Here is a 108,287-nt window from a genome sequence, read left to right as displayed (position 1 = left end):
AACCGTTTAAAAATTAGATTGTCGTCAAGTCAGACGACGAGAGTCGTCACGCCTCTGCCGTCGTCGTCTCGGCGGGTGCTGCAGTGGTCGTCGCTTCGGCGGGCGTCTCGGTCTCTTCAGCTTCCGTCGTCTCTTCGTCGTCCGCTTCGGTCGTCGCTGCCGCCGTAGTCTCCGCGGGCGGTTCCGCGATGGTGATGACCGCGAGGTCACCGAATCCTTGGCTGTAGATGCCGTGGATGTACTCGCCCGACGGGACTCCGGTCGTGTTTATCTCGAAGGTGACAGTACGCTCTTCGCCACCCTCTAGGGTGACGTCTTGGCGAGCGATGACGGTCCCTTCGAGTCGGAACGCGATACTCTGGGTCGTCTGCTGTTCGTTCGGGTTGCTGATGACGGCGGAGACGTTGATGTCGTCACCGGCCGCCGCTTCCTCGGGTGCGTCGAGTTCACTGACTTCGAAGGACGCGAGGTCTGCGGGTTCCTCTGTCGTCGTCTCGACAGGCTCCTCGGTGGTCGTCTCTGCCGGCTCTTCGGTCGTGGTTTCCACCGGCTCTTCGGTGGTCGTTTCCACCGGTTCCTCAGTCGTGGTTTCAACTGGTTCCTCAGTGGTTGTTTCGACCGGTTCTTCGGTCGTCGTTTCCACCGGTTCCTCAGTTGTGGTTTCCACTGGTTCTTCGGTCGTCGTCTCGACCGGCTCCTCAGTGGTGGTCTCCACCGGTTCCTCGGTCGTCGTTTCCACCGGTTCTTCAGTCGTGGTTTCGACTGGTTCTTCGGTCGTCGTCTCGACCGGCTCTTCAGTCGTGGTTTCCACTGGTTCCTCAGTCGTGGTTTCGACAGGCTCCTCGGTGGTCGTCTCCACCGGTTCCTCAGTCGTCTCCGGCTCCTCCGGCGTCGTCGTCATCATGGGCGGCTCTGGCAGTTCCATGTCGGCCGGTGCCGTGATGACGAACGTGACGTTCTCGATGGAGATGTCCCGGAGGACGAACCGAACCGTCTGGATGTCCCCAGAGAGCTGTTCCTCGACGGTCGCTTGGGCCGCCGCAGGGTCTTGGGTGGTCACGTCACCCGCAGCCATGTCCTGCTGAGCGAGAACCTCAGAGAGATTGATTTCGACGCGTCGGTCGCTGACGGACACGTCACTGACCGTCTCAGTGCGGTCGGGTTCTTCGGAATCGCCGATGACGAACGACCACTCGTCGATCTGCAGTTGCTCTATCTTGAAGATGAACTGCTGTTGGTCCTCGGCGGGTTCTTCGGTGGTCGTCTCCACCGGCTCTTCTTCCTCAGTCGTCGTTTCGACCGGCTCCTCTTCTTCAGTGGTGGTTTCGACTGGTTCCTCTTCTTCAGTGGTGGTTTCGACTGGTTCCTCTTCTTCAGTGGTGGTTTCGACTGGTTCCTCTTCTTCAGTGGTGGTTTCGACTGGTTCCTCTTCTTCAGTGGTGGTTTCGACTGGTTCCTCTTCTTCAGTGGTGGTTTCGACTGGTTCCTCTTCTTCAGTGGTGGTTTCGACTGGTTCCTCTTCTTCAGTGGTGGTTTCGACTGGTTCCTCTTCTTCAGTGGTGGTTTCGACTGGTTCCTCTTCCTCAGTCGTCGTTTCCGCCGGTTCCTCACCGACGCTCACCATCCCTTGGTCTACGACTATCTGTCCGTCAGTGGTGTACGGACCGTCCGTGGCACCGTTGGCGATAACGAAGTCGTACACTTGGTTCTCGTTGGTGTCCAAGTGCGGCATGGCGATGAGCGACTGGCTCTCGTTGAGGGGACGAGCGAGCGTGATTTCCACGTTCTCGTGGGTCCCCGCTTCGAGGTAGTCCGAGACGCCGACGACGCTCCCGACGGCGTCACCGTCGAGTAGCGTCTCGTCGTGGATGGCGACGAAGCCACCCTCCGAGAGCGTCACCGAATCGACGACTATCGTCGCGCCGTCGTCGGACGTTTGGTCGCTAAAGGTTACGTTTGCTGTGGGCTGTCCGTCTTCGTCTTGGAGGCTAACCGCGTTCGCTCCGGCCGCTTGGCTACTGTCGCCGGTTACTGCGAGCGACACCGCTGTGCCACTGGCGAGCACCAGTAGAACGGCCATGAACACGGCGCTAAAGGTCCTGTTGTCACGTGTCATTTGTACCCCCCTAATCCGCGAACAAAGCGACGTGAAGGCCGCGAATAAACGGGCGCGACCGTTCACGCTTGTAACACGCTGATACGGCCGTATAGGCCCGACTTAGCTTCGTATTTCCCCGAACGGGTTCCACTCGTAACCGAGCGTTTCGCGCGATGTAACCGGAGTTGCGAGCGGACGCCGACGCGAGCGGTTTCGAAGCGGGTTTACTCCTCGCGGTCCGACGAAGGGACATGACGATGCGCGTGACCTTTCTCGGCACCAGCGGGGCCGTTCCGACGACCGAACGCAACCCCAGTTCCATACTGGTCAACCGGGAGGGCGACCGCCTGCTGTTCGACGTCGGCGAGGGGACACAGCGCCAGATGATGAAGTTCGGCACTGGCTTCACCGTCTCCGAGATTTTCGTCACGCACATCCACGGCGACCACGTGCTGGGACTCCCTGGCCTCGTCCAGACGTGGGACTTCAACGAGCGCGACGACCCGGTGACTATCTACACGCCACGAGGGACCAAGCGCGACATCGAGACGCTGGTCCACGCCGCGGGAAACGACCCGTCGTTCCCGATTCACATCTACGAAGTCGCTCCTGGCGAGACTGCAGTGCGGCACGACGACTACGAGGTCCGCACCTTCGACGTGAGCCACGACACCAACGCGGTGGGTTACGCCCTGGTCGAGGACGACCGAAAAGGACGCTTCGACCGAGAGAAGGCGGAAGAGTTGGGCGTTCCGGTCGGCCCGAAGTTCTCGCGACTCCACGAAGGCCAGTCGGTCGAACTGGACGACGGTACCACTATCGAACCAGCACAGGTCGTCGGCGAGGCCCGGCCGGGGAGGACGTTTGCATACACTGGCGATACGCGACCCACCGACACCGTGGTCGAAGCCACCGAAGACGCCGACCTGCTGGTCCACGACGCCAGTTTCGCCGACGACGGCGAGGAGCGAGCGAACAAGACCGGTCACTCGACGGCGCGACAGGCGGGCAGTATCGCCCGGCAAGCAAGTGCGAAGCGACTGGCCTTGACCCACATCTCCTCGCGGTACGGCAACGACACCTCTCAGCATCTGGAAGAGGCGCGCGAGGAGTTCGACGGCGACGTCTTTGTTCCGGACGACGGCGATATCGTAGACGTGGAGTATCCGGAGGAGTAGGTCAACCTCGACTCCGCGCCGGATTTATATCTGGTCGAACCCTACCCTCGCCCGTGAACGCGCGCACGAGTGCCCTCGACACGCTCGTTTTCGGCGTAGACATCCAGAGTGGGGACGTGCGGGGCGACTCGCCGTCCTACGCGCTGGTCGCCTTCGACGGCGAGAACCTCGACAAAGACGTGGTGAGCCATCGAAAGCTGATGCGACTCGTCGAACGCGAGGAACCTGCTCTCTTGGCGACCGACAACATGTACGAACTCGCGTCCGACAAGGACGCCCTCGTCCACTTTTTGCGCGGACTCCCCGATTCGACGCGACTCGTGCAGGTGACCGGCGCGGAGCGACCGGAACCGCTCTCGCGAGTCGCCTCTCGCCACGGCGTCCCCTACGGCAAGGACCCGATGAAGGAAGCCGAGGCGGCCGCCAGACTGGCCGCCGGGAACGTCGGCCACGAGGTGTCGGCGTTTACGAACACCACCGAAATCAAGGTGTCTCGCGGTCGCTCGACGGGGAAGGGCGGCTGGAGCGAAGATAGGTACACTCGGCGCATCCACGGCGCAGTTCGAAAGCAAACGAGAGAAATCGAGTCGGAACTCGATTCGGCCGGACTCGACTACGAACGCGACGCGACGGAGAAGTACGGCGGTCTCTCGAATGCGATTTTCAAGGTCGAAGCGCGGCCCGAGGACATCCCGGTCTCGAATCGCCGGTCCGGAGACGTTCGGGTCGAAATCGAACGCGAGCGCAGAGACGGCATCGAGTTCGAACCCCTAGCCAAGCGCCGCGACCACGTGCTGGTGGGTATCGACCCCGGCACGACGACGGCCGTCTCGGTGGTCGGCTTGGACGGCACCGTCTTGGACGTGTTGAGTACGCGCACTGCGGGCACCGCCGAGGTCATCGAGTGGATAATCGAGCGCGGGCGACCCATCGTCGTCGCCGCCGACGTCGAACCGATGCCCGAGACGGTGGAGAAGATCCGCCGAAGCTTCGACGCCGCGGGGTGGATTCCCGACGCCGACCTGCCGGTGGACGAGAAGCAACACCGCACGCGCGACCACGACTACGACAACGACCACGAACGCGACGCGATGGCCGCCTCGCTGTTCGCCTTCGACGCCCACGAGGAGCAGTTCGACCGCATCGCCAGCAAGATTCCGATGAACGTGGACCGCGGGGAGATTACCGCTCGCGTCGTCGCAGGCGACGACACGGTCGAAACCGCACTCGACGCACTGACCGAGGACGACGACGCTGGGGAAGAAGACGAAACCCAGCACGACCCACGAGAGCTAACAGAGGACGAGAAGCGAATCAAGGAACTCGAACGGCAGGTCGAGCGCCTCGAATCGCACGTCGATGACCTGAACGAGACGGTGGACACGAAAGGCGAGCGCATCGCCGAACTGGAAAACGAACTGAGTGACGCGCGACGCGAGGAGCGCAAGGAAGCGAAGGAGCGCCGCGTCGTCACCCGACTGGAGCGCGAGAACGACCGACTGGAACAGAAAGTCGAGGAGCGCGACGAGGAAATCGAAGAACTAGAGGGCAAACTCGCACGACTCAAGGAACTGTGGAAACTCGACCACTCGAACTTCAGCGACGTGGCCGAGAAGAAGCAGGGACTCGTGCCGGTCAAACCGGTGGTAAAGTTCACCAACGAGGACATCGACTCGGCCCACGAGAACTTCGGACTCGCCGAAGACGACGTAATCTTGCTGCGGGACGCCAGCGGTGCCGGACGCTCGACTGCCGAGCGACTGGCCGAATTCGACCCGAGGGTCGTCCTCAAGCACGGCGGTCTCTCGGAAGTCGCCGACGAAGTGCTGTTCGAACGCGAGATTCCAGTCGGTCCCGCAGACGACGTGACGATTCAGGAGATAGACGAATTGGCAGTGGCGCGGGAGAGCGAGGTGGAGTCGGTTATTAGCGACTGGGAGGACCGCGCCGAGGAACGTCGGCAACAGAAGAAGGAAAACCAACTCGACCAACTCATCAGCGAGCATCGCGCGGAGCGACGCTACGAGTCGCGGACGAGCGGTCAGAGTTCCTGAAGTTGCTGTTTCTCGGGGGTTAGAACCACTCCCGCAAGCAACCGACCCCGCCGACGAGACTTCCGAGTGCGATTGCGCCGAGACCGAGAGGGGCGAAAATATATCCGAAGTCCATCGAGCAAGTATTGATGCCGCCATCGGGCGTGTAGACGATGTCGAGACCGAGAACGTCGATTTCTTTCAGTTCGAACCCGCCGGGTGGTTCGCCAGAGTAGCCGACAGCCGTACAACCGACTGTCGCGCCCGTGAGAATCGAGAGGGCGAACACGACTAGCCCCATTGCGAGCAGTATCCCGCCGATTCGAATCGCGTTCATCGCGGAGAGCTTTCTCAGCTAGCACCTAAATTCCTTGCAGAGGTGTAGTGAGAAGTACCACGAGAACCACCAGCATAGTGTCGGAAGCCTCAAGCCACGTGCGGGACACAAATCGCGTATGGACGCCTACGACTTGATTACGCGGAACGTCGAGGAAGCCGTCACCGAGGAGGAGGTGGAAGAGCTAGCCGACGACCCCGAAGGGAAGCGGGTCTACGTCGGCTACGAGCCATCCGGCGTGCTCCACATCGGCCACATGCTGACTGCCAACAAACTCATCGACCTGCAGGAGGCGGGCATGGAAGTCATCATTCTACTGGCGGACGTTCACGCCTACCTCAACGGCAAAGGCTCCTTCGAGGAAATCGAGGAAACGGCCGAGAAGATGCGAGCGCAGTTCCTCGCGTACGGTCTCGACGAAGAGCAGACCGAGTTCGTCTACGGCTCTGAGTACCAGCTAGACGACGACTACGCGCTGGACCTCCACAAACTCGAACTCGGCACGACGCTCAACCGCGCCCAGCGAGCGATGGCGGAGTTGCAGGGCGGTGAGACGGCGAAGGTCAGCCACGTCGTCTACCCGCTGATGCAGGCGCTCGACATCGAGTACCTCGACTTGGACCTCGCGGTCGGCGGTCTCGACCAACGGAAGGTTCACATGCTCATGCGCGAAGAACTGCCGGAAATCGGCTACGAGGCCCGGCCGTGCATTCACACGCCGATTATCGCCGACCTCGGAACGGGCGAGGGGAAGATGTCCAGCAGTTCGGGTGTCACCATCTCGATGGAGGACTCGACGGAAGACATCGAGGAGAAGGTCAACTCGGCGTTCTGCCCGCCGACCAGAAATCCGGAGGGCGACCTCGAAAACCCGGTGCTGGAAATCTTCCAGTTCCACGTCTTCCCGCGATTCGAGCAGGTCGTCGTGGAGCGACCCGACGAGTACGGCGGCAATCTGGAGTACGACGACTACGAGACGCTCGCGGACGATTTGGAGAGCGGCGAACTCCACCCAGCGGACGCGAAGGGCGCGCTGGCGGACTACTTGGACGAGTTGATTGCACCAGGGCGCGAGAAGTTGCGCGAGTTGGAAGGATAGCGGCGAGGGGGATTTCCTCCTGCGGTAGGTCACCACCGTGAAGAAGACGTGAGAAATCTGAGCGCGGCGCGCTCAGATTTCGAGCGTCCGTTTTTTGATCGACATTTTTTGGAGTGCCGAGGGACTACGTCCCTCGAACCATGCGAATAGCGCGGAACGACGTTCCGCGGACCGTGCGAGCGGCGAAGCCGCGAGCAGACGGCCTGCGGCCGTGAGCAGAGAGCGGTACCGAGCACCTTCGGCGCGACGGCACCCGACGAGAAAAAAGGTCGTTCTTATTGGAAACCGCCCGGACCGCCACCGCCGCCCATCATCCCGCCGAGGCCGAAGTTCGCCATCAGACTGGAGACGAGCCCCCACGCGGTGAGGACGACACCGAGGACGACCAGCGCCATTCCGGCGGCGATGATGAGGTTCTTGAGGGCGATGATTGCGATACCGGCGAGGAGCATCAGCACCCCGGCGATGCCTTTCGCTCCGAGTTTTCCGAGCATACACCGGCATGGGGACGGCGGCGACTTAAACACTCGTGGTACGGTCGGCAGGTAGTTCACCGGCGAACCCTGTAAGAGTTAAACGTCCGGAAATCAAAGTCATCGATATGAGTGACAACGACGGCGGACGGCGGAAGAACCTCCGCATGCCCGACGACGACGAGGTGTTCGCCACCGTCACCAATATGCTCGGCGCGAACCGAGTGAAAGTACGGTGTGCCGATGGCAAGGAACGAACCGCTCGCATCCCGGGCAAGATGCAAAAGCGCATCTGGATTCGAGAGGACGACGTCGTGCTAGTCGAACCGTGGGACTGGCAGGACGAGAAGGCAGACATCACGTGGCGCTACGAGAAGCAGGACGCCGACCAGTTGCGCGACGAAGGGCATATTCAGTAGAACCTTTTCCTGCGGGGTGGTCGCAGAGCGACCACCCGCTGGCAAAACGTACATGAAAATCACCGGAAGACAAACCGCGTCTTCCGAGCAATCGGTCGCTACGCTCCCAATGACACGTCGTCACCCCCTCCGGAGGCCGCTTTGCGGCCTCCTTCGAGGGTTCCTCGGACGCGCTCACTTCACGAGGCGCGCGGAGCGCGTCTCGCTTCGTTCGCGGTAGTTGAAAATAGTTCTCGACAGCTACCGCTCAGCACCGCAAACAACCACCGCACAGCACCGAGAACAGCCACCGGACGGCCCAGCACCGCAGGTGTCAGATGTACCAGTGTCGTCGTCGCCTGCTGGTAACATGCAAGTCATCCCAAACGGCAAGACAGCGGGGTTTCGTTCGGTGGTTAAAGGAGCGGTACTTACTGTCTCGTATGTCCCAACAACTGGAGACCGACGACTACGACGTAGACCACGACGCGGAGTTCCCCGGAGTAATCGAAGCGATTCGAACGCGGCGGTCGGGCCACAACTTCGACGCTGAGGCCGAAATTTCCGACGAGACGCTGGAAGCGCTCGTAGAGGACGCCGCGCTCGCGCCCTCCTCGTACAACCTCCAGCCGTGGGAGTTCGTCGCCGTGCAGGACGGGGAGCGACTGGACGAGGTCGTGGAGTTGGCGTACGGTCAGGAACACATCAAGGACGCCGGAACGGCGATTCTGGTGGTCGGCCACAGCGAGGCCGAGACCGCAGACCGCGTCTTCGGCGAGTGGGAAGAAGCAGGTCGCATGGACGAACAAGCCGCCGAGGAGACGAAAGCCACCGCGGTCGGGATGTACGACGACGAGCGGATGGGCCGAGACTACGGCATTCGAAACGCCAGTCTGGCTGCCGAGAACCTCATGCTCTCCGCGCACGCGAGAGGGTTGAAAGCGACGCCGATGATCGGCTTCGACGCCGAAGGTCTCTCGGAGTTCCTCGAACTCCCAGACGACAAGATTCCGGTGATGCTCGTGGCGGTCGGCGAGAGCGGTGGCGAAGAACCGGAGCGACTCCCACGACGCGGCGTCGAGGAAGTGCTCCACCGCGAATCCTACTGAGCGGAGCGTATACCCACCCTTTTACCGTTCGACGCGCTAGGTCGGAGTAGATGTCCGAGGAGTACGGCCTGCTCGACCTCGACAACTCCGACGGCGTCGGGGACGAGTGGGAGGAAATAGACGTTTCAGACACCGAGGCCGACCGTGTCGCCAGACAGCGGGACCGCGAGTTCGACCAGTTCCGCAAGCGCATCAAGAACACCGAGCGGTTCAAGGTCGAACAGTCGGTGTTCGACGACGCGACGCTGGCGGCGCTCTACCGACTGGTCCAACACGGTTACGTGAAGGCGTTCGGTGGCCCACTCTCCTCGGGGAAGGAAGCGACGGTCTACCTCGCGCTCGGCGACGACGACGAGCACGAGGAAGTCGCGGTGAAAATATACCGTATCAACGCTTCTGACTTCCGAGACATGCGCGACTACCTCGTCGGCGACCCGCGCTTCGAGGAACTGTCGGGGGACAAGAAACGAACTGTGCTGGCGTGGACGAAGAAGGAATTTGCGAATCTCAAGCGCGCCGAGAAAGCCGGCGTGAGGGTACCGGAGCCTATCGCCGTCGAGCGCAACGTGCTGGTGATGGAATTTCTGGGAAGCGACGGCAATCGCGCGCCGACGCTCGACGACGCCCACCTCGAAAATCCCGAGACGGCCTTCGGGGTAGTACGTGAGTACATGCGGCGACTCTACGACGCCGGACTGGTCCACGGCGACCTGAGCGAGTACAACATCATCGTCCACGACGGGGAACTCTGCTTCATCGACCTCGGGCAAGCAGTGACGATTCACCATCCGAACAGCGGCGAGTTCCTGACCCGCGACTGTGCGAACATCGCCTCGTTCTTCCAGCGACAAGGCATGGACGTTCACGGCGACGAGTTGGAGGAGTGGATTCACGAGAACGCTACGCCGAGGCCATAGGACGTGCATTTTTCTGCGGTTGGACGTGCGAGAGTACGCGCAATTTGTACTGAATTAGACAGCGAGAAGCTAGCTGCTTCCGGTGCAAAGGAGAGACCGCAACCGTACAGCACCGCGGCAGCCACGTCCCTCCCCAACCGATACCCACCGCTCCCCTACGGTCGCTCTGGTTATCCCTCGCGCGGGGTTAGCGCGAGATGAACTCGCGCAAGGGCGCGCCGTGGCCCCTGGATCGTCTTCGAAGTCTTCACTGACGAACCGGCGCGTGCGGTCGCACCCCTTGGTGGTGCGACAGTCCCGCGAGAGGTCTCGCTGAGCGTAGCGAAGCGAGGCTCGGAGGACGCGGTTTGTCTGCCGGTGTCTTGGCGAACGAATGTGAGCCAAGGCTCGGAGAACGCGGTTTGTCCTCCGGTGGATGAGCAACACAGCGCGAAAGACGCGACAAGGTCGCGTCTTTCCGAACCGAGAAGCGCAGTCGGGTGGGAAGGTAGTGGCTCCTGCAGTGCAGAGCGGTGCTGTGCAGGGCGGTCTTCTAGGCACCGGCATCAGTGCGGTTCGTAGCTGTGTTTCTTCGAATTGCGAGTTCAGTCCCTAAGGCATGATTTCAGCCCTACGACACCGAAACTGGACAGGACACAGAGTCTTCACTACGAAGACCGTCTGCGTAGTATGGCGTCTATCGCAAACATCACCTTCGCCTGCGAGGACCCCGAGGCACTCGCCGAGTTCTGGGCCGCCGCAGTGGACTACGAAATTCAGGAAGCCCCGCCGGGACTGCTCGAAGCTATCGAGGCCGAGGGCGGGGACCCGAACCGTGCCGCCGCGGCCATCGACCCTGCGGGCGAGGGACCGCGATTGTTCTTCAAGAAGATGGCTCGCTCGTCGCCCGAACACATCCCGATTCACCTCGACTTGAGTGCCGATGACCGCGAATCGGAGGTCGAACGATTGACGGAACTCGGTGCGACCGAAGTCGAGACCAAGACGGAAACGACTGGTCCGTACACCGAGACGTGGACGGTCATGCACGACCCAGAAGGAAACGGCTTCTGCGTGCAGTCCCCGCCGGAGGAATGAGAATTGGAGGAACTCACTGCACGTGAGTACCACCCACGGACACGACGCAGCAAAGGCTTAAACCAGCCTGAGCGCATACGACCACATATGCAACACGTGAAGATTCCGCAGGACCGGATTGGCGTTCTTATCGGTGAAGGTGGTGAGACGATGCGCGAAATCGAGAGCGAGGCAGAGGTGCGTCTCGACATCGACTCCGAAGATGGCTCGGTGAAGGTCGAGAAGACCGGCGACCCGATTCGCGGCCTGAAAGGCCCGGAAATCGTCAAGGCCATCGGTCGGGGGTTCGCGCCCGACGAAGCCCTCTCGCTGTTGGAAGACGACATGCGGATGTTCGACGTCATCGACATCGACGCCGCCGCCCGGAACAAGAACGACCTCGAACGGCAGAAAGGCCGACTCATCGGTGAGAACGGTCGCACGCGGGAGCTGATGGAAGAGCTGACCGGTGCCAACGTGGTCATCTACGGCACCACGATGGGCATCATCGGCCAGCCGAAGCAGGTTGACGTGGCCCGCAGTGCCGCCGAGATGATTCTGGATGGTGCTCCGCACGGTTCTGTCTACTCGTTCCTCGAACGCAAGCGCAACGAGATGAAGCGACAGGGGATGGAGTTCCACCAGTTCTCGGGCTAGTCGAGTACTACAAAGATGAGCCGCACGTTCGAGATATCGGGCAAGCGGCTCTTACTCTTCTTCATCGGAGTTTCGATGGCCGTGCCAGCGGTGCTTCTGGCGGACCTGGTGTTGCCGCTCGATAGTCTCGCCAGCGTCGCGTTAGCCGCACTCATCGGGGCGTTACTACTCGCAACGACAGTCGGCCTGTGGCGATGGGAGACCGAAAGCGAATGGAAGCGTCTCGGGACGGACGAAGACATCACGTGGGACCCGATTGCGCACCCCGGACAAGCGGCCAAACATAGGTGGGAGAAGGCAGTCCGTCGCTTACCCGGCGGGGACGACGAGGAGGACTAGTTTTCCGTCGCCTCCACCCTTTCTTTCACTTATAAAGAATGCTGTGCGAGTAGTTGACACTCTCGAATTCGGGACTTGTGCATGACATTCACACACCACTAAGGAAAGGTTTATATAGAATGGCAATCAATCATTGCACTGAATCATGGCACAACGAATGGGTAACCAGCCGATGATCGTACTTTCCGAGGACAGCCAGCGCACCTCCGGAAAGGACGCACAGTCGATGAACATCACCGCCGGGACCGCAGTTGCGGAGGCCGTACGGACGACACTCGGTCCGAAAGGCATGGACAAGATGCTCGTGGACTCCACGGGCGAGGTCGTCGTCACGAACGACGGCGTCACGATTCTGAAGGAGATGGACATCGAGCACCCGGCGGCCAACATGGTCGTCGAAGTCTCGGAAACGCAGGAGACCGAGGTCGGCGACGGCACCACGACCGCCGTCGTCGTCGCCGGTGAACTCCTCGAAAAGGCCGAGGACCTCCTCGAACAGGACATCCACGCGACCACGCTCGCACAGGGGTACCGACAGGCCGCCGAGAAGGCCAAGGAACTCCTCGAAGAGAAGGCCATCGACGTGGACGCAGACGACAGCGAGACCCTCCAGAAGATCGCCGCCACGGCGATGACCGGCAAGGGCGCGGAGAACGCCAAAGACCAACTCGCAGGCCTCGTCGTGGACGCCGTCCAGAGCGTCGCCGACGAAGACGGCGTGGACACGGACAACATCAAGGTCGAGACCGTCGTTGGCGGTTCCATCGACCAGTCCGAACTCGTCGAGGGCGTCATCGTGGACAAGGAGCGCGTCCACGAGAACATGCCGTACTTCGCCGAGGACGCAAACATCGCTCTCCTCGATTCCGCGCTGGAAATCAAGGAGACCGAAATCGATGCGGAAGTCAACGTCACCGACCCCGACCAACTCCAGCAGTTCCTCGACCAGGAAGAGGACCAGCTTCGTGAGATGGTCGAATCCCTCGAAGATGTCGGCGCAGACGTCGTCTTCGTGGACGGCGGCATCGACGACATGGCCCAGCACTTCCTCGCGGAGAAGGGCATCATCGCGGTCCGCCGCGCGAAGTCCGACGACATGGCGAAGCTCGCCCGCGCGACCGGTGCCTCCCGCGTCAGCAGTGTCGAGGACATCGAAGAGTCTGACCTCGGCTTCGCTGGCTCCGTCGCCCAGAAGGACGTCGGCGGCGACCAGCGCATCTTCGTCGAAGACGTCGAGGAAGCGAAGTCCGTGACCCTCATCCTCCGCGGCGGCACCGAACACGTCGTGGACGAAGTCGAACGTGCCATCGACGACAGTCTCGGCGTCGTCCGCACGACGCTGGAGGACGGTCAGGTCGTCCCCGGCGGCGGCGCACCCGAGACGGAACTCGCACTGGAACTCCGCGACTACGCAGACAGCGTCGGCGGCCGCGAACAGCTGGCCGTCGAAGCGTTCGCCGACACGCTGGAAGTCATCCCGCGCACCCTCGCAGAGAACGCGGGTCTCGACCCCATCGACTCGCTGGTTGACCTCCGTAGCAAGCACGACGGCGGCGAGTTCGCCTCCGGACTCGACGCCTACACCGGCGAAGTCGTCAACATGGAAGAGGACGGCGTCGTCGAACCCCTCCGAGTCAAGACGCAGGCCATCGAGTCCGCGACGGAAGCGGCCGTCATGCTCCTGCGCATCGACGACGTCATCGCGGCTGGCGACCTGAAAGGCGGTCAGGTTGACCCCGACGACGGCGGCGACGCAGGCGGCCCGCCCGGCGGCGCTGGCGGAATGGGCGGCGGCATGGGCGGCATGGGCGGTATGGGCGGCATGGGCGGAGCGATGTAAGCTCCGGTCAGTTAGGTCAACCCATACACCCACCGCTGTCCGGTCCCGCGGCTTCACCGCTTCACGGCGAGATTCCTCCGGAATCTCGTTCGCACCGTCTGCAAAACACAGCTTCTCCGTTTCTTTTACGCGCCGAGTAGCACTCCGTTCGTCGCTAAAAATCACTCAGCAGCGTCTTCCTCACGAGTTGGGACGCCCCGCGTCGAAGTCGCTCCGAAGCCGACTGGCCGCTGACGCCGAGTTGCTCACCGAGGTCGTCCAGCGACAACTGTCGCGGCACGTCGAAGTAGCCGTTCTGTTCCGCGACGACGAGGGCGTGGCGCTGTTCGGGACTGAGACCGAACTCGTCTTCGAGGTCCGACTCGCCGGGGGTGTAGAGTCGGCGGAGTTGGAACTGAACGTCGTTTTCCGTACAGAACTCGCGCATCTCGACGACCGATTCGCGGTCGGGAAACCGAACGCGGCGTTGCCAGCCTTCGTGCGTTCCCGTCGCAGCCAGCGGTCCAGCCCCGAGACGCTGGTAGACGGGATACACTGGTTGGAGGTTCTCGGAGGCGAGTCGGACGCGGTAGAGTTTCCGGCCGCCCAACTCTTCGAGGACGTTGTACGTCCGAACGGTCGGGTCCTCGTCGAGACCGACCTCGAAGGTGTCGAAGTCACCGCCGAACGCCCACATGACGAGTACCGGGGTGTCGGAACTCGTCGCCATCTGCCCTTCTAACTCGACTGTGATGTCGGTGTCCGCGTCCAACGCCGTCGTCAGTGCGAGGTCCGGCGCGCGGAGTGTGAATTCGGCGATGAGGCTCATTGGCTTCACGTACTTCCGGTCGCATGAAAGGGTGTCGGAACGAGTTAGGTCGCGGTCGAAAACCGTCGCCGGAGTCCGGTAGCGCGACGGCGGTTTTCGACCGCCCAGCGACGAGGTTCGCCTACTCCACCTTGATGTCGAGGTCGAACTGTTCGTGTTCGCTCGCGGCGTTCAGGACGACGCTGGTGTTGCTCTCCTTGATGTTCGGGTCGTTGAGCAGCGTCTTGATCTGGCGGTTCATCCCGTCCGTGTCCGCGAACTTCCCGACCGCGATGATGTCGTAGTCGCCGGTCACTTCGTAGACGCTTATCATCTGGTCTTCCGACCCGAGCAGGTCGGTCACGTCCGAGAGCGCGTCGCCCTCGACCTTCAGTTGGAGGATGGCAGTGACGTCGTAACCCAACTCGTCGTAATCGACCTTCGGCGTGTAACCGTCGATGATGCCCTCCGATTCGAGGTCCTTCAGGTGGTTCGACACCGTCGTCACCGACACGTCGAGTTCTTCGGCGAGACTGCGGAGACTCGCGCGACCGTCACCTAGTAGTGCGTTCACCAACTTCGCATCGAGATTTTCGTACGTCATTACGCTCACCAACACGCCCCACCCATTAGAATTTTACGAATATCCAATTCCCAGCGCGAAAGCCAGAGTTGCGCTTACCAGTAACGTTTTAGTAATGGACGTACTCGTGTAGGATGACGACAAAGATGACGGATGGACAAATCGAGGCGAGTAAGGATTCGGGGCTGAGTGAAGCTGAAAAGGACGTACTGGACACCATCGAAGCGGAGAACGTCGATTTCGTCCGTCTTCAGTTTACTGATATTACGGGTACTGTGAAAAACGTCAGTGTTCCGGCGTCCCAAGTCGAGAAAGCCTTCGAAGAAGGCATCTGGTTCGACGGTTCCAGTATCGAGGGCTTCGTCCGGATTCAGGAGAGCGACATGCGTCTCGAACCGGACCCCGAGACGTTCGCCATCCTCCCGTGGCGCACCGACGAGGACACCGCGAGCGCGCGTCTCATCTGCGACGTGGTCAACACCGACGGCACGCCGTTCGAAGGCGGCCCGCGCCAAGTACTGCGGAGCGTCCTCGAAGAGGCCGAAGAGATGGGCTACTCAGTCAGTATCGGCCCGGAACCGGAGTTCTTCCTGTTCGAGAAAGACGAAGACGGCAAGGCGACGACGATTCCCCACGACTCCGGCGGTTACTTCGACCTCGCGCCGAAGGACCTCGCGTCTGACGTGCGGCGTGAAATCATCTTCACACTCGAACAGATGGGCTTCGAAATCGAGGCCAGCCACCACGAAGTCGCCGACGGCCAGCACGAAATCAACTTCAAGTACGACGACGCGCTGACCGCGGCGGACAACATCGCCACGTTCCGCGCCGTCGTGCGCGCCGTCGCCGAGCAGAACGACATGCACGCGACGTTCATGCCCAAGCCCATCAGCGCCATCAACGGCTCTGGCATGCACAGCCACATCAGCCTCTTCGACGACGAAGGCAACGCCTTCGCCGACGAGGACGACGAGTTCAACCTCAGCGAGACAGCGTACAAGTTCATGGGCGGCATCCTGAACCACGCCCAAGCGTTCACCGCCGTCACGAACCCGACGGTCAACTCCTACAAGCGTCTCGTTCCCGGCTACGAGGCCCCCGTCTACGTCGCGTGGAGCGGCGTGAACCGTTCGTCGCTCATCCGCGTTCCGGACGCCGCGGGCGCGAGTTCCCGGTTCGAGATTCGCAGTCCCGACCCCTCGTGTAACCCCTACCTCGCGCTGGCGGTCGTCATCAAGGCCGGACTGGAGGGCATCGAGAACGACGCCGACCCCGGCGACCCCGTCCGCGAGGACATCTACGAGTTCGACGACGAGAAACTCGACGAGTACGGTATCACGACCCTCCCGGAAAGTCTCGGTGCCGCCATCGACGCGCTCGAAGAGAGCGAAGTCGTCCGCGACGCACTCGGCGACCACGTGACCGAGAAGTTCGCGGAAGCGAAGCGCGCCGACGTGGCAGACTACAAGACCCACGTCTCCTCGTGGGAGAAAGAGAAGTACCTCGAAAAGTTCTAGGTGGTCTCGGTCGCTGATTCTCTACGCAGTCTCGCTCGCAGGTTCTTTTTCGACGCGCCCGACGACGAGCGGGAGTGCCAAGATGCCCGCAGGAATCACGGCGTTGAGGACGAACACCGCCGGAAGCGGCAGTCCGAATCTGTTTCCGACGACCCCGACTGCACCGAGAACGGCCAGGCCGACGGCCGCTTGCGCAGTGCCGACCGACGTTCGCGGAACGTCACCGTAGCCGACCCAGACTGCACTCGCGCCTAAGACGCCCGCCAGCGAGGCGACCGTGTCCGTGGTAAGTCCGTTCGTAGCGATTGCTGCGAGGACGACGGCAAAAGCGACGCCGAAGGCTCGGGTGGGATTCCAATCGGTCGCTTTCACCAGTAGCCCCAGATACGCGAGACCGACTGCGACGCCGACCAGAACGTCTACGACGTAGTGGACGCCGATGATGACCCGTGAAGAGGCGACCAGCGTGACGACGGCGGCCGCGACGATTGCGCGCCGTGAGCGAGTGTGGTGGTCGAGAATCCACGCCAGCAGGACCCAGACGACGGTCGAGCCGATAGCGTGGCCACTCGGAAAGCCGTGGCCTGTCGCGTGACCCACTTGTAGTGAGACGGGCGGTCGCGGGAGGGCGAACAGCCCTTTCAGCGCGAGCGTCAGCGACAGCGCACCGAGGAGGGCCGCGAGCGCGAACGCGCCGCGGCGTCGGTCCACGAACCAGTAGAGCAGTGCGACGGCGACGAACAGGAACCACGCGTCGCCGAGTTGCGTCACGACGGTGAACAGTTCTCGAACGACTTGCGGTACGAGTGCTTCGAGGGCGTCCACGATGCCGAGTCCTCTGCCACCCATCTTCCTGCGATTGGCACGCGAAGCGTTTAGGCGCTACGACTGGACGGGTCGAGGGAACCGAACTTCTTGATTACGAGCGGTAGTGGAACGAGAGCGGCGGGTTACGAGCGGTAGCGGGCGAGGAGAGAGCGATTACGAGCGCAGGTTGCTGATGCGGTCGGCGATACGACCGGGCACGCTCACGGCGCTGATGCCGAAGCCGAACAGCAACATCAGCGTGTAGAGGCCGAGCGTCGAGAGCCAGATGACCGCCATCGCGAAGACGGCCGTCCAGTTCTGCAACCAGAAGAACGCCGCCACGGTCATGACGGTGCCGTACAGCAGGACGAGATACGGCCCCCAACCGCGGGCGTGGCCACGGCGCATCCGCTTGCGGACGTAGCCTTTCAGTTCGGACTCCAGTTCGGGTTTCTCGACCGTTCGTTCCTCGATGTCTTCTTCGAACGATTCTACGTCTGCTTGCAACTCCCGAAGTTCGTCGCGCAATTCGACGATGTCGGGAGCAGAGTCGTCTTCGTCAGTCATGAGTTGGGAGAGTAGTTCTCGTCTGCGTTCGGCGCGCGTCTCGTCGGGTTCCGTCGTGCGCTCGGCGTAACTGCCGGTGTTCGTGAGGACTGTGTTTACGACCCCGCCCAACAGCACGATAGTGCTACCGAAGTAGAACCACGTCACCAGCAACAGCGCGCCAGCCAGAAAGCCGTAGGCGTTCGACCCGGCGACTTGGGCGTAGAACCCGAACAGCACCTGTAACACCGTCCACCCGACGGCGGCAGTCACCGCGCCGGGCAACGCTTCTCGGACAGTCACGCCAGCGTCCGGGAAGACGACGTACAGCGGGAGGAAAATGGGGACGAGCGCGGCGACCAGCACGAGCGTGGTCAGCAGGTCAATGAGTGGAACGTTCGGGAACGCCGTGACGGCGGCGCTGGTCAGCACGAACGCGCCGATTCCGACACCGAGAGCGACCAAGACGGTCAGTCCGTCTTGAATTTGGTCTACGAAGCCCGTGCCACCGGGCGTCGCGTATATCTCGGAGAACGCCGAATCCAGCCCGCGGAACACCTTCAGCGAACTCCACGTGAGCGTGAGGAGGCTGACGACGGTCGCCGTACCGCGACCCTGCGACGTAGTGATGAAGTCCTCGAATCCTTCTAGTGCCGTCGCCGTCAGGATGCCGGAGGCCGCCTCGACAACGTCGGTCGCGAACGCATCGCCGCCGACGAACGAAGCAACCGCGAACGCCAGCAGGAGGAGGGGAATGAGAGAGACGAACGCGTAGTAGGCGATGCTCGCCGCGAGGAACGTTATCTCCTGTTCGCGGATTTCCGTGACGACCGAGCGGGCGACACCGACGGCGGAACCGAATCGACTGGACACGCGACACGTTTCGCCGACGAGATACAAATATTCATGGGCAACGCCCGCGGGTATTGACCGCTCAGGTCTGGGAGTTGCTTCGCTCGTGTCCCGAGGACGAGAGAACAACTACTCGTCGCTCGTCGCGTCTCGAATCTCCGAGACCGTCGCGGGCGTCTTGAACGCCGTGCCGCTGAAGTGTGCACGTGAGGCGTCGAATCCGGCGTCTCGGAGTCGGTCGAGGAAGTCGTCCATCTTCGAGGCCGAGCGAGTCCACTCTTTGCAGAGACGGTGCTGGTCGTAGTGGGTCGGTTCGTGGAGTTCGGCTTCGAGCGTGTCCAGCAGGCGCTCGGCACGGTCGGCGGTGCCCATCTCGTCGTCTACTTCTCCGCGCACGTCGGCGACGAACTCGGCGTCGTGGGCGGGGCCGAGCCACAGTGGTCCGGCGGTGAGCATGCGCTCGCTCTCGCACTCGGGGCACGAGTCGAACGGGTCGGCGATGAGCCCCGAATCAGACTCTCGGTAGAGGCAGTCCTCGCAGTGGTAGACGTGACCGAGTTGGTCGATGGCGTTGTTCGCGTCGGTCGCGCTGTGGTCGAGTTCGAGGTAGGTCCGGACGTAGTGGTTCGTCGCGTGACTCAGAATCGGCGTGACGCCAGCGTCGTAGCGCGCCGCTGTGCGAGCGAGCGCCGAGAGGAGGATTCGTAGCCCCATCTCGGCGTGGTAGTCGGTGTTCTGTGGGACGGCACTGTACTTGCGGACGCCGCTGTGGAAGTGCGCGCCACAGAGCGGTGCGGTGTCGGTCGCAGTGACACAGACTAAATCTCTGGTGTTGGCGAAGGCGGCGTCAGCGAAGGGAATCGGCGTCCCGAACGGGTCGATGTCCACCACGTCGAACACCTCCTCGTGCATGAGCGCGTTGGCGTCGCGCTGGACGACCTCGCCTTCGAGGTCGTTGCGCGCCAGATTGCGCTCGCAGAGGTCGATTGCGTCGGAGTCGATGTCGGCCATGGTGACGTTCCACCCTTCGGCGGCGGCGCGGGTACCTCTAATTCCGCTGGCGGCCATCGCGTCGAGGTAGTACTCGGCTCGCTCCTCGCGGTCGCGGTACGCGCGCAGGACTGCGACGGTCACGTCGCGGTTCAACTCCTGTACCGGGTTGAAGAACACCCCGTCGCCGATGCCGTCGTCGGCCTGCTCGGGGACCTCGACCTCGACAGCGCCTTCGCTGACGTGCATACTGCTGGGTTTCGGTTCGGTGGCGAAAAGGGATGCGACTCTCGATTGGTGGCTCCGCTCGCGCGGTTCGAAGTACCGCGTTGTGCGCGAGCGGTGTCTTGGCGAAGCGAGCCAAGGCTCGGAGGACGCGGTTTATCCTCCGGTGGAACCGCGAGCGCCGAGTTAGTCGGACTGGCGGTGTACGAGGTCGAAGACACTGCTGGCTGACTCGCCAGTTCCCTGCTCGCAACCGCGCGAAGCGTCCGCGACGAGTTGGTTCCCGCTTCGTATTTGAACGTTCGCGTCGATTTGTGGATAGGAGCGCGGTGAGTACGACTGCAAACAGCACCGCAACGCAATCTATCGCCGGTTCGAAACAGCGCCCCTCGCTCCCGGCCATCCCCCGGAGCGCGCTCCCCACTGGTGGACGCGCGAGATGATTCTGCGAAAATTCGCGTTTCTGGTGGTTGGCTTTCCGGGCGTTTCGGTGGTTGTCTTGGCCCACAGGATGCGGAAACGGCGGAGCCGTTTCCGGGGAGGTGTGGGGACTGCGACAGGGCTCGTGAGCGAAGCGAACCAGCCCGTCTGCGGGGTTTGCACGGCTATGCACCGGGAGTAGTTAGCTGCTCGGTAGTTGCGGTCGCAGTTGCAGTTCTCGTCGTCACAGAAGTACCTACAGAAGAAAGTACACCGATTCCTGCGAGTTGTGACACCGGAACCTGTTTAGCCCCACCGTCCAAACCAGTCGGCCGTGTCGCTGGCTACTACTGCTCACCGACCCGACGAGGAGGTGCCCAACCCCGTCGCATGAACGTGGTCGAGCAGTGGCAGTCGGACCTCGAATCGGCTGGGCAACTCACGCCGACGGTGACCAACGCCATCCTTCGCGCCCACGACGACCGCGGCGCGCAGGCCATCGAAGCCGTCTCGGAGGGCCGAGTCAAAGAGTACCGGGACTTCACCGTCGTCGTCGGCCACGACGACGAGTACATCGTCGAAGACGAGGGCTGTGGCTGTCGAGACAGCGAGTACAACCTCGACCCCGAGGACCCCACGGACCTCTGTTGGCACGTCATCGCGGTGGGAATCGCCGAGCGCGTCGGCGAGGTAGACCACCACGACATGTGGTACTCTGACGTGCGGGAGTTCTTGTAACTCGAACCGATTACGGCCAGTCCGCCGGTAGTTCGCCTTCGTGCGTCCGTAACAACTCCACGAGCGGCGCAATCTCGTCGTATCGCGGGCCGCGCCGAATGTAGTTCGTCTCGCGGTTCCACTCGATGAAGCCCGCATCTTCGAGGTGCGGGAGGTGAGTGTGGTGTAGCGATATCGGGACTTGGCCGTCGGGTGCTGTCGGAGTGCAGAAGTCGGATGGCGTGAGTTTCTCGTCGTCGGAATCAACGTCGGCGAGTGCAGTCAGGAGTTGGCGTCGGGGCGATTTGCAGAGCGCCTTCAACAGTGGGTCGAACGTCGTCTCTCCCCCATACCGAGTGCGACCACCTTCCGATTGTGTCTGATTGCTCATTCTGTTCAGTGCCGAGTGGTGAGAAGCAGACGAACTCCCCCTCCACGTTCGGTAGAACACTAGTCGGACTGTGCCCACATTATATTTGCGGATAGCGCAGTCAATTGAGTGTGGAATCCACAATTCAGGAGCAATAAAATATGGAGATTCGCACAAATATTGGTCAGGAAGGTAATTTTGGTAGTGAGTTACGCGTCTTCGCCATCTTTGAACGCGAATTCGGCCCACGGGCGAGTGTAATGATTCGTGTTGATTTCTGAAGACTCGATTTCGAAACCCATCGAGGCGAGGTCGTTCGTGATTTCGGTCAAGTCTTGCGTGTCGGTCGCCACGACTTCGATGTAGATGTTCCGCATGCTGGTGAGCATCTCACGCACGTCTACGACGCCGTGCGAGTCGAGGGCGGCTGCGGCAAGGTTCTCGCGCTCGTCTGCTGGCGCGTTGCAGACGAACAGGACGTGAAGCGGGAAGTTGGCGCGTTCGTAGTTGATTTTGGGGTAGTAGCCCTCGACGATGCCGCTTTCCTCCAACTCTTCGATTCGGTTTCTGACCGTACTGGCCGACACCTCGACCTCCTCGGCGATGTCGGCGATTGTGGTGTTGCGAGCGTCTCGTTGCAGCGCGTACAAGATTCCGTGGTCGATTTCGTCGAGCGTGGCGGAACTCATGAGTCGATGAAGAACCGCGTCCTAAATGAAGCTTCGTCCGGTCCCGAGTTTGTACAACTACAGTACGGATTCCGCCAGAAATCTCGTCGGCCAGATATAATTTCCACCATTAGACTGCGGAAATATTATTTCGTGCCGCCTTAGCTGCGGGTTTCTGCACGATACATAAATTCTTATGTGGAAGTACGGCCAAAGCAGTTGCAATGAAATCAGAGCTGGCATCTAAACAGGTGGTCGATGCCGTGGCAGCGGAGGAAGGGGTGTCGCCACACGAGTTGGCGAAGCCACTCTACGAAGTCGTCAACACCGATGCGCTGAACGACTTCTTTGCGGGCCCCACCGACGGCGGGAGCGCGCCGATTCAGATTACGTTCGAGTACCACGGCTACGAAGTCAGTGTCGAGAGCGACGACCAGACAGCACTCACAGTGCAGGTCGAACCGGCCGCGAAAGCGGAACCCAAGCAGAAGACAGGCGCAGACGATTAGGGATTCTTGCTCCGCGCAGAACCGACGCTGACGACCACCCGCGCTGGGCAGGTCACTTTTCAGTCTCGCGGGCAAATCTCGACTGAAATGGCGACCATCGCGGAGTTCACGATTCCGGCAGACGACTTCCCGTTGGGTCGGATTTTCGACGGCATCCCGGAAGCGACAGTCGAACTCGAACGAGTCGTTCCGACTAACAAGTACATTCTTCCGTATTTCTGGGTTCGCAACCACGACCCGGACTACATCGGGAGCGTTCTCACAGACGAACCCGACTTCGAAACCGTGACCCTCGTCGATAGCCTCGACGAGGAAGGACTCTTTCGCGCCCAGTGGAACCACGACGTCGATGGCATCTTGACGGCAGTCATCGACAACAACCTGACTATCCTCTCTGCGCTCGGAACGAAAGACCACTGGACGTTCGAGTTTCGCGCCGAAGACACCGACCAGATCGCCCGGTTTCAACAGTTCTGCAACGACCACGACATCGACGCGCGACTCACTCGGTTGAAGTCGTTAGCAGAGATGCAGACGGGCGACCAGTACGGACTGACCCCGAACCAGCGAGAGGCGTTGCTGCTGGCGTTCACCGAAGGCTACTACGACGACCCGCGAGAGACCGACCTCCAAACGCTCGCCGACGAACTCGGGATTTCGCGCCCTGCGTTCGCTAATCGCCTCAGACGGGGCACACGCAACATCTTCAAGAGTACTATCGCTCACCATTCGTCCAGGGAGGGCCAGTAATCTCCGAACCATCGTTTAAAGGAGTTCCATAGTTAATAGCAACCCCCTAACCGATACCACGCGTACGAAGAGGTGAGAATGAACAAAAAGCGGAAGACCGGAGGGACATCTGCGGAGCGTTCGGACGTATTCGAGTACGACATCAGCGACTCCGAGACAGTAGTCGAAGCGGTACTCAACGCAGTGAGCACATTCACAGACATTCCGTCCTCACCACCGGAAGCCTCGGTGTCGGCCGACGGCGGGCGCGAGACACTGCCACCGCTACACGAGGTCATCGAACCGGACGCACTCACCGACTTATCGGCAAGTTCACGGGCGACCGCCAACGTTCGGGTCACGTTCCACTACGTCGGGTGTGAAGTGACGGTCACAGACACCAACACGGTGCGAGTGAGCGAGTAACCGGCAGAGGAAGATTTCAGCGTGTAACGGGCGGTCTCTACTCCCCGCAGATATCGACGAAGTTCTGAAGGATGGTTAGACCCGTCTCGCCGCTCTTCTCGGGGTGGAACTGCGTGCCGAAGACGGTCCCCGACTCGTCGGCGACGACGGCCGGGAACTGGACGCCGTAGTCTGTGGTGGCGACCACGGCGTCTTCGTCGTCCGGCACTGCGTAGTAAGAGTGGACGAAGTAGGCGTGTTCGCCATCGACCCCCTCGACGAGTGGGTGTTCCCGCTCGACGGAGAGTTCGTTCCAGCCCATGTGGGGCACTTTCTGTCCTTCGGCGAAGCGGACGTTCGTGCCGGGAATCAGGTCGAGACCTTTCACGTCTCCCTGACCTGCGCGCTCTGCTTCCTCGCTCGTCGTCAGTAGCATCTGCATGCCGAGACAGATGCCGAACAGCGGCGTGTCCGATTCGGCGACCGAAATCAGTTCCTCGCGGAGCGGTCCGGCGTTCTCGACGCCCTCGCGGAACGCGCCGACGCCCGGCAGGACGACGCCGTCGGCGTCGTGGAACGTCTCGGGGTCGTCGCTGATTTCGACGGACGCTCCGGCGCGCTCCAAGCCACGGGTGGCACTCCGCAGGTTGCCGAGACCGTAGTCCACGACCACGACGTCGGCCGTCGCGCCGTCGCGTTCGCGGTCGCTGGCAGTCGTCTGACTCATACGAGAAGATGAGAACGCGGTGGGCAAGTCGCTTTCCCTTGGGGCGAAAAACGACGCGCTGGAAGGTTAGTCGTCTTGCAGATTGCCGACTAGCTCGGCGACGTGACCCAGTTCGTCTTCGTTGATGGTGTGGCCCATGCCTTCGTAGATGTTCTCGGTCACGTCGGCGTCCAGTTCGTCCAGCACGTCGGCGGTTTCGTGGACGCGTTCCAGCGGGATGTGTGGGTCGCGGTCGCTACACCCCAAAAACACCGGCGTCCCGTCCAACGACCCCTCGTACTCGCGGGGCGTGCCTTCGGGGCCGATGAGTCCACCGCTCAGAGCCGCCAAGCCGCCATATCGCTGGGCGTTTCGCGCGACGAACTCACTGGCGAGACAGCCGCCTTGCGAGAAGCCGACGAGCGCAGTTTTTTCGGCTGGGATTCCGGCGTCTTCGACCGTTCCGAGTACGTCGCCGACCTTCGCCAGCGCGGAGGAGAGCCACGGTTCGTTCTGCTCCATCGGCGCGAGGAACGACTGGGGGTACCACGTCGCGCGGGCGGCCTGCGGCGCGAGGTAAGCCACCCCATCGGCGTCGAACTCCCCCGCGAAGTCGAGCATTCCGGTCGCTCGCGCGCCACGACCGTGGAGCAACACGACGGCGGCACTCGCTTCGGAGAGTTCGACGCCTGCCGTCTCGACTGGCTGGTTCTCGTGGATGTCGTCTGCGTCGCTCATCGGTCTGCCTCCATGGCCCGAGACACGTCGATGTTTGCGAGACCACGCTGTAGCCGCTCGCGGTCGTCTTCCAGCCACGGCGGGAGTTTGAGCGAAGAGCCCAGTTCCGCCGGTTCCTCGTCGCGGGTGAACCCCGGCGGGTCGGTGGCTATCTCGAAGAGGACGCCGCCGGGTTCCCGGAAGTAAATCGAGCGGAAGTACTGGCGGTCTTTGACCTCCGTGACGCGAAGCCCCTCCTCCGTCAGTCGCTCGCGCCACGCGAGTTGGGACTCGTCGTCTGGCGTTCGGAACGCGACGTGGTGAACGGTGCCCGCACCTTGGAGGCCCCGCGGGTCGTTCGAGGCGTCCCGGAGGTCCACGACACACGCTCGGTCGCTCGCGGCGCGGTATCGAGTTCGGTCGCCCTCGTCGCCTTCGCTCTCTTTCTCGTATCCCAATGTTTCGAGGACAGTTTTTGTCCCCTCGAAATCGGACGAGTCGAGGGTGACGCCGTGGAAGCCCCGAATCGCGTGTTCGGTCGGGACCGGCCCGTCTGTCCACGGATCGATGTCGTCGTTTCGCCCGGACTCGACCAGTTCGAGCGGTTGGCCGTCGTAGTCGCTGAATCGCACGACGGTCTCGCCGAACCGCTGTTCGGTGCCGGAGATACTGAGGTCGAACTCGGCTTCGAACTCGCGGAGTCTGTCCAACCAGTAGTCGGCCGACCCCTCCGGTACGACGAAGGCAGTCGCGCTGACCTGTCCCGGTCCGACCCGGCCGGATTGGGTGCCCTCGAAGGGGAAGAAGGTCAGGATGGTGCCGGGGTGGCCGAGTTCGTCGCCGTAGTAGAGATGGTAGGTTTGGGGGTCGTCGAAGTTGACCGTCTGTTTCACCAGTCGGAGACCGAGGACTTCGGTGTAGAAGTCCACGTTCCGCTGGGGGTCGCTGGCGATTGCCGTCACGTGGTGGATGCCGGGGATAGTGTCTGTCATGGTGATGGCTTACTGATGAGGGTGGTGTCTGTCATGATGATGGAGTACTCCTGAGGATGGTGTCTGTCACGGTGAGGGTAAGTCTCGTCTCGAAGCAGGTAGTAACACTACGTAACTAAGTTCGAACCCGAACTACTATAGCCGTTCGGCGACGCTACTGTAAGCAGGTAACACCGATGTCGCTACCAACCCACGACGACGCGGAGGCGGGTCCCTGTTCGGTCATCGAGTCCATCGAGCAAATCGGCTCGAAGTGGCGACTCGTCGTCCTCCACGACCTCCAAGACGGCGAGAAGCGATTCAACGAACTCAAACGCTCGACGGGCGCGAGTTCCCGCACCCTCTCGCGGGTCTTGGACGACCTCCAAGAGACGGGGTTCGTGGAGCGCCGACTCGAAGAGGAGTCGCCGGTAGCGACGTACTACTCGCTGACGGAGAAAGGTACCTCGCTCTGTCCGGTCTTCGAGGAAATCGAGTGCTGGGCAGACGAGTGGTTGGACGGGTCTCCCGAGAGCTGAGAGCGGTCGAAACGTCCGTTCGAGAGAACGATGCTCCACGGGAACTGGAGTGAGTTCGGACATATTATCCGAGAATAGATTCTTAGCGACAGGTTCTGTACGATACATTAGAAATTTAGTTACAATTGCTTGGTTTTAATACTAAATAGAATAGAGGAAGAATCACGTCATGCAACGACGTACCTTCCTCAAACTCGTCGCGGCCTCGACTGCTACCAGCGCGGCGGCCGTCGAAGGCACAGATAGATTCGTCACGACTGCGAGCGCGGCCGCTGGCTCTGCTTGCAGCGGCGTCGATACGCATCCGAAAGTGGAGTTCTACTCCTCGGCCAGCCAGGTAGACCCGGACTACGGGGCACTGACCGACCCCTCAGTCGTCGCGGTCTGGGCCGAACCGAGCGCCACGAACACCGACGACGACGGCAACGGCGACGCCTACAGCTACGACAGCGACACGCCGATTCCGCTCGTCTCGGTCGATAGTGGCGTGTACGGCTTCGGCGCCATCATGCTCGAAGACAGCCAGATAAACTACGACTACGGCAACGAGGAGTTCGTCCTCAACGCGTGGGACGCAGAGATGGGTGGCTCCGGCACCGTCCTCTGGGACGAGGGCCACGGCCAGTACTACACTCTGGACAAGGTTTCGAAGTTCGAGAACTACGCGGAGAACAACGGCTACACGGTCGACGCCACCACGTCGTTGACCAGCGACCTCTCGAACGCAGACGCCGCGGTCATCACCTCGCCCGGCCAAGCGTTCACCAGTTCGGAACTCAGCGACCTCGCCAACTTCGTGAGCAACGGCGGCGCACTGTTCCTGCACGACCAATCGGACTACAACAACAACGACGGGACGCAGTACCTCAACGACCTCGCCGCAGAACTCGGTCTCGCTTACCGGTTCAACGACGACGACATCAACGACGACGGTAGCAACGTCGGCGGGAACAACTACGACATCCTCTCCGGGGAGTTCAACGCGAACAACTTCGGTCTGTTCGCCGACCGTTCCGGCATCGGTCTCGACGCTGGCGTCCGCTATCAGGCGACCGTCACCGACGTGACTGACGGCGACACGGTGGACATCGAGTTCTCCGACGGTTCGACCGCAGAGGTTCGGACGCTCGGCTTCGACTCGCCCGAGACGAAGAAGAACGGCAAGTACGAGGAACCCCAGGGCTTCGAGGGCATCGAGGACGACAAGTATCTCGCCGACTGGGGCGAGAACGCCGCGGACTACGCGACACAGGAGCTCTCCGGTGCGACGGTCGAAATCGAACTCGACCCTGCCGAAGACGTGTGGGACCCGTTCGGTCGCCTGCTGGCGTACGTCTACTACGACCAAGACGGCGACGGTACCATCGACACGCTGTACAACAAAGACGTCCTCCAAAAAGGGTACGCTCGCGTCTACGGGTCGAACCTCTCGAAGCACGACGAGTTCTGGGCCGCCGAGAACGACGCCCAAGCCGCAAACCGCCGCGTCTGGCAACAGAGCGACCCCAGCAACTCCTCGGAAGTGCGTGACCGAGCGGTCGAGGAAGTCTTCTGTCCGGACACTTCCAGCGTCCGCACCACCGGCGGTGCGATTTCCGCCTCGCGCGTGCCGGTGTTCGCCGAGAGTACGGCGTATCAGGATCTCGAAGGCGGCGTCGATTACAGTCAGATTCCGCTCGTCGGCGTCGATTCGGCCAACCGCACCGCGCTAGTCGGCGGTCTCCCAATCGACGAAGGCTACCACAGCGACGCAGCTAGCTACGAACACGAGACGTTCCTGACGAACCTCATCGACTCGCTGTCGAGCAAGTCCGGCCAGATTCTCATCGAGGGGGGCCACGGCCAGTTCAACGAGTCCTACTCGCTGTCGAACGAGGACGCCGTCAACTACCAGCGGTACCTCGAAGGCCAAGACATCGCGTTCGAGCAGGTCAACAGCCTCGACGGGTCCGGTCAGAACGCACTTTCGACGGGCCGTGCCGTCATCGTCACCTCGCCGCGCTCGTGTTATACGACGAGCGAGGTGGACGCACTGAACAACTTCGTGAGCAACGGCGGCGCAGTCGTCCTGATGGGTGCTGGCTGGGGGAAGATTGCACCGGACACCCGGAGCAACCTCAACGACCTCGCCAGTGCGCTCGGCTCTGACCTCCGTCTCAACGCCGACCGTGTGTTGGACGACAGCAACAACATCGGCGACCCCGAGCAGTTGTTCACGTCGAACCTCAACACGACGGACTTCTCGCTCTGGAGTTCGTACAGCTAAGCTGGAGAATCCAATCCGGCCTACGGGAAGGAACTGGCCGGTGTGAAACCGCAGTGGGTGCATGTCCAATATTTTTCGTACGTTCGTCCACCAGATTCCGTATTCGTTTCCCTGAGTCTTTCTACCACAGTGTCTGCGGTAAACAGTGTCAGTATAGATATACAGTAAAGATGTAGAGAAATATAGAAAGAATAGGAAGACTTAACGGGAGCCTGTCTAATGCATTACGTGATTCGGTCATGGAAAACCGACGTGAATTCCTCAAATCGACGGGCGCGGTAAGTGTAGTTGGTCTCACGGCACTCTCCGGTTGCATGGGCGGCGACGGAAGTGGCTCCGACGGAACGACCGAGGACGATTCGACCACCTCGGGCGACGGAACGACCTCTGGCGGCGACACGACGACCCAGAGCGAGATGGACTTCCAGAACGGCGAGGTCAACATGAACGTCTCGCCGAGCGTCGCACAGGAGTCCCTGCAGGCGCAGTACAAGCCTATCAAGAACCACCTCTCGGACAAACTCGGCCTCCCGGCCACGATGCAGTTGGCGAACGACTACAGCGCGGTCATCGAAGCGCTGAGTTCGGGTACCTCAGACGTGGCAGAGACTGGCCCGTTCGCGGCCGCACTCGGCGTCAAGTCCGACAAAGCCGAAATCATCCTCCAACGGAAAGGATACGGCTCGTGGACGTACAAGAGTCTCATCGCGGTCCCGAAGGACAGCGACATCTCGAAGCTCAGCGACCTGAAAGGCAAGACGGTCGCGTTCGCCGACCGACTCTCGGCCAGCGGCGCGCTCTACCCGCTGTACAACCTGAAGACCGAAGGCGGTCTCAGCGTCGGCAACCTGCCGGAAGGCGCGGGCGGCGACGCTGACTTCGAGCCGAACTTCACGGGCGGCCACGAGAAGTCCTACGCAGCACTGAAGGCCGGTCAGGTTGACGCCGCTGGCTTCGGTGGCTTCATCCCCGGCATCGCGGAGGATTACGAGGCAAACGCGAAGACCATCCACACGCAGGAGGGTCTCCCGCGAGCACCAATCGTGGTCAGCCCGCAACTCTCCGACAAGGAGAAGCAGGCAATCACCGACGCCTTCACCGGCGCACCGGACAAGATCTACTACGGTGAGGACGGCGAGAAAGGCACCGACGACGACCTCTGGTTCAACGCGGTTCGAGAGGCTGGCGTCGATCAGTACCAGGGTGTCATCGACGTCGCCAACGAACTCGGCGTCGGGCAGGACATCTTCAAAGACAAGTAGAATATATAGATACATAAACGCGAAACCTCGTCTCTTTATCGATGACAGCAGTCTCACTCGAAAACGTTACCAAAGTATACGGGGGAGACACGGTCGCGCTTCGGGACATCGACTTCGAGATTCCGAAGGGCGAGTTCGTTGTTCTCTTGGGACCGTCAGGCGCAGGGAAATCGACTATGCTGCGGATTCTCAACGGACTGACCCAACCGACCGAGGGTGAGGTCATCATCAACGACAGACCCGTCCGCGGCGAGCGCAGCGAGGTGGGGATGGTCTTCCAGATGCACTACCTCATCGAGAGTCTGAGCGCGTTCCAGAACGCGCTCACGGGAGCGCTCTCTCGGACGAACATCCCCCAAAGCGTGCTGACCATGCACGACGAGGAGGACAAGCACGCGGCGCTGGAAGCGCTCGACACCGTCGGACTGCTCGACGAAGCGGGCCAGCGTGCGGGTTCGATGAGTGGTGGGCAGAAACAGCGCGTCGGCATCGCCCGCGCGCTCGTCCAGCAACCCGACCTGTTGCTCGCCGACGAACCAGTGTCCAGTCTCGACCCGAAGGCGGCCAAAGACGTGATGCGATACATGAAGCAAGCGGCGAAAGAGCGCGAATTGACGACCATCGCCAGTCTCCACCAAGTGAACATCGCCCGCGAGTTCGGCGACCGATTCCTCGGCGTTCGAGACGGCGAACTCATCTTCGACGGCAAGCGCGAAGACCTCACGATGGACGTTGTGGACCAGATTTACTACGGCGAGTCCACGGACGAAGGCGAAGCCGCGCGCTTGGCGAACACGACCAACGGAGGTGACGGCGAGTGAGCAACTCCGCCATCTCCGAAACGCTCGACGTACTCGAACGACGCCGCCGAATCCGCCAACTGTTCGGACTCGGTATCGTCGCTGTCATCATGGGTGCGGCGTACCTCGGACTGGAGTTCATCGGCTTCGAACTGAGCGAGCTTCTGGCCCAACTTCCGGAGGAAGTCGAGTTCGTCAAGAGCTTCTTCCCGCCGAACTTCGTGGACTTCACGGTCTACACGAGCAACAACGACATCACGGGACTCAAGGCGGTTTCGGCGAGTTTCCGGAACTTCGGCGCGCCCATCATCGACAGTCTGACGTCGGATAGTTCGTCGCTCATCCGCCTGTCGATGGTAACTGTCATCCTCGGTTTCACCGGTACGGTGCTGGGCTTCCCGCTCGCACTCGTCTTCGGTGTCCTCGGTTCCGAACGCGTCACGCCGTTCCCGTTCAACTTCATCTTCCGCGGCGTGATGAGTGCGATTCGCGCCATCCCGGCGCTCGTCTGGATTCTCATCTACGTCCCGATGGCCGGTATCTCCCCGGTGAGCGCAGTTCTGGCCATCTCGACGGACACGATCGGGAACCTCGGCCGACTGTTCACGGACGAACTCGAAGAAATCGATGATGGACCTATCGAGGCGATTCGCTCGACTGGCGCGTCCCAACCGCAGGTCATCGGCTTCGGGATGCTGAGTCAGGTCTCGACCTCCTACGTCGCGTGGACGCTCTACATCCTCGAAATCAACACCCGACTCGCCATCAGCCTCGGCGTCGTCGGTGCCGGTGGTATCGGCCAGTACATCAAACTGCGCCAAGCGCTGTTCAAGTATCCGAAGGCTGCCGCGGGTATCACGATGGTGTTCGTCATCGTCATCTCCGTGGAACTCATCTCCTCGCGCATCCGAGCGCGACTCCGCCCGGGCGAACACGAGAGCAAGTCGCTCCTCGACGCGATTCGTGACCTCGCCAACCCGAACAAGTGGCTCGGCACGAACACCGGCAAGAAGTAGTTCTCGCCGTTCTCTTCCCCTGTCTTTTCTCTCGGACCCGAACGCTGAAGAGCGCAGAGTACTGACGTTTGCCCAATGAATCGCCCCGAGTTGGACCGCCGCTCGTTTCTCGGTGGTTTGGCCGGAGTCGGTGGCACGAGTTCGGTTGGGCCTGCCACCGGGTCCGAAGACGGTCCTGCTTCTCCCGCGTTCTCCCTCCCCGGAATCGAGAGTCGTCACCACGTCAAGTGGCAGTTCTCCGGCGGCGAAGAGACGACCATCTATCCGACAGTCGTCGCCGACGGGACAGTCGTCACTATCGTTCGGCGGCCACGACACGAGCAAGAAGAAAACGACGACGCCACGGCCAATCGACCACGGTTCGACTTAGTCGGACTCTCGAAAGCCGACAAGTCCGTTCAGTGGCGACACGAGTTTCGGGAGTATCCGTCACTTCCAGAACTCGTAGATGGCGCAGTGTTACTTCAGACCCAACAGCGAGTACAAGCGTTCGACGTGACGACCGGCGAGAAGCGGTGGACGTTCGAACAGGAGAACTACAGAGCGGGGAATCCACTGATTGCCGACGGGCGCGTCTTCGTCACCGCGCTCGAAGAAGGTCCCGACTCGGAGGTAATTCTGCACGCGCTCGACGTGAGCGACGGCGAAACGGAGTGGAAACAGCCGTACGGCGGAGAGAACGGGTCGCCGCTGATCGCTCGACACGTCGAGAACGGAGTACTTTACGCCGGCGGTGATCGGAACGTCATCGCCGTCAACACGTCGGACGGGAGCGAGCAGTGGCGCGCGACAGTCGGCCAAGACCGGCCACGCATACTCGAACGACAGGGGGACGCGCTGTACGTCTGGGTCCAGAACGCGCTCGTTGCCTTGGAGGCCAGGTCGGGGGCCGAACGATGGCGAAAGACGTTCGAGTCGCTAACTATCCACCAGTTCCGCGGAGCGGTGACCGACGGAACCGTCTTCGTCTGGGGACAGAAGTTGCTCGCGCTCAACGCCAGAACCGGGGCGAGACGGTGGACGTTCGACCCGTGGAAGGGGACCAGCGTTCCGGAGGAAGAGCGAGGGCACGCGCCTGCTGTGGTGACGGTCGAAGACGGCACAGTCTACACCGGTGTCGGCGAGCAACTCTACGCCGTGGACGCCGACTCTGGGGCCAAACGCTGGGAGTGGACGACGGACACGCGCTTCCACGACTACTGGGGCGGCATCTCAGACGGCATCGTCTACGCGCTCGGCGAGCAGGCAGTCTATGGACTCGACGCGAACAGCGGAAACGAACGGTGGACGTACCAACTCGACGAGCGAGTCTACTGGACCGAAATCGAAGGCGGGGACCTCTTCTTCGGAACCGAAAGCGGCACGCTGTACGCCGTCGATAGGCCGTCGCCGCTCGTCACCGCTCCCGTCGCGACGCTCTTCGGGGCCGCCACCTCTGGTCCCGGACTCGCCGTGTTGGGTCTGGCTGGTGTCGGCGTCCTCGCCGCGGGCTATCGCCGCAAACAGCGCGCCGCCCGACCCGACGTAGAGTTGGGCCGTCTCGGCCGACTCGGGACGGGACCGCTGACCGAGACGTATCGCAAGCGCGTCCAGACGGCAGACGGCACGGCCGTCGTCGCGGAGACGCAACTGACCGAGCGCGCAGACGAGCAGACGGCGGCCGAGTTTGCCGAGGGAGTCGAACGCTGGGCCGACCTCGACGTGAGCGGCGTGTTGCCGATTCAAGAGTATGGCACCGACCCACGGCCGTGGTTCGAGACGCCCTACGCCGAAGGTGGGTCGCTGGCCGATTGCTGGCCGGTGGCCGCAGTCCAGCGAGTCGAAGCCGTCTCGGCCGCCGCGCGGACGCTCCACGCCGCCCACGACGAGGGAGTCGTCCACGGGACTCTCTCGCCTGCCAGCGTCTTCCTACCGTCTCCCGGCCGCGGCGAGAACGCCCGCGTCGGCGGGTGGTTCCTCTCCGATTCGGTGGTTGAGTCGCCAGCAGGGTACGCCGCGCCGGAGCAACCGGACGAACAGACCCCGCAGACGGACGTGTACCGACTCGCCGCGCTCGGCTATCATCTGCTCACGGGGGTCGTGCCAACTGCGGAGCCAACGTTGCCGAGTGCGCTGAACCCGGCGCTCCCCTCGGAAGTTGACGACGTGTTGATGACCGGGTTGGCGGCCGACCCCGAAGACCGCCACGAGTCGGCGCTAAAGTTCGACGACCTGTTTCGGTGGGCCGCGTTGGAGCGGTAGCGAGATTCCGCAGGAATCTCGAATCGGAACGGCGAAGCCGTGGAGATAGCGAGGTTTCGGCGTTCGCCGCCGAAACCTCGGAATGGAGCGACGTCTGCGTGAACAGAATGAACGCAGGCTCGGAAGGCCAGCGAAGCGAGTCTTCCGACGAAGTCGCGGAACAAGCGAGATTCGGTCGGCCCTGCCGACCGAATCTCGAAAAAACGAGCGAGAGCCGCGAGAGTTCTGCGAACTCTCGCAACGCGACCCGCGAGTAGCGAGATTCCGCAGGAATCTCGAATCGGAACGGCCACTCTAGCGCAGTTGCACTATCGCGTAGCAGAGCGCGACCAGCGGGCCGCCGAGACCGGCGAAGAACGTCGTCGCGCCCCACGCCAACGGCGCGAGCGAGTACCGATTCGCCCGTCTCCGTTTTGCGTCGAGGTAGACGAGCAGTGCGAGCGAGAAGGAGACGAACAGCGTCGAGGCGACGACGACCGGAGAGATGGCAGTGCCGAACACGGGAGTTGGGAGTGACACACACTGCCAAGAGAACGCAGACGCCTTAGTTATTAGTGTTATAAATATGGAATAAATGGTTTAGAAGTCGCCGAGTTGCGACTGACCGCTCGACCCACCGGCCATCGTCGCGGCCTTGTCGAGTGCGGCGTCGAGCGTCTCCTCTTGACTTCGGTCGTACAGCGTGGCCGCCGGGTGGACGCAGATGAGGACGCTCCGGGACGCACCGCCGAGTTCCACACGCTCTATCTGGCCCGCTTCCTTCGTCACCGCTACGTCGCGGTCGAGGAGATGCTGACTCGGGACCTTACCGAGCGTAATGATGACTTCGGGGTCCACTAGTTCGATTTCTCGCTCTAAATAGCCGCGACAGTTTTCGAGTTCCTCCTTCGTCGGGTCGCGGTTCTCCGGCGGGCGACAGCGTACGCAGTTCGTAATACGAACGTCCGCACGCGAGAGGCCGCGGTTCCGAAGTTTCTCGTCCAGAATCGACCCGCTTCGGCCGACGAACGGTTCGCCCTGCTGGTCCTCCTGTTCGCCGGGGCCCTCGCCAACGAACAACACGTCCGCGTCTTCCGGGCCGGTGCCGTTGACGATTCGGCTCCGGCACTCCACGAGGTCGGGACAGCGGGTACACTCCGTCACCGCCAAACCGTCCATGTTCTCCATGCGCGGGACCACGGCGGGGGCCTACTAACAGTTGTTGCATGCGCCGAATCGCAGGAGCGGAAGCCGAGCGTGTCGCCAGTCGAAATTACTTTGCCCGACGCGGTGGTGGTCTGTCCGCGATAGGATGATCTCTACGAACCGACGCTCCGACGAGGAGAACGACCGCGAAAGAAGCGAGGGGTTCCGAACCAGCGACGTGTTGGTCGTCGGCGCAGGGATGGCGATTACCGGGGCAGTCGTTTACGACGTGTACCGAAAGAACGCGAGCGAGCGAAAGCGACTGGAGCGCGAGCGAGCGAAGGCGGCGGGAGCGTGACTACTGCTTCGTATTTCGCCGCAACTCGTCGCCCGCTCTCGCGGCGAAGCGGGCGACGCGCAGCGGTTCCGGACGACCGCCTTCCGGCGTGAACCCGCGAACCACGTCGCGGGCCTCGGAGTCTTCGATGCCGACTGCGCGGACGAAGACGGTCTGGTCGTTGACTACCAGTCGCTCACGGGGCGGTTGGGCGTGAAGCGTCTCGCGGCGCGTTTCGAGGTCCTCGCCTTCGAACTCGGCTTCGAGAGCGGCGTCGAGACCCGGACTCTCCTCGAACGTCACCGAGATAACGGGGTGGCCGAGTTCCTCGTGGAGTCGGCGCAAGTCCACGACGTTGTACCACGAGAGCGCGATACCCGCCAGTAGGAGGTAGCGAACGTCTTCACGATTCAGCGCGTGAAAAAGCTGGACGATGGCGTCGGTTGCGTCGGTACCCCCGACGGTACACGTCTCGTAGGCGAGTCCGTCAACGACACGACTCGCTCGGACGACGGCACCGGCGAGGGTACTATCGTCGCCGCGATACGACTCGGCGACACCGAGCGCACGGACGCCGGACTTCACGTGTCAGTTGTTGTCCTTGATGTCCTGGAGGCGGTCGAGGAGTTCGTCGTTCGACGCCCCAATTTCGAAGTCGACTTTGCCTTCGTGGGAGTTCTCTTCTGTGTTTACACCGTTCTCGTCGTCGAGGTCGGCGTCGTAGTCGTTGTTGTCCTGTTCGGACTCATCGTAGCTCCCAAATCCCATGGTCATTAATTACTATGCCCTTTAGCCACTAAAGTCCCGCGCCGTCCATCAGTACTTTGAGGGGTGAGATAAAACATCTCGCCATGTCCGTCTACAACGTCACCGCCGACGCGGAGACGTTCACCTGCAACGCCTATCTGTCCACGGGAGCACGGAACGTGCTGGTCGATGCCGGAGCCATGTCGGGCGTCGTCGGGGAAATCGAGGACCACCTCGAAGACGAGAGTCTCGACGCGGTCGTTCTGACCCACCAGCACGGTGACCACGTCGCGGAACTCGACTCCGTCCTCGACGCCTTCGACTGCGACTGCTACGCGTACGACGACCACTCGCGCCGAACCCACGCGCTCGAAGACGGGGACACGCTCGAAATCGGTGACGAGACGTTCGAAGCCGTCTACTCGCCGGGACACGCCGACGACCATCTCGCGTTCCTGAGCGAGACGACCATCTTCAGCGGCGACGTAGTGGTCCACAACGACGGCGCGTTCGACGACGGGAGTTTCGGCCGGACCGATATGCAGGGTCAGTCCCGCGAGCGCGAGATAGAGAGCATTCGAGAGATTCTGGAGCGCCTGTCGCCGACGGTCGAACACATGTACGCCGGACACGGCGACCCCTTCCACGGGAACGTGCAGGAAGTCGTCAAGCGTGCCTTAGAACGCGCCGAGCGGCGGGAACCGAAGTATCCTGACGGATGATTACTCCCCGGAGTTGTCGATGCCGAGTGCCGCGTTACAGCCACAGAACTTGGTCCACGCGTTGAACAGCAGGCCGCTCCCCGCGATTGCGGCGGTGAGCGCGACCGTACGCCTGCGGGCCCGATACGCGCTGAACGCCGCAGCGAACAGCCAGATTCCGGCGACGCCGCGGACGATTCGAGACGTTTCGCTCATGTTCGGGTCGAAGTCCATAGTTGGAACTCTGTCACGACAGCAGTTAAAGGCTCGCTGAACCGGGTTTTTGTATTCGAGTCGATACTACTTTTCCACCTCACTATTCCTCACCCCGTCCCTATTCCTCGTCTTTCCAGTAGTCAACGTCGCTGTCTTCGTCGAAGTAGCCCCAGGCGACGCGTTCGCTCGAATCGCCGCCGGGCGGTGTCCCCGCGAAGACGCCAAGCTTGCCCGAGTCGGGGTACTTTGCCACGTCGGGGTCGTTCATGGTCGAAATCATCAGCAGGCGAAGCGTCTCCTCGCCGTCGTTGCGAATCGCGTGGGCACCCTCTTCGCTGGCCGCGAAGGCGGCGTAGTCGCCAGCCTCGATGGTCTCTTCTCCGTCGGGCGTCCGCAGGACGCCCTCGCCCGCGAGAACGTAGACAGCCTCCTCGTTTCCGGTGTGGAAGTGGTATGGCCACATCTCCTTGCCGGGTGGTACCTCGTAGAGGCTACAGCCCAACTGTTCGCCGCCAGCGGCCGCACCGAGTTGCGCCCGGTGGAACTCGTGGTCGCCGCGTTCGGTGGTCCGCCACTCGCAGTCGTCCTCGGAGACGACGCGCGAGCCTTTTTTGTCAGCATCCATAGTAGTCGTTCGGCGTACTGGCGTAAGAAGCTACGGCTGACCCTCGTAGTATGCGAGCAGTGCTACCACTGCTCACGAACGCTTTTCGAGTCGGTTCGAGTAGCGAGCGGTATGCCCGGTCCCGTCTTTCTCGAAAGCGACACCATCGAACTCCGGACTATCGAAGCAGAAGACCTCGACTTCTTGCAAAAAACCATCAACGACCCGAACGTTCGGCGGACGATAGGAAATCGGTCGCCAATCAATGGCGAGCAAGAACGCGAGTGGTTCGAAGAGAAAGCGTCTGGAGATGGCGACGGCGTGGAACTCCTCGTCTGCCGAGACGGCGAGGCCATAGGCTCGATGGGGCTCGAACCGAAAGACTCGAACGGCGTCGCCGTCGAAATCGGTGTCTTCCTCGCCGAGGAGTTCTGGGGCGAGGGCTACGGCACCGAGGCCAGTCGCCTCCTCACGGAGTTCGCGTTCCGCGAACGTCGATACCATCGCGTCGTGGCGCGCGTCTTCGAGGGAAACGTCGGGTCCGCGCGAATCTGGGAAAAGCTCGGGTTCCGCCACGAAGCGACCCACGAGGAGGCGGAGTTCGTAGACGGTGAGTACGTTGACGTGGAGTTCTACGCCGTCCTCGAAGACGAGTGGGAGAGCACAGCGCAGTAGCTATCGAGGAGGAGAATCTGAAAAGCGAGGTCGCTTAGGCGTTGCGCGGTTCCTTGCTCTTCGGGCGAAGCTTGCTGTAGCCGCACTTGCGGCAGTTGTCGGCGTTCTTCGGGTTGCGAGCGTTACATCGCATGCAGATCATCTTTTCGAGCGTTCGCGCTTCTGCTTCCTCAAAGCTGGCCATACCGGTCGGTTGGCCGTCGTCGCGTTTAAACCTTACCGAGTCGGTTCGGGTGTCAACGAGTGGAGGAGCAAGTCGAACCGCCCTGTTTCCCCGAAAATCCTTGGTAGCGCGCGGCGTACACCTAGACAGAGCCAGCAGGCGTCGTCGTCGTGACCGAGGGGACGGACCTGCGACCACGCCACGCCTCGCTCACCGATTGTCCGGAGCAGACGACGCTGGCGGCGTTCTTCGAGACCTGCGAGATTTCACCGGACGGCAATTCCCAGCGCGCCGACACCTCACTCCGCGGCGAATAGACGTAACCGAACGGGCGTCGTGGGTCGCCCGTGACCGACTCCGTCTCGCTGGTCGCGCTCGTGCTCTCGCTGGTCGTCGTCGGGAGCGCCGCGTTCGGGGTCGGAATCGGCAGCATCACGTCGAATGAGACCGAGAACGGCGCCGGAGCTAATACGACGACACAGACGACGACACCCGAAAACTCGACCGTCTCGGTCGTCAACACGACGTTCGCGAACGTGACCTTCGCCTGCGACTTCGTGCGCGTCTTCGTCCCCGGAGACCATCAGTACGCGCTCGTCGTCCACTACGTCGATTCCGTCAGCGGACAACGGTCGCGGGCGAGTCTCGGACCGCTGGTGGGAACCGTCACGGAACCGTACGACGACGAAATCGTCTTCGTAGAGGTGCAGGTCCTCCTCGGCAGTAGCGTCGTCGCCAGTGCCGTCATCCCCGACGGATGCCCGGGCGCGAAGTGGGCTTGAAGCGAGTAGGGTTTCAAATTCTCTGGACAACTCATAAGTAAGAATCCGTCGATGATGCGCCATGTCCGAGAGACCCACCGCATTCTTCGTCGTCGTTCTCGTGCTGGCCGCGTTCGGCTCTGCGATTCCAGCGAGTGGAAGCGCGAACGAGACTCCGACTGCCGAGACGAACGCGAGCGCCCAACCGATAGAACTCAGGTCCTGCACGACCATCACGCGACCCGGAACGTACGTCCTCGCGAACGACTTCGTTCCGGGACGCGACACGACCAACCTCACCGACGACCTCTCGGCTTGCATCTCGATTCAGGCGAGCAACGTCGTCCTCGACGGACGGGGCCACACGCTCGACGGCGAGAGACGCTACCCCGCGCCGGGCGTCCTCGTCGGAACGACCGAGCTACTGCGGAACGTCACCGTCGAGAACCTCACCGCGACCGGATGGGGTGCCGGAGTGGGCTTCGTCCGAGTCCGGGATGCCGTCGCTCGGAACGTCACCGCCAGGGGAAACCTCGGTGACGGCGTCGTCGCACTCGGGTCGGAGAACGCGACGATTGCCGACGTGACGGCCAGACGCAACGGCATCGGCGTTTACGTCTTCGACTCGCCGCGGAGTTCTGTGACCGACACCGAATCGACGAGGAACGGCGAAGGGGTCCGAATCCTCCGCTCGGACGACGTAGTCGTGAACGCGACGGCGGCGAGCGGGAACGACCTTACGGGCGTCGGCGTCTTCCAATCGGACCGCGTGACCGTGGCCGATAGCCGTCTCGAAGGCAACGTCTTCGCCGGAGTCGCACTCTTCTCTAGTCAGCGCGCTCGACTCCGCAATTTGTCCGTCACGAACACGACGGCGGTGACCACCGCGGAAGTTCCAGCGGGCGTCTACCTCAGCGGGTCCGCCGCGCGACTCTCGCGTTCGACGCTCCGGAACAACTCCGAGTGGGCAGTGTACGCCACCGGCGCCTCTCGGGCGGTCGGTCGTCGGGTTCGAATCGGTGCGAGCGAGGACAGCGAGGCGACCGAACGACGACTGTCGTTCGAAGCCACAGACGTGGCACTGCGTGGTGCAGAAGTAGCGTCGAGTGACAACGGTGAGTCGGTACTGCCGCCGTTGCCGACGGAGCGCCAGACCGTCGGCGGTACACTCCTCGCCGACGCTACTGAGGCCAGTGGAACGTTGACGCTGACGAGTCGGTACCGGAACGCCGACGTGGTTCGGGCGAGCGCCTTGGAGCCGACGCTGGCGTTCTACCGTGCCGACGACGGCAACTGGACGCGAGTCGAGACCGACCTCGACGTGGAAGCGAACGTCGCCACGGCGACCTTCGACGACCTGAACGAGACGGGCATCGCACTGGTCGGGGAAGGGTTGGCGGAGACTGGCGAAGAAGTCGGAAACGAATCGACCGCGTAGTTAGTCTGTGTCCTCGCCCGCGTCCAGATACTCCTGCTGAACTGCGACGACTTCCGTGGAGTCCTCGCAGTCGGCGTAGCGTCGGAGCGGTTCGGCGTTCAGTTCGAGGAACGTCTCGCCCCAGTTGAACTTCGAGAGAATCCGCTCGGCGTGGTCGCGCTCGCCCAGAATCACCAGTGCGCCCGCGAACGCCTCGACGGTGTTCAGTTGGAACGGCTTGCCGTAGTTGACTGGATTCGCCGCGACGAGAAACGGCAGCGCACGGTGGACGCCGGGCATCTCGAACAGGGCCTGCTCGGCGGTCTCCCACGAACAGTCGAGCGCGACGAGCGTGTCCGTCTCGGCGCGGTCGGCGGGCGAGAGCGCCTGCTCTGCGTGCGGGTTGAGGACGATGCCGTACGGCGTGGCGCGAGCGGAGCGATGTAGCTCGGTGAGGTCGAAGCGTGCGAGTTTGCGGGCCGTACACTTCTTGGGGTCGTCGTCGCCCTCGTACCGAACGTGCAGCTTCACTAGTGAGTCGTAGATTGTTGCCGGTGAAAAGTCGCTCGTTGCTGAACTTGAGGTGTTGGAGAGGGTTGAAAGAGCGGAGAACGTACCGGAACAACAGCTGAGACCTCCTCGAAAGCCCCGGCCCTTTCAGTCCCTCCCTGTGGATTAGTCAATCGGCTGTTTCGATTGTGAACCCACGGCCCGGCGCGCGCTGGTGCGAGTTTATCTCGCACCAACCCCGTGCGAGGGACGAGCGAAGCGAGTCGGTTGGGGAGGGTGTGGCTGTCGTGATGCGGTGTTTGGGTGGACTGAAAGGGGCCGAGTGGTGGACGAAGCCCGGAACCTCAAGCACCGCAGGCGAAGTCGAGGCGCGCAGAGTGTTCCGCGCGAGTCCACCACTCGGGGGCTTTCGAAGCATTCTCCATCCTATTGATACCCTCCGTTCACAACGACCGCGAGCAGGTGGAGCTTTCGAGGCTGTCGCTGTGACGACGATGATCTCGAAAACAGAACATACTCAACGATTGTCTCTTCCAACCCGAACCCACGCATTCTATGTACCACCCAGGAGAAGACGTGAGTTGTGCCGCGGTTCGAGTACCCCTGTCCCGGCTGCCGGACGACGAGCAACCTCCACGGGCCCGACTGTCGATTCGAGGGCGAGTCGTGGGCCGACATCGAGAAGGCCTACACCGACATCGTCGCCGTACTAACTGGGAGTCCACTCGGAACTGACTCGCTCCGGGAGGCGGTCCACGGCGGGTGGGACGCAGTGCATCAGGCCGCCCTCGAACGCCTCGAACGCGAACAGCGCGTCGTAGAGAACGACGGGCAACTCGAACTATTGACTGCCGAACAGTACAAGGAACACGTCACCGACCCGACGGTCGAGCCAATCAAGACCGTCGCCAACAAGGGGTCGGTTCCCGGTGCCCACGACAACGCCGTCTTCGCCATGATTGCGTGGTACGAGATGGTCGGCCTCTCGTGGAACGAGACCAGAGAGCGCGTCGTGGAGTGGCTTCACGACACCGGGACGTGGCAACGCGGGGGCTTCGAAGAGGCCTCGCCACAAGAGTTGGTCAATCGCAAGCGCCACGTCTACGAGGCAGGCTACGGCTGGAAGGAGAAGGCCGAAGCCGCGAAGGCGATTATCGACCGGAATCTGTAGGGAACGCCGTTTCTGAAGAAGACTGTTCTACAGCGCGAAAAACCGCAACGAGAAGAACCGAGTAGTTAGTCGCTCTGAATCCGCGGCGCGAGCATGAACGTAACCTCGCCCATGCCTTCTGCGATGTCGAAGTGGAGTTTCGCGGGGAACTCCTCGCCGAGTTCGATCGTCACTTCGGCGTTCGACGGGATGGCCTTGTTCATGTCCTTGAGATAGTCGAGGCTGAACAGCGAGCGCGCCTCGCCCGGCGTCAGGTCGATGAGGTCCTCGCGATCGAGTTCGAGGCGCACGTCGTCCGTGTCACCCTCCGCTTCCACGACGAACGTCTCGTCGTCGGAGTTGACCGCCAGCGCGATGTGGTCGCTGACCATGTCGGCGGCCTTGACCGAGCGGTCGATGTCCTTGCCCTCGACGACGATTTCGGCGGGGAGGTCGAGGTCCGGAATGTCCGGCTCTTGGCGGATGGAGTCGGGGTCGATGAGCGCGAGCGTGTACTCCAGCCCGTCGATTTGGATGTGGAGTTTGCGGGTCTCTTCGTCCAGTTCCAACTGAACCGGCTGGTCGCCGCTGGCCATGCCAGCGATATCGTCCAGTCGGTCGAGGTTGACGCCGATGATGCCACCGTCTGCCTCGTAGGACTCGAACGCAGACGCGTCGAGTTCGAGGTCAACCATCCCGACGTTCGCGGGGTCTACAGCACGAATAGCGAGGCCATCTTCTTCGAGGTGGATTTTGCACTCGTCCACCAGCACGCTCACAGAGTCGATAGTGTCCTTGAGCGTGTCGGCACTCACGATTGCCTTAAACATCTTGGCGTCAGCTACGAACCCCCACCATAAAAAGTCCCCGTTCGGGCGCGCGTGCGTGGGAGGACGACGGACGACGTGTGACGAAACGAGGAACGTGGGCTGAGATCGGACAGTGGAGTTGAATTACCGAGCGAATGAACTCCGGACCCGCCGTCGATCGAGTCCGAAGCGACATAGAACAGCGGTACTCGCGTGAGGACACCGTTTCTTGTCAGGGGGGGGTGAATATACATAGCCTTTTTGACCCGTGTGACATCCACTAGTACATGGAACGTAGTGATAGCGGGGACGAATGCGAGGAGGACGTATCCGTAGCGAACGAACTCAGGAAGCGAAACATCCCTGAGTCGGTTCTCGAACTCGACCACGTGTTCGAGGCACTGGCACACCCGCGGCGGCGGTACCTGCTGTACACGCTCCAAGAGGACACGAATTGGTCGCTCAGCGAACTCGCCACGAAACTCGCCGGGTGGGAGAACGACGTGCCCGAAGAGAGCGTCGGGCAGGAAGAACAGAGTCGCCTCTACGTCTCGCTCTACCACTCTCACGTCCCGAAACTCGTAGACGACCGGGTTCTTCGATTCGACAGCGACGAGGAGACCATCCGACCGGGACCGAACGCCGAGCAGGTGCTGGCCGTTCTGGAAGGTGCTGGCGCGAGTTTCGATTCCCGTCAAGAGTCGCACGCACGGGGTGAGTACAATGAGTAACGCGCCGGACGGTTCTCCCGAGCGAACGGAGAACGGCGGTACTGGCGAGATCGAACAGCGCTTACTCGCCCAGCATCGCTACGACCCCGAAGAGAAGCACGACCTCACGACGACCATCGTCTTCGCCGTCGCGGAAGCGAGAGGAATTGACCCGACCGAACTCAAGTCGCCACTTCTGTACGACAGCATCGACGCCTCGGCACTCGAAGAATCGCTGTTCGGTCCGCGACGGACCGAACAGCGTCGGCAAGACAGTTCCGTCGAGTTCGACTACGACGACTACCACATCACCGTCCAGAGCGACGGGTGGGTGCTAGTGAGCGAAGCGTAGTAGTTCACGTTTCCCCCTACTCGCGTAGGACCGTCCCCGCCGACACTGCCGATTTCTGTGCCAATATCTGAAATCGACTTTACCAGTCGAATCGAACCTCGAAACGTTCATATGAACACTTGCTCAAACGTTCAGTCATGAGCGAAGCGAACACCAGACTCCGCCGCCTCATCGCGGACGAAGTCGGCGAGTGCTGTGACACCGACGTAGAAGAGCGACTGGACGACCTAAACGAACTAACTGCGGGCGTCCCCGACGACTACGAGTCGGACCTCGGCGCGCTGAAGACGCTCGGCAACGACACCCGCTACAGCATCGTCCGACTGCTCGCGACGGCGGACGAGGAACTCTGCGTCTGTGAGTTTACGCCACTGCTCGACGTGAGCGAAAGCGCAGTCAGTCACGCACTCTCGGACTTGACCGACGCAAGCCTCGTCTCCCGCCGGAAGGACGGCACGTGGCGCTACTACAGCACGACGACACGCGCCGAGAAACTGGTCGCCGCGTTAGACGCGACGCGGGGTGACGACGAATGACCGGAAATACGAAGACGAGAGTCGCGTTCATGTGTGTACAGAACGCCGGAAGAAGCCAGATGTCCACCGCGTTCGCGGAGTGCGAGCGCGAACGACGCGGACTCGAAGACGAAATCGAGATTCTGACCGGCGGGACCCATCCCGCCGACCACGTCCACGACGAAGTGGTCGAAATCATGGCCGAGGAAGGCTTCGACCTCTCGGACCGGACGCCGAAGGAAATCACGACCGAGGAGTTGGAGTCGTGTGACTACGTCGCCACCATGGGCTGTTCGACGCTCGAACTCGACATCTCCGCTGGCGTGGACGTACGCGACTGGGCGCTTGCCGACCCGGACGGACAGGCCCCCGAGCGAGTGCGCGAGATTCGAGACGAAATCGAGGAGCGCGTCGTCGCGCTGTTCGACGAAATCGAGGCCGAGACCTGAATGGCCGTTTCGGAACTGTGGGCAGTGGAGATGCTTCTGGCGGCGTTCGCCGGTGGTGCGTTCGGGGCCGCCGTGGGCGCGCTTCCCTCCTTCACGCTCTGTGGCCTGATGGTCATCGTGGGGGAACTGTACGCGCTAGTCAGAAAGACGACCGAAACGGCACTCCCGGCCATCGACATCACCGGCAACGTCGCGTTCGGCGTCGTTCTCGGACCCCACGTCGCCTTCGGCGGTGGGGCCGCCGCGCTCGCCTACGCAGTCAAGCGGGGCTATCTCGACATCGACTCGGAGTTCCACCCGGCGAAGGACGTGGCTCGCGGCCTCGGGAGTAAGCCAGACGTGTTGGCTGTTGGGGGCCTCTTCGGCATTCTGGGCTACTGGGTCGCCACGCTGTCGGGGACCCTCAGAATTCCGACCGACCCCGTCGCGCTCGGCGTGGTGGTCTCCGCACTCGCCCACCGGGCAGTGTTCGGCTACAGCATCATCGGTGCCGCGCCGGGGAAACTGTTCGACATGACGCCGTTCGAGCGCGGGACGGGCGTCGGGACAGACGGTGGCAAAGTAGAGACGGACGGCGGAGCGAAGACGAACGCCGGACTCCCAGTCGAACCGTGGCTCCCCCACCAGTACCACTGGTCGAACGTCCTCGTTCTCGGTCTCGTGATGGGAATTCTGGGCGGCTACGTCGCTTACCTGACCGCGAGCGCGTTCCTCGCGTTCGGCATCAGCGTCGTCGCGCTAATCTATATCAACGCTGGCACGCCCGAGATTCCCGTCACGCATCACATGACACTCCCCGCGAGTACGGCCGTGCTGGCGATGGTTAATCCACCTTACGGGATGATGAGACCCTCCGCTGTCGCCGCCACGCTCTCGCTCGGCGAAGCAGTCGTACTCGGTGCCGTCTTCGGTGCAGTCGGCGCGCTGTTGGGCGAAGTCAGCCAGCGCGTCTTCTACGCACACGCGGACACCCACCTCGACCCACCCGCGGCGAGCATCGTCCTCACGTCGCTTCTTATCGGCTTGCTGGCGATAGTGGGAGTGTTCCCAACTTCAGCGTGGGTGCCGTTGCCGTAGGAACTCAGACGCCACGAGTTCCGACCCGAAGCGGGTAAACCGCTCGAACCGCTATTCTCCGCCAACGAATCAGTATGGCGCGAAAAGACCACTACTACAACAAGGCCAAGCAGGAGGGCTACCGCTCTCGGGCCGCCTACAAACTCAAACAGTTGGACCGCGAGGAGAACCTCCTCGGCGAGGGCAAGACCGTCGTGGACCTCGGTGCGGCCCCCGGCGGCTGGCTCCAAGTTGCCGCCCAAGAAGTCGGCGAGTCCGGCACCGTCATCGGCGTTGACCTCCAGCGAATCGACCCGCTGGACAACGTCGAGACCGTTCGGGGAGACATGACCGAGGAAGAGACGAAAGACGAAGTGCGAGAAATCGCTGGCGAGGGCGTCGATGTCGTGGTCTCCGACATGGCCCCGAACATGACCGGCGAGTACAACCTCGACCACGCTCGCTCGATTTACCTCGCTCGACAGGCGTTCGAGACGGCCACCGACGTGTTGGACGCTGGCGGTGACTTCGCCGTGAAGGTGTTCGAAGGACAGGACCTTCCGGGCCTCCGCGAAGACATCGAAGACGAGTTCGAGTACGTCCGCACGATGGGGCCGGACGCCTCCCGCGACGAATCCTCGGAACTCTACCTCGTCGCCAAGGGGCGACTCACCTCGCCGCTTCGAGAAGGCGACACCGTCGAAGTCGAAATCGAAGACATCGGTAGCGAAGGCGACGGCGTGGCGAAGGTCGATGGTTACACGCTGTTCGTCTCCGGCGTCGAGCAGGGCGACACCGTCGAAGTGAAAGTGACGGACGTGAAGCCGAACTACGGGTTCGCCGAGCGACTGGACTGAGTAGGACTTCTTTTTATCTCAGAGTCTCGCACCGACGCCGACTAACTTTCGCACGGCTCTGGGAGAGAGTGACACAAGAAAAACGATTTTTCCCGGTGAAGCTGACAGTTCAGCGTGCCGACTCTCCGCAGAGAGATTCAGGCGTCCGAGTTCGACTGATTGCGCGCCTCGTCGAGCCAGTTCGGTTCCGGTACGCTCGTCTCGTTGACGTTCGAAATCGTCATCGTGAGCGAGACGCGGTTGTACGCGCCGTTCGCCTCGGTTCGAACGGTCGCGTCGAACTTGCGGACGACGCCCTGTTCGTCTACGAGCATCGTCGCTTCGTAGTCGGTGAGGTTCGCGCTTTGCGGGTCGCTCACGTTACTGCCGTCCGCTTCGAGGACGACGACCGTCTCGCCGTTGAACTGCGTCGTGCCGTTCGGCGTGAAGTTGGCGTTCTGCGCGAACTGGTCCACGTACATCGACCCCGAGTACGACCCCGTCACGAACTGCTGGCCCTGCGGCGTCCGGTCGTCGGCGCGGTAGACGGTCTGACCGCCCATCGAAAGTCTCGTGTAGCGCTTCTCGGCGGTCTGGTACGACGTGACGTTCCGGCCGCCGCCGGAGACGTTCACTAGCACTTGGTCGCGATTCTGGCCGACTTTCGCGTCCAGCGCGAGCGACTGGTTCCCCATCGACGTGTTCGTCGTCGTGTTCAGTCGGAGTGTGAAGCTACTACCGTTCAGGACGGCGTCGTGGCTCTGGGTGAGTTTCGAGACGTTCGTCCCATTCTCGGAGACGCCGTCTGGGTACGTCATCTCGTTGTCCGTGCCGCCCGTCAGCGCGCCCGAACAGCCCGCGAGGGCGACGAGACAGCCGACGGCGAGCAGTAGGAGGGCATTCTTTCGCATACGTGGAACCGTGAGAGGCGAGCAGGAAAGAGGTATCGGACCCAGCCTCGGATGTCACTCCGCCACGTACGGCGGTGCGACAGTCAGTCTGCGAACTGCGGCGACGCCGCGGCGTGGCCCTGCGAGCGGAGGTAGCCGACGACGGCGTAGACGAACGGCGTGTCGGCGAGTGCGATGAGGAGTTTCAGAATGTACTGGCCGACGATGAGGCCGAGCAGGGCGTTCGTCCCCGTGGGGTCGCCGCCCCGGAGCGCGGGCATCACGGCGAAGCCGACGCTGACGAAAATGAGCGTGTCCAGCAGTTGGCTCGTCGCCGTCGAACCGACGTTTCGCGCCCAGAGGTGGTCGCCGTCGGTCGCTTCTCGAATTCTGTGGAAGACGACCACGTCCCAGTTCTGGCTGACGACGTAGGCCAGCAGACTGGCCACGACGATGTTCGTACTCGCACCGAGGACGTTGCGGAAAGTTGCGGGGTCCACCGAACTGAACGGTGCGGCGGGCGCTGCGATGGTAGACCAGACGAGCGCGAGCAGGACGAAGTTCATCACGAAGCCGACGTTGACTACCTTCCGGGCTTCGTCTGGACCGTACAGTTCGGAGTAGCAGTCGGAGGCGAAAAACGTCACCGCGTAGGCCAGTGCCGCGCCGGGCATGACCAGCGCGTCCTGCGTGAACGGCAGACTGAACGGGATGGTGAACATCAACAGCTTCGATGCGGTCAGTTGGGCCGTGACGAGCGCGGTGACGAACAGCGCGACGAGCGCGATTCGACTGGTCGGGAGTCCTCGCGGGCTTTCCTTGCGAGCGTCCGAGGCCCGTTGGGCCTCGCTAGTCATCTTCGAGTCGTCCGTGCCGCTCGTCTATCTCGTCCAGTACGTCCAACATCTTTCGCACAGAGGCCCGGATGGCCTCGCTACGGTTGACGAACTTGCCGTCCTCGCCGACGTGGCCGTCCAAGTCGTCGAGAAGTTCGTCGGGTACTTCGACGCTTATCTTGCTCATACTGGAGTATTATCTGCGGTTCGTTTAAATCGTTCGACACCACCTTTTTTCTCGTCGGGTGGCTGTGCGCGGCTTCGCCGCGCTTTGCGACCACTCTCTGCTCACGGCCGCAGGCCGTCTGCTCGCGGCTTCGCCGCTCGCACGGTCCGCGGAACGTCGTTCCGCGCTATTCGCATGGTTCGAGGGACGTAGTCCCTCGGCACTGCAAAACGTCGATGAAAAAATGGACGCGGAGAAATCTGGCCGTTGAGCGGCCAGATTTCTCGCGTCTTCTGTGTGCTGGTGCGACTTCCGCACAGCACCAGCAGAACCACACACCGCCCTAACTGATTGCGTTACTCGGCCTACGGCCTGCGTTACTCATCCACCGTCACTTCGCTTCGCTCGTGACAGCCTTCGTTCACTCCGTTCACGAAGACCTCGCACGGAGTTGGCGCGACACGCTCTGCGGTCCGCGCCGTCAGAGCAATCTCTGACGAGCCTTGGTTCGCTCCGCTCACCAAGACGCCGACGGACAAGCCGCGTCCGTCGAGCAATCACGACTGAGTCGTGATGACGCCAGCGTGCGCCGTGGCCGCTAATTCAGTAGTCAGAAAAAACGGAGAACACCTACTCAAACCAACTACCACCTACCGCCGAGCGTAATCACCCACAGGATGCCCAACCCGAGCAGGTACGCCAGCGAGAGCGGGATGGCGAGCAGGAACATCGTGTAGAGGCTGTCGGGCGTGGCGAGTCCGGCGACGGCGAAGACGGCGATGGTGACCTCGCGCCAGCGGTCCTTCATGGCGTCGAACGAGACGATGCCGCCGCGTTCGAACAGCACCATCGACAGCGGAATGTCCGCGAGCAGGCCGATACCCGCCGTCGTGAAGAACACGAGCCAGAAGAAGTTGCTGACCCGGTAGGAGATAATCATCTCCGCCCGCCGAGCGTCGGCGACGAGATAAGAGATAATCTCCGGGGCGACGTACGCGTAGCCGATGGCGCTCCCGGCGACGAGACCGACCGTGAGCGTCCCAGCCCACAGGACGAACACGTTGCGGTTGCCGCTCGCCAGTCCGCGCTCCTTCAGCGCGGGCCACGCGTAGTAGGTGATGAGCGGGAGGACCGCCACCGCACCGAGTAGGGTCGAAATCTTGACCTCGAAGACGAGCGCCTCGACGGGGTGAAGCGTGACGATGTCCAGAACCTGCTGGGACGAACCGGTCTCGGGGCGCACCGCTGCGGGCAGTCGCTGGAGGAAATCCTCCTTGATGTCACCGATACCGCCGGAGTAGAGGAAGTAGAACGTCCCGGCGAGGACGGCCATGAACACCGCGACGATGCGGAACATCTTCGAGGTGAGACTCTCGAAGATGAACCGGATGTCGTAGAACCACCCGCCGATGTCGTCCTCGGTGGTCTCGTCCTCGGTGAAGGCGTCGGCCATGCCCGCGGCCGTACTCTGGACGACGTTGTCCGAGCGGTCGGGTCGCTCGGGTTCCCGCGGGAAGGTGGCCTCTTCGCCACCCTCACCGCCTTCGCCGTCGCCACCCTCACCGTCGTCTCCTGCCGCTTCGCCCTCCGCCTCTTCGTCCTCGTCGGGGTGGAGTTCGTCGTACCGGTCGAGGATTGCTTGGGCCTTCGCGGCGTCGTCGGCCTCCATCGCTTCGCGAGCGTGGCCGACGGCTTCTTCCTCGGTCATGTCGGTGAACGCTTCGGGCGGTGCGGCCCGAACCGCGCCAGCGTCGAGGGTCTCGATGTCGATGTCGGCCGGAGCGCCCGCAGTCGGGGGGGCGGCAGATTCGACCGAAATCTCGTTCAGTGCCTGCGTCAGGTAGTAGAGGAACGCCACGACGAAGGCGACGAACGCGAACCCGCCAGCGACGAGGTTGATGGACTGCGTTCGCGGCATTCCAGTCCACTCCGAGATGGGCAGGAGTTGCCACTTCGCCGGGAGAGAGGTGTTGAAGTACGTGAGACCGAACTCCGCGAAGAACATCCGAACTGCGAGGAAGACGAACGCGGCGGAACCGATGGTTCGAATCCCGTTGTCACGAATCACGCCGAAGAAACTCAGGCGCTCGCTACCGCGCTTCAGCGTGACGACTATCTTCGTCAGATAGAGGCTAAACGCGTACAAGAGGACGAGCGGCGCAGCCCACATGATTTGGGTGAACGGGTCCGGCGGCGACGCGATTGCGCCGAAGGCGAAGATACCGACGACGGCGTATCGCCACTTGTCGCGGAACGTCTCGTACGGGACGATGCCCGTGTACGCGAGACCGCTCATAGCGAGCGGGAGTTCGGCCGCGAGTCCGAACGACAGCGAGAGGAACGCGATGAACTCCGTCCACTTGACGATGGAGTACCTCGGTTCGAGCCCCGCGTTGATGGCGTTTCCGGCGAGGAAGTCGAACATGATGGGGAAGAAGACCCCGTAGCCGTAGAGGATGCCACCGAAGAAGAGCGCGAACCCGAGCAGTCCTATCAAGAAGAGCTTCCACAGCGGAACGCCGTGTTCTGGGTACCACGAGCGTTGGCGGAACGAGTCGCGTGCGTAGTACAGAAGCACTGGAAGCGCGATGATGATGCCGAAGATAGCCCCGATCTTCGCCTGTAAGAGGATGACGTCGAAGGGAGTCACCGCGATGAACTGCACGTCGCCCGCGATTCTTGCGGACATCTGGGACCGGGTGACTTCCTTGAGAAACGGCCAGATAGCGATGCGCAGTGCGTAGAACGACCCCAAGAAACCGAGTAGGAAGACGATGAAAACTTTCCGTAAGTGGTCCTGAGCCGTCGAAAGCATCGCGCCGACAGTTTCACGGCCGCTATTGACGGCGCGAGCGGTGTCCTCGTCGACGATGCTACTTCCTCCAGACATTCCTTAGAAGGGGTAGCCCTGTGGCAGTTATCAATCTTATCGTCCTGCCAAGAGAACAAAGCCTATAACAGCCACGATACCTAGTTCGGGTGAATGGCTGACGAATCGGAGGCGACGGCCAGCAACATCTCGCCTGCCAACGAGACGCCGGAGTCGTTGCGGGACCCCGAGCCAGCGACGCCGGAGGACCCGATTCAGGACGAGGAGATGCCGTTGGCCGACCACATCGAGGAGATGATCAAGCGGCTGGCAGTGGTCGTCGTCGTAGCGGGAGGCATCACCGCGATTGCCCTGCCGTTCTCCGAGGAGATTATCAACTTCCTGTGGTACCAAGTCATCCCGCTCGAACAACTCGGGCAGGAGGCTCGACCGAAAATCTACCACCCGCTCGCGCTCGTGCTGACGAAGCTAAAGGTTGCGAGCCTCGCGGGCGTCATCGTCGCGCTTCCGTTCTTCGTCTATCAGACGTATCTGTTCATGCGTCCGGGACTGTACCCCAACGAGCGTAAATACTACCTCGCGGCGGTCCCGACGAGTCTCGTCCTCGCGTTCATCGGCGTGAGCTTCGCGTACTTCCTCGTCCTTCCGGCGATTTTCACGTACTTCGTCTACTACACGAAAGACGTGGCCATCCTCGCGTTCGGCCTGACGAAGACGTTCAACCTCATCTTGATGCTGATGGGCTACCTCGCCGTCGTCTTCCAGATTCCGCTGTTCATCATGCTCGCCATCATGATGGGACTGACCACCCGTCAGTGGCTCGCGGACAGACGACTCCTGTTCTGGGGCGCGTTCTTGGGCATCTCGTTCCTCTTCACGCCCGACCCGACCGGGATGGCACCCATCATCGTCACGATTACGATGGTCGCCCTGTTCGAGAGTACCCTGTTCCTACTGAAGTGGACGGGTAACTGACCCGACTTTTTCGTCCGTTCCGTCCGTTTCAACGCGAGGTTTCCAAGGCGATAATCGGCGTATAACTAAGGGCGTTCGATGATAAGCAGATAGTAGCGTTCGTGCCTGCTACATAGCTCGCGTGCCAGCAAGCTACAAATCGCAGTTCGCGTGCCAGCAAACTGCCACCCTGGGTGCGAACGCCCATGCCATTTCCTGAGAACTAGTTCGTCAGCGACGGCAACGAGCGTTACGCCACAGTTAGGTGCGCGAGAAGCGAAACGTCGCAGTCGGTGCTGCGAGCGTTACTCTGCGGTCGGGTAGTCGGAGTCGAAGACGTTTTCGACGAGTGGTTCGTCTCCGGCCGGGTCGGACTCGCTCTCTGGACTCACGCTCCCAGTCTGGTAGCCGTGCAGGTCGAGGGTCACGTGGTCGAACCCGAGGTCCGTCAGGTGGTCGCGCGCCGCTTCCACGAAGTCGGGATTGAGTGCCGCGTCAAGTTCTTCGCGAGCGACTTCGATTCGGGCCAACCCGTCGTGGTCTCGGACGCGGAACTGCGAGAAGCCCCACTGGCGGAGCAGGGTTTCGGCTTGCTCGACCCGCGAGAGTTTCGACTCGGTGACTTCCAGACCGGTCGGAATCCGCGAAGAGAGACAGGCCATCGACGGTTTGTCCGCGACCGAGAGGTCACGTGCATCGGCAATCTCCCGAACGTCGTCCTTGTCGATGTCGTGGGCGAGCAGTGGCGAATAGGCGTCTAGTTCCTCGACGGCTTGCAGTCCGGGTCGATGCCCGCTGTCGGCGTCGCTGGCGTTCGTGCCGTCGCAGACGACCGGAATGTCGAGTCGTTCGGCGGCGTCGAACATCTTGCCGAGTCGCATGGTCCGACAGTGGTAACACCGGTCGCCGTCGTTCTCGACGAAGTTCGGGTCGTCGAGTTCGGAGAACTCCACGATTTCGTGGCGGATGCCGATTTCTTCGGCCACTCGCTTGGCGTCGTCCAGTTCCGCTTCCGGAAGCGTCTCGCTCTTCGCGGTGCAGGCGACGGCGTCGTCGCCGAGTGCCTCGTGGGCCAGCGTGGCGACGACACTGGAATCGACGCCACCGGAGAAGGCGACGAGGACGCCGTCACGGTCGGCGAGGTCGTCTCGAACTGACTGCGCTCGCTCCTCGACAGAAACCATACTCGGGGATTGGGTCGGGAGGACAAAAGCGCGTTGGACCACGGCACGCTCACGAGCGGAGCGAACGAGTTCCTCATCCGACTGTCGGAACGGTCCGTCCACGGCCGAGGACAGCCCTGTCCACCGAAAGCGCGCCGGAACCCAGAAAGACCAACGCGAGCGCGACAAGAAACAGTGTCAGCGTGAACTCGTAGCCGCCGTTCGAGACGGCGAAACCCTGCGGGAAGTGAACGAGAATTGTCGCCACCAGCATATCGACCGCAATCAGCGCGGCGGCGTATCTGGTCAGCAACCCTGCGAGGACGAACAGACCACCGACCGTCTCGACCAGTGCGACGCCGACTGCGGCGAGTTCGGGGAGTGGGACGCCCAACCCGCCGAGAAACCCGGCGAAGCCGTCGAGACCGGTCGCAGTCGGCCCGAGACCGAACAGTTTGCCGACACCGTGGACCACGAAGATGACGCCGAGCGCGAGTCGGACGAGCGCGATTCCCCAGTCGGTAGACGTGGACCGAGTTTCTGGCATGACCGTCACAGTACGTCGATTTCGGCGAAAACCCTTGTGGCGGTATTCGGGGTTTCGCGCCAGACTTCGGCGACAAACTCTTTCTCCGACGACGTCGTCAGAGAGTCACCGGGTGAAAGGATGGCAACGAGTTACGACGTCCATCGACCCGAGTACTCCGGAACGACCACCGACGATTGGAGCGCGCCCGACGAACAGGACTTCGACACCGACGACCTGAGCAAAATAGCAGCCCACTTCCTGCTGTCTGCCTCCGGATTCGAGGACCCCGACAAGTACGGTGACTTGAAACTGCCAGTCGTAGACCCCGAGGGAAACCTCAACCTGAACGCGCTCGAAACTGCTCACGGTGGGGCACACAGCGTCGAAGCCGTCGATGGCATCGACGACGAAACCAAGGAGCAGGTCGAAGACATCTGTGAAGACCTCGCCCACTCGGAGTTCGACCACGAGATAGCGTGAGGCGTCTGATTCGTCGGGGGTGAAGTGCAGTCCAATTTCTAACCTAGTTATCTAGTAGTAAATTTAATTAATTCTTAGTTCGTCCGTATCTATGTATGTCGAAGGATAACAAGACCCACGAAAAGACGTTCGACCGCCGGTCGATGCTGAAGACAGTCGGGGCGAGTGCAGCAGCCGGTCTCGCCGCGACAGGGTCAGTGAGCGCGACGGTGCCGACGAGCGAAATGAATCACGTCGAGGCGGCGTACAGCGACTCGGTTCGTGCCCAGTGGGCCGTCGCCGAACACGCGGACACGGTCCTCGCGGAACTCGCAGACCGAGGCTATCTCGACGCCCGCGGGGCCGACGCGTTCGACTTCTCGGCGGTCGGTACCGACGCGAAGGACGCGAGCGTGATGAGTCTCTACAAAGACGAGCGGGCGACGGCAGAGGTGAAAGCGAGCGTCGAAACCGAGACTCACGAAGTCACCGTCGTCGTGCATCCGCAACTCGGCGAGAGCTACGCCTCCGCGAAACCGCTGGCCGACGCCGACCCCATCACCGTCCGCGACGAGGGTGGCGAGGTGACGACGGAGGCCTGCGTCACCGAATCGCGCTGTACGTGCGACCCCTGTGACCTCAACTCCTGCGTCTACCAAGAGCGGACGTGCTGTACGAACTACGGCGACGGAACCGATTGTACGGCCTGGTCGGACGAAGGTTGCTGTGGAGCCTGCTGTAGCTAAGTCGCACGTCCCCGTCCGCGAACGTTTTTTAACGGAGGGGTCAGTACGTAGCGGCGAATGGAGTTGGAGTCGATACCGGGCGTCGGGTCGAAGACGGCGGCGGCGCTCGCGAAACTGGACGACCCCGAGAGCGCGCTCGAAACCGGCGACGTGGCCGAACTCGCCAGCGCCCCCGGAATCACGGAGAGTCGAGCGGCGGCCATCGCTCGCGGCGCTATTCGGGAGCGTCACGACGACCCCGGCGACTTCCTCGCGACCGACCGCGCGAAAGAACTCTACCGGGACGTGCTCGCCTTGCTGGAATCGCGGGCCGTGACGACCTACGGCGAGAAGCGACTCGAAACACTGTACCCGAGCGGCGTCCCCTCGCGCGTCGAAGAAGTGCAGGCGTTCGCCGAGCGCGCGATGGAGCGCGACCCAGACGAGGCAGTACTCGACGCGCTGACCGACGTCGAACCGCTCTCGGAGCCTGGCGACCTCACAGTTCGAGACCGCTGTCTGGCGACGACGGACGCAGAGCGTTACACAGAGGCCCAACAGACGATACCGGAGTTGAGCGTCGAAGTCGTCGAAGACGCCCGCGACTTGGCGGACCTCGCACGTGGCTATTCGACGGTCGTCGCGCTGGACGAGGAGTTCGCGGGCGTCACCGTGGACGGAGACGTGCGCGTCGAACCCGACGCGTTGGAGCGACCCGCCGAAATTGTCCCCGAGCGCGTGCTGGGGTTCTACGCGGCGAACCGCGAGAGTCTGCGCGCCGCGGCCGCAGTGCATCGTGCGGCCGGAATCGACCCACCGCTCGACTTAGACGCGCTCGAAACGGCCGTGGAGCGGGTCGATTCGGACGGCACCGTCGTCGGCGACGAGGAACTGGACAGACTCACTCGCGCCGTGGACGACTTAGACGCCGCAGTCTCGACGGCCGAAAGCGTCGCCAACGACAAGCTACGTGACGCCATCGAAGAACAGGACGTGACCATCGAAGGGTCGGACCTGCTGTCGCTGGTCGAACAGGGCGCGGGCGTCGATTCACTGCTCTCCAGAGAGTTGAGCGACCAGTACGCCGCGGCAATCGCAGCGGCCCGCGACCACCTCGTCGAGTCACTGAACCTCGACTCCGGAGAGGCAGAAGTCGCGCGGCGCGCGTTCCCCGAAGAACCAACGTTCCCGGTCGAACACGACGAGGAAGCCATCTCGCGGCTTCGCGACGATTTGAACGCCGCCAAGGACCGCCGCGCGGCGAGTCGCAAGCGCGAGTTGGCCGCAAATCTCGCGGACCGGCGCGAGGACGCCGAGGAGTTAGTTCGGACGGCACTCGAACTGGACGTGAAGCTGGCTATCTCTCGCTTTGCTCGGGACTTCGACTGTGTCCTACCGGAGTTCGGTGACCCGGAGAGCGGGTTCGAGATTGTGGCGGGTCGCTCGCCACTGCTCGACGTGGACTTCGAAGACGTGGACCCGGTCGATTACGGCGTCTCGGACGTTGCACTGCTCTCGGGGGTCAACAGTGGTGGCAAGACCTCGACGCTCGATTTGGTCGCGCTCGTCGCGATTCTGGCGCACATGGGGCTTCCCGTGCCTGCCGAGAAGGTGCGCATCGAGCAGTTCGGCGAATTGCACTACCACGCCAAAACGCAGGGAACCCTCGACGCGGGCGCGTTCGAGAGTACGCTCAGAGAGTTCTCCTCGCTCGCGGACGGGAGCGCAGACCGATTGGTGCTGGTGGACGAGTTGGAGAGCATCACCGAACCAGGCGCGAGCGCCAAGATTATCGCCGGGATATTGGAGGAGCTTCGTGGCCGGGAAGTGACCGGCGTGTTCGTCTCGCACCTCGCCGCCGAGATTCGCGACGTAGCCGACTACGAAGTCGCCGTGGACGGCATCGAAGCCGAGGGACTAGTCGATGGCGAACTGGTCGTCAACCGCTCGCCGGTGAAGGACCACCTCGCGCGCTCGACGCCGGAACTCATCGTGGAGAAACTGTCGGAAGAGGGCGACACCGAGTTCTACGGGCGACTGCTGGAGAAGTTCTGAGACCAGTTTGCTGGTAGTTCGACGAACCCGCTCGTGGCCGGTGGAGTTTTGCCGTTGGCTGGCGTCCAGAGTATTCGCCCTAACGGGGGAGAAAATCATGGCACACCAATTCGAATGCACACAACAAGACTGTGAGTTCATGGTCCGAGCGAACGACGAGAACGAAGTCGTAGACATGGTCCGGGAACACGCACAGAACAAACACGGGATGTCGATGGACCGCGGCGACATCCAGAATGCGATGCAGCAGGCCTGAAAGCGGCCCAATTCGGGACTAGTCGCTCCGACAGACATTTTTCGACGGCGAAAGGTTAAGTAGTTGCGCGAGCGTGGTGAAAGTGATGGCAGACGACCCCGAAGAGGGGATGCTTTCGTGGGACGAGTCCGTGTTCCGTGACGAACACGTCTTCGAGATAGACTACGTCCCCGAGTCGTTCGCCCACAGGGAGAGCCAACTGCAGAGCCTCAAGTACGCACTGCGACCTGCTGCGCGCGGTTCCCGGCCGCTGAACGTCATCTCGCGTGGCCCACCGGGCACAGGGAAGACGACGGCCGTCCAGAAACTGTTCAGCGAACTGTCCGCCCAGACGGACGTTCGGACGGTACGCATCAACTGTCAGGTCGATTCGACGCGCTACTCCGTCTTCTCCCGCATCTTCGAAGGAATATTCGAGTACGAACCGCCCTCGTCGGGCATCTCGTTCAAGAAACTCTTCCGCCAAATTACCGAGAAACTGGTCGAAGAGGACGAAGTCCTCGTCGTCGCGTTAGACGACGTGAACTACCTCTTCTACGAGAGCGAGGCGTCGGACACGCTCTACTCGCTGCTGCGCGCTCACGAGGCCCACAGCGGCGCGAAGATAGGCGTCATCGTCGTCTCCTCGGACATGAACTTGGACGTCATCGAGGAGTTGGACGGCCGCGTCCAAAGCGTCTTCCGCCCCGAGGAAGTGTACTTCCCGGTGTACGACAGCACGGAAATCGTAGACATCCTGCGCAAGCGCGTCGAGCGCGGCTTCCACGAGGGCGTGGTCGATTCGCAGGTCCTCGACAGGGTCGCGGAGCTAACTGCCGAGAGCGGCGACCTGCGCGTCGGTATCGACCTGCTCAGGCGTGCCGGACTGAACGCCGAGATGCGCGCGAGTCGCTCGGTCGAAATCGAGGACGTAGAGGAGGCCTACGAGAAGTCCAAGTACGTCCACCTGAGCCACAGTCTGCGGGCACTCAGCGAGAGCGAAATCGACCTCTTGCGCGTCATCGCCGAACACGACGGCCAGCGCGCAGGCGACGTGTACGACGCCTTCCACGAGCAGACGGGGCTGGGCTACACGCGTTACTCCGAAATCATCAACAAACTCGACCAACTCGGCATCATCGACGCGACGTACACGAACGTCGAGGGTCGCGGGCGCTCGCGGCAACTCTCCCTTCGCTACGAACCCGAGGCCGTGCTGAACCGACTCGACGGGAACTAGTTTTTCTCGCTCCTGCTTTCCACCGCTATTCCTCGTTGCTTCGCTCTTCGCCGTGGTCTCGACAGAGTATGTCACCCGTCTCGGTGTGGAAGAAGAAGGCATCGCCCGGCGCGATGTGCGTGCCGTCTTCGCCACAGCCATCGGCGTGGTTCAGGAAGTATTTGCCCTCCTCGCGGCCAGTTTCGAGTCGCCCTGCCTGCACCGCGAACCGGACGAGTCCCTCCCCGATTTGCGTTCGTTCCGTCGAGTCGGCGGTTTCGAAGTGGATGAGCGGCATCGTGAATCGGCGGTGGTACGACGAGTGTTCTGATAAAGCGGTCGGCCCACATTTCTATACATCCGCGCGGCGTGGCGACTCCGGGGAATGGGAGAAGAGAGCAATGCCAGCGAGTAAAGACAAGACCGCGACACACGAGGAGTTCGACGGCGAACGACTGCCGCCCGGCCAGCGCCAGACACAGCAGTTCCCGGTCCTCTCGAAGAGCGGGACACCGGGGTGGGACATGGAGTCGTGGCGGTTTACGGTCACGGGGGCCGTCGAAGACGAACTCGACCTCTCGTGGCAGGAGTTCTGTGACCTGCCGAGCGAGACCCAGAAACAGGACTTCCACTGTGTTACGGGGTGGAGTCGCTTCGACAACGAATTTACCGGCGTGACGTTCCCGACGATTGCCGAGGAGGCGGATGTGGAGGACGAGGCAGTTCACGTCCTGTTCGGGTCGCTCGACGGCTACACGACGAATCTCCCGCTGGAGGAGTGCATGCGCGAGGAAGTGCTGTTCGTCCGGGAACTCGACGGGCAACCGCTTCCCTCTGAACACGGCGGGCCGCTTCGGGTCGTCACGCCCCACAAGTACGCCTACAAGGGCGCGAAGTGGGTGACGAGCGTGGAATTTCTGACGGAGCCGAAGCGAGGCTACTGGGAGAAGCGTGGCTACTCGAACACGGCGAATCCGTGGCAAGAAGAGCGGTACAGTTCGTGGTAGACTCCACTATTCGTACCGCAGCGCGTCGATAGGGTCGGTCCGCGATGCGTTCCACGCCGGATAGAGGCCTGCAACGACGCCCACTAAGACCCCGACTGCCACCGCGATGGCGAACCAGTCGTAAGGTAACACGAGCGAGAGTCCGATGTACTCGCCCGCCGCGTAGGCTCCGAGGACGCCCACCGGAATGCCGACGACTGCGCCGACGACGCCGAGCATGACCGCCTCGAAGAGGAACAGTTGGAGCACGTCGCGGCGCTGTGCGCCGACGGCTTTCATGATGCCGATCTCCTTCGTGCGCTCGGTGACGGAGACGAGCATGATGTTCGCGATGCCGATTGACCCCACAATCAAGGAGATGACCGCGATACCGGTGATGAAGTTCGTGAGCGTGCTAATCAGCTCTTCGAGTTGGTTCACGAGGTCTTGGTCGGTCGAGACCGAGAACGCATAATTGTCGGGCGCGAGTTGCGCGGCGTCGGAGCGATTGGTGAGATAATTCCGGACGCCCTCCTTGGTCTCCGAGACGGACTCGAAGCTATCTGCGACGACCGTTATCGTCGGGTAGACGCGCACGCTCTCGCCCGTGGTCGGACTTTCGATGGTCGTCCGGTAGAACGGGTCGGTCGGAGTGAACACGAGCGGTTGTGAGCCGAATCCTTCGAAAGCACTGCCCGCCGCCGAGGAGTTGAGCAGGCCGACGACCTCCGCCTCGACTGAGTCCCCAGAAGCCAACCTGAGCGTGACGTTCTCCCCCACGACGACCTGCGAATCGAACAGCTTCGCGGCCTGCTCGTTCAGCACGACTTCGCGCTGGCCCTGCTGAAAGGGACGCCCAGCCACGAAATCCTGCGTGTCGAAGTAGGAGGGTGAGGTGGCTATCACCTGTCGCTGTGCGACCGTCTCGCCGCCCGCAGAGAGGCCTGCGGTGGGTACCACCCCCCGCGGGACGACGGACTCGACGGTCGAGATGTTCTGGAGTTCCTGGAGGTCGCGTTCGGTGAAAACTGGCTGTGCGCCCGCTCCGGGTGCGCCGCCGCCCTCGCCCTCCGGACTGGCCCACGCGTAGACGTTCGGCGTACGGTCGGCCCCGACCTGCCCGAGTACGTCCGCGCGCAGACTCGTGCCGAGCGTGACGAAGGTGATGACCGCCGCGACGCCGATGATGACCCCGAGCGTCGTCAGCGCTGAGCGAAGCTTGTGGCTCCGAATCGCGCGCCAACTCAGTCGCAGGCTCTCGACGGCGTCCATTCAGTCCAGTTCCGCTTCGACTCGTCGGGGCGACTCTATCTCCTCGACACGTTCTAAGGTACCGTCGAGGACGTGGACGACTCGCTCCGCGTGTTCCGCGATTGGCCGCTCGTGGGTAACCATCAGGATGGTGTTGCCCTCGTCGTGGAGTCGCTGGAACAGCCCCATGATTTGCTTGCCAGTCTCTTGGTCGAGATTACCAGTCGGTTCGTCGGCGAGGATGATGGCGGGGTCGGCCGCCAGCGCGCGAGCGATGGCGACGCGCTGGCGCTGACCACCCGAGAGTTCGTTGGGGCGGTGGTCGGCACGGTCACCGAGGCCGACGTCTTCGAGGAGTTCTCTGGCGCGCTCACGGCGCTCGGAGCGCGAGACGCCCTGAAAGACGAGTGGGAGCGCGACGTTCTCGGCCGCGGTGAGTTTCGGCATGAGGTTGAACGTCTGGAAGACGAAGCCGATTTCCTCGCCGCGGACGCGGGTGCGGTCTCGGTCGGACATCGCCGACACTTCTCGGCCGTTGACCCAAACTGAACCTTCTGTGGGCGTGTCGAGACAGCCGATGAGGTTGAGCAGCGTCGATTTCCCGGAGCCACTCGGACCCATGACGGCCGTGTACGAGCCATTCGGAATCCAGAGAGTGACGCCGTCGAGCGCGTGGACTTCCTCGCCACCGAGGACGTATGTCTTCCGAACTTCGCGGAGCGCCACCGCTTGTCCGGAGTCGCCAGCGGGGTCCGAGAAGTCAGCGTCGGCCGAGGAGTCCGAGTGGCTTGCAGCCATGTCGAACTCAGTACGCGCGACAGTACCAAAACGCTGGTGCCTGTTCTGGCCGGAAACGAGGGCTTGTTCGTGGTGTAAGCAAGTCCTGTGTGCGATCGTCTCTTCCAAGTGAGCAGCGTGAGAGAACGGGCGAGAAGAGATAATCGAGGGAATCGGCGACGGCAACTTGACGAAGAACATCGAGAAGCAAAATAGCTACTCCCGAAACCAATGAGACCGCACAGCACCGCAACCGCTCCGCAACAGCCACACGCCTCCCCAGCCGATTGTGGTCCTCAATTCTGGAAAACGCGGCGTGCCGCGTTTTCCGAGTTGCGGTCCTCATCCACCGAAAGACTCGCGTCCACTCGTCTTTCGAGCCTGCACTCACTTCGTTCGCGCAGACCTCGCACGGAATGGCTCGACGGTCGCGCGCTTCGCGCGAACGCCACGCCGCGCGCGCCGTTCCGGTAGTGAAAATACACGAGACGTATGGTTTCCGGACGCTCGAAATTCGCCCACACTTTTGGGGACGCGCGACCCACCAGCGAGTATGAAATCGACCGGTGGAAGCGACGCGGCGAAGCGCGCGGCGGGCGAGAGCGCGGCCGAAGCAGTCGAAGACGGCATGGTCGTCGGCCTCGGCACCGGAAGCACCGCGGCCCACGCGATTCGGGCAATCGGCCGGATGGTCGATTCGGGCCTTGACGTGCGCGGTGTCCCGACCTCCTTCCAGTCGCGCGAACTCGCCAAGGAGGCGGCCATCCCGCTGGTCGGCTTGGACGAAGTAGACGGCGTGGACCTCGCTATCGACGGCGCAGACCAGTTCTCTGGCCCGCACCTCGTCAAGGGCGGCGGCGCGGCCCACGCGAGGGAGAAAATCGTAGACGCGGCCGCAGACCGCTTGCTCGTCGTCGCAGACCCGAGCAAGGCCGCCAAGCGGCTGGACCACCCTGTTCCGGTCGAAGTGCTTCCCGACGCGCGGACGACGGTTTCAGCCGACGTGCGCGCACTGGGCGGCGACCCACAGCTCCGGGCGGCCGAGTGCAAGGACGGACCGGTCGTGACCGACAACGGAAACCTGGTCCTCGACGCCTCGTTCGGGCCGATTTCCGAGCCAGCGAACCTCGCAGACGACCTCTCGGCGATTCCCGGCGCGGTCGAACACGGTCTGTTCGTCGGACTCGCCGACGAGATACACGTCGGAAGCGAGGACGGCGTGGAAGTCACCGAGTTCTAACGAGGTCTGTTTTCGCGGTACGACGATGTCGTCGCGGCACGAGCGATGCTGGCGCTACAGACGGCTCTGGGCACGTAGCGCTCGAAAAAATTGAAACGGTACTCGTCCAGTCTACAGGTCGCGCGGCTGGACGGTCTTCCGGTCGTTGGCCTCGGCTCGTCGGGCAGCGTCGTCGAGGAGGTCCTCGACTCGCTCGTCGAGCGCGTCGTAGAAGTCGGAGGCCACGTTCTTGTCGTCCAGTGCGTCCTTGACAGCGGCTTTGACGATGAGGTCTGCCATACGCCCTGTTCTTTCCCGGCCCTCCTAATAAAGCTTCCCAAATTATCGGGTGAACGGCGGCATGTCGCGTGGTAACCGGTTATCTCTACACTGGGCCAAAAATTATAAGTACTAGTGAATCGTGTGCGGCCGCAGGTTAGGTCGGAGGATACGAGTACACAGACCACCCAGAGAGGGGTATGCGCGAGATATTGGAGGCTGTCGCCGCGGGCGAACTGAGCGTCGCGGAGGCCGAGAGCGAACTCGCAGGCTACGCGACGAGCGAGGCCGGGCGATTCGACGCGGCGCGCGAGACGCGCCGTGGCGTGCCTGAAGCGATTCTGAGCGACGGCAAGACGCCCAACGAAGTCGCAACGCTGGCGACCACTGCCGTCGAGACCACCGGCCGCGCAATCGTGACGCGAACCGACGCAGACCAGCGGCGCGCGCTCCGTGACGAACTGGCCGAGGAGTTTCCCGACGCCGAAGTGACGACCCACGAACGGTCGAACGTCGTCGTCGCTCACGCGGCGGACTTCGAGGCACCCACGGTCGATGCGACGGTCGGCGTCGTCACGGCGGGCACGAGCGACGCCGTTCCTGCTGGCGAAGCGGCGGTCGTCGCCGAGGAGATGGGTGCGAGCGTCAAGCGCGTCTCCGACGTAGGCGTCGCCGCGTTGACGCGCATCGTAGACCAACTGGACCGACTTCGTGAGGCTGACGCCCTAATCGTCGCCGCCGGGCGAGAGGGCGCGTTACCGACCGTCGTAGCCGGGTTGGTGGATTCGCCCGTCATCGGACTGCCTGTCTCGACTGGCTACGGACACGGCGGAGAAGGCGAGGCCGCGCTCTCGGGGATGCTCCAGTCCTGTACGGTGCTGTCGTCCGTGAACGTCGATGCCGGGTTCGTCGCAGGCGCACAGGCCGGTCTCATCGCTCGCACGGTCGGTGCTCGGACAGCTGATTCGCCGAGTTCGAGCGAGACAGAATAAGGCGATACTCGCGGACAATGGCTCGTTACTGCCACCGAATTTATCTTTCTGACCAGTAGTCAGAGGGTAATTGCGGAAGAGTCTCTGGATGTTCGCCAAATTTGGGTCAAAGTTGGAAAAGCGTTTTTGGTGTCTCGGAACAAAGTTTTGGTCACTGGCAGGCCCTCCTGCCAGACCAGAACATGCCAACGTGTGACCACTGCGGCGCGCACGTCTCCGAGCGATTCGTTCGAGTATTCGCCGACGAGCAGGGCCGGGTTCGAGCCTGCGTCTCCTGCTCGGCGAACGCCGGGATTGCAGAAGTCGCGCGCCAGCGCGCCGAGAAGGCCAACGCATAGCCCGTCGAAGATGGGCGGGAACCGAAACACTAAGAACCACCACGCGAAGCCTGTCAGGCGTGCCGGTCCACTTCGTGTACGTGCTCGAATGTAGCGACGGAACCTTTTATACTGGCTACACCACCGACGTAGAGCGCCGCGTGCGAGAACACGACGACGGCGAGGGTGCAAAGTACACGCGCGGTCGGACGCCCGTCGAACTGATTCACACCGAGGAGTTCGACTCGAAGTCGGCGGCGATGTCCCGCGAGTACGAACTCAAGCAGTTGTCGCGGCGGCAGAAAGAGCAGTTGATTTTCGAGGAGTCGGAGCCGTGATTAGTCGTCGGCTGCGCTCTCCGCGCTATCGGCCTCGGTGTTCTCCGTCGTCACGTCCGGCGTGATGAAGGCGTATTCGACTGCTTGCTCGCCAAGTTTACGGACGCGCTCTTCGAGGTCTTCTTCCAGGAACTCGCCGTCTTCGATGCGATTGCGGGCGTTCCGGATGCCGACTTGGTGGGGGAGGACCCACGCGTGGACTCCGCGAGCAGTCACGCGCATGTGGTCGAGCGTGCTTGCGAACGACCCGCCGCCAGCGACCGTCAGCAGGCCGACAGTTGTGTCTTCGTACTCGTCGAAGCCACAGTAGTCGTGGACGTTGCGGAACGCAGAGGAGTACGAGCCGTGGTAGACGGGACTGCCCCAGATGACCGAGTCGGCCTCTCGAATCTCGCGCTTGAGTTCGGTCGCGGCCTCGGGTTCGTTCTCGTCGGGGTCGAAGATGGGGAGGTCGTACTCGCGGACGTCGAGGAGCTTCGTCTCGGCACCCTTCTCTTCGGCGGCGTCAAGGACGTGTTTCAGTGCGGCACGGGTGTAACTGCCGTCGCGCATGCTTCCAGAGAGTGCGACGACTTTGGGGGTTGTGTTCATCTTAGCTGTTGCTAGGGTCTAGAGGGGAAAAACACTTTGCGGAAGCCGATTTTTGTAACGTTTTCGCTACGTAAGGCAAGAACGACCGAACGAAGCGAGGGAATCTTGCATCCGGCGCACGCTGGTCGCGGCGTTTAGGCCGCGAGCGTGTGGCCCGTACGGTGCGGTCGCGGAACTGTGCTGTGCGGTCGCTGAGCGGTCTCGCGGGGCTGTGCGGCAGTCGCACCAGCAAGCCGCAGACGTGAGAAATCCGTGCGCTCCGCGCTCGGATTTCGAGCGTCCGTTTTTTGATCTCTTGCTGAGCGAAGCGAAGCAAGGCTCGAAAGAGCAAGCTCTTTCGGTGCACATTTTTTCGAGGAGCGGTACGCGGGAGCCATCGGCTCCCAGCGCACCCGACGCGAAAAAAGGTGGTCGCGTGGGCCGGTAGGTTTTTTCGCACTGGCTGGTGAGAATTCCCGTATGGAGACGCCGATTTCGTTCGGGACCGACGGTTGGCGCGCGACGTTAGACGAGTTCACTGCCCCCCGCGTACGCATGGTCGGCCAAGCGGTCGCCGACTACCTCCGGGAGGTCGAAGACCGAGAGTCGGGGACCGTCGCCGTCGGCTACGACGCCCGCGACACCTCCCGCGGATTCGCCGAGGAGTTGTGTCGAGTGCTGGCGGCCAACGGCTTCGACGCGTTGATTCCGCCGCGAGACTGTCCGACGCCGCTCGCCGTGTGGACCATCGCCGACCGCGACCTCGCTGGCGCGCTGGTCGTCTCGGCGAGTCACAACCCGCCGAACTACAACGGCGTGAAGTTCTTCCCCCACGACGCCGCGCCCGCGCTCCCTGAGGTCACCGACGAAATCATGGCCCGCATCGCGGAACCGGACCCGCTTCCGGAGTCTGAGCACGGGAGCGTCCGAGAAGAGGACTTCCTCGAACCGTACGCCGAACACGTCTTCGACCTCGTGGACGCCGACCTCTCGGACCTCACGGTCGTCTACGACGCGATTCACGGCTCCGGTCGCGGCTTCACCGACGAACTGTTAGAGCGAGCAGGTGCGACGGTTCATCGACGCCGCTGCGAACAGGACGCCGAGTTCGGTGGGACGAACCCCGAACCGAGCGCCGAGAATTTGCAGGGTCTCGTGGAGGAAATCCGCGAGCGTGACGCCGACCTCGGTATCGCCAACGACGGCGACTCCGACCGCATCGCGGTCGTCACGCCAGAGAGGGGCTTCTTGGACGAGAACCTCTTCTTCGCGGCGGTGTACGACCACCTCTTGGAGACCCAATCTGGTCCGGCCGTCAGGACCGTCTCGACCACCTTCCTCATCGACCGCGTGGCCGAAGCCCACGGCGAAGACGTGTACGAGACCGCAGTCGGCTACAAGTGGGTCGCCCAAGCGATGGGCGAACACGACGCGCTCATCGGCGGCGAGGAGTCCGGCGGCTTCTCGATTCGCGGCCACAACCGCGAGAAAGACGGCGTGTTGATGGCGCTCGTCGCGGCCGCGGCCGAGAGCGAGGAGTCGTTCGACGAGCGCGTCGATAGGTTGCTAGACGAACACGGCGAGATTCATCAAAGCAAGGTGAGTGTCGATTGTGCGGACGACGAGAAGTCGCGCGTTCTCACGGACTTGGAAGCCAACCTCCCCGACGAAGTCGCGGGCGAACACGTCGAGAACGTCAACACGACGGACGGGTTCAAGATTTTGCTGGAAGATGGGTCGTGGTTGCTGGTTCGCCCGAGCGGCACGGAGCCGAAGATGCGCGTCTACGCCGAGGCGGGAAGCGAGGAGCGCGTCGAGGAGTTGTTGAGTGCGGGTCGTGAGTTGGTCGAACCGTTGGTGTGAGATTCAGTCCCGTCGCCCAATCACTCCTTACTGCCGAACGTCAGCACGTCCCGCGGATTCGCGTAGTACACCCACGCGAGACCGAGACCGAATAGCGCGACCAGCAGCACGAGAAGGTCTTCGAGACCGAACGTGAGTCCATCTGCGAGCGCTACGTAACCCAACGCGAGCGCGAACGTCACCCAGACGATGGCGAGGCGGCGGCGTTTCGTCTCGTTCATAGCGGTCGTTGGTCCATCACCGAGTTGAATCTTCGTACTCCCATTCACGATACTTCCACGCGAGTGTCTGACAAGCTCCCGACAGCATTTTTGCCGGGGCGGAACTCATCCGACTCGTGCCAGACGACTCGAACAACTCTGAGCAATCGAACGATTCGAAACCACGAACGCAGGTGTTCAACGGCGTCGCCGTCCCGACGGTCGAACCCGAGGAAGGAATCGACTACTTTCCGGAGTACGAGGACGGGACGAGTTCGGCACTCCGCCGTCGAGTTCGACCCGGCGACGACGTGGTGGTCGTCGGTGGCGGGCGAGGTATCACGACCGTCTCGGCGGCGCGTGCGACGGGACCCGAGGGCAGCGTGACGACGTACGAGGCGAACGCCGAGATGCTCCAGACGCTCCAGCGGACAATTCTCGCCAACCGAGTGACGGACCGGGTGACGCTGGAACACGCCGCAGTCGGGCCCGTACAGGAGGGGTCGAAGGAGACGTTCGGACCACCGGACGGGGACCGGCGCGACCCGAGCGCGATTCCGGACTGTGACGTACTGGAACTGGACTGCGAGGGAAGCGAAGTCGAGGTTCTGCAGAACCTCGAAGCCCGCCCTCGGGTCGTCGTGGTCGAGACCCACGAGCCAATCGGGGTCCCGTCTGCGGACTCCGAGGCCGCACTCGAAGCGATGGGGTATCGCATCGAGAACTGCGTGGACGCCGGAGCGAACGACGAGTTGGAAGTCCTGACCGCCGTTCGAGCGGAGTAGTCAGTCGAGGACGCCCCAGAATCGGTCTCGTTCTTCTCGTTCGCCGCTCTCTTCCTGCTCTCCTCGCTCTCCGTCTGCACCTTCGACCGGCGAAACGTCGAATCCGAGCGCCTCGTAGAACGGTCGTACGTCCGCGTCGAACTCAGCGGTGAGTTGGCCTTCGCGCTCGGCCGCTCGCCCGACGAGCGCGGTGCCGACGCCCTGCGCGCGGCGAGCGCGGCGGACGGCCACGGCGTCGATGTAGGCGGCGTCTTCGCCGGATTTGGGAACGAGTACGAGCGCGCCGAGAATCGACTCGCCTTCCTCGGCGACCAGCACGTCTCCCGAGTCGATACACTCGGACAGGTCCTCGCGCACCTCCAGCATCGCGGCGTCGAGGACGCGGCGAACGTCGAGCGCGTCGTCGTCGGTTGCTTCGCGGACCTGCATTCTTTTGTTCGGTTTCAGAGTCCGCGGTCGTCGCCGAGCAGGGTGTCGAGGCGTTGGAGTACCTCGTCTACTGTCGGCCTGTCGTCCGGTTTCTCGCCGCGGTGGATGCTCCACAGTTGGAGGCCGTCTCGGGCGTCGAGGATGGCGACTTCGGGGAGTCTTCCGAGAAGGTCGTGGAGACTACCGAGTTTGCCCCAGCGCGTCGGTTGCCCGTACTGCTCGGCGACCGCTTTGTCTTCGTCGGCGACCAGCGGAAACGGGAGGTGAAGCTTCTTCTGCCACTTGTTGGCGCGTTTCTCGGATTCAGGAAGCACCGAGACGACGACTGTGTCTCGGTCACGGAACTCGCCGTAGCGGTCGGCGAGAGTTTGGGCCTGCTCTTTGCAGTCGCCGCTGCGGTAGTCGCGCTGGAAGAACAGCACGACTGCGTCGTGGTCGGTAGCGAATTCCGAGAGTCGGAGCGGGTCGGGACCAGTGCCCGCGTTCGGCAGTTCGAAGTCGGTCTCCGTGACGCCGAGTTCCCAACCGCCAGTCGTTCCGCGCCCACCGCTTCTGCCACTCACACCGCTCCCCCCTTGATGAGTCGCAGGACTTTCACGTGGTCGGTCTCGACCGGTTGGTCTTCGGGGACTGGGCGACCATCGACCATGACGGACACCTCGTGGGGACTGAGGTCCACTTCCCGAAGGAGGTCCGCGTAGGTCGCGTCTTCGACTTCGAGGTCGTAGCTCTCCTCGCCGACGACCTCGACGGTGACGTGCATGGTGCGAAAATTTGCCCGCGCGGGCCGTAAGCGTGTCGTTGGCTGGTAGCGCTATCGCGCCGTGTCAGTGCTACTCGCTGGCGTCGCGGTGGTCCCGCGACGAGAGGCGCGTCGTCCCCGATACCGGTCACGGAGGTTCAGCGCCAATGCGCCGAACCCGAGCAGGAGGACGACGAACTGGACCAATCCGCCGAGTATCGGAATCTGGGTGAGGACCGCGACGAGGAAGACGCCGCCGACGAGCGCGAGCCATCGATTGTCGGTGTCGGCCAGCGAGAGCAACCACGTGCCGACGGAGTACGCGCCGTAGATGCCCGCGAGCCAGAGCAGGAGGAAGTAAACTAAGATGCCGGTCAGCGACAGCGGGATACCGATGACAGTGAGCGCGATAAGGAAGAGGGCGATAGGGATGGCGACGAACAGCAGTAGGCCGACGCCCGCCGAGCGCAGTGGGTCGTCGCTGGCCTTTCCGGCGACCTCCCGGGAGAACGTCGGGAAGATTAGCAACAGCACCGCGCCGAGAAGGAGGTTGACCAGCAGGCCGTAGACGAAGCCGAACCAGCCGGGCAAGACCGGCGCCTGCGGGCCGATGGTGAGGTCGTCGCTCTGGCTGACCTGCCCTCCGATGCTCGCTCCCTCTGCTTGGGTCAGTTCGCCGTCGTAGGTGAGGTCGCCGTCGATGGTCGCGGTGGGTCCAACGGTGATGGTTCCGGCACCGATTGTGGCGTCACCGCCGACTTGCCCGTCGACGATGACGTTGCCCGCCGCGGTTTCCAGCGCACCGCCGATGCGGCCGTCGTCGGCCAGCACGACGTTCCCGCCGAAGGCGCCCACGTCGCCGTTCACCGTGCCGTTGATTCGGACGTTGCCGGAGAAGGCTTCGAGGTTGCCGTTCACTTGGCCGTCGATGAAGACGTTGCCGGTGAACGCGCTCACGTCGCCTTCGACCGTTCCGCGGACGATAAGCGTCCCGCCGAACGCGGTGAGGTCCTCGGTTATCGTCTCGCCCTCTTCGACGACTATCGTGCCCCCCGAACGTTGCTCGGCCGCGACCGGTGCTGGAATCGCCGCGAGCGACACGAACGCCGCGAGTAGTACTGCGAAAACTGCGGTTCGAGTGCGCCGTCTCATAGGCGCGGTCACGACAACGTAGCGGATAGTAATTGAGTCGTTGCTCGTCTCGGACGGGGTTAAGCGCGACCTGCGACCGACCGACGAGGGCGAGGGAGGCGGTTCTCGCAGAAGTTAAGAGCGGCTAGTCCCTCGTGGACATCATGAGCGAGGCCGACAACGTCTCCGAAGAGGAGACGGCCGGACGCGGGGAAATCTGGATCGAGAAGTACCGACCGCAGGAACTAGACGACGTGGTCGGCCACGAGGACATCGTCAGTCGCCTCGCGCGCTACGTCGAGCGCAACGACCTGCCCAACCTGCTCTTTTCGGGGCCAGCGGGCGTGGGGAAGACGACCTGTGCGGTGGCAATCGCCAAGGAACTGTACGGCGACGACTGGGAGACGAACTTCCTCGAACTGAACGCCTCCGACCAGCGCGGCATCGACGTGGTTCGGGACCGCATCAAGAACTTCGCGCGGTCGAGTTTCGGCGGTCACGACTACCGAATCATCTTCTTGGACGAGGCCGACTCTCTCACGTCGGACGCACAGTCTGCGCTCCGCCGGACGATGGAGCAGTTCTCGAACAACACGCGGTTCATCCTCTCGTGTAACTACTCCAGTAAAATCATCGACCCGATTCAGTCGCGGTGTGCGACGTTCCGCTTCCGACCTATCGAGAGCGAAGCAGTTGCCACGCAGATTCAGAAGATCGCCGAAGCGGAGGACATCGAAACGACGGAAGACGGCATCGACGCGCTCGTCTACGCCGCCGACGGCGACATGCGCAAGGCCATCAACGCTCTGCAAGCCGCCGCGGTGATGGACGAGGTTGTAGACGAGGAAGCAGTCTACACCATCACGGCCACTGCTCGGCCAGAGGACATCGAGGAGATGGTCGGCCACGCAATCGACGGCGATTTCAGCAAGGCCCGCTCGATTCTGGACGACCTGTTGACCGACAAGGGGATGGCTGGCGGCGATATCATCGACCAACTCCACCGGTCGGTCTGGGAGTTCGACTTGGACGAGGCCGACGCGGTTCGCCTGATGGACAAAATCGGCGAGGTCGATTATCGAATCAGCGAGGGTGCGAACGAGCGCGTGCAGTTGGAAGCGTTGTTGGCGTCGTTGTCGCTTGGGGAGTAGCGAGACTCGTACGACCGCAGGGAGTACGGGTCTCGATGTGGAGCGGTGAAACCGCGGAACGATAGCGAGACGCGCCGAGCGTTAGCGAGGCGGGTCTCGAAACGGAGCGACGGAGTCGCGGAGTAGGCGAGGTTTGAGCGGGCGGTGCGGAGAGTGAAAACCTCGAAACAACGAGCGGGGAGCCGCGAGAGTTCACAGAACTCTCGCAACGCGACCCGCGAGTAAGCGAGACGCGTACGACCGTAGGGAGTACGGGTCTCGAAACGGGGCGAAACGCAGACGGAGTTAGTTCTCGACTTACACCCCGGAAACCGCACGTTTCAGCGGCTATCAGGCGGATCGAACCGTTCGTAACGCTCCGTCTAGACGACCGACAGTGCCGCAAACGCCGTGCTCACGGTGAAAGTGCGTCATACCCTCACGAACAGTTCGAAACGGCCGCCCCGCTTATGTATCGGGTCGATGTAGTCGAAGGCGAGAGCATGGGACGTTATCCAAGAAAGTCACGAGCCGCACGCGTGAAGTGCATCGAGTGCAACGCCCCCGTCGTCGAGACCGTAGACGGAGAGTACGCGTGCGTGAGTTGCGGGAACGCGCCACTAAGTGCGCGCTCGGAGCGACCGAACGCGTCGGTCGAAGTCGCAGACGCTACCGCCGACGACTGAGACGAACGTCGATTTTCCGAGGAAGGGGTTTTTGCCAGTCGTTCGCCAATCAGTGGGTATGAGCGACCGCGTTAGCGCGGAGTACGAGCAGGCGACCCACGGCCACGGACCAGCGATTCGGGCCGAGTCGTTGACGAAGCAGTACGGCGACGCGACTGCCGTCAGTGACCTCTCTATCTCGGTCGAACGCGGCGACGTGTTCGGCTTCCTCGGCCCGAATGGCGCGGGCAAGACCACCACGATGCGGATGCTGACGACGCTGACGACGCCGAGCAACGGCGAGGCGTGGGTGGCCGGTGAGTCGGTGGAAAATCGTGATGCAGTGGTCGGCCGACTCGGCTATCTGCCGGAGACGCCGCCGATTCACGAGGAGTTGACCGCGCGCGAGCAACTGTCCTACGTCGCCGGATTGCGGGACCTCGACGCACACGAGCGAATCGAGACGCTACTTTCACGATTCGACCTCGCGGCCGACGCCGACGACCGCATCTCGACGTACTCGAAGGGGATGAAACAGAAGACCGCGCTGATTCAGGCAGTGTTGCACGAGCCGGAGGTTCTCTTTTTGGACGAGCCGACCTCGGGACTCGACCCGCGGGCGGCCCGCACAGTTCGTGACCTCGTCTCCGAACTCTCCGAGGAGGGGATGACCGTCTTCCTCTCGACACACATTCTTCCGGTCGTGGAGGAACTGGCAGACACTGTCGGCGTTCTCCACGACGGCCGCCTCGTCGCGGAGGGCGCGCCTGCCGAGTTGACGCGCCGGGCGGAATCGGGCGAGGAGACGACGCTCGAATCCGTGTTCCTCGACGTGACGAGCGAGGACCCCTCGGAGCGAGAACAGTCGGAGCAGATTCGATGAAGCGGCCGAACTTCGATCACGCGGCCCGAATCGCCCGCGTCGAGGTGATTCGAGGCGTTCGCGCGATTCGAGGGAGTGGCACCAGGACCGTCGCGATGGGGTTCGCGCTGCTGTTCTGGACCGTCATCCCGACGCTCGTCGGCGGGTTCGCCGCGTATAGCCTCGGGCAGGCACTGCCGGACGCGCCGTTCGAGGTATTGTCGGCGATTCGAGGCGGGGCGGCTGTCTGGTGGGTCGGCGTGGCGGTGTTGGTCACCGCCCGAACAGCGGGCAAGCGCGGCGAACTCGACCATCCGGAAGGGATTCTCACGACGGTTCCGGCACGCGACGCCGCTCTCGGCCTGTTGCTGGCGGAGTACGGCCGAATCGTGCTCGTCGCTTCGGTGCCCGTAATAGCGATTACTGTCGCGCTCGTGGCTGGAAGCGGTGTTTTCCTGTCGCTTCTCGTCGTCCCCGCGACGGCCATATTGGTATTTGCCTTGGCGACGGCCGTCGGCTTTCTCGGCGGCGTCGCCGTCAAGTGGGTGACGATTCGGACGCCGTGGTTGGCAAAACATCGGACCGCACTGTTCGCGGTGGCGTTCTTCGCGTATATGTTCGCCATCGTCTCGAACACCTTCGGCGACGTGGTGGCGCTACTCTCGGGCGCGCTCCGAGGCACGCCGCTGGCCTGGTTCGGTGACGCAGTGTTGCTCGGTCTGCCGGGCATCGAGGCTAATCCGACCTACGCAGTCGCCGCAGTTGCGATGACTGTCGTCCTGCTCGTCGTCGTCGGGAGTCTGAGCGTCCGCGCGACGGTCACGCTGTGGTACACCGACCGGGCGCAGACCACGGTAGACGACGATGCGGTGAGAGAAGAGACGGAGACGACGGAGCGCAATCACCGCGAGCGTGACAGTTACAGCGGCGAAACGCGTAGTAGCGGCGAGACCAGCGCAGTCGCCCGCGCGCTCTCGTCTGTGGTCTCCCGGCCGACGCTGACCGTGACGCGCGGTGCGTGGCGGCGCGCGAAACGCTCGCCCATCAAACTGCTGTACGTCGCGTATCCACTCTTCTTCCTCTACGGCCCGCTCCGGACGGCGTTCGAGACTGGCGTCGTGCCGAAGTCGCTCCCGCCGCTGGTCGCGCTCTACGGCGCGTGGGCCGCTGGCGCGACGGTGCTGAATCCACTCGGCGACGAAGGGGCCGTGTTGCCGACGACGCTCCTCTCCGGCGTCAGTGGACGAGAGTTCGTTGCCGGGCACGTCCTCTCGGCCGCGCTCGTCGGCGTGCCTGTCGTGGCGACGATGACGACTGTGGTGGGAGTCGTGAGTTCGCTGGCGCTCGGCCAGTCGCTGTTGTTGGGCGTGCTGAGTGCGCTGTTCGTCGTGGCTGGCACGGTACTGGCTATCGGTGTCGGCACGCTGTTCCCCCGGTTCAGCACCGTCGAAGTGTTCCAGAGCCGCGAGGTCGTCATGCCGAGCAAGGGCGCGTTCGTGGCCTACTCGCTGGTGCTGTTCGGCGGTGCGGCCGGTGCAGTGGTCGCGCTCGTTCCCGCGTACGCCTCGGTCGGCGCGACAATGATTGGTGCGCTGGCCAGCGCGCTCGCGTCCAGCACGTCGGCGAACGCGATTTCCGCAGGCGCGGCACAAGTGGTCGGTGGCGTCGTCGCGGTACTGGTCGGACTGGTCGGTCCGACGGTCGCCTACCGCTACGCGAGTCGGCAGTTCGAGACGTACGTCGTCGAGTAGCGAGCGTCGTTCGTCGTCGAGTTGTTCGAGACGTTCGCCGCCGGATTTAGGCGGGGCGGAGTCGGGGAGCGTACCACGGTTGCGGAACTGTTTTACGCTCTCGTTGGCGAAATACGAACAATATGAGTGAACTCGAAGAGGAGTACCGCCTCGATTATTTCGAGGAGAACGACTTCGTTCGTAAGGAGTGCTCCGAGTGTGGCGCGCACTTCTGGACGCGCGACCACGACCGCGAAACCTGTGGCGAACCGCCCTGTGAGACCTACCAGTTTATCGACGACCCCGGCTTCCCCGAGTCCTACACGCTCGAAGAGATGCGCGAGGCGTTCCTCTCCTTCTTCGAGGAGAACGACCACGAGCGTATCGAACCCTATCCTGTTGCGGCGAACCGCTGGCGAGACGACGTGCTTCTCACGCAGGCTTCTATCTACGACTTTCAGCCGCTCGTCACGTCGGGCCAGACCCCGCCGCCCGCGAACCCGCTCACTATCTCTCAGCCCTGCATCCGAATGCAGGACATCGACAACGTCGGCAAGACCGGACGGCACACGATGGCCTTCGAGATGATGGCCCACCACGCGTTCAACGCCCGTGAGGAAGTCGGCGACGAGTACGCCTACTCGGGTGAAGTTTACTGGAAAGACGAGACGGTCCAGTACTGCGACGAGTTCTTCGAGTCGATGGGCGCGAATCTGGACGAAATCGTCTACATCGAGGACCCGTGGGTCGGCGGCGGCAACGCCGGACCCGCTATCGAAGTCATCTACAAGGGCGCGGAGCTCGCGACGCTGGTCTTCATGTCGATGGAGCAGGACCCCGACGGCGAGTACGAGATGAAGGACGGCAACCGGTACTCCAAGATGGACACCTACATCGTGGACACCGGCTACGGACTCGAACGCTGGACGTGGATGTCCCAAGGCACGCCGACCGTCTACGAGGCGGTGTATCCGGACATGATTGCCTTCCTGAAGGACAATGCGGGCATCGACCTCTCCGAGGAGGAAGAACAACTCGTCCACCGCGCTTCGAAGCTCGCGGGCCACATGGACATCGACGAGGCCGAGGACATGGAGGCCGCCCGCGACAACATTGCCGACCAGTTGGACGTGCCCACGACGCGACTCGTGGAACTGCTCGAACCGCTCGAAGACATCTACGCCATCGCGGACCACTGCCGGACGCTGGCGTACATGTTCGGCGACGGCATCGTCCCGAGCAACGTCGGCACGGGCTACCTCGCCCGGATGGTCCTCCGGCGCACGAAGCGCCTCTGTGACAACGTCGGCGTGGACGCTCCGCTGGACGAACTGGTTGACATGCAGGCCGAACGCCTCGACTACCAGAATCGCGATACAATTCGAGACATCGTCCGCACCGAGGGCGAAAAGTACCGCGAGACGCTCGAACAAGGCGGCCGAAAGGTCCAGCGACTCGCCAAGGAACACGCCGAGAAGGGTGAACCGATTCCGACCGAGGAGTTGGTCGAACTGTACGACAGCCACGGCATCCAACCGGACATGGTCGAAGAAATCGCCGAGGACTTCGGTGCGAAAGTCGAGGTGCCCGACGACTTCTACAGCGTGGTCGCCTCGCGCCACGACTCCGGGCAAGCCTTCGAAGAAGAGCAAGACGAGGACGACCGACTCGCCGACCTCCCGAAGACCGAACGCCAGTACTACGAAGACCAACTCGGTACGGACTTCGAAGCGGTCGTCCTCGACGTGTTCGAGCGCGACGGAGACGGCGAAGGCGAACCCGTCTACGACATCGTCCTCGACCAGACGATGTTCTACCCCGAAGGCGGTGGCCAACCGGCCGACCACGGGACGTTGACGACCGACGACAAGAGCGTACAGGTCGAAGACACGCAGATAGAGGACGGCGTCATCCTCCACCGCACGGACGAAGAAATCGACAAGGGCGACATCGTGCGGGGTCAAATCGACGTGGAGCGCCGCCGACGCCTGATGCGCCACCACACGGCGACGCACGTCGTCATCCACGCCGCGCGACAGGTACTCGGCGAACACGTCCGACAGGCCGGTGCGCAGAAGGGCGTCGATAGTTCACGCATCGACGTACGCCACTACGACCGCATCGACCGCGAGACGAAGAACGAAATCGAACTCGTAGCGAACGAACTCGTCATGGAGAACACGACGGTCCAACAGGAGTGGCCGAACCGCCACGAGGCCGAAGAGGAGTACGGCTTCGACCTGTATCAGGGTGGTATCCCGCCGGGAACGAACATCCGCCTCATCCACGTCGCCGAGGACGTGCAGGCCTGCGGTGGCACCCACGTTCGACGAACTGGCGACATCGGAACTATCAAAATACTGAACACCGAGCGCGTGCAGGACGGCGTCGAACGCCTGACCTTCGCCGCTGGCGACGCCGCCATCGAAGCGACCCAGCGAACAGAGACGGCGCTCGCCGACGCGGCGGAGATTCTGGACGTGTCCACCGAAGAAGTTCCCGAAACGGCCGAACGCTTCTTCGAGGAGTGGAAGGCCCGTGGCAAGCAGATCGACGACTTGAAAGAACAACTCGCGGAGGCCCGCGCCAGCGGCGGCGGGAGCGGCGAAGAGGTCGAACTCGGCGACGTGACCGCAGTCGTTCAGCGAATCGACGCCGACATGGAGGAACTGCGCGCGACTGCCAATGCGCTCGCTGAGGAAGGCAAAGTCGCAGTACTGGGTAGTGGTGCCGACGGTGCGACCTTCGTCGTCGCGGTACCGGACGGCGTCGAAGTGAACGCTGGCGCAGTCGTCTCCGAACTGGCCGGAAAGGTCGGTGGCGGCGGCGGTGGCCCGGCCGACTTCGCGCAGGGTGGCGGACCCGACGGAAGTAAGCTTGACGAGGCGCTCGAAGACGCGCCGGACGTGCTGAAGCAGGTCAAAAACGCGTAGGCTTCGTCGCCCTCTTTTTTGCGGGCCGTAACTAGACACACGAATAGCGTCAGGAGTGGTGCGTTCACCAGAGTTTAAGAGCCATAGACTTACTCTCTTTCGAGTAATCTCACACGAACCTCCGGCGATAATCGCCAACACTGATTACGATGGCCTGTGTTGGTCTCGTCGTATGAGCTTCGACGAGATGGACGTAGACACCATCTGGATGGACGGCGAGTTCGTCGATTGGGACGACGCGAACATTCACGTCCTGACCCACGGCCTGCACTACGGTACCGGCGTCTTCGAAGGCGTCCGTTGCTACGACACCGAGAACGGTCCGGCTATCTTCCGCTGGGAGGAACACCTCGACCGACTGTACGAGTCGTGCAAACCGTACGACCTCGAAATCCAGCACGACCCCGAGGAACTGACCGAGGCGACGAAGGAACTCATCCGTCGCCAAGACCTCGGCGGTTGTTACATCCGGCCCATCGCCTACTACGGCTACGATAGCCTCGGCGTGAGTCCGGGCGACTGTCCGACCGAGACGACCATCGCCGCGTGGCCGTGGGGCGCGTACCTCGGCGAGGACGCCCTCGAAAACGGCGTCGAAGTGATGGTCTCCTCGTGGCGCAAGCACTCTTCGAGCCAGATTCCGACCAACGCGAAGACGACCGGCCTGTACGTCAACAGCCTGCTCGCTGGCGAGGAAGCCCGCCGCAACGGCTTCGTAGAGGCAATCGTCCTCAACAAAGAGGGCAACGTCGCCGAAGGCCCCGGCGAGAACATCTTCCTCGTTCGCGACGACGAGATTTACACGCCCGGCCTCGCCGAGAGCATCCTCGACGGCATCACCCGAGACACCGTCATCACGCTCGCCGAAGAGATGGGCTACACGGTCCACGACGACGCGACCATCTCCCGTGGCGAACTCAACACCGCCGACGAACTGTTCTTCACTGGCTCTGCCGCGGAAGTCACCCCGATTCGGCAGGTGGACAACGTCGAAATCGGCAACGGGTCGCGCGGTCCCGTCACCGAAGAGATTCAGACCGCCTTCTTCGACCTCGTGGAGCGGCGCACCGACGACCACGAAGAGTGGTTCGAGTACGTCGAGGAATAGACCGCATCACCCCGAATTTCGGTGCGGTTTCGTTTTCTCACTATTCTGCGACCAGACCCGCCACTCGCAACGTAGCTGTCGTTCCGCCATCCTCGCCAGTCTCGAAGGACACCTCGCCGCCGAGCGAAGCGACGCTCCACTTGACGACCCACAGACCGAGGCCGCTCCCGTGTTCGAGGGCAGTCTCCTGTCCTTTGTCGAGGACCGCGAGTTCGTGGTCGGGGATTCCCGGCCCGTCGTCGCGGAGTTCGAACGTCGCGGTAGAGTCTTCGTGGTCGGTTTCGACCAGTTCCACCTCGACCTGCGAGTCCCCACTCCCGCCGCCGTGTTCGAGCGCGTTCTCCAGCAAGTTGTCGAAGACGCCCCGGAGGAGTCGGCGACTCGCACGCACTTGTAGCTCCTTGGGAACGTGATTGTCGATGTGACTCTCGCCATCCTTTTCCTTCCTTCCGTCTGCTCCACCTTCTCCGCCTGCGCCCTCCAAGTCGGACGCAATCTCGTCGATCAGGTCGCGGACACCGATTACTTCGGGCGGCACCTCGTCGGTGCGCATCGCTTGGTCGATGGTCTGGGCCTTCTCGCCCAACTCGATGAGTCCGTTCGTCTTCGACTCCGCAGTGGCGAGCAACCCCCCAATCTCGTCGTCGTTCACGCGCTGGCCTGCAATTTCAAGGTAGCCCTGCACGACGTTCAGGTCGTTGCGCAAGTTGTGCCGGAGGACGCGGTTGAGGACCGCGAGACGTTGCTCGCGCCGTTTCTCAGCCGTGACGTCCTGAAACGCGACGGTGTAGCCGACGTGGTTCCCGCCGGAATCCTCGATGGACGACGTGTTTATCGCGTACTCGCGGTGTTCGTTCCCGGCCGTAATCGTCACCGTCTGGTCGTCCGCGTCGAGGTCGATATCCTCGAAGAACGCGTCGAACGTCCGGCCGAGGACCTGCTGAGAACCGATGCCGAACAGTCGCCGGACTTTCTCGTTGAGGTTGATGATGCGCCGGTCGTCGTCCACGACGACGACGGGACTGCCGAGGTCGTCTAGGGCCGCGCGTTCGCCCGCACGCCGTGCCGCTGGCGTCAACTCGAACATGTCGCGCCGGAAGAACGCGTACGTGTCCAGCGCGAGGTGGAGCGGGAAGACGAGCGTCGTCAGGTGCAGTTGGGGCACCGGGCCGAGTTTGAACAACCAGACGAGAATCGCCAGCACCACGGGGAGCGGCGAGAGCGCGACGGCGACGGTTTGAGCGCGATACAGCGGCCCGTAGCTGAGGAACGTTTCCAGCAGCAGGAAGATGGCCGCCGAGACCAGCAGGAAGATGGTGCCCAGATTCAGGAACAGCCACGGTTGGTGGCTGTAGAGGACGGTCGCCGACCCGAAGACGGGGGCGACGTTGTAGTTACTCCACGCGACGTGATGCCACGGATTCGTCACGACGAGTGCGGTGTGGACCGTCTGGAGAGCGACGAGCAGGCCGAACTCCCGCGACCGGACGAGACGCCCGCGACCGGTGTACTCCAACGCGAACGCCAGAAAGAAGACACCGATGAAGTTGATGCCGACCCAGATAGGTATCTCGAACAGTCGTCGGAGTGCCGGGTCGAAGACGAACAGCGCCGCGCCGTACGAGAGTGCCCAGAGAGCCTCGCAGGCGATGACACCGACGAAAAAGCGTGCGCCCGGAGTGTCCCGATACGACCAGAGATACCGAATGAGGAAGAGTGAGAGGACGCCCGAGAGGAGTGCTCCGAGCGCGGGTAACGGCACTGTCACGTATCGTGCGCGTTGAAACACTCCATTGGTATAACTCCCCTCGGTCGTGGTACGTGTGCTGGGTGAGAGTCACTGTGCGGCGAAATCGTGCGAGCGGTGTGCGGTCGTTGTCCCAGTGATGGTAGTCGTACCAGCACACCGAAGACGCTCGAAATCTGGCCGCGGCGCGGCCAGATTTCGCCGCGTCCGTTTTTTGATCGACATTTTTTGGCGGAGCGGTGCGTGAGGGCCTCCGGCCCTCAGCGCACTCGACGCGAAAAAAGGTCGCTGGGTTACTGCGACGGCGACTTGATCTCTTTCTCGTCCTGCACGTCGATAGGGATGCCCGAGTCGCCGGTGTCGCCGAACCCGGCACTGAGGATGCGCGTCAGTGCGTCCTCGACGGATTCGTCGGTCTCTTCGAACTCTTCGGGCTTGGCTTCGATGACGAATCCAGTGGTGATGTTCGGTGCAGTCGGCATGAAAAGCAGTTCGCGGCCGTCGTTGGTCTTCTTCCCCGTCTTGAACGCCGTCATCCGCATCCCGCCGAACGTGTTTATCTTGACGGGGGCTTGTAGGTCGCTGGTGTCCGAGAGCGCCGTTTCGGCGGCCATCTTCGAGGCGTTGTAGATGACCCGGAACCCCGGTACGCGGTTCATCACGCCGTCGATAGCGCCCTCGAAGAGCGACCCGACTGCGGTGCGCATCATGTACCCGACGCTCAACACGAGCATAGAGAAGACGACGATGATGAGCAAGACGCCATACGGAGCCTCGATTCCCTCGGGCAACGGTATCTTTGCGAGTTGCTGGTAGACCCAAGCGACGATGTAGAGCGTGACGAGTATCGGGAGGAGGACCACGAGACCACTGGCCGCGTCCCGTTTCCACGACGACATTTGTACGGTGTATCCCACCCCAGCATTATAAATTAGATGCTATCCGTCGGTGCGAGTCAGGAGAGAATCGCCCGCACCGCGAACAACAGGTTCTCCTTGCGCTCCATGATTCGTCGGTAGAAGTACGAGAGCCATTTGCCGCCGTAGGGGACGTACTGGTAGACTTCGTACTCCTCGGCCAACTCGTACTGAGCGTCCTCGCGCACGCCCATCAACATCTGAATCTCGAAGTCCGTGCCGTGCTCCTCGTGGAGTTCCTTCGCGTACTCTATCATCGCGGGGTCGTGACTGCCGACCGCGATGCCGCCGTCGAACTCCTCGAACATGAACTCCAGATACTCGCGGTAGGCCGCGTTGACCTCCTCTTTCTCCTTCAACGCGATTGACTCCGGTTCGTCGTAGGCACCCTTGACGAGTCGGACTTTCCCGGGCAAGTCTGCAAGTCGTTTCAGGTCTTCCTCGGTGCGCTTCAAATTCGCCTGTATGCAGACCCCGACGCCGCCCTCGTGCTTGCGAGTCAGTTCTTCGAAGGTGTCGAGAGTCGCGTCGGTCGTCTCGTGGTCCTCCATGTCTATCCAGACGAACACGTCTTTCTTCGCGGCGGCGTCGGTGATGCGCTCCATATTTTCCCGGAAGACGGTCGTTTCCACGTCGAGACCGACCTGCGAGGGCTTCACCGAGATGCAAGCCTCTGCCTCGGCGGTGTCGATATCCTCTAAGAGACGAACGTAGGCCTCCGCGTCCTCGTCCGCGGGGCCGCGCTCGTGGTAGTGCTCTCCGAGCAGGTTGAGAATCGCCTTGACGTTCCGGTCGTTGAGGTGCCGCGTGTGTTCGAGCGCCTCCGCTGGCGACTCGCCAGCGACGAACTTGCTGGCGATGGGGGGAATCATTGGTCGTTCTTTTTTCTACCCCGGACATTAAAAGGGACTATTTCCGCGAGCGAATACGGAGACGAATCGCCCGCCCTTAAGACCCCGTAGTTCGGGAACACTGACATGGATATCTTCGAGACGATTGTAGTCGCACTCTGGGCGATGCTCCCCGCCTACGTGCCGAACAACGCGGCGGTGTTGGCGGGCGGCGGCCGCCCTATCGACGGCGGACGCACGTGGGGTGGGCGGCGAGTGTTGGGCGACGGCAAGACGTGGCGCGGCACCGCGGTCGGCATCGCGGCGGGTGCAGTGCTGGCGGCAATTCTGAACGCGCTCGCACCAGTGGTCGTTCGAACCTCCGACATCGCTCTCCCGGAGTTCCCACTCGCCGCGATGTTCGCACTGCCTGCGGGAGCGATGCTAGGTGACATCGCGGCGTCGTTCATCAAGCGCCGGACGGGTCGCCAGCGGGGGGCGGCCTTCCCGCTCCTCGACCAGTTGGACTTCGTCGTGTTCGCGCTTCTGCTGACGTTGCTGGCCGCGCCTGCGTGGTTCGGCGACGTGTTCACCGTGCCGGTGTTGGTCGTCATCGTGGTCGTGACGCCACTGCTCCATCTGGTGACGAACGGCATCGCGTATCTGCTGGGGCTGAAGGACGAACCCTGGTAAGCCGACACCACCTTTTTTCGCTCGGGTGGCTCAGCGCGCGGAGCGCGCTGGCCACCTCTCGCACAAAAATCTGGACCAAAAAGGGACGCGACGAAATCTGTGCGCGTCGCGCACAGATTTCGCACGTCTTCGGTGCATTGAGACTTCTTCCGCACAGCATTCCGTTGCTTGCGCGCGCCGACCGCAGTTGCTCACTCGTACAAGAGTTGCTCCAGTTGCACCTGCCGGCGCTCCCAATCGAATGCCGGTTCGAGATTCGGGTCGGTGGCGAGATAGTCGATAGCCAGCAGTGGGTCTGTGCCCGCGCGCTCGACGCGCTCCAGTAGCGACTCGATTTCGGCACGGTGGAGCGTCAGCGAGTCGGCGAGCAGGCCGACTGCGAGCGCGAGCGTCGCGGCCGTCTCGTCGTCGTTCGGAAACGCGTCGCTAATCGTAGTGAAGTCCGGCAAGTCGTCTGGCGCGTCTTCGATTGGGTCGAGGGTGAGACAGCGCGTGCAGAGCGCGACGTGTGCCGAGTCGCCCCGGAGGAACTCGCGTAACTCCTCGGGAACTGTAAAGTCGAGTTGCTCGCCGCCGCATTCGGAGCAGGACATACCAGAGGGTAGAGCGGCAGGGAGAAAAACGTAGGTGAGAGAGAAACGTCCTCAGTCCGCAGTGACTGGTTCTTCCGCTTCGGCCGACTCGGCCTCGCGTTCGCGCTCTTCTTTCTCCTCTTCTTCCTTCTTGGACTTGATCTTCTTCAGGCGGAAGATCTCCTCGCGCTCCTGTTCTTCGAGTTTCTGCTCGATGTACTCTTTGTTCTCGTTGAGTTCGGGGAGGAGTTTGAACTCCAGCGCGTTGACGCGGCGCTTGGTCGTCTCGATTTCGGTCAGCATCTTCTTCATCGCCGTCTCGACCTCTGCGGCGAGGATGATGCTTTCGAGCAGTTCCTCGTAGGCCTCCGCGGCCTCGTCGATACGGGCGCTCGTTCCGAGAACGCCGTAGCCGCGCTCGTCCAGCGACTTCTGGACCTTGCTCGACTCGATCTGGGGTACGACGACGCCCATGATGTTCTTCGACTCGGTCGTGATTTCGGGGTGTTCCTTGAGTGCCGCGGCGGCTCCGCGCACTGCGACGTCACCTTCCATGGCGCGCGCCATGTTGATCTTCTGCTGGGCCTCCTCGTAGTTGTCCTCCAGGTCCGAGCGCACGTCCTGCGCCTGGTCGAGGATGTCCATGAACTCCATGATGAGCCCGTCTCGTTTCTGTTCAAGCGTGTCGTGTCCCCGCTCGGAGAGTTCGATGCGGTCCTCTATCTGCATCAAGTTCTTCCGAGTCGGTTTGACGTCCTTGGCCATCTTGAGGGGTGATAATAGCTCGACAGGGTTAACCTTTTACAGTCGTCGGCGTCGGCGCGGTACGAAACGACACGTTCCTACTGTCTCGTGGTGACAGCGTCGCGACTAGGTAGCGTGCTGAAAGAGAGAAAATCGAGAGCCTGAATCAGTCGTCCGCCGAGACTTCTGCGGCTGCTTCTTCTGGGTAGTACTCCTCGATGAACTCCTCGTCCACGCGGTTGAGTTCCTCCGTGGGGAGCATGCCGAGCAGTTCCCAACCGAGGTCGAGCGTCTCCTCGATGGAGCGGTCCGTCTCGAAGCCTTGGTCCACGAACTCCTCTTCGAAGCGGTCGGCGAAGTCGAGGTACTTGTTGTCACGTTCGCTCAGTGCTTCGCGGCCGACGATGTTCACGAGGTCGCGGAGGTCTTCACCTTCCGCGTACGCCGCGTACATCTGGTCGGAGACGTCGGCGTGGTCCTCGCGGGTGAGTCCCTCGCCGATACCGTCGTCCATCAGGCGTGAGAGGCTCGGCAGCACCTGAATCGGCGGGACGACGCCCTGCGAGTTGAGGTCGCGGTCCACGTAGATCTGACCCTCGGTGATGTATCCGGTCAGGTCCGGAATCGGGTGGGTGTCGTCGTCGCCCGGCATCGTGAGGATGGGAATCTGCGTGACAGACCCGTCACGGCCCTCGATACGACCCGCACGCTCGTAGAGTTGTGCGAGGTCGGTGTACATGTAACCGGGGTAGCCACGGCGACCCGGCACCTCTTCACGCGCGGCACCGATTTCACGCAGCGCCTCACAGTAGTTGGTCATGTCCGTCAGGATGACCAGCACGTGGTAGTCCTTCTCGAACGCGAGGTACTCCGCAGTGGTGAGTGCCATCCGCGGCGTGACCGTCCGCTCGACTGCGGGGTCGTCCGCGAGGTTCATGAAGACCACAGAGCGTTCGAGTGCGCCCGTGCGCTCGAAGTCCTGCATGAACTCGTTCGCCTCCTCCTGCGTGATGCCCATCGCGCCGAAGATGACTGCGAATTCGGAGCCTTCGTCGTCATCCGAGGCTTCGTCTTCTTCCGGCACCGTCGCCTGTCGCGCAATCTGGAGCGCGAGTTCGTTGTGCGGGAGACCGGACCCCGAGAAGATGGGGAGCTTCTGGCCGCGAACCAGCGTGTTCATGCCGTCGATGGCGGACACGCCGGTCTGAATGAACTCTTCGGGGTACTCGCGGGCGTACGGGTTGATTGCCGCGCCGACGATGTCGTGACGGTCGTCCGGGACGATTTCCGGACCGCCGTCGATAGGCTGGCCGGAACCGTCGAGGACGCGTCCGAGCAGGTCTTCGGTGACCGGCATCTTCATCGTCTCGCCGAGGAACCGAACCGAACTCTTCGTGTCGATACCCTCGGTGCCTTCGAACACCTGAATCGCGACGAGGCCTTTGCTCGATTCGAGTACCTGTCCGCGCTTGGTCTCGCCGTCTGGCGTCTCGATTTCGACGATTTCGTCGTAGCCAATCGGCTCGTCTACTTCGGCGAACACCAGCGGACCGCTGATTTCAGTGATAGTCTGGTATTCTTTCATTGTTTAGTACTTCTCCCTAAGCTGCTCTTTGATGTTTGCTTCCACGTCCTCGATGTACTCCTCCCACTCCTCTTGGACGTTGATACGGTTGAGGCGCGGCGCGGCGTCGATGTCCTGAATCTCCTCGACCGGGACACCGGCTTCGAGCGCTTCGAACGCCTCGTCGTTGAACGTCTTGATAGCGCCGAGCATCGCGTAGGTCTTCTCCGGGGAGCAGTACGTGTCCACGTCGTGGAACGCGTTCTGCTGGAGCCACGCTTCGCGGATGTACCGCGCGACTTCGAGCGTGAGCTGCTGGTCCTCCGGCAGGGCGTCCTTACCGACGAGTTGGACGATCTCCTGCAGTTCGCCCTCCTCGTCGAGCACGTCAACTGCCCACTGGCGTCGCTCGGGGAAGTCCTCCGCGACTTCCTCTCGGTACCACGGGTCGAGCTGGTCCTTGTACAGCGAGTAGGACTCGTCCCAGTTGATGGATGGGAAGTGTCGTCGCTCGGCGAGGTCGGCGTCGAGCGCCCAGAAGCACTTCACGATACGCAGGGTGTTCTGCGTGACAGGCTCCGAGAAGTCGCCGCCCGGCGGCGAAACCGCGCCGATTGCGGAGACCGAACCCTCGGTGCCGTTGATGTTCTGGAAGTAGCCTGCTCGCTCGTAGAACTCGCTGAGACGCGCGGCGAGGTACGCGGGGTACCCCTCTTCGCCGGGCATCTCTTCGAGACGCGAGGAAATCTCGCGCATGGCCTCTGCCCACCGGGAGGTGGAGTCGGCCATCAGCGCCACGTCGTACCCCATGTCGCGGTAGTACTCCGCGATGGTGATACCCGTGTACACGCAGGATTCACGCGCCGCGACGGGCATGTTCGACGTGTTGGCGATGAGGCAAGTGCGGGACATCAGCGGCTTCCCGGTAACTGGGTCTTCCAGTTCCGGGAAGTCGTCGATGACTTCGGTCATCTCGTTGCCACGCTCGCCACAGCCGACGTAGACGACGATGTCCGCGTCGGCCCACTTCGCGAGTTGGTGCTGCGTGACGGTCTTCCCGGACCCGAACGGACCCGGAATCGCGGCCGTCCCACCCTTCGCAATCGGGAACAGGCCGTCGAGGATGCGCTGTCCGGAGACCAGCGGCGTCGTCGGGGTCTCCTTCTCTTTGGCGGGACGGGCCTCACGGACCGGCCACTCCTGGCGCATCTGAATCTCCTCGCCGTTGTCGAGTTCGGCAACCGTCTCGGTGACGTCGAAGTTACCGCTCTCGATGGAGACGACTTCGCCACCCTCGTAGTCCGGCGGGACCATCACTTTGTGTTCGATGCTCTCGGTCTCGGGGACCGTGCCGACGATTTGACCGGGTTCGACTTCGTCGCCCTCGCTGACTTCGGGAGTGAACTCCCACGTCTTTTCGAGGTCGATACCGGGTGCGTCAACACCGCGGTCGAGGAAGGCACCCATCTTGTCTTCGAGGACAGCGAGCGGGCGCTGGACGCCGTCGTAGATGGAGTCCATCATGCCCGGCCCGAGGTCCACGGACAGCGGGTCGCCGGTGTTCTCGACTGGTTCGCCGGGCGCGACGTTCGAGGTTTCCTCGTACACCTGAATCGTGGTCAGGTTCCCCTCGATTTCGATGACCTCGCCCATCAGTCCTTCCTCGCCGACGTAGACGACGTCGTTCATCCGGGCGTCGAGGTCAGTGGCGGTCACGACCGGTCCACTTACGCTCTCGATGAGACCGTCCTCGCGGACGCTCTCGCTTTCAGTAGCTTGGCTCATTCGTTCTCACCTTGTTCGTCTTCGTCCATAAGGTCGATACCGATTGCGCGCTTGATCTTGTCGCGCAGTCCGCCGCTGCCCGCACCGCTTCCGCCGATGGCGACCATCGTCGGTTCGACGCTCGTCTCGACTTCGTTTCGTACCTTTCGGGAGAGGTGGTCGAGGTCGCCGTCGTGCATCACGATGATGCCGATTTCCTCGTCTTCGAGGACGCGGGTGACGGCGTCGTCGAGTTCGTCGTCTTTCTCGTCGTCCGGGACGTTCTCGAACTTCCGAACGCCCGCGAGGCGGAAGCCGGTGGTGAACTCGGGACTGCCGACGACGGCAATCTCTTGGCTCATAGTACCACCAGTTCGTTCTCGATTTCGTCCTCGCTCAGTCCGGCCTCGCGGCCGCGAGCGATTGCGCGGATGTTGTCTACTTCCCGCTCTTTGGCGAGTACGTACGCCAAGACGGGACACACCGACAGCGGGAACACGTGCGACAGATGCTCGGAGTATTCGAGCAACGCCGCGTCGAGCGCGTGTTCGAAACCGATGAGGCTGTCCGCGCGCTCTAGTTCGTCGAGTGCGTCCGACAGTTCGTCGCCGTACGTACTGTCGCGGATGCGTGCGACCAACTCGTCGGTGTTACCCGCGAGTTGACCGAGTTCGCTCGCGTCGAACAACCGACCGCCTTCGATGAAGTACTCCGAGGGGTCGATGTTCGCGCCGCTCCGCGCGATGCGGAGTGCGTTCCGAACGTTCCGGAAGTCGATCTCCGCTTGCAAGAATTCGACGTACAGTTCGATTGCGCGACTCGATTCGTCGGTGACGCCCTCCATCAGCCCTTCGTAGTACGCTCGGTCGATGGCGTTTTCGAGCGGCACTAGCGTCCCAGTCGTCTCGTAGTCGTCGTAGGCGGCTTCCAGCGAGTCGCCGTACCGGGTGCCGTCGAGCAGTTCGACGGCTTCTTCGATGGTGCCCGCTTCGAGCAGGCGTTCGAGGAGTCGGTCGTCGAACTCACCCGCGCGGATGAGGTCGGACTCGACCGAATCACGTGACGAATCGGAGTAGATGCCGCGAATAACCGTCTTGACGTTCCACGCGTCGAACTTCCGAAGGTACCGGGCGATCATCGCGTACAGTTGCCCGTCGGACCACCGGAGCAGGTCCTCGAAGTGTTTGGCCAGGTTACGGTTGAGGGCGTATTCGATGAGGTCTACGCCGTCGTACCGCGAACCGAGCGCGTTCACTTCGGTCTCGTACTCGGTCTCCTCCATGTAGCGGGCGATTTCGCCCGGACCCATCCGGAGGAGTTTCCGGTAGTCCTCGTCGTCGAACAGCGCAGCTCGGCGGGTTCGGACCCGCGCGGTGACGTACTCGTAGTTCGACGTTCCTTCAGTCTCTTTGGCGCTCATTGCTCGAAGAGGCGGTTGCTGATGTTCTGGAGGTTGTCCTCCCAGACGCTCTCCAGCACCGAGTCGAACGTGTTGTTCACGCGCAGTCGGGACTGTTCGCTCTCGACGACGACGCCACCGAGACAGTCGTACTCGCCGGCGTACTCGTAGCCGTCGTAGTCGGTGACGATGTCGGTCAGCAACTCGTCGTCGCTTTCCGCACCGTAGACGTGGACGGTGTCGCCGTCCTCGAACTCTTCGGCCGCGTCGTCGAGCAGTTCTCGCGTCAGCTCCTCGCGGTCGTCGCCTTCGAGGTTAGCGATGCTGTCTTCGACAGAGGCGCGAACGTCCTGCAGCACGTCGCGTCGAGCTTCGAGGCGCTTCTGCTTGGCTTCCAGCTTCGCGCTGGAAAGCTTCTGCTCGCGCTCTTGGGCGATTGTTTGTTCCGTCTCCTTCTCTTGCTCCGCGAGTATCTCTTCGGCGTCCGACTCCGCATCCGAGATAATTGCTGCTGCGCGCTCTTCGCCCTCGGCTTCAATCTCCTTCGCGCGCTCGCGGGCTTCGTTTCTAATGTCTTCTGCTACCGTGTCCAGACTCATTGATTAAGAGGGGGAAAGTCGGTTATACCGTGGACGGGACGAGGAACACGACGACCAGCGCCAGAATGACGAGCGTCTCGGGCAGGACCGTCATGATGAGACCCGTACCGAAGAGGCTCTCGTCCTCTGCGATGGCACCGACTGCGGCGGCACCGATACCGCGCTCTGCGTAACCTGCGCCGAACGCGGCCAGACCGACTGCGAGGGCCGCTGCAGCTTTCGGCGGGATGGCGGGGACGGCCTGTGCGCCACCTTCCTGAGCGAGCAATACCGCACTGTCGACGAACGCAAGTACAAATTCGAACATTGGTTTAGTTCTCCTATGGCTCTCGTAACCGAACAGTCGTATTTCCCGTCACAGTGGACATAAAGCTTCCCAAAAGAGTTGGCCAGAAACGGGGTGTAGAGCCGGAAATCAGAGGTTGTGGTACCAAATACCAATGGCTACCGAATCGGGGTTCGACCGCTGACAGAGAGAGACGAAAGAAAGTACCGCTGGTCGCCAGTTCTGGGTCGCGTGTGGGTCAGTCCTGCGTCGTGTACTTGCGTTCGTAGCCGAACGGTTCGTACTCCTCGCCGCCACCTTCGTAGAACTTGCCGAAGAACTCGACGTATTCGAGACGGACCGCCTGCAGTCCGGCACTCGTGATACCGAGCGCCAGCACGAGCAGGTGTCCGAGGACGAGGATAAGCAGACCACCGAGGACGCCACCGATACCCGAGTGGATGAGACCGGGGAACATGACGCTGGTGACTTCGTGACCGTGATACATATCCCCAACGTGGTACATATGTCCGAGTCCGAAGTGCCACGTCGCACCGTGGTCTGTCTGCGTGACGAACACACCGAAGAACAGGAGGTTGACCACGAAGGCCATCCCTGCCTTGGCGAGTAACACTGCGGCGAGTCGGGTGTACGACAAGGCGTCCGAGAGGACGCTCAGGCTTTCGAGCAGGCCGATGAGAATACCGGCACCACCCAAGTGCTTGATTTCGCCCCCGACGTAGAGGGCCATTCCGACCAGACCGATTGCGAGACCGAGGGTACCGACGCCTGCGGAGAATCCTTCGAATCCGAACGCGAAGGGTTCGCCTGCGAAGATACTGTAGATGAAGTCGGGCTTCGTACCAGACGCCTGCGTACTGAAGATCCACGTCCAGATGCCACCGAACAACAGCACCCACGAGCCTTTCTCCAGCACAGCATCGACGGGGCTGTGGTTCAGTTCCTCGATGAAACCGAAGACGTAGCCCAGCGTCATGTGGAGCAGGCCGACGAGTATCGACACGACCAGCCACGTGTACGCGTAGCCGACTTCAGCGGGCTGCAGTCCCTTGTGGAGCGGCGGATTTCCGCCCCACAGGTGCGTCCCGATGAGGTGCAGGCCGAAGATTTCACCGTACAGGATACCGAACAGCGTGGTGAAACCGCCTGCCCACAGCGCGATACCGCCGAGACTCTTGAACGCGGGGTTGTCGAAGCGACTGTACAGGGCGTAACCGATGCCCGCGTACAGGATTCCGTAGCCGACGTCGCCGATCATGAACCCGAAGAAAATCGGGAACGTGAGGAACAGTATGACCGTCGGGTCGAACTCGAAGTACTTCGGTCGGTTGATGGTCTGGACCAGCAGTTCGAACGGCTTGACCGCGCCGGGGTTGTCCTGCACGGTCGGCGGCTGGTCGTCGCCCATCGTCGTCCCACCGTCTGCGGCGACTTCTTGCTCACCTTCGGGCTCCCCGTGAGTGTGGTCGTCCATCGACTCGTACTCTGCACGTTCGAGTTCGTCCACTTCGACGTGGTCGCCGACTGCGTCACCGAGTGCGGTCGCGAACTCGGTGTAGCGCTCGGACGGAATCCAACCCTCGGCGATAAAGGCGTTCTCCGTCGTCGCGAAGTTGAGTGGCGCTTCGGACTTCTGCACGTCGATAGAGAGCTTCTCTTCGGCCGCCAACAGGAAGCCCGCAGTGTCGAGCTTGATGTCTTCGAGTTCGTTCTCGACGCTGTCGAGTTTGGATTCGAGCTTTTGGCGGTCGTGTTTCAGCTCTTCGACGTACTCCTCGGGACTCCCGTCGGCGTCCGGGATTTCCAGCATCGCAAAGTCAACGCCGACGAGCGTCTCGTCGAGTGCGTCTTCGTCCCCGTCGTCTGCGGGGTACGCGAAGACGGCGACGGTGCGACCTTCGCTGAACGTCTCGTACTCGGCGATGTCGTCGGTGTCCGCGAGTGCCTGCTGAACTTCGTCCTCGTTGCCTTCGCCGACTGCGACCTGCAGGTTGTCGTAGCCCGACAGCAGGTCGAGGTCGATACCGAGGTCGGCGAACGGTTGCATCGAGTCGAGTCGCTCTTCGACGTCTCGGAGGTCTTCCTCGACTTCGTTCCGACGGTCGTCGAGTTCGTTGACCTCGGTTCGGACCGATTCGAGTTCGTCTTCGAGCGCCTCGTCGGTGACGATGCGACTCGGTCCGGCGTCCTCGGCCTCGATGTCGAGGATGCTCTCGATGGACCGGACGGTGACGAGCTTGTCGGACGCTTCCTCGGCACCCTCGACGGGGTTACCGGGCGCGAAGCCCTCCCACGAGCCGTCGTAGTTCGAGAGGTGGACGAGGTTCAATTCGTGAATCGCCTCGATAACGTCGTCCATGACCGCGCGCGAGCCGGTCACGGACACCTTGCTCATTTGTTCAGGTCTGAGCATGCACCGCCTCCTGGAACAGGTCTACGACGTACTCGACTACCTCCTCCGTGTTCTGCTCCGCACGGTTTTCGAGTTGCTCGCGTTCCTGTTCACCCTCCGCGAGCAGTTTCTCTCGTTCGGCTTCTATCTCTTCACGCGCGTCGGCGAGGCGCTCCTCGTGGAGCTCCGCAGCCTCCTCCTCGGCCTCGTTTCGGATGTCCTCTGCCTCCTTACGAGCCTCGGAGATACGCGCTTCGCGGTTCTCCTCGGCCTCTTCGACGATCTCGTCGGCCTCTTGCTCGGCCTCCTTGATTCGTTCGAGAACCTCTGGCCTCGGCATATACTAATCGTCCGAAAGTTTGCGCGAACGGCTATAAACTACTTGCGGAACCTTCTCCCGACACTTTCTCCCCGTTTTCGCGTGAGTCAGTGACTCGCGTGGGTCACTGTACCAACTCCGAAAAAGTACCGCTACTATCCCAACTGACGCTGCATTCGAGCAGTTTCGAAGGCTCCTACTCGACCGGGCGAAATGGCAGGATTATTTGGCTGGCGGCCCGAAGCGCCGTCAATGGGTATCCTCGAAAACAAGAGTAACGCGCGGCTCTTCTACAAGTATCTCTCGAAGGTGTACGACCAAGTCAACCCGTTCATCTGGAACGAGGAGATGCGCGACGAGTCGCTGTCGATGCTCGACATCGACGAGGACGACAGAGTACTCGACGTTGGCTGTGGCACTGGATTCGCCACAGAAGGCCTACTCGAACACAGCGACAACGTCTACGCGCTCGACCAGAGCGTCCACCAACTCCAGAAGGCGTGGCAGAAACTCGGCAAACACGACCCCGTCAGTTTCACGCGCGGCGACGCCGAACGCCTCCCCTTCCAGACGGACAGCTTCGACGTGGTGTGGTCGTCCGGCTCTATCGAGTACTGGCCCAACCCCATCCTCGCACTCCGGGAGATTCGCCGCATCACCAAACCCGGCGGGCAGGTCCTCATCGTCGGCCCGAACTACCCCGAGAGTACGGTCTTCCAGAAGCTCGCGGACGCCATCATGCTGTTCTACGACCGCGAGGAGGCCGACCGGATGTTCGAAGAAGCGGGCTACGTGGACGTTCGACACCGCGAGATGGGGCCGAGTTACGACCCCGACATCGCCATCACGTCAGTCGCAAAAGTGCCTGAGGAGTAGAACGCGAGCGAGACGGCGCGCTCTGCGCGCCAGCGAGCGATTCAAACGGTGGTTTCTTCTCTCCCAATCAGTGACTCCCCAACGTAGATTTTCACCGTCACGCGCGCCCCGCGTGAGAGTGTGGGACTGTTGGTGCTCGCAAGCCGGAAACTCGCTGTCTCACCCGCACTCCAGTTCGGGTCGGCGGCGCTGTTGAACGGGCCAGTTGGGCCGGGTCGAAATCCCTCCGAGGAAAAGAACGGCACTGGCGGTTGCGAGTCGAGCGCGACGCCGTCGATTGCGATTTGAATCGAGAGTTCGCGCACGTCGAGCGTCTCTCCTCCACGATGAGCGAACGTTAGTGTCTTTGTCGTCCCATCGACTTGCACGTCGATAGCGACGTTCGGTGGCGGCGTCGGCATCGTCGTTCCGAGCGCAGCGACGCCGACAGCTCCGGCTAAGATGGTCGTAACTAGCAGTAAGAGGACAGTTCCCAGAACGGGGGAGAGCGCACGAGACGACACGTCACGAAATCGTCTCGGCTTCGGATTTGAATGTTCGTGTGGTTACGCTGGTGTGGCGCTCGCCGATTTCGTGGAATTGTTGGGCGAAACGGCTTTGGGCTTTGTCGGACGGGCAGTCACGTTGACAGTCGTTCCGTCGTGGGTCCCACTGACGCGGAACTTTCCAATCGGGCCGAGCGTCCACGCGACTCCGTCTTGTCCTGTCACTAACGTTCGGTGTCCAGCGACGGTCACTGCACCGTCCACGGGACTGCCGGTCTCATTCCGGAGTTCGAGGCGAAGCGGCCCGCCGGGATACGTGCGATTGACGACGAGCGTGACGTTGTCGGAGGTGTTTGTCACACCGGGGCCTGGGGGAAGTGGTTGGTTGCCCATCAGCGACTTATACTGAACCTCTTTGAAGACTGCTTCCGTCCCACTGTCGAGGTAGGCCGTGAGTTGTCCGTGAGGATGCCCAATCGTCGCCGAGTATGCGTTCGTCGTGCCGTACGGGGAAGTACTCGTCCCTCGCGTCTGGTGATTTTTAGCCCACGTGTACTGTTCGAAGACGAGTGCCCTCGCTTCGTCTAACCGCAACTGCTTCGAGGCTCCCGGTTTGCGTTGGTCTCTCCGAACGACCTCCCGGACGTACTGACCGCCATCGATAGTCGTGAGGACGATTCCGGATTCCGACGCGGCGATATACACCCTAGTCGCATCACCCACGCCTCGGAGAGATGCCCCCACTTCATGGCGAACTGGTCCCAGAACCAAGAGTAGTTTCCCTCGGATGGTACCTTTGATGTTGGGCATCGTAAAACCAGGAACCGACTCAGATTGTCGCTTCAACTCCTCTGTAGTCCGAAGTATCTCTCCGGCCTCTGCGTCGATGCGGCCCAGTTCCCGCACGTACTCGGACGCCGAGATCGATCCGTTGGTGAACGCTTGGGTTACTCGCTGTTCTTCCGCTTGCAGCGAGATGACTCGGTTTTCTATTCTGAACCGGTACCGATTCAGAATCTGTTTCTTCTCCGTGTTGCTCCCGGCAGTCTGAAGTTGCCGATCGAGTTCGCGGATGCTCAATTCGTTCTCGACATTGGTTCGGTCTGTCGCCAACGTATTCCCGAGCGAAATCGAGGCCGTCTCGAACGACGTACGCTTCTCGGCCGTACCCAGCGTCAGGACAGCAGTCGTATTTTTATCTGCTGGTTGGGTTGTACCGGTGTTTTCGAAGCTTCCAACCGAAGAATTCTCTGGGACGTCGGTAGGGCCGGTCGCTTGCGTCGCAACGGCAACGGGAGAGAGGGCGAGCAGTAATGCCAGAATAACGGGGGCGAATCGCATTACAAACGTCCAGTGCGTACTCCACCAATAAAATACGCACGGAAGTATGAACATCCCCGCGAGCGACCGAGAGGAGTCGAGACGATTTAAAGAGGCCGCTGACGTTTTATCGCGGGATGGAAAGTATTTTCTTGTCGGCGCGTTCATGCGTCGGTATGCGGTGGTCTGCCGCCCTCTTCGTGTCCCTCCTCCTCGTCCCGAGCGCCGTCGTGGGTGCCGGTGTCGGTCAGCCAACGGACCACACAGTTTCAGACCAACGACCTGCCCTGAATGCTGTCAACGGAACCGCGGCGAACGGCACCGGCACTGCGGCGAATGGGACGACAGCCAACGGTACCGACAAAACGTCGAACGCGACCAACGAGACTGTTCGAGACGGAACGACGATGTACATCTCGCTGCGTTCGACTGGGAGCGCACACTGGAACGTAACTGCACGATTCCACCTCCAAGACGAAAACGAGACAGAGGCGTTTGAAAGCCTTGCACGCGAGTACGAGCGAGGAAGTTCCGACGTCGGGTTCTCCGCAGATACGTTCGAGACAATCGCCGACCGCGCCGCCGAGAACACGAGTCGAGAGATGGCGATACGGAACGTCTCCCGGTCGGGTCGAATCACCCAGAACGGGAGCGTCGGCGTGCTTCGAATGTCGTTCACGTGGACGAATTTCACGCGTACCTCTGGGCGTCAAGTGATGCTCGGTGACGTGTTCACGACGGAGTCTGGGCTGTGGCTTCCAGCACTGACCGAAAAGCAGACGCTCGTCATCGATCCGCCCGAAGACTACCAAATCTACAGTGGGAACCCGCATCTCGTAGATGGGAAAATCCGATACGAAGGTCCGAAGCGGTTCACTCCTGCCGATTTGACCGTGACGTTCAACCCGAACGGACCCGGGAACACTCCGACACCGGATGATGGTCCGTGGGGTGAAATCGCTAGCCTACCGGGCATCGCCCTCCTCGTGATACTCGTCGGACTCGGTGGAGGCGGCGTCTACATGCTGTCTCAGCGCGATTCGACGCCACCCACTGCCCAGACGGAACCGACCGACACCGACGACCGCTCGGAGCGGCCAGTTACCTCGTCTCCAGACTCGGCCGAAGCGGACGACACCGAGGAATCGGACGAGTCAAGCGACGAAGAACGGGCGACAGAGTTACTGAGTGACGAAGAGCGCGTGATGCGCCTGCTAGACGAGAACGACGGTCGCATGAAGCAGGGCACCATCGTCAAAGAAACCAACTGGTCGCACGCGAAGGTGTCGCAACTGCTGTCGAAGATGAACGACGAAGGAAGGGTAGACAAACTTCGCATCGGCCGCGAGAACCTCATCACGCTCCCCGACGAGGACGTGACCGACACAGACTGAACGGACGAGTCCACGTTCACGTTTCGGATGTCAGTTAGCGAGCAAACGGTTAACATGCGGTCGCGGGTTTCGAAAACGTTTACCCCCGCGCCGCAGACCCATTTATCATGAAGGTCCTGGTGACTGTAAAGGAGGTCGCCGAAGTCGCTGACGACTTCGAGATCGAGGGGACCGAGGTAGGCGAACGCTACCTCGAATACGACTTGAACGAGTGGGACGACTACGCCGTCGAAGAGGCCGTCCAACTCAAAGAGGACGGTCCCGCCGACGAAGTCGTCTCCGTTACTATCGGCCCCGAACGTGCCGACGAGACGATTCGGATGGCCCTCGCAAAAGGAGCAGACCGCGCGGTTCGCGTGTGGGACGACGCCTTGGAGGGCGTTGACCTGCTCGACGTAGAGACGAAGACAAACCTACTCGCGGCCGTCGTCGAAGAAGAGGAGCCCGACCTCGTGCTGACCGGCGTCCAAGCGGGCGACGACGCGTTCGGTGCGACGGGCGTCTCGCTGGCCGACGAAATCGGCTTCCAGTGGGGTGCGGTCGTCAACGCGCTCGACTTCGACGCCGACGAAGGCGTCGCGTCGGTCCACCGCGAACTCGAAGGTGGCGTCGAGGAACTGACCGACATCGACGTTCCGGCCGTCCTGACGATTCAGACGGGTATCAACGAACCGCGCTACGCGAGTCTGCGCGGTATCCGACAGGCTCAGAGCAAGGAAATCGCGCCGAAGACGCTCGCCGACATCGGTCTCGACGCCGACGCGGTCGAGAGCGACCTGACGATGACGTCGATGTACGAACCCGAGAGTGAGAGCGACGCAGAAATCTTCGAAGGCGACGCCAGCGAGACCGCCGGGAAACTCGCTGAAGTCCTCCGCGAGAAGGGGGTGGCACAATGACGGACGTACTCGCCATCACCGAACACCGCCGTGGCGACCTGCGCGACGTGAGCTACGAGGTCATCACCGCCGGGCGACAACTCGCCGACGAGAGCGGCGGCGACCTGCATCTCGCCGTCATCAGCGGCAATGCTACTGGCTTCGCGGACGACCTGAACCGCGAGGGCGTCGATTACGTCCACACCGTCAGCGAGGGCGAGGAGTTCAACCACGACGTGTACACGCAGGCCATCGAAGCCCTGCACGCCGAACTCGACCCCGAGGTCGTCCTGATGCCTAACAGCGTCAACGGCCTCGACTACGCGCCCGCCGTGGCGAACCGCCTCGACCTGCCGCTGGCGACCGACGCCGTCGGCATCGAGTACGGCGACAGCCTCACCGTCACCCGCGAGATGTACGGTTCGAAGGTCGAGACGACCGTCGAAGTCGGCGGCGACCAGCAGGCCGTCACCATCCGCGGCGCGGAGTGGTCTGCCGCAGAGGGCGTCGGCGATGCCGAGATTTCGGAGTTCGAAGCCGACATCGACACGGACACTGGGTCGAGAGTCACCGGTTTCGAAGAGGTCGGTGGCGGCGACGTGGACATCAGCGACGCAGAATTCCTGATTTCCATCGGCCGCGGTATCGAGGAAGAGGAGAACCTGCCGCTCATCGAGGACCTCGTGGAAGCGACGGACGCGACGCTCTCCTCGTCGCGCCCCATCGTGGACAACGGTTGGTTGCCGAAGAACCGGCAGGTCGGCCAGTCCGGCAAGGTCGTCACGCCCGACGTGTACCTCGCCATCGGTATCTCCGGCGCGGTCCAGCACGTCGCTGGCATGAAGGGTTCGGACACGATTATCGCCATCAACACCGACCCGAACGCGCCTATCTTCGACATCGCCGACTACGGTATCGTCGGCGACCTGTTCGAAGTGGTGCCTGAGCTTATCGAGCAGTTCGAATAGGACGTTTTGGAGTAAACCGGACTCCAGTCGCCACACACCGGTTTTTTGAATGCAGGTCGCCATTTCCCGATAGATGTCAGTCCGCGACGTCGCTCGGCAGGCCTACCGCGAAGCCCTCCCGGCGCTCGCCACGAGCGTCGTCGGGGGCCTGTTCGCGGGTGCGGTGCTGGGCGGCATGCGGGCGGAGTTGCGCGCAGTCCCCGGACTGCTTGTCCTCGTGCCCGCATTGCTCGCCACGCGCGGCAACGTCTACGGGTCGCTCGGCGCGCGACTCTCCACGGGTCTCCACCAGGGGCTGGTCGAACCCGAGTGGATGCCGGACGACCGAGTCCGCGCCGCGGTGCTGGCGGCACTCGGCAACGGTGTGCTGGCGAGTTGTTTCGCCGCCGTAGTCGCGTTTCTGGTCCTCTCGATTCTCGGTGAGCCTGTCGCGTCGCTTACGACGCTCCTCGCCATCGCACTCGTCGCTGGCGTGCTGTCCGGTGGTGCGCTGACCGTCGCCGTCGTGTCGGTCGTCTTCGCGGGATTCTCGCGCGGGCACAACCCAGACACGCTGGTCGGCCCGCTGGTGACGACGACCGGCGACGTGTTCGGTATCTCGTTTCTCCTGCTGGCGGTCAGATTCGTCCTTCGAATCGGCCTCGGAGGTGGGTAGATGCAGACGGAGTGGACGATTCGAGCCATCACGCGAGCGATGTTGCCAGTCCTGCTCGCGCTGACCGTCGTGGAGATTCTGTCCGGTCTCGTCTTGGGCAGTTTCGAGGCGACACTGCTCAAGTATCCGGCCCTGCTCACGCTCGTGCCGGTCATCATCGGCACCGCCGGGAATTTGGGGAGCGTGCTGGCCGCGCGCCTCTCGACGGCGTTCCACCTCGGCACGCTCTCGTTCGACCCGAGGGACGACGAGTTGGCTGGCAACGCCGTAGCGACGGTCGCGCTGGCACTGACTGTCTTTCCAGTCGTCGGCGCTGGCGCGTGGGCGGTGACACTCGTTCTCGGTGGTGTGCAGTTGCCGCTCGGCACTGTCGTGGTGGTCGCACTCGCGAGCGGTGCGGCGCTGGCAGTGGTAGCGATTGGTGTGACGCTCGTGGCGACCTACGCCGCATACCGGTTCGAGTTGGACCCCGACGACGTGGTGATACCGGTCGTGACGAACATCTGCGACGTGCTGGGTGTGCTGGTGCTATTCTTGGTGGTACAGGTGATGGTGTGAGGAGGTTCTGGAAGTGTGGACAAGAACTGTAACACTCATTGTAGAGAACAGCAACGGGAACCGTGCTATTTCCGGTGCCTATGAGACCGCACCGCTCCGCACGGCACCGCGACGGCCACACACCACCCAACCGATTCGCTCACGTTCGTTCGCTCATCCCTCGCACAGGTTTGACGAGACCCTGTGGGGGTCTCGTCAGCGCGCGCCGTGTGGTTGGTGAAAAGAGCGAAATCTTCCTTCGTGTCTCACGTCACCCCATCACCACGAGTGTCGAACGCCTCGTACTCCCGGGTCTCCAAAATCTCCTGCAACTCCTCGGCGACCTCCCACACGTCCTCGTAGCCGACGTACAGCGGCGATGGGCATAGTCGAACCACGTTCGGGGGGCGGAAATCGACGACGACGCCGCGCTCTTTCAGTGCCTCGCCGACGCGATAGGCTTCGGGATGTTCGATGGCGACGTGGCCGCCTCGTCGGTCGGAGTCTCGGGGCGTGCCGACTTCGCAGTCGTCCAATCGCTCGTCAACCAGAAACACGAGATACTCCGTAAGCGAGACCGATTTTTCCCGAATCGCCTCGATACTCGTCTCCTCGAAGATTTCGAGCGCGCCAGCGAGCGGGGCCGCCGAGAGAATCGGAATCGTCCCGATTTGGAACGCTCCCGCGCTCTGCGCTGGCGTGTAGGTCGTCCGCATCTCGAACTGCGTGTCCTTCTCGTGGCCCCACCAGCCAGCGAGTGCTGGCGTCTCGCCGAAGTGGCGTTCGTTGACGTAGAGACCCGCGATTGCACCGGGACCGGCGTTGAGGTACTTGTAGCTACACCAGACCGCAAAATCGACGCCGACTTCGGAGAGGTCGTGGGGAACGACGCCGACGGAGTGGGCGAGGTCGAAGCCAGCCAGCACGTCCTTCTCGTGGGCCGCCTTGGTGATTCGCTCCACGTCGAGTAACTGGCCGCTCCGATAGAGAACCGAGGGCAGAAACACCATCGCCGTGTCGTCGTCCAGCGCGTCGATTACGTCCTCCTCTTCGATGGTTCGGCCGTCCTTGCTCTCCACGACAGTTAGTGCCTCGTCGGGGTCCACGCCGCGCTGGCGCAACTGGGAGCGAATCGCGTAGTGGTCCGTCGGAAAGTCGAGTTCGTCCACGACGATTTTGGCGCCCTCTGTCTGGTCGTAGAAGGTGCCGACGAGCGTGTGGATGTTGACCGTCGTGGAGTTGGCGACGACGACTTCCTCCGGTTTGGCCCCTACGAGGGGCGCGAGTCGGTCGCCCAACTGCTCGCCGTAGTAGAACCACGGCGGGTCGGCGTCCGTCCAGCCACGAATCGCCTGCTCGCGCCACTCCTCGACTGCTTGGTCGAGGGCCTCCTCGGCGTCCTCCGAGAGCAGTCCGAGCGAGTTGCCGTCCATGTACCACTCGTCGTCGGGGTCGTAGAATCGGTCGGCGAGCGGCGCGAGCGGGTCCGTCTCGTCTCGCTGGACGGCGAACTCGCGACCCACTTCGAAGTCGTCCATGGAGGAATCGAGCGTGCCGGTGGCCAAAGGGGTTTGCCAATCGGAACCCAATCTCGCGACATGCGCACGGAACTCCATCCGGAGGCGGCCGCCGTGGTCGAGGAAATCGAGGCGGCGGGCGTCCCGGAGTGGTCTGCCATGTCGGTCGAGTCGGCCCGTCGGGTCGAAGACGAGGTGTTCTCAGGTGGGAATCCGCCCGAGGTCGCGTTCGTCCGGGACCTCTCGATTCCCGGTTCGAATACAGAGATTCCAGTTCGAGTCTACCACGACGACCCTGACGAGCAAGCGCCAGTGCTGGTCTACTACCACGGCGGCGGCTGGGTGCTGGGCACGCTGGACTCCATCGGGGGCGTCTGCCGCCGACTGGCCCGTCGCGGAGAGTGCGTCGTCGTCTCGGTGGATTACCGACTCGCACCAGAGAACACCTTTCCGGCCGCCGTGGACGACGCCTACGCGGCCGTCGAGTGGGTCGTCGAGAACGCAGAAACGTTCGGCGGCGACCCGGAGAAGGTCGCGGTCGGTGGTACCAGCGCAGGCGGAAATCTGGCAACCGTGACGGCGTTGCGGACCAGAGAGACAGACGAAGCGAACGTCGCCCACCAGTTCCTCTTCTATCCGATTACCGACTACGCCTTCGACACCGACTCGTACGCGGAAAACGGCGAGGGACCGCTCCTCACCGAGCGCGACATGCGCTGGTTCTGGGACCACTACCTCCGGAGCGAGGTGGACGGCGCGAACCCCTACGCGTCACCCCTTCGAGCACCGGACCTTTCGGGCGTCCCGCCTGCGACGGTCCTTACCTGCGGATTCGACCCACTGCGCGACGAGGGCGTCGCCTACGTAGAGCGCCTGCGCGAGGCGGACGTGGAGGTCTCCCACGACCACCATCCCGACATGCCACACGGCTTTCTCAGTATGAGCGAGTCGGTCGGCGTGGCAGACGAGGCGTTGGAGGCAGTCGGAGAAACACTGCGAAATCTGTAGCTACTCGTCCGTAATTGGTTTCCCGTCCTGAGTCGGCGGCGCGATGAAGTCTACGAACTCTTCGACGGTCGGGTCTTCGACGCGGACGCGAACGTGAATGTCGCCTAGTTCGTCGGGGTTGCCGACTGCGAAGTTGACGACGCCTTGGAACGCCGCCTGTTTCTTCAAGTCGAAAGTGAACGTGTCCCCGTCTCGGTTGCCGAAGAACTCACCGCGAGCGGTGTCCAGAATTGTCTGTTCGTGGAGCAGTTGCGAGAAGTGGTCTACCGCGTGGACCTCCGCGAGCAGTTCGCCGTGGCGTTCTTCCACGTCAGCGCCGGGAAAGATGTTGGTGATGGCGTCTTCGACTCGGTCGCTGAGTTCGGTGTCGCGAACGGGCGCGGTAATCTGGAGGTCGATGCTGTAAATCATAGCTCTCCCTCCGCCGTCTGCGTGCGTTCGAGTGCTTCGGGCCCGTCTTCGAGCAGTGCCCGAACCTTCGTCCGAAACGCTTCGAGACTAGCGGTGTTGTCGATTCTCACGTCGGCGTTGGCGATAGCTTCGTCCATACCGAACCCGATTTCGCGCTCGTCGCGTTCGCGCAGCGCCTCGGCGTCTGTGTTGTCTCGCCCACGTGCCTCGATTCGCTCGGCACGGAGTTCGAACGGTGCTTCGATGCTGACGAGCGTGAACGCGTCGCCGAAGGCCTCCTCGAATCGCTGTGCTTCGACGCCTGCACGGATGCCGTCCACGAGAACTGTGTCGCTCGCTTCGAGTTCGTCTTCGATGATGGGGAGCGACCGCTGGGCGATAGCGTCGAGTCCGTTCTCCTCACGGAGTGCTGACGCGATTTCCCCGTGGTGCTCGGCGGGGTCGAGTCCACGGTCACGACACTCTTGGCGAATCACGTCGCCCATCGTCACGACCGGAATCCCGAGTTCCTCGGCGACGGCCGCGGCCTCGCTCTTGCCGCTGCCAGGCAGACCGACGATGCCGATAACTTTCATTGGATGCTGGTAATGTGGAGATGTGCATAAGCACTGTGTTCCCGATGTTTGCACTGTTCAGTTTTGCACACGTACCATATGCCGAGCTATGCACGATTCGTACAGTTCTTTTCTCTACTTGCCACGTAGCAATCCTAAGACCTTTTGCCAAAGCAGTACGAACGATTGAGTGAGGGCACGTAGCTCAGTCTGGATAGAGCGTCGGACTTCTAATCCGACGGTCGTGGGTTCGAATCCCATCGTGCCCGCTGATTTTGCCGCGAGCACTGCAACAGAAACCGCACCGCAGTTGGGGATTCACAGCTCGCCCTGCGCATTTCTAATTATCTTCTCTGACGGTCGTCTCGCAAGGAGAAAGCTTACAACCCGAACGTGGGCACGCTCGGAACATGTCCAGCCCTCCCCACCGATTCTGCACCGCGACGCTCGACTGGGCGAAAGAAGAACACGAATCGCTCGGCGAGTGGCCGTCCGGTCGCGCTGCTCCTGAAAGAATGAGAACTAAGTTAGTAGCGCGGTCACTGCGGTCAGTTCTCCAACGACTTCGGAACTGAGACGTAGTACAAACCAGTTCAGAGAAGGGTGCCGATGTCTTGAATGTCGTTCCGGCAGAACGGACAGCGATAGTTCGTCTGGAACTCGCTGCGCTGAGCGACTGTTCTCGTTTCTAATTCGTGCATGGCGATGCTTCGACCACAATCAGGACACGCTACTTTCGTCACGACTCTTCGTGAACGGCCCAAACACTTAAATTACTGTGTAAGGTTGATAGACAAATCTTTCGGCCCACAACCTTTTGCTGCGCTCGGTCGGTGGAAGCCGTTGGCTTCCACACGACCTCGCTGGCAAAACGTTGATGAAAAACACGGCGTCACCACCTTCGGTGGTTCCTTGGTCCGCTCGCTTCGCTCGCGGTACAAGTACTTGGACTAAAACCGCACCACGAACCGCGACCGCACCGCAAACCGCAAAACCGGTCGCTCAGCCTTCGAACCCGTCCTCGAACTTGAACGTGCCGTTGCGCTGGACGACTTCGCCGTCCACCTCGATGTACGAGTCCTCGGCCATGTCTACGATCATGTCCACGTGGACGGCCGACTCGTTGCCCGACTCGCCCTCCGGCAGGCAGGCGTCGTAGGCGCGACCGATTGCCATGTGGACGGTGTCGCCCATCTTCTCGTCGAACAGCATGTTGTAGGTGAACCGGTCGATGTCGCGGTTCATGCCGATACCGAGTTCGCCGAGGTAGCGCGCACCCTCGTCGGTGTTCAGGACTTCCGTCAGCACGTCCTCGTTCTTGCTCGCGCTGTGTTCGACGACCTTGCCGTTCTCGAAGCGGACGTAAGCGTCCTCGACCTCGTGGCCTTGGTGGATGAGCGGCTTGTCGAACAGGACTTCACCCTCCACGGAGTCGGCGACCGGTGCGGTGAACACCTCGCCACCGGGGAGGTTGTTCTTACCCTTGTCGTTGATGGTAGTCATACCCTCGACGCTCATCGTCACGTCCGTCGAGTCGCCGCTGACGATGTGGACCTTGGAGCCAGCGTCGAGGATTTCGACCATCTGCTCTTGGAACCGTTCCTGTTCCTCCCAGTCCTTGCCGATGGCACCGTAGACGAAGTCCTCGTACTCCCGCGTGCTCATCTCGGCGTTCTGGGCGTTCGCGTCCGCAGGGAACTGCGTGAGTACCCACGTCGTGTCGAGAATCTCCTCCTGAATCGGCATGTAGGCCTTCTGGTAGGCCGCCATCGTCTCCGAGGAGACCGCGCTCATGTTGGCGACGTTGTCGTGAGCGCGAACGTGAATCCACACGTCCGCGGCCTCAGCGAGCGCGAGTTCGTGGTCCGCGTTGTCGAGGTCCTCCGCGGCGATTGCGTTCAGGAACGTCGCGCGGGTGTTGTCCCGACGACCGGAGACGTGGAAGGGGAAAGCACCGCGTTCGCCGATGGTCTCACACAGTGCGAGCGTGAGGTCTTCGGCGGCAGGGGGAGCGCTAACGACGACGTTGTCACCCGCTTCGACAGAAGCAGAGTGATCGACGAGAATCTCGGCGTGGTCTTCGATACGTGGGTCCATGCTCGCAAGGATTGCCGAGAAGGGGAAACCGCTTTCGGTTGCTCGTGAGGCAGTTATTTCACTCGGCGCGCGAAAGGCCAAGGCATGATAGACCTGCGGAGCGACACGGTGACGAAGCCCGACGACGCGATGCGCGAAGCCGCGAGCAACGCCGACGTGGGCGACGACGTGTACGGTGAGGACCCGACTGTCAACGAACTGGAGGCCAAAGCCGCAGACCTCGTCGGAATGGAGGACGCCCTGTTCGTCCCGACGGGAACGATGGGTAATCAGGTCGCGGTCCGAACCCACACCGACCGCGGTCAGGAAGTCCTCATCGAACACGAAAGCCACGTCTACAAGTGGGAGTTAGGTGGTCTCGCACAACTGTCGAGTCTGCAAGTCCGAACCATCGACGGCGGCAAGCGCGGGATTCCGACCCCCGAACAAATTCGTGACGGTTACGTCGAGGAGGACGCCCACCGGCCCGGAACCGGACTCGTCACGCTCGAAAACACGCACAACAGCAAGGGCGGGGTCGCCATCGCACCGGAGAAAATCGACGCGGCAGCGGACGCCGCCCACGAACTCGGCCTGCCGGTCCACCTCGACGGCGCACGCGTGTTCAACGCCGCCGTCGCCCACGACGTACCAGCGAGTCGGATGACCGAGCGCGTCGATTCGGTGATGTTCTGTCTCTCGAAGGGACTCGGCGCGCCCGTTGGGTCCGTGCTGGCCGGGGACGAAGCGTTCATCTCGCGCGCTCGGCGCAACCGGAAGCTGTTCGGTGGCGGAATGCGCCAAGTCGGCATGATTGCGGGACCGGGCATGCTCGCGCTCGACAACGTCGAGCGACTCGCGGACGACCACGAGAACGCCCGCGTGCTGGCCGAGCAACTGTCCGACGTGGATGGACTGACGATACAGGAACCCGAAACGAACATCGTCCTCGTCGATACCGAAGCGACCGGCATGGAAGCCGACGAGTTCCTCGGTGTCTGTGAGGACGCGGGCGTACGAGGCACGCAGTTCGACACGTACGTCGCGCGGTTCTGTACCCACTGGGACGTAGACAAATCGGACGTGGAGAGCGCCGCAGAACAGGTTCGTAGCGCGCTCGAAGAGTAAAGTCGTTCTTTGAGTTTACTCAAACTGTTTTAGGGCGCAGACGCTACGAGGAGACATGCGCAACCGGACCGTGCCCGTCGAACGCGGCGGCGGTTATCGTCGGCCCTTGTCCATCCCCTCTTGGAAGCCGGTGAGGGTCCGGCGGACGAACAGGTACATGAACAGCACGAAACCGAGCAGAAGGACCATAAAGCCCACGACGAGTGGGTTGCTGGACATGAAGTCCAAGACGAAGTCTAACATGAGAGGTTGTTTCGGTCCCCCGAACAAATTCGTTTCGACGCGACCGACCGTCGCAGGCAACAAAGTTGATATTTCAGGGGTGTCTAACCCGACCCATGGCTGACCTTTTGCCCTCAACTTCGGACGCGTCGGCTCCCCAAACTGCGGAGCCGCGGGTCATCGGCGTCGATAGCGACGACGCCGACAACCTGCTCGGGGCACTCTCTTCGGAGACGGCCCGCGAACTACTCGCGGCACTCCACGAGGACCCGGCCACGCCGTCGGCACTCGCAGAGGAAATCGACACGTCGCTCCAGAACGCCCAGTACCACCTCGGCAACCTCGAAGACGCCGACGTGATACAGGTCATCGACACCATCTACTCGGAGAAGGGCCGCGAGATGAAGGTGTACGCGCCCGCCGACCAGCCGCTGGTCGTCTTCGCGGGCAACGAGGAGAAGACGACCGGACTGAAGGCGGCGCTCTCGCGCTTGCTCGGTGCGTTCGGCGCGCTCGGCCTGCTGAGTCTCGCGGTGCAGGAAGCCTTCGGTGACGGCGTCGGCGCGCTGTTCGGTATGACCGGTGGTTCGAGTAGTTCGAGCGACGGTGGCATGGGCACGATGTCTACGGAGTCTACCCAGACCGCGGCCGACGCCGCAAGCTCAGTGCTTCCACCGGGCGTCCTCTTCTTCTTAGGCGGCGCACTGGTCCTCTCGCTCGGGTTCGCGTGGTGGTACGCGAACCGAAGTGAGTA

General features: G+C 62.3%; 121 protein-coding genes and 1 tRNA gene (1 of these 122 only partly in view). 64 read left to right on the top strand and 58 right to left on the bottom strand.

The annotated features are described in order from the left end of the window. Positions 1-46: 46 nt before the first annotated feature. Positions 47-2,116, bottom strand: coding sequence for a DUF7282 domain-containing protein (locus tag F7R90_RS17790; protein ID WP_158058734.1), 2,070 nt, complete (start codon positions 2,114-2,116; stop codon positions 47-49). 233 nt (positions 2,117-2,349) lie between these two features. On the opposite strand from F7R90_RS17790, the gene rnz reads away from it, so the two are divergent. Further along, entirely contained in the window at positions 2,350-3,276 is a 927-nt protein-coding gene (gene rnz, locus F7R90_RS17785) for a ribonuclease Z (RefSeq protein WP_158058733.1), read from the top strand. A 53-nt stretch (positions 3,277-3,329) separates the two neighbouring features. Then, positions 3,330-5,330, top strand: coding sequence for a DUF460 domain-containing protein (locus F7R90_RS17780; protein WP_158058732.1), 2,001 nt, complete (start codon positions 3,330-3,332; stop codon positions 5,328-5,330). A 19-nt stretch (positions 5,331-5,349) separates the two neighbouring features. On the opposite strand, the gene F7R90_RS17775 is transcribed toward F7R90_RS17780, so the two are convergent. Continuing rightward, positions 5,350-5,646 (bottom strand): hypothetical protein, encoded by a 297-nt coding sequence (locus F7R90_RS17775; RefSeq protein ID WP_158058731.1) that lies wholly within the window; start codon positions 5,644-5,646, stop codon positions 5,350-5,352. Between the two features lie 118 nt (positions 5,647-5,764). Here F7R90_RS17775 and F7R90_RS17770 point away from each other — a divergent pair, with 118 nt between their 5' ends. Continuing rightward, complete coding sequence (locus F7R90_RS17770) at positions 5,765-6,745, top strand: tyrosine--tRNA ligase (protein ID WP_158058730.1); 981 nt, start codon at positions 5,765-5,767, stop codon at positions 6,743-6,745. Between the two features lie 275 nt (positions 6,746-7,020). Here the strand turns inward: F7R90_RS17770 and F7R90_RS17765 are convergent, their stop codons facing one another. Then, positions 7,021-7,239, bottom strand: coding sequence for a DUF7470 family protein (locus F7R90_RS17765; RefSeq protein ID WP_158058729.1), 219 nt, complete (start codon positions 7,237-7,239; stop codon positions 7,021-7,023). A gap of 107 nt (positions 7,240-7,346) precedes the next feature. Here F7R90_RS17765 and eif1A point away from each other — a divergent pair, with 107 nt between their 5' ends. The 7 genes from eif1A to thsA all read left to right on the top strand — a co-directional run bounded on the left by eif1A (position 7,347) and on the right by thsA (position 13,534). Beyond that, the gene (eif1A, locus tag F7R90_RS17760; protein ID WP_158058728.1) at positions 7,347-7,637 is read left to right on the top strand and encodes a translation initiation factor eIF-1A; all 291 of its coding nucleotides are present in this window, start codon (positions 7,347-7,349) and stop codon (positions 7,635-7,637) included. A 422-nt stretch (positions 7,638-8,059) separates the two neighbouring features. Further along, positions 8,060-8,725, top strand: a complete 666-nt coding sequence (locus F7R90_RS17755; RefSeq protein ID WP_158058727.1) for a nitroreductase family protein — start codon at positions 8,060-8,062, stop codon at positions 8,723-8,725. A 50-nt stretch (positions 8,726-8,775) separates the two neighbouring features. Then, the gene (gene rio1 / locus F7R90_RS17750) at positions 8,776-9,642 is read left to right on the top strand and encodes a serine/threonine-protein kinase Rio1 (protein WP_158058726.1); all 867 of its coding nucleotides are present in this window, start codon (positions 8,776-8,778) and stop codon (positions 9,640-9,642) included. Positions 9,643-10,311: 669 nt separating this feature from the next. Beyond that, positions 10,312-10,719 (top strand): VOC family protein, encoded by a 408-nt coding sequence (locus tag F7R90_RS17745; RefSeq protein WP_158058725.1) that lies wholly within the window; start codon positions 10,312-10,314, stop codon positions 10,717-10,719. An 87-nt stretch (positions 10,720-10,806) separates the two neighbouring features. Continuing rightward, positions 10,807-11,355 (top strand): KH domain-containing protein, encoded by a 549-nt coding sequence (locus F7R90_RS17740; protein WP_158058724.1) that lies wholly within the window; start codon positions 10,807-10,809, stop codon positions 11,353-11,355. A gap of 15 nt (positions 11,356-11,370) precedes the next feature. After that, on the top strand, positions 11,371-11,694 hold the full coding sequence (locus F7R90_RS17735) for a hypothetical protein (RefSeq protein ID WP_158058723.1): 324 nt from the start codon (positions 11,371-11,373) through the stop codon (positions 11,692-11,694). A gap of 145 nt (positions 11,695-11,839) precedes the next feature. Further along, the gene (thsA, locus tag F7R90_RS17730) at positions 11,840-13,534 is read left to right on the top strand and encodes a thermosome subunit alpha (RefSeq protein WP_368408525.1); all 1,695 of its coding nucleotides are present in this window, start codon (positions 11,840-11,842) and stop codon (positions 13,532-13,534) included. Between the two features lie 154 nt (positions 13,535-13,688). Here the strand turns inward: thsA and F7R90_RS17725 are convergent, their stop codons facing one another. Together F7R90_RS17725 and lrp are read right to left on the bottom strand one after the other, a co-directional pair. Next, on the bottom strand, positions 13,689-14,342 hold the full coding sequence (locus tag F7R90_RS17725) for a helix-turn-helix domain-containing protein (protein ID WP_158058722.1): 654 nt from the start codon (positions 14,340-14,342) through the stop codon (positions 13,689-13,691). Between the two features lie 121 nt (positions 14,343-14,463). Further along, positions 14,464-14,925, bottom strand: a complete 462-nt coding sequence (gene lrp, locus F7R90_RS17720; RefSeq protein WP_158058721.1) for an HTH-type transcriptional regulator Lrp — start codon at positions 14,923-14,925, stop codon at positions 14,464-14,466. 125 nt (positions 14,926-15,050) lie between these two features. Between lrp and glnA the strand changes: the two genes are divergently transcribed. Next, on the top strand, positions 15,051-16,421 hold the full coding sequence (gene glnA, locus F7R90_RS17715; protein ID WP_158058720.1) for a type I glutamate--ammonia ligase: 1,371 nt from the start codon (positions 15,051-15,053) through the stop codon (positions 16,419-16,421). A 21-nt stretch (positions 16,422-16,442) separates the two neighbouring features. Here the strand turns inward: glnA and F7R90_RS17710 are convergent, their stop codons facing one another. The 3 genes from F7R90_RS17710 to F7R90_RS17700 form a co-directional block, all read right to left on the bottom strand. Next, positions 16,443-17,270 (bottom strand): phosphatase PAP2 family protein, encoded by an 828-nt coding sequence (locus tag F7R90_RS17710; protein WP_158058719.1) that lies wholly within the window; start codon positions 17,268-17,270, stop codon positions 16,443-16,445. Positions 17,271-17,402: 132 nt separating this feature from the next. After that, the gene (locus tag F7R90_RS17705) at positions 17,403-18,647 is read right to left on the bottom strand and encodes a YihY/virulence factor BrkB family protein (RefSeq protein WP_158058718.1); all 1,245 of its coding nucleotides are present in this window, start codon (positions 18,645-18,647) and stop codon (positions 17,403-17,405) included. A gap of 108 nt (positions 18,648-18,755) precedes the next feature. Continuing rightward, positions 18,756-19,865 (bottom strand): tRNA (guanine(26)-N(2))-dimethyltransferase, encoded by a 1,110-nt coding sequence (locus tag F7R90_RS17700; protein ID WP_158058717.1) that lies wholly within the window; start codon positions 19,863-19,865, stop codon positions 18,756-18,758. Positions 19,866-20,651: 786 nt separating this feature from the next. Here F7R90_RS17700 and F7R90_RS17695 point away from each other — a divergent pair. After that, entirely contained in the window at positions 20,652-20,999 is a 348-nt protein-coding gene (locus tag F7R90_RS17695; protein ID WP_158058716.1) for a hypothetical protein, read from the top strand. A gap of 10 nt (positions 21,000-21,009) precedes the next feature. Here the strand turns inward: F7R90_RS17695 and F7R90_RS17690 are convergent, their stop codons facing one another. Further along, a complete protein-coding gene (locus tag F7R90_RS17690; RefSeq protein ID WP_158058715.1) occupies positions 21,010-21,369 on the bottom strand; it encodes a DUF7344 domain-containing protein in 360 nt (119 codons plus the stop codon). A gap of 188 nt (positions 21,370-21,557) precedes the next feature. Beyond that, positions 21,558-22,037: an Lrp/AsnC family transcriptional regulator gene (locus F7R90_RS17685; RefSeq protein WP_158058714.1), complete on the bottom strand. Its 480-nt coding sequence runs from the start codon at positions 22,035-22,037 to the stop codon at positions 21,558-21,560. Positions 22,038-22,240: 203 nt separating this feature from the next. On the opposite strand from F7R90_RS17685, the gene F7R90_RS17680 reads away from it, so the two are divergent. From F7R90_RS17680 to F7R90_RS17670, 3 genes are all read left to right on the top strand, one after another. Then, complete coding sequence (locus F7R90_RS17680; protein ID WP_158058713.1) at positions 22,241-22,525, top strand: HalOD1 output domain-containing protein; 285 nt, start codon at positions 22,241-22,243, stop codon at positions 22,523-22,525. 87 nt (positions 22,526-22,612) lie between these two features. After that, complete coding sequence (locus F7R90_RS17675; protein ID WP_158058712.1) at positions 22,613-23,275, top strand: helix-turn-helix domain-containing protein; 663 nt, start codon at positions 22,613-22,615, stop codon at positions 23,273-23,275. Positions 23,276-23,353: 78 nt separating this feature from the next. Continuing rightward, positions 23,354-23,680 (top strand): HalOD1 output domain-containing protein, encoded by a 327-nt coding sequence (locus tag F7R90_RS17670; protein ID WP_158058711.1) that lies wholly within the window; start codon positions 23,354-23,356, stop codon positions 23,678-23,680. 37 nt (positions 23,681-23,717) lie between these two features. Here F7R90_RS17670 and hisH read toward each other — a convergent pair whose 3' ends face one another. From hisH to F7R90_RS17655, 3 genes are all read right to left on the bottom strand, one after another. After that, positions 23,718-24,386 (bottom strand): imidazole glycerol phosphate synthase subunit HisH, encoded by a 669-nt coding sequence (gene hisH / locus F7R90_RS17665; RefSeq protein ID WP_158058710.1) that lies wholly within the window; start codon positions 24,384-24,386, stop codon positions 23,718-23,720. 66 nt (positions 24,387-24,452) lie between these two features. After that, positions 24,453-25,103 (bottom strand): alpha/beta hydrolase, encoded by a 651-nt coding sequence (locus F7R90_RS17660; RefSeq protein ID WP_158058709.1) that lies wholly within the window; start codon positions 25,101-25,103, stop codon positions 24,453-24,455. After that, the gene (locus F7R90_RS17655) at positions 25,100-26,074 is read right to left on the bottom strand and encodes a ring-cleaving dioxygenase (RefSeq protein WP_158058708.1); all 975 of its coding nucleotides are present in this window, start codon (positions 26,072-26,074) and stop codon (positions 25,100-25,102) included. Before F7R90_RS17655 ends, F7R90_RS17660 begins: the two co-directional genes overlap by 4 nt. Positions 26,075-26,250: 176 nt before the next feature. On the opposite strand from F7R90_RS17655, the gene F7R90_RS17650 reads away from it, so the two are divergent. From F7R90_RS17650 to F7R90_RS17625, 6 genes are all read left to right on the top strand, one after another. Beyond that, the gene (locus F7R90_RS17650) at positions 26,251-26,592 is read left to right on the top strand and encodes a winged helix-turn-helix transcriptional regulator (protein WP_158058707.1); all 342 of its coding nucleotides are present in this window, start codon (positions 26,251-26,253) and stop codon (positions 26,590-26,592) included. 169 nt (positions 26,593-26,761) lie between these two features. Next, positions 26,762-28,858, top strand: coding sequence for a thermonuclease family protein (locus F7R90_RS17645; RefSeq protein WP_158058706.1), 2,097 nt, complete (start codon positions 26,762-26,764; stop codon positions 28,856-28,858). Positions 28,859-29,097: 239 nt separating this feature from the next. Further along, complete coding sequence (locus tag F7R90_RS17640) at positions 29,098-30,120, top strand: phosphate/phosphite/phosphonate ABC transporter substrate-binding protein (protein WP_158058705.1); 1,023 nt, start codon at positions 29,098-29,100, stop codon at positions 30,118-30,120. Positions 30,121-30,161: 41 nt separating this feature from the next. Then, positions 30,162-30,941 (top strand): phosphonate ABC transporter ATP-binding protein, encoded by a 780-nt coding sequence (gene phnC / locus F7R90_RS17635; protein WP_158058704.1) that lies wholly within the window; start codon positions 30,162-30,164, stop codon positions 30,939-30,941. Beyond that, positions 30,938-31,936, top strand: coding sequence for a phosphonate ABC transporter, permease protein PhnE (gene phnE / locus F7R90_RS17630; protein WP_158058703.1), 999 nt, complete (start codon positions 30,938-30,940; stop codon positions 31,934-31,936). Before phnC ends, phnE begins: the two co-directional genes overlap by 4 nt. A gap of 75 nt (positions 31,937-32,011) precedes the next feature. Then, positions 32,012-34,177: an outer membrane protein assembly factor BamB family protein gene (locus F7R90_RS17625; RefSeq protein WP_158058702.1), complete on the top strand. Its 2,166-nt coding sequence runs from the start codon at positions 32,012-32,014 to the stop codon at positions 34,175-34,177. Positions 34,178-34,471: 294 nt separating this feature from the next. Here F7R90_RS17625 and F7R90_RS17620 read toward each other — a convergent pair whose 3' ends face one another. Beyond that, a complete protein-coding gene (locus tag F7R90_RS17620) occupies positions 34,472-34,696 on the bottom strand; it encodes a hypothetical protein (RefSeq protein ID WP_158058701.1) in 225 nt (74 codons plus the stop codon). Between the two features lie 60 nt (positions 34,697-34,756). After that, positions 34,757-35,344, bottom strand: a complete 588-nt coding sequence (locus F7R90_RS17615) for a uracil-DNA glycosylase (protein ID WP_158058700.1) — start codon at positions 35,342-35,344, stop codon at positions 34,757-34,759. 124 nt (positions 35,345-35,468) lie between these two features. Here F7R90_RS17615 and F7R90_RS17610 point away from each other — a divergent pair, with 124 nt between their 5' ends. Next, a complete protein-coding gene (locus tag F7R90_RS17610; protein ID WP_158058699.1) occupies positions 35,469-35,660 on the top strand; it encodes a hypothetical protein in 192 nt (63 codons plus the stop codon). On the opposite strand, the gene F7R90_RS17605 is transcribed toward F7R90_RS17610, so the two are convergent. Beyond that, on the bottom strand, positions 35,661-36,224 hold the full coding sequence (locus tag F7R90_RS17605; RefSeq protein ID WP_158058698.1) for an endonuclease dU: 564 nt from the start codon (positions 36,222-36,224) through the stop codon (positions 35,661-35,663). It abuts the gene before it with no gap. A gap of 3 nt (positions 36,225-36,227) precedes the next feature. Further along, positions 36,228-36,407: a DUF5786 family protein gene (locus F7R90_RS17600; protein WP_158058697.1), complete on the bottom strand. Its 180-nt coding sequence runs from the start codon at positions 36,405-36,407 to the stop codon at positions 36,228-36,230. Between the two features lie 83 nt (positions 36,408-36,490). On the opposite strand from F7R90_RS17600, the gene F7R90_RS17595 reads away from it, so the two are divergent. Beyond that, positions 36,491-37,108, top strand: coding sequence for an MBL fold metallo-hydrolase (locus F7R90_RS17595; protein ID WP_158058696.1), 618 nt, complete (start codon positions 36,491-36,493; stop codon positions 37,106-37,108). Here F7R90_RS17595 and F7R90_RS17590 read toward each other — a convergent pair whose 3' ends face one another. Both F7R90_RS17590 and F7R90_RS17585 read right to left on the bottom strand, forming a co-directional pair. Beyond that, on the bottom strand, positions 37,109-37,321 hold the full coding sequence (locus F7R90_RS17590; RefSeq protein WP_158058695.1) for a YgaP family membrane protein: 213 nt from the start codon (positions 37,319-37,321) through the stop codon (positions 37,109-37,111). Positions 37,322-37,421: 100 nt separating this feature from the next. Next, the gene (locus tag F7R90_RS17585; protein WP_158058694.1) at positions 37,422-37,928 is read right to left on the bottom strand and encodes a cupin domain-containing protein; all 507 of its coding nucleotides are present in this window, start codon (positions 37,926-37,928) and stop codon (positions 37,422-37,424) included. Positions 37,929-38,039: 111 nt separating this feature from the next. Between F7R90_RS17585 and F7R90_RS17580 the strand changes: the two genes are divergently transcribed. Continuing rightward, positions 38,040-38,582, top strand: a complete 543-nt coding sequence (locus F7R90_RS17580) for a GNAT family N-acetyltransferase (protein WP_158058693.1) — start codon at positions 38,040-38,042, stop codon at positions 38,580-38,582. Positions 38,583-38,616: 34 nt separating this feature from the next. On the opposite strand, the gene F7R90_RS17575 is transcribed toward F7R90_RS17580, so the two are convergent. Then, positions 38,617-38,766 (bottom strand): 50S ribosomal protein L40e, encoded by a 150-nt coding sequence (locus F7R90_RS17575; RefSeq protein WP_158058692.1) that lies wholly within the window; start codon positions 38,764-38,766, stop codon positions 38,617-38,619. A 149-nt stretch (positions 38,767-38,915) separates the two neighbouring features. On the opposite strand from F7R90_RS17575, the gene F7R90_RS22345 reads away from it, so the two are divergent. The 3 genes from F7R90_RS22345 to F7R90_RS17565 all read left to right on the top strand — a co-directional run bounded on the left by F7R90_RS22345 (position 38,916) and on the right by F7R90_RS17565 (position 40,944). After that, positions 38,916-39,062, top strand: coding sequence for a hypothetical protein (locus tag F7R90_RS22345; protein WP_192498354.1), 147 nt, complete (start codon positions 38,916-38,918; stop codon positions 39,060-39,062). 30 nt (positions 39,063-39,092) lie between these two features. Beyond that, positions 39,093-39,527, top strand: a complete 435-nt coding sequence (locus F7R90_RS17570; RefSeq protein WP_158058691.1) for a hypothetical protein — start codon at positions 39,093-39,095, stop codon at positions 39,525-39,527. Positions 39,528-39,588: 61 nt separating this feature from the next. Continuing rightward, positions 39,589-40,944, top strand: a complete 1,356-nt coding sequence (locus F7R90_RS17565; protein WP_158058690.1) for a right-handed parallel beta-helix repeat-containing protein — start codon at positions 39,589-39,591, stop codon at positions 40,942-40,944. Here F7R90_RS17565 and F7R90_RS17560 read toward each other — a convergent pair whose 3' ends face one another. Beyond that, positions 40,945-41,454: a DUF367 family protein gene (locus tag F7R90_RS17560; protein WP_158058689.1), complete on the bottom strand. Its 510-nt coding sequence runs from the start codon at positions 41,452-41,454 to the stop codon at positions 40,945-40,947. Between the two features lie 562 nt (positions 41,455-42,016). Here F7R90_RS17560 and F7R90_RS17555 point away from each other — a divergent pair. Further along, positions 42,017-42,604 carry a DUF7474 family protein gene (locus F7R90_RS17555; RefSeq protein WP_158058688.1) on the top strand — a complete coding sequence of 196 codons (588 nt, stop codon included), beginning with the start codon at positions 42,017-42,019 and terminating at the stop codon, positions 42,602-42,604. 65 nt (positions 42,605-42,669) lie between these two features. Here F7R90_RS17555 and F7R90_RS17550 read toward each other — a convergent pair whose 3' ends face one another. Continuing rightward, complete coding sequence (locus tag F7R90_RS17550) at positions 42,670-43,413, bottom strand: DNA polymerase sliding clamp (RefSeq protein WP_158058687.1); 744 nt, start codon at positions 43,411-43,413, stop codon at positions 42,670-42,672. A 266-nt stretch (positions 43,414-43,679) separates the two neighbouring features. Here F7R90_RS17550 and F7R90_RS17545 point away from each other — a divergent pair, with 266 nt between their 5' ends. The 6 genes from F7R90_RS17545 to F7R90_RS17520 all read left to right on the top strand — a co-directional run bounded on the left by F7R90_RS17545 (position 43,680) and on the right by F7R90_RS17520 (position 47,331). Next, complete coding sequence (locus F7R90_RS17545) at positions 43,680-44,123, top strand: DUF7344 domain-containing protein (protein ID WP_158058686.1); 444 nt, start codon at positions 43,680-43,682, stop codon at positions 44,121-44,123. Continuing rightward, entirely contained in the window at positions 44,116-44,454 is a 339-nt protein-coding gene (locus tag F7R90_RS17540; RefSeq protein WP_158058685.1) for a HalOD1 output domain-containing protein, read from the top strand. The genes F7R90_RS17545 and F7R90_RS17540 overlap by 8 nt, the downstream gene beginning before the upstream one ends. Positions 44,455-44,591: 137 nt before the next feature. Next, complete coding sequence (locus F7R90_RS17535; protein ID WP_158058684.1) at positions 44,592-44,990, top strand: ArsR/SmtB family transcription factor; 399 nt, start codon at positions 44,592-44,594, stop codon at positions 44,988-44,990. After that, complete coding sequence (locus F7R90_RS17530) at positions 44,987-45,418, top strand: low molecular weight phosphatase family protein (RefSeq protein ID WP_158058683.1); 432 nt, start codon at positions 44,987-44,989, stop codon at positions 45,416-45,418. Before F7R90_RS17535 ends, F7R90_RS17530 begins: the two co-directional genes overlap by 4 nt. Then, on the top strand, positions 45,419-46,495 hold the full coding sequence (locus F7R90_RS17525) for a hypothetical protein (protein ID WP_158058682.1): 1,077 nt from the start codon (positions 45,419-45,421) through the stop codon (positions 46,493-46,495). 74 nt (positions 46,496-46,569) lie between these two features. Further along, positions 46,570-47,331, top strand: a complete 762-nt coding sequence (locus tag F7R90_RS17520) for a 23S rRNA (uridine(2552)-2'-O)-methyltransferase (protein WP_158058681.1) — start codon at positions 46,570-46,572, stop codon at positions 47,329-47,331. Positions 47,332-47,468: 137 nt separating this feature from the next. Here F7R90_RS17520 and F7R90_RS17515 read toward each other — a convergent pair whose 3' ends face one another. The 4 genes from F7R90_RS17515 to tatC (F7R90_RS17500) all read right to left on the bottom strand — a co-directional run bounded on the left by F7R90_RS17515 (position 47,469) and on the right by tatC (F7R90_RS17500) (position 52,092). Next, positions 47,469-48,221, bottom strand: a complete 753-nt coding sequence (locus tag F7R90_RS17515) for a DUF7537 family lipoprotein (RefSeq protein WP_158058680.1) — start codon at positions 48,219-48,221, stop codon at positions 47,469-47,471. Between the two features lie 83 nt (positions 48,222-48,304). Continuing rightward, on the bottom strand, positions 48,305-49,057 hold the full coding sequence (locus tag F7R90_RS17510; RefSeq protein WP_158058679.1) for a queuosine precursor transporter: 753 nt from the start codon (positions 49,055-49,057) through the stop codon (positions 48,305-48,307). Further along, positions 49,050-49,223 carry a ribbon-helix-helix domain-containing protein gene (locus F7R90_RS17505; RefSeq protein ID WP_158058678.1) on the bottom strand — a complete coding sequence of 58 codons (174 nt, stop codon included), beginning with the start codon at positions 49,221-49,223 and terminating at the stop codon, positions 49,050-49,052. The genes F7R90_RS17510 and F7R90_RS17505 overlap by 8 nt, the downstream gene beginning before the upstream one ends. 622 nt (positions 49,224-49,845) lie before the next feature. Next, positions 49,846-52,092 (bottom strand): twin-arginine translocase subunit TatC, encoded by a 2,247-nt coding sequence (tatC, locus tag F7R90_RS17500; protein WP_158058677.1) that lies wholly within the window; start codon positions 52,090-52,092, stop codon positions 49,846-49,848. 93 nt (positions 52,093-52,185) lie between these two features. Between tatC (F7R90_RS17500) and tatC (F7R90_RS17495) the strand changes: the two genes are divergently transcribed. Then, positions 52,186-53,007 carry a twin-arginine translocase subunit TatC gene (gene tatC / locus F7R90_RS17495; RefSeq protein ID WP_158058676.1) on the top strand — a complete coding sequence of 274 codons (822 nt, stop codon included), beginning with the start codon at positions 52,186-52,188 and terminating at the stop codon, positions 53,005-53,007. Between the two features lie 284 nt (positions 53,008-53,291). On the opposite strand, the gene larE is transcribed toward tatC (F7R90_RS17495), so the two are convergent. Together larE and F7R90_RS17485 are read right to left on the bottom strand one after the other, a co-directional pair. Continuing rightward, positions 53,292-54,170, bottom strand: coding sequence for an ATP-dependent sacrificial sulfur transferase LarE (gene larE, locus F7R90_RS17490; protein ID WP_158058675.1), 879 nt, complete (start codon positions 54,168-54,170; stop codon positions 53,292-53,294). Between the two features lie 73 nt (positions 54,171-54,243). Further along, on the bottom strand, positions 54,244-54,696 hold the full coding sequence (locus F7R90_RS17485) for a DoxX family protein (RefSeq protein WP_158058674.1): 453 nt from the start codon (positions 54,694-54,696) through the stop codon (positions 54,244-54,246). Between the two features lie 120 nt (positions 54,697-54,816). Between F7R90_RS17485 and F7R90_RS17480 the strand changes: the two genes are divergently transcribed. From F7R90_RS17480 to F7R90_RS17460, 5 genes are all read left to right on the top strand, one after another. Beyond that, the gene (locus tag F7R90_RS17480) at positions 54,817-55,158 is read left to right on the top strand and encodes a hypothetical protein (RefSeq protein WP_158058673.1); all 342 of its coding nucleotides are present in this window, start codon (positions 54,817-54,819) and stop codon (positions 55,156-55,158) included. A 95-nt stretch (positions 55,159-55,253) separates the two neighbouring features. Then, on the top strand, positions 55,254-55,883 hold the full coding sequence (locus F7R90_RS17475; protein ID WP_158058672.1) for a hypothetical protein: 630 nt from the start codon (positions 55,254-55,256) through the stop codon (positions 55,881-55,883). Between the two features lie 57 nt (positions 55,884-55,940). Then, positions 55,941-57,917, top strand: a complete 1,977-nt coding sequence (locus F7R90_RS17470; protein ID WP_158058671.1) for a MutS-related protein — start codon at positions 55,941-55,943, stop codon at positions 57,915-57,917. 97 nt (positions 57,918-58,014) lie between these two features. Beyond that, entirely contained in the window at positions 58,015-58,173 is a 159-nt protein-coding gene (locus F7R90_RS17465) for a DUF1059 domain-containing protein (protein WP_158058670.1), read from the top strand. A gap of 85 nt (positions 58,174-58,258) precedes the next feature. Further along, entirely contained in the window at positions 58,259-59,392 is a 1,134-nt protein-coding gene (locus F7R90_RS17460; RefSeq protein WP_158058669.1) for an ORC1-type DNA replication protein, read from the top strand. 25 nt (positions 59,393-59,417) lie between these two features. Here F7R90_RS17460 and F7R90_RS17455 read toward each other — a convergent pair whose 3' ends face one another. Beyond that, positions 59,418-59,669 (bottom strand): hypothetical protein, encoded by a 252-nt coding sequence (locus F7R90_RS17455; RefSeq protein WP_158058668.1) that lies wholly within the window; start codon positions 59,667-59,669, stop codon positions 59,418-59,420. A 103-nt stretch (positions 59,670-59,772) separates the two neighbouring features. On the opposite strand from F7R90_RS17455, the gene F7R90_RS17450 reads away from it, so the two are divergent. Next, the gene (locus tag F7R90_RS17450) at positions 59,773-60,378 is read left to right on the top strand and encodes a sulfite oxidase-like oxidoreductase (protein ID WP_158058667.1); all 606 of its coding nucleotides are present in this window, start codon (positions 59,773-59,775) and stop codon (positions 60,376-60,378) included. Positions 60,379-60,384: 6 nt separating this feature from the next. On the opposite strand, the gene F7R90_RS17445 is transcribed toward F7R90_RS17450, so the two are convergent. Together F7R90_RS17445 and F7R90_RS17440 are read right to left on the bottom strand one after the other, a co-directional pair. Then, positions 60,385-61,629, bottom strand: coding sequence for an ABC transporter permease (locus tag F7R90_RS17445; protein WP_158058666.1), 1,245 nt, complete (start codon positions 61,627-61,629; stop codon positions 60,385-60,387). Next, entirely contained in the window at positions 61,630-62,406 is a 777-nt protein-coding gene (locus F7R90_RS17440) for an ABC transporter ATP-binding protein (protein WP_158058665.1), read from the bottom strand. A gap of 532 nt (positions 62,407-62,938) precedes the next feature. On the opposite strand from F7R90_RS17440, the gene rpiA reads away from it, so the two are divergent. Beyond that, entirely contained in the window at positions 62,939-63,625 is a 687-nt protein-coding gene (rpiA, locus tag F7R90_RS17435; protein WP_158058664.1) for a ribose-5-phosphate isomerase RpiA, read from the top strand. A gap of 111 nt (positions 63,626-63,736) precedes the next feature. On the opposite strand, the gene F7R90_RS17430 is transcribed toward rpiA, so the two are convergent. Further along, positions 63,737-63,904: a DUF1931 family protein gene (locus tag F7R90_RS17430; protein WP_158058663.1), complete on the bottom strand. Its 168-nt coding sequence runs from the start codon at positions 63,902-63,904 to the stop codon at positions 63,737-63,739. A 179-nt stretch (positions 63,905-64,083) separates the two neighbouring features. Here F7R90_RS17430 and larB point away from each other — a divergent pair, with 179 nt between their 5' ends. The 3 genes from larB to F7R90_RS17420 all read left to right on the top strand — a co-directional run bounded on the left by larB (position 64,084) and on the right by F7R90_RS17420 (position 65,530). Further along, the gene (larB, locus tag F7R90_RS17425; RefSeq protein ID WP_158058662.1) at positions 64,084-64,875 is read left to right on the top strand and encodes a nickel pincer cofactor biosynthesis protein LarB; all 792 of its coding nucleotides are present in this window, start codon (positions 64,084-64,086) and stop codon (positions 64,873-64,875) included. 182 nt (positions 64,876-65,057) lie between these two features. Then, complete coding sequence (locus tag F7R90_RS22340) at positions 65,058-65,213, top strand: DUF7563 family protein (RefSeq protein WP_192498353.1); 156 nt, start codon at positions 65,058-65,060, stop codon at positions 65,211-65,213. Positions 65,214-65,272: 59 nt separating this feature from the next. Next, the gene (locus tag F7R90_RS17420; RefSeq protein ID WP_158058661.1) at positions 65,273-65,530 is read left to right on the top strand and encodes a GIY-YIG nuclease family protein; all 258 of its coding nucleotides are present in this window, start codon (positions 65,273-65,275) and stop codon (positions 65,528-65,530) included. Here F7R90_RS17420 and F7R90_RS17415 read toward each other — a convergent pair whose 3' ends face one another. Next, on the bottom strand, positions 65,531-66,121 hold the full coding sequence (locus tag F7R90_RS17415; protein ID WP_158058660.1) for an NADPH-dependent FMN reductase: 591 nt from the start codon (positions 66,119-66,121) through the stop codon (positions 65,531-65,533). Between the two features lie 459 nt (positions 66,122-66,580). On the opposite strand from F7R90_RS17415, the gene F7R90_RS17410 reads away from it, so the two are divergent. Beyond that, positions 66,581-67,963 (top strand): phosphoglucomutase/phosphomannomutase family protein, encoded by a 1,383-nt coding sequence (locus F7R90_RS17410; RefSeq protein ID WP_158058659.1) that lies wholly within the window; start codon positions 66,581-66,583, stop codon positions 67,961-67,963. A 20-nt stretch (positions 67,964-67,983) separates the two neighbouring features. Here F7R90_RS17410 and F7R90_RS17405 read toward each other — a convergent pair whose 3' ends face one another. After that, the gene (locus F7R90_RS17405; protein WP_158058658.1) at positions 67,984-68,184 is read right to left on the bottom strand and encodes a hypothetical protein; all 201 of its coding nucleotides are present in this window, start codon (positions 68,182-68,184) and stop codon (positions 67,984-67,986) included. 116 nt (positions 68,185-68,300) lie between these two features. On the opposite strand from F7R90_RS17405, the gene F7R90_RS17400 reads away from it, so the two are divergent. After that, on the top strand, positions 68,301-68,948 hold the full coding sequence (locus F7R90_RS17400; protein WP_158058657.1) for a class I SAM-dependent methyltransferase: 648 nt from the start codon (positions 68,301-68,303) through the stop codon (positions 68,946-68,948). On the opposite strand, the gene F7R90_RS17395 is transcribed toward F7R90_RS17400, so the two are convergent. The 4 genes from F7R90_RS17395 to F7R90_RS17380 are packed head-to-tail and all read right to left on the bottom strand — an operon-like array spanning position 68,949 to position 71,271. Then, complete coding sequence (locus F7R90_RS17395; RefSeq protein ID WP_158058656.1) at positions 68,949-69,377, bottom strand: GNAT family N-acetyltransferase; 429 nt, start codon at positions 69,375-69,377, stop codon at positions 68,949-68,951. Positions 69,378-69,391: 14 nt separating this feature from the next. Further along, a complete protein-coding gene (locus F7R90_RS17390) occupies positions 69,392-69,940 on the bottom strand; it encodes a peroxiredoxin family protein (RefSeq protein ID WP_158058655.1) in 549 nt (182 codons plus the stop codon). Then, entirely contained in the window at positions 69,937-70,140 is a 204-nt protein-coding gene (gene samp2, locus F7R90_RS17385; protein WP_158058654.1) for a ubiquitin-like small modifier protein SAMP2, read from the bottom strand. The genes F7R90_RS17390 and samp2 overlap by 4 nt, the downstream gene beginning before the upstream one ends. Positions 70,141-70,191: 51 nt before the next feature. After that, a complete protein-coding gene (locus F7R90_RS17380; protein WP_158058653.1) occupies positions 70,192-71,271 on the bottom strand; it encodes a polymer-forming cytoskeletal protein in 1,080 nt (359 codons plus the stop codon). Between the two features lie 143 nt (positions 71,272-71,414). Here F7R90_RS17380 and F7R90_RS17375 point away from each other — a divergent pair, with 143 nt between their 5' ends. From F7R90_RS17375 to F7R90_RS17350, 6 genes are all read left to right on the top strand, one after another. After that, a complete protein-coding gene (locus F7R90_RS17375) occupies positions 71,415-72,401 on the top strand; it encodes a replication factor C small subunit (protein ID WP_158058652.1) in 987 nt (328 codons plus the stop codon). Positions 72,402-72,919: 518 nt separating this feature from the next. After that, positions 72,920-73,066 (top strand): hypothetical protein, encoded by a 147-nt coding sequence (locus F7R90_RS17370; protein WP_225741210.1) that lies wholly within the window; start codon positions 72,920-72,922, stop codon positions 73,064-73,066. A gap of 58 nt (positions 73,067-73,124) precedes the next feature. After that, positions 73,125-73,928, top strand: a complete 804-nt coding sequence (locus F7R90_RS17365) for an ABC transporter ATP-binding protein (RefSeq protein ID WP_158058650.1) — start codon at positions 73,125-73,127, stop codon at positions 73,926-73,928. Further along, entirely contained in the window at positions 73,925-75,658 is a 1,734-nt protein-coding gene (locus F7R90_RS17360) for a hypothetical protein (protein WP_158058649.1), read from the top strand. Before F7R90_RS17365 ends, F7R90_RS17360 begins: the two co-directional genes overlap by 4 nt. A gap of 122 nt (positions 75,659-75,780) precedes the next feature. Continuing rightward, complete coding sequence (gene alaS / locus F7R90_RS17355) at positions 75,781-78,570, top strand: alanine--tRNA ligase (protein ID WP_158058648.1); 2,790 nt, start codon at positions 75,781-75,783, stop codon at positions 78,568-78,570. A 172-nt stretch (positions 78,571-78,742) separates the two neighbouring features. After that, positions 78,743-79,678 (top strand): branched-chain amino acid transaminase, encoded by a 936-nt coding sequence (locus F7R90_RS17350; RefSeq protein ID WP_158058647.1) that lies wholly within the window; start codon positions 78,743-78,745, stop codon positions 79,676-79,678. A 40-nt stretch (positions 79,679-79,718) separates the two neighbouring features. On the opposite strand, the gene F7R90_RS17345 is transcribed toward F7R90_RS17350, so the two are convergent. From F7R90_RS17345 to F7R90_RS17335, 3 genes are all read right to left on the bottom strand, one after another. After that, a complete protein-coding gene (locus tag F7R90_RS17345) occupies positions 79,719-81,446 on the bottom strand; it encodes a histidine kinase N-terminal 7TM domain-containing protein (protein WP_192498352.1) in 1,728 nt (575 codons plus the stop codon). A 272-nt stretch (positions 81,447-81,718) separates the two neighbouring features. Further along, positions 81,719-82,324, bottom strand: coding sequence for a DUF502 domain-containing protein (locus tag F7R90_RS17340; protein WP_158058645.1), 606 nt, complete (start codon positions 82,322-82,324; stop codon positions 81,719-81,721). 56 nt (positions 82,325-82,380) lie between these two features. Beyond that, entirely contained in the window at positions 82,381-83,214 is an 834-nt protein-coding gene (locus F7R90_RS17335; protein ID WP_158058644.1) for a proline dehydrogenase family protein, read from the bottom strand. 105 nt (positions 83,215-83,319) lie between these two features. On the opposite strand from F7R90_RS17335, the gene F7R90_RS17330 reads away from it, so the two are divergent. Beyond that, positions 83,320-83,865, top strand: a complete 546-nt coding sequence (locus F7R90_RS17330; RefSeq protein WP_158058643.1) for a CDP-2,3-bis-(O-geranylgeranyl)-sn-glycerol synthase — start codon at positions 83,320-83,322, stop codon at positions 83,863-83,865. A gap of 191 nt (positions 83,866-84,056) precedes the next feature. On the opposite strand, the gene F7R90_RS17325 is transcribed toward F7R90_RS17330, so the two are convergent. From F7R90_RS17325 to ahaH, 10 genes are all read right to left on the bottom strand, one after another. After that, on the bottom strand, positions 84,057-84,458 hold the full coding sequence (locus tag F7R90_RS17325; RefSeq protein ID WP_158058642.1) for a DUF6276 family protein: 402 nt from the start codon (positions 84,456-84,458) through the stop codon (positions 84,057-84,059). A 51-nt stretch (positions 84,459-84,509) separates the two neighbouring features. Then, entirely contained in the window at positions 84,510-85,202 is a 693-nt protein-coding gene (locus F7R90_RS17320; protein WP_158058641.1) for a V-type ATP synthase subunit D, read from the bottom strand. A gap of 145 nt (positions 85,203-85,347) precedes the next feature. After that, complete coding sequence (locus F7R90_RS17315) at positions 85,348-86,766, bottom strand: ATP synthase subunit B (protein WP_158058640.1); 1,419 nt, start codon at positions 86,764-86,766, stop codon at positions 85,348-85,350. A 3-nt stretch (positions 86,767-86,769) separates the two neighbouring features. Further along, positions 86,770-88,530: an ATP synthase subunit A gene (locus F7R90_RS17310; protein WP_158058639.1), complete on the bottom strand. Its 1,761-nt coding sequence runs from the start codon at positions 88,528-88,530 to the stop codon at positions 86,770-86,772. Next, complete coding sequence (locus F7R90_RS17305) at positions 88,527-88,871, bottom strand: V-type ATP synthase subunit F (protein WP_158058638.1); 345 nt, start codon at positions 88,869-88,871, stop codon at positions 88,527-88,529. The genes F7R90_RS17310 and F7R90_RS17305 overlap by 4 nt, the downstream gene beginning before the upstream one ends. Next, a complete protein-coding gene (locus F7R90_RS17300; RefSeq protein ID WP_158058637.1) occupies positions 88,868-89,929 on the bottom strand; it encodes a V-type ATP synthase subunit C in 1,062 nt (353 codons plus the stop codon). Before F7R90_RS17300 ends, F7R90_RS17305 begins: the two co-directional genes overlap by 4 nt. Continuing rightward, positions 89,926-90,507: a V-type ATP synthase subunit E gene (locus F7R90_RS17295; RefSeq protein WP_158058636.1), complete on the bottom strand. Its 582-nt coding sequence runs from the start codon at positions 90,505-90,507 to the stop codon at positions 89,926-89,928. Before F7R90_RS17295 ends, F7R90_RS17300 begins: the two co-directional genes overlap by 4 nt. Before the next feature lie 22 nt (positions 90,508-90,529). After that, positions 90,530-90,814, bottom strand: a complete 285-nt coding sequence (locus F7R90_RS17290; protein ID WP_158058635.1) for a F0F1 ATP synthase subunit C — start codon at positions 90,812-90,814, stop codon at positions 90,530-90,532. A 217-nt stretch (positions 90,815-91,031) separates the two neighbouring features. Further along, complete coding sequence (locus F7R90_RS17285) at positions 91,032-93,206, bottom strand: V-type ATP synthase subunit I (RefSeq protein ID WP_158058634.1); 2,175 nt, start codon at positions 93,204-93,206, stop codon at positions 91,032-91,034. After that, positions 93,193-93,525, bottom strand: coding sequence for an ATP synthase archaeal subunit H (ahaH, locus tag F7R90_RS17280; RefSeq protein WP_158058633.1), 333 nt, complete (start codon positions 93,523-93,525; stop codon positions 93,193-93,195). Before ahaH ends, F7R90_RS17285 begins: the two co-directional genes overlap by 14 nt. A gap of 231 nt (positions 93,526-93,756) precedes the next feature. Here ahaH and F7R90_RS17275 point away from each other — a divergent pair, with 231 nt between their 5' ends. Further along, positions 93,757-94,380: a methyltransferase domain-containing protein gene (locus F7R90_RS17275; protein WP_158058632.1), complete on the top strand. Its 624-nt coding sequence runs from the start codon at positions 93,757-93,759 to the stop codon at positions 94,378-94,380. Positions 94,381-94,421: 41 nt separating this feature from the next. Here the strand turns inward: F7R90_RS17275 and F7R90_RS17270 are convergent, their stop codons facing one another. Further along, positions 94,422-94,883: a type IV pilin gene (locus F7R90_RS17270; RefSeq protein ID WP_158058631.1), complete on the bottom strand. Its 462-nt coding sequence runs from the start codon at positions 94,881-94,883 to the stop codon at positions 94,422-94,424. A 42-nt stretch (positions 94,884-94,925) separates the two neighbouring features. Further along, a complete protein-coding gene (locus F7R90_RS17265) occupies positions 94,926-96,206 on the bottom strand; it encodes a DUF7094 domain-containing protein (protein ID WP_158058630.1) in 1,281 nt (426 codons plus the stop codon). Positions 96,207-96,361: 155 nt separating this feature from the next. Between F7R90_RS17265 and F7R90_RS17260 the strand changes: the two genes are divergently transcribed. The 5 genes from F7R90_RS17260 to F7R90_RS17240 all read left to right on the top strand — a co-directional run bounded on the left by F7R90_RS17260 (position 96,362) and on the right by F7R90_RS17240 (position 100,638). Continuing rightward, positions 96,362-97,579 (top strand): helix-turn-helix transcriptional regulator, encoded by a 1,218-nt coding sequence (locus F7R90_RS17260; protein ID WP_225741209.1) that lies wholly within the window; start codon positions 96,362-96,364, stop codon positions 97,577-97,579. A 107-nt stretch (positions 97,580-97,686) separates the two neighbouring features. Beyond that, the gene (locus F7R90_RS17255; RefSeq protein WP_158058629.1) at positions 97,687-98,478 is read left to right on the top strand and encodes an electron transfer flavoprotein subunit beta/FixA family protein; all 792 of its coding nucleotides are present in this window, start codon (positions 97,687-97,689) and stop codon (positions 98,476-98,478) included. Beyond that, positions 98,475-99,425, top strand: a complete 951-nt coding sequence (locus F7R90_RS17250) for an electron transfer flavoprotein subunit alpha/FixB family protein (RefSeq protein ID WP_158058628.1) — start codon at positions 98,475-98,477, stop codon at positions 99,423-99,425. Before F7R90_RS17255 ends, F7R90_RS17250 begins: the two co-directional genes overlap by 4 nt. 73 nt (positions 99,426-99,498) lie before the next feature. Then, complete coding sequence (locus F7R90_RS17245; RefSeq protein ID WP_158058627.1) at positions 99,499-100,080, top strand: magnesium transporter; 582 nt, start codon at positions 99,499-99,501, stop codon at positions 100,078-100,080. After that, positions 100,081-100,638 (top strand): magnesium transporter, encoded by a 558-nt coding sequence (locus tag F7R90_RS17240; protein ID WP_158058626.1) that lies wholly within the window; start codon positions 100,081-100,083, stop codon positions 100,636-100,638. Positions 100,639-100,883: 245 nt separating this feature from the next. On the opposite strand, the gene kynU is transcribed toward F7R90_RS17240, so the two are convergent. Next, a complete protein-coding gene (gene kynU / locus F7R90_RS17235; protein WP_158058625.1) occupies positions 100,884-102,155 on the bottom strand; it encodes a kynureninase in 1,272 nt (423 codons plus the stop codon). A 60-nt stretch (positions 102,156-102,215) separates the two neighbouring features. Between kynU and F7R90_RS17230 the strand changes: the two genes are divergently transcribed. Next, positions 102,216-103,142: an alpha/beta hydrolase gene (locus F7R90_RS17230; RefSeq protein ID WP_158058624.1), complete on the top strand. Its 927-nt coding sequence runs from the start codon at positions 102,216-102,218 to the stop codon at positions 103,140-103,142. Here F7R90_RS17230 and F7R90_RS17225 read toward each other — a convergent pair whose 3' ends face one another. Both F7R90_RS17225 and F7R90_RS17220 read right to left on the bottom strand, forming a co-directional pair. Further along, positions 103,143-103,553, bottom strand: coding sequence for an RNA-binding domain-containing protein (locus F7R90_RS17225; protein WP_158058623.1), 411 nt, complete (start codon positions 103,551-103,553; stop codon positions 103,143-103,145). It lies immediately after the preceding gene. Further along, positions 103,550-104,128, bottom strand: a complete 579-nt coding sequence (locus tag F7R90_RS17220) for an AAA family ATPase (RefSeq protein WP_158058622.1) — start codon at positions 104,126-104,128, stop codon at positions 103,550-103,552. The genes F7R90_RS17225 and F7R90_RS17220 overlap by 4 nt, the downstream gene beginning before the upstream one ends. 173 nt (positions 104,129-104,301) lie before the next feature. Here F7R90_RS17220 and F7R90_RS17215 point away from each other — a divergent pair. Beyond that, positions 104,302-104,376, top strand: a tRNA-Arg gene (locus F7R90_RS17215). A gap of 733 nt (positions 104,377-105,109) precedes the next feature. Here the strand turns inward: F7R90_RS17215 and F7R90_RS17210 are convergent. Beyond that, positions 105,110-106,204 (bottom strand): aminopeptidase, encoded by a 1,095-nt coding sequence (locus tag F7R90_RS17210; RefSeq protein ID WP_158058621.1) that lies wholly within the window; start codon positions 106,202-106,204, stop codon positions 105,110-105,112. 84 nt (positions 106,205-106,288) lie between these two features. Between F7R90_RS17210 and F7R90_RS17205 the strand changes: the two genes are divergently transcribed. Beyond that, positions 106,289-107,311, top strand: coding sequence for a threonine aldolase family protein (locus F7R90_RS17205; protein WP_158058620.1), 1,023 nt, complete (start codon positions 106,289-106,291; stop codon positions 107,309-107,311). Positions 107,312-107,404: 93 nt separating this feature from the next. On the opposite strand, the gene F7R90_RS22335 is transcribed toward F7R90_RS17205, so the two are convergent. Then, entirely contained in the window at positions 107,405-107,554 is a 150-nt protein-coding gene (locus F7R90_RS22335) for a DUF7859 family protein (RefSeq protein WP_192498351.1), read from the bottom strand. A 95-nt stretch (positions 107,555-107,649) separates the two neighbouring features. Here F7R90_RS22335 and F7R90_RS17200 point away from each other — a divergent pair, with 95 nt between their 5' ends. Further along, on the top strand, positions 107,650-108,287 hold the 5' portion of the coding sequence (locus F7R90_RS17200) for an ArsR/SmtB family transcription factor (RefSeq protein WP_158058619.1). Its footprint extends 1 nt past the window's final position; only the first 638 of its 639 coding nucleotides appear in the window; it begins with the start codon at positions 107,650-107,652; only part of the stop codon is in view: it crosses the right edge, with 2 bases visible at positions 108,286-108,287.

Origin of the sequence: Halorussus halophilus (assembly GCF_008831545.1) — an archaeon.
GTDB classification, from domain to species: domain Archaea; phylum Halobacteriota; class Halobacteria; order Halobacteriales; family Haladaptataceae; genus Halorussus; species Halorussus halophilus.
The sequence above is the reverse complement of the archived record's forward strand: the minus strand, read 5'-3'. Positions and strand labels throughout refer to the sequence as shown.

What these genes read in the sequence shown, in the direction of transcription:
- F7R90_RS17300 (WP_158058637.1), bottom strand. Translation starts at nt 89,929, where the DNA reads ATGAGCGCCAAAGAGACTGAAGGAACGTCGAACTACGAGTACGTCACC.
- F7R90_RS17680 (WP_158058713.1), top strand. Translation starts at nt 22,241, where the DNA reads ATGAAATCAGAGCTGGCATCTAAACAGGTGGTCGATGCCGTGGCAGCG.
- F7R90_RS17445 (WP_158058666.1), bottom strand. Translation starts at nt 61,629, where the DNA reads ATGGACGCCGTCGAGAGCCTGCGACTGAGTTGGCGCGCGATTCGGAGC.
- F7R90_RS17395 (WP_158058656.1), bottom strand. Translation starts at nt 69,377, where the DNA reads ATGCAGGTCCGCGAAGCAACCGACGACGACGCGCTCGACGTTCGCCGC.
- F7R90_RS17210 (WP_158058621.1), bottom strand. Translation starts at nt 106,204, where the DNA reads ATGGACCCACGTATCGAAGACCACGCCGAGATTCTCGTCGATCACTCT.
- F7R90_RS17375 (WP_158058652.1), top strand. Translation starts at nt 71,415, where the DNA reads ATGAGCGAGGCCGACAACGTCTCCGAAGAGGAGACGGCCGGACGCGGG.
- F7R90_RS17460 (WP_158058669.1), top strand. Translation starts at nt 58,259, where the DNA reads ATGGCAGACGACCCCGAAGAGGGGATGCTTTCGTGGGACGAGTCCGTG.
- F7R90_RS17440 (WP_158058665.1), bottom strand. Translation starts at nt 62,406, where the DNA reads ATGGCTGCAAGCCACTCGGACTCCTCGGCCGACGCTGACTTCTCGGAC.
- F7R90_RS22340 (WP_192498353.1), top strand. Translation starts at nt 65,058, where the DNA reads ATGCCAACGTGTGACCACTGCGGCGCGCACGTCTCCGAGCGATTCGTT.
- phnC (WP_158058704.1), top strand. Translation starts at nt 30,162, where the DNA reads ATGACAGCAGTCTCACTCGAAAACGTTACCAAAGTATACGGGGGAGAC.
- F7R90_RS17305 (WP_158058638.1), bottom strand. Translation starts at nt 88,871, where the DNA reads ATGAGCCAAGAGATTGCCGTCGTCGGCAGTCCCGAGTTCACCACCGGC.
- F7R90_RS17755 (WP_158058727.1), top strand. Translation starts at nt 8,060, where the DNA reads ATGTCCCAACAACTGGAGACCGACGACTACGACGTAGACCACGACGCG.
- F7R90_RS17525 (WP_158058682.1), top strand. Translation starts at nt 45,419, where the DNA reads ATGGCCGTTTCGGAACTGTGGGCAGTGGAGATGCTTCTGGCGGCGTTC.
- F7R90_RS17220 (WP_158058622.1), bottom strand. Translation starts at nt 104,128, where the DNA reads ATGAAAGTTATCGGCATCGTCGGTCTGCCTGGCAGCGGCAAGAGCGAG.
- thsA (WP_368408525.1), top strand. Translation starts at nt 11,840, where the DNA reads ATGGCACAACGAATGGGTAACCAGCCGATGATCGTACTTTCCGAGGAC.
- F7R90_RS17455 (WP_158058668.1), bottom strand. Translation starts at nt 59,669, where the DNA reads ATGCCGCTCATCCACTTCGAAACCGCCGACTCGACGGAACGAACGCAA.
- F7R90_RS17350 (WP_158058647.1), top strand. Translation starts at nt 78,743, where the DNA reads ATGAGCTTCGACGAGATGGACGTAGACACCATCTGGATGGACGGCGAG.
- F7R90_RS17340 (WP_158058645.1), bottom strand. Translation starts at nt 82,324, where the DNA reads ATGTCGTCGTGGAAACGGGACGCGGCCAGTGGTCTCGTGGTCCTCCTC.
- F7R90_RS17775 (WP_158058731.1), bottom strand. Translation starts at nt 5,646, where the DNA reads ATGAACGCGATTCGAATCGGCGGGATACTGCTCGCAATGGGGCTAGTC.
- F7R90_RS22335 (WP_192498351.1), bottom strand. Translation starts at nt 107,554, where the DNA reads ATGTTAGACTTCGTCTTGGACTTCATGTCCAGCAACCCACTCGTCGTG.
- F7R90_RS17205 (WP_158058620.1), top strand. Translation starts at nt 106,289, where the DNA reads ATGATAGACCTGCGGAGCGACACGGTGACGAAGCCCGACGACGCGATG.
- F7R90_RS17695 (WP_158058716.1), top strand. Translation starts at nt 20,652, where the DNA reads ATGAACGTGGTCGAGCAGTGGCAGTCGGACCTCGAATCGGCTGGGCAA.
- rnz (WP_158058733.1), top strand. Translation starts at nt 2,350, where the DNA reads ATGACGATGCGCGTGACCTTTCTCGGCACCAGCGGGGCCGTTCCGACG.
- F7R90_RS17675 (WP_158058712.1), top strand. Translation starts at nt 22,613, where the DNA reads ATGGCGACCATCGCGGAGTTCACGATTCCGGCAGACGACTTCCCGTTG.
- F7R90_RS17380 (WP_158058653.1), bottom strand. Translation starts at nt 71,271, where the DNA reads ATGAGACGGCGCACTCGAACCGCAGTTTTCGCAGTACTACTCGCGGCG.
- F7R90_RS17265 (WP_158058630.1), bottom strand. Translation starts at nt 96,206, where the DNA reads ATGCGATTCGCCCCCGTTATTCTGGCATTACTGCTCGCCCTCTCTCCC.
- F7R90_RS17595 (WP_158058696.1), top strand. Translation starts at nt 36,491, where the DNA reads ATGTCCGTCTACAACGTCACCGCCGACGCGGAGACGTTCACCTGCAAC.
- ahaH (WP_158058633.1), bottom strand. Translation starts at nt 93,525, where the DNA reads ATGCCGAGGCCAGAGGTTCTCGAACGAATCAAGGAGGCCGAGCAAGAG.
- F7R90_RS17615 (WP_158058700.1), bottom strand. Translation starts at nt 35,344, where the DNA reads ATGGAGAACATGGACGGTTTGGCGGTGACGGAGTGTACCCGCTGTCCC.
- F7R90_RS17225 (WP_158058623.1), bottom strand. Translation starts at nt 103,553, where the DNA reads ATGATTTACAGCATCGACCTCCAGATTACCGCGCCCGTTCGCGACACC.
- F7R90_RS17725 (WP_158058722.1), bottom strand. Translation starts at nt 14,342, where the DNA reads ATGAGCCTCATCGCCGAATTCACACTCCGCGCGCCGGACCTCGCACTG.
- F7R90_RS17335 (WP_158058644.1), bottom strand. Translation starts at nt 83,214, where the DNA reads ATGATTCCCCCCATCGCCAGCAAGTTCGTCGCTGGCGAGTCGCCAGCG.
- F7R90_RS17710 (WP_158058719.1), bottom strand. Translation starts at nt 17,270, where the DNA reads ATGGGTGGCAGAGGACTCGGCATCGTGGACGCCCTCGAAGCACTCGTA.
- F7R90_RS17310 (WP_158058639.1), bottom strand. Translation starts at nt 88,530, where the DNA reads ATGAGCCAAGCTACTGAAAGCGAGAGCGTCCGCGAGGACGGTCTCATC.
- F7R90_RS17610 (WP_158058699.1), top strand. Translation starts at nt 35,469, where the DNA reads ATGATCTCTACGAACCGACGCTCCGACGAGGAGAACGACCGCGAAAGA.
- F7R90_RS17540 (WP_158058685.1), top strand. Translation starts at nt 44,116, where the DNA reads ATGAGTAACGCGCCGGACGGTTCTCCCGAGCGAACGGAGAACGGCGGT.
- F7R90_RS17470 (WP_158058671.1), top strand. Translation starts at nt 55,941, where the DNA reads ATGGAGTTGGAGTCGATACCGGGCGTCGGGTCGAAGACGGCGGCGGCG.
- lrp (WP_158058721.1), bottom strand. Translation starts at nt 14,925, where the DNA reads ATGACGTACGAAAATCTCGATGCGAAGTTGGTGAACGCACTACTAGGT.
- larB (WP_158058662.1), top strand. Translation starts at nt 64,084, where the DNA reads ATGCGCGAGATATTGGAGGCTGTCGCCGCGGGCGAACTGAGCGTCGCG.
- tatC (WP_158058677.1), bottom strand. Translation starts at nt 52,092, where the DNA reads ATGTCTGGAGGAAGTAGCATCGTCGACGAGGACACCGCTCGCGCCGTC.
- F7R90_RS17740 (WP_158058724.1), top strand. Translation starts at nt 10,807, where the DNA reads ATGCAACACGTGAAGATTCCGCAGGACCGGATTGGCGTTCTTATCGGT.
- F7R90_RS17650 (WP_158058707.1), top strand. Translation starts at nt 26,251, where the DNA reads ATGTCGCTACCAACCCACGACGACGCGGAGGCGGGTCCCTGTTCGGTC.
- F7R90_RS17255 (WP_158058629.1), top strand. Translation starts at nt 97,687, where the DNA reads ATGAAGGTCCTGGTGACTGTAAAGGAGGTCGCCGAAGTCGCTGACGAC.
- F7R90_RS17415 (WP_158058660.1), bottom strand. Translation starts at nt 66,121, where the DNA reads ATGAACACAACCCCCAAAGTCGTCGCACTCTCTGGAAGCATGCGCGAC.
- F7R90_RS17475 (WP_158058672.1), top strand. Translation starts at nt 55,254, where the DNA reads ATGTCGAAGGATAACAAGACCCACGAAAAGACGTTCGACCGCCGGTCG.
- F7R90_RS17285 (WP_158058634.1), bottom strand. Translation starts at nt 93,206, where the DNA reads ATGCTCAGACCTGAACAAATGAGCAAGGTGTCCGTGACCGGCTCGCGC.
- rio1 (WP_158058726.1), top strand. Translation starts at nt 8,776, where the DNA reads ATGTCCGAGGAGTACGGCCTGCTCGACCTCGACAACTCCGACGGCGTC.
- F7R90_RS17360 (WP_158058649.1), top strand. Translation starts at nt 73,925, where the DNA reads ATGAAGCGGCCGAACTTCGATCACGCGGCCCGAATCGCCCGCGTCGAG.
- F7R90_RS17700 (WP_158058717.1), bottom strand. Translation starts at nt 19,865, where the DNA reads ATGCACGTCAGCGAAGGCGCTGTCGAGGTCGAGGTCCCCGAGCAGGCC.
- F7R90_RS17290 (WP_158058635.1), bottom strand. Translation starts at nt 90,814, where the DNA reads ATGTTCGAATTTGTACTTGCGTTCGTCGACAGTGCGGTATTGCTCGCT.
- F7R90_RS17590 (WP_158058695.1), bottom strand. Translation starts at nt 37,321, where the DNA reads ATGGACTTCGACCCGAACATGAGCGAAACGTCTCGAATCGTCCGCGGC.
- F7R90_RS17410 (WP_158058659.1), top strand. Translation starts at nt 66,581, where the DNA reads ATGGAGACGCCGATTTCGTTCGGGACCGACGGTTGGCGCGCGACGTTA.
- F7R90_RS17230 (WP_158058624.1), top strand. Translation starts at nt 102,216, where the DNA reads ATGCGCACGGAACTCCATCCGGAGGCGGCCGCCGTGGTCGAGGAAATC.
- F7R90_RS17565 (WP_158058690.1), top strand. Translation starts at nt 39,589, where the DNA reads ATGTCCGAGAGACCCACCGCATTCTTCGTCGTCGTTCTCGTGCTGGCC.
- F7R90_RS17365 (WP_158058650.1), top strand. Translation starts at nt 73,125, where the DNA reads ATGAGCGACCGCGTTAGCGCGGAGTACGAGCAGGCGACCCACGGCCAC.
- hisH (WP_158058710.1), bottom strand. Translation starts at nt 24,386, where the DNA reads ATGAGTCAGACGACTGCCAGCGACCGCGAACGCGACGGCGCGACGGCC.
- F7R90_RS17765 (WP_158058729.1), bottom strand. Translation starts at nt 7,239, where the DNA reads ATGCTCGGAAAACTCGGAGCGAAAGGCATCGCCGGGGTGCTGATGCTC.
- F7R90_RS17320 (WP_158058641.1), bottom strand. Translation starts at nt 85,202, where the DNA reads ATGGCCAAGGACGTCAAACCGACTCGGAAGAACTTGATGCAGATAGAG.
- F7R90_RS17245 (WP_158058627.1), top strand. Translation starts at nt 99,499, where the DNA reads ATGTCAGTCCGCGACGTCGCTCGGCAGGCCTACCGCGAAGCCCTCCCG.
- F7R90_RS17515 (WP_158058680.1), bottom strand. Translation starts at nt 48,221, where the DNA reads ATGCGAAAGAATGCCCTCCTACTGCTCGCCGTCGGCTGTCTCGTCGCC.
- F7R90_RS17240 (WP_158058626.1), top strand. Translation starts at nt 100,081, where the DNA reads ATGCAGACGGAGTGGACGATTCGAGCCATCACGCGAGCGATGTTGCCA.
- F7R90_RS17580 (WP_158058693.1), top strand. Translation starts at nt 38,040, where the DNA reads ATGCCCGGTCCCGTCTTTCTCGAAAGCGACACCATCGAACTCCGGACT.
- alaS (WP_158058648.1), top strand. Translation starts at nt 75,781, where the DNA reads ATGAGTGAACTCGAAGAGGAGTACCGCCTCGATTATTTCGAGGAGAAC.
- F7R90_RS17685 (WP_158058714.1), bottom strand. Translation starts at nt 22,037, where the DNA reads ATGAGTTCCGCCACGCTCGACGAAATCGACCACGGAATCTTGTACGCG.
- eif1A (WP_158058728.1), top strand. Translation starts at nt 7,347, where the DNA reads ATGAGTGACAACGACGGCGGACGGCGGAAGAACCTCCGCATGCCCGAC.
- tatC (WP_158058676.1), top strand. Translation starts at nt 52,186, where the DNA reads ATGGCTGACGAATCGGAGGCGACGGCCAGCAACATCTCGCCTGCCAAC.
- F7R90_RS17690 (WP_158058715.1), bottom strand. Translation starts at nt 21,369, where the DNA reads ATGAGCAATCAGACACAATCGGAAGGTGGTCGCACTCGGTATGGGGGA.
- F7R90_RS17770 (WP_158058730.1), top strand. Translation starts at nt 5,765, where the DNA reads ATGGACGCCTACGACTTGATTACGCGGAACGTCGAGGAAGCCGTCACC.
- F7R90_RS17250 (WP_158058628.1), top strand. Translation starts at nt 98,475, where the DNA reads ATGACGGACGTACTCGCCATCACCGAACACCGCCGTGGCGACCTGCGC.
- F7R90_RS17670 (WP_158058711.1), top strand. Translation starts at nt 23,354, where the DNA reads ATGAACAAAAAGCGGAAGACCGGAGGGACATCTGCGGAGCGTTCGGAC.
- F7R90_RS17745 (WP_158058725.1), top strand. Translation starts at nt 10,312, where the DNA reads ATGGCGTCTATCGCAAACATCACCTTCGCCTGCGAGGACCCCGAGGCA.
- F7R90_RS17465 (WP_158058670.1), top strand. Translation starts at nt 58,015, where the DNA reads ATGGCACACCAATTCGAATGCACACAACAAGACTGTGAGTTCATGGTC.
- kynU (WP_158058625.1), bottom strand. Translation starts at nt 102,155, where the DNA reads ATGGACGACTTCGAAGTGGGTCGCGAGTTCGCCGTCCAGCGAGACGAG.
- F7R90_RS17600 (WP_158058697.1), bottom strand. Translation starts at nt 36,407, where the DNA reads ATGGGATTTGGGAGCTACGATGAGTCCGAACAGGACAACAACGACTAC.
- F7R90_RS17575 (WP_158058692.1), bottom strand. Translation starts at nt 38,766, where the DNA reads ATGGCCAGCTTTGAGGAAGCAGAAGCGCGAACGCTCGAAAAGATGATC.
- F7R90_RS17505 (WP_158058678.1), bottom strand. Translation starts at nt 49,223, where the DNA reads ATGAGCAAGATAAGCGTCGAAGTACCCGACGAACTTCTCGACGACTTG.
- F7R90_RS17485 (WP_158058674.1), bottom strand. Translation starts at nt 54,696, where the DNA reads ATGCCAGAAACTCGGTCCACGTCTACCGACTGGGGAATCGCGCTCGTC.
- F7R90_RS17330 (WP_158058643.1), top strand. Translation starts at nt 83,320, where the DNA reads ATGGATATCTTCGAGACGATTGTAGTCGCACTCTGGGCGATGCTCCCC.
- F7R90_RS17325 (WP_158058642.1), bottom strand. Translation starts at nt 84,458, where the DNA reads ATGTCCTGCTCCGAATGCGGCGGCGAGCAACTCGACTTTACAGTTCCC.
- F7R90_RS17510 (WP_158058679.1), bottom strand. Translation starts at nt 49,057, where the DNA reads ATGACTAGCGAGGCCCAACGGGCCTCGGACGCTCGCAAGGAAAGCCCG.
- F7R90_RS17260 (WP_225741209.1), top strand. Translation starts at nt 96,362, where the DNA reads ATGCGGTGGTCTGCCGCCCTCTTCGTGTCCCTCCTCCTCGTCCCGAGC.
- F7R90_RS17430 (WP_158058663.1), bottom strand. Translation starts at nt 63,904, where the DNA reads ATGGCAGACCTCATCGTCAAAGCCGCTGTCAAGGACGCACTGGACGAC.
- F7R90_RS17450 (WP_158058667.1), top strand. Translation starts at nt 59,773, where the DNA reads ATGCCAGCGAGTAAAGACAAGACCGCGACACACGAGGAGTTCGACGGC.
- F7R90_RS17275 (WP_158058632.1), top strand. Translation starts at nt 93,757, where the DNA reads ATGGGTATCCTCGAAAACAAGAGTAACGCGCGGCTCTTCTACAAGTAT.
- F7R90_RS17625 (WP_158058702.1), top strand. Translation starts at nt 32,012, where the DNA reads ATGAATCGCCCCGAGTTGGACCGCCGCTCGTTTCTCGGTGGTTTGGCC.
- samp2 (WP_158058654.1), bottom strand. Translation starts at nt 70,140, where the DNA reads ATGCACGTCACCGTCGAGGTCGTCGGCGAGGAGAGCTACGACCTCGAA.
- F7R90_RS17520 (WP_158058681.1), top strand. Translation starts at nt 46,570, where the DNA reads ATGGCGCGAAAAGACCACTACTACAACAAGGCCAAGCAGGAGGGCTAC.
- F7R90_RS17585 (WP_158058694.1), bottom strand. Translation starts at nt 37,928, where the DNA reads ATGGATGCTGACAAAAAAGGCTCGCGCGTCGTCTCCGAGGACGACTGC.
- F7R90_RS17790 (WP_158058734.1), bottom strand. Translation starts at nt 2,116, where the DNA reads ATGACACGTGACAACAGGACCTTTAGCGCCGTGTTCATGGCCGTTCTA.
- F7R90_RS17640 (WP_158058705.1), top strand. Translation starts at nt 29,098, where the DNA reads ATGGAAAACCGACGTGAATTCCTCAAATCGACGGGCGCGGTAAGTGTA.
- larE (WP_158058675.1), bottom strand. Translation starts at nt 54,170, where the DNA reads ATGGTTTCTGTCGAGGAGCGAGCGCAGTCAGTTCGAGACGACCTCGCC.
- F7R90_RS17550 (WP_158058687.1), bottom strand. Translation starts at nt 43,413, where the DNA reads ATGTTTAAGGCAATCGTGAGTGCCGACACGCTCAAGGACACTATCGAC.
- F7R90_RS17315 (WP_158058640.1), bottom strand. Translation starts at nt 86,766, where the DNA reads ATGAAAGAATACCAGACTATCACTGAAATCAGCGGTCCGCTGGTGTTC.
- F7R90_RS17530 (WP_158058683.1), top strand. Translation starts at nt 44,987, where the DNA reads ATGACCGGAAATACGAAGACGAGAGTCGCGTTCATGTGTGTACAGAAC.
- glnA (WP_158058720.1), top strand. Translation starts at nt 15,051, where the DNA reads ATGACGGATGGACAAATCGAGGCGAGTAAGGATTCGGGGCTGAGTGAA.
- F7R90_RS17295 (WP_158058636.1), bottom strand. Translation starts at nt 90,507, where the DNA reads ATGAGTCTGGACACGGTAGCAGAAGACATTAGAAACGAAGCCCGCGAG.
- rpiA (WP_158058664.1), top strand. Translation starts at nt 62,939, where the DNA reads ATGAAATCGACCGGTGGAAGCGACGCGGCGAAGCGCGCGGCGGGCGAG.
- F7R90_RS17645 (WP_158058706.1), top strand. Translation starts at nt 26,762, where the DNA reads ATGCAACGACGTACCTTCCTCAAACTCGTCGCGGCCTCGACTGCTACC.
- F7R90_RS17535 (WP_158058684.1), top strand. Translation starts at nt 44,592, where the DNA reads ATGAGCGAAGCGAACACCAGACTCCGCCGCCTCATCGCGGACGAAGTC.
- F7R90_RS17660 (WP_158058709.1), bottom strand. Translation starts at nt 25,103, where the DNA reads ATGAGCGACGCAGACGACATCCACGAGAACCAGCCAGTCGAGACGGCA.
- F7R90_RS17405 (WP_158058658.1), bottom strand. Translation starts at nt 68,184, where the DNA reads ATGAACGAGACGAAACGCCGCCGCCTCGCCATCGTCTGGGTGACGTTC.
- F7R90_RS17655 (WP_158058708.1), bottom strand. Translation starts at nt 26,074, where the DNA reads ATGACAGACACTATCCCCGGCATCCACCACGTGACGGCAATCGCCAGC.
- F7R90_RS17480 (WP_158058673.1), top strand. Translation starts at nt 54,817, where the DNA reads ATGGCAACGAGTTACGACGTCCATCGACCCGAGTACTCCGGAACGACC.
- F7R90_RS17545 (WP_158058686.1), top strand. Translation starts at nt 43,680, where the DNA reads ATGGAACGTAGTGATAGCGGGGACGAATGCGAGGAGGACGTATCCGTA.
- F7R90_RS17735 (WP_158058723.1), top strand. Translation starts at nt 11,371, where the DNA reads ATGAGCCGCACGTTCGAGATATCGGGCAAGCGGCTCTTACTCTTCTTC.